Raw genomic sequence first — 111,194 nt, 5'->3', positions numbered from 1 at the left:
CGCCGGGATCGAGCGGTTCATCGAGGGTGCCAAGCTCGTCGCGGCCCGGCGCGGGGAAGTGGTGGGCACCGCGCACCTGCTGGTCGCGGTGCGCGACGACCTGTTGGACCCCGTCGGCCGGGTGTTGCGGGATCTCGCCGTTGAGACGTAGGTCGCGTCCCTGGGGACTAGCGGGGCTGCCTGCGGGTATCCTTTGCGGGTAGTCGCTGAACTCAGGCGGGAGAGACCGGGATTCCACGAGCCCGGCGCCGAAGGAGCAAGTCCCTCCCCGGGAACCTCTCAGGCATCCAGGACCGCGTGAGCGAGACGCCTCTGGAAAGTGGATCCCGCTGCAGTGGGATCCCGCCGACGGTGAAAGCCCGTGCAGCTGCGGGTGAACCTCTCAGGCGCCCTTCGGGGTACGGACAGAGCGGGGAGGGCACCAGGACACGTGTGCCCGCAGCCCCCGGAGGCGTTTGATGACGCAGGACCGCATTCCGCTCGCCGCTCTCGAGCACGGCACCCCGTTCGCCGACCGCCACGTCGGTCCGCGCCCCGCCGAACTCGCGCGCATCCTCGACGTCATCGGCGTCGGATCGCTGGAGGAGCTGGCGCAGCGCGCGGTGCCGTCGTCCATCCACGAGCGCGACCTCGTGCTGGACCTGCCCGTCCCGGCGACCGAGACCGAGGCGCTGGCCGAGCTGCGTGAGCTGGCCGCGCAGAACCGCCCGATGACGCAGATGATCGGTCTCGGCTACTACGACACCGTCACGCCGGGCGTGATCCTGCGCAACGTCCTCGAAAGCCCCGCCTGGTACACGGCGTACACGCCGTACCAGCCGGAGATCTCGCAGGGCCGTCTCGAGGCGCTGCTGAACTTCCAGACCATGGTCGGCGACCTGACCGGCCTGCCCGTCGCGAACGCGTCCATGCTGGACGAGTCGACCGCCGCCGCCGAGGCGATGACGCTGGTGCGCCGCGCCGGCAAGTCCAAGTCGAACAAGTTCGTCATCGACGCCGACACGCTGCCCCAGACGCTCGCCGTCATCGAGACGCGCGCGGAGCCGTTGGGCATCGAGATCGTCGTCGCCGATCTGTCGCAGGGCATCGAGGGCCTCGGCCTGGGCGGCGACTTCTTCGGCGTGCTGCTGTCGTACCCCGGCGCGTCCGGTGTGGTGCGCGACCAGGCCGCGTTGATCGAGGAGATCCACGCCGCCGGTGCACAGGCCGTCGTCGCCGCCGACCTGCTCGCGTTGACGCTGCTGCGCGCGCCGGGCGAGATCGGCGCGGACGTCGTCATCGGCACCACCCAGCGCTTCGGCGTGCCGATCGGCTTCGGTGGCCCGCACGCCGGGTACATGGCCGTCCGGTCCGGCCTGGAGCGTCAGCTGCCCGGCCGTCTCGTGGGCGTCTCCGTCGACGCGGACGGGTCCCTGGCCTACCGCCTCGCGTTGCAGACGCGCGAGCAGCACATCCGCCGTGAGAAGGCCACGTCGAACATCTGCACCGCGCAGGTGCTGCTGGCCGTGATCGCGTCCATGTACGCCGTCTACCACGGTCCCGAGGGCCTGCGCGCCATCGCGACCCGCGTGCACCGCCTGGCCACCGTGCTCGCCACGGGCCTGTGCGAGGCCGGTCTCGACGTCGTGCACGGCGAGTTCTTCGACACCGTCCAGGTCCGCGTTCCCGGTGAGGCTGCGGCGGTCGTCGAGAAGGCCCGCGCGGCCGGCATCAACCTCCGCAAGGTCGACGAGGACGTCGTGGCGATCGCGTGCGACGAGAAGACCACGCGGGCGCACCTCGTCGCGGTGTGGGAGGCGTTCGGGGTCACCGGGGCCGATGTGGACGCGATCGACGCCGACACCGCAGACGGCATCCCGGCCGACCTGCGCCGCACGTCGGACTACCTGACGCACCCGGTCTTCCACGCGCACCGCTCCGAGACCGCGCTGCTGCGCTACCTGCGCGCGTTGTCCGACAAGGACGTCGCGCTCGACCGCAGCATGATCCCGCTCGGCTCCTGCACGATGAAGCTGAACGCGACCGCGGAGATGGAGTCCATCACCTGGCCGGAGTTCTCGACGCTGCACCCGTTCGCGCCCGCCGAGGACGCCGCCGGTCTGCTGAAGATCGTCTCCGACCTGGAGGCCTGGCTGGCGGAGGTCACTGGCTACGACGCCGTGTCGCTGCAGCCCAACGCCGGTTCGCAGGGCGAGTTCGCCGGTCTGCTGGCGATCCGCGCGTACCACCGTTCGCGCAACGAGGAAGCGCGTGACGTCTGCCTGATCCCGTCGTCCGCCCACGGCACGAACGCCGCGTCCGCTGTGATGGCCGGCATGCGCGTCGTCGTCGTGAAGTGCGATGACAAGGGCAACATCGACATGGGCCACCTGCGTTCCACGGTCGCCGAGCACGCGGACGACCTGGCCGCGATCATGATCACCTACCCGTCGACCCACGGCGTGTACGAGGACACCGTCCGCGAGGTCTGCGGCCTGGTCCACGACGCGGGCGGCCAGGTGTACGTCGACGGCGCGAACCTCAACGCCCTGATCGGCCTGGCGCGCTACGGCAAGTTCGGCTCGGACGTCTCGCACCTGAACCTGCACAAGACGTTCTGCATCCCGCACGGCGGTGGCGGCCCCGGCGTCGGCCCGATCGGCGTGCGTTCGCACCTCGCGCCGTTCCTGCCGAACCACCCGCTCCAGCCGACCGCCGGGCCTGCCACGGGCGTGGGCCCGATCTCCGCGGCTCCCTGGGGTTCCGCGTCGATCCTGCCGATCTCGTGGGCCTACGTGCGCATGATGGGCGGCGACGGCCTGCGCCGCGCCACCCTGACCGCCGTGGCGGCCGCCAACTACGTCGCACGCAGGCTGGACGAGCACTACCCGGTCCTCTACACCGGCGAGGGCGGCTTCGTCGCCCACGAGTGCATCCTCGACCTGCGCCCGATCACCAAGGCCACCGGCGTGACGGTGGACGACGTCGCCAAGCGTCTCGCCGACTACGGCCTGCACGCCCCGACGATGTCGTTCCCGGTCGCCGGCACCCTGATGGTCGAGCCGACCGAGTCCGAGGACCTGGCCGAGATCGACAGGTTCATCGACGCCATGATCGCCATCAAGCGCGAGATCGACCGCGTGGGCGCGGGCGAGTGGCCCGTCGAGGACAACCCGCTGCGCAACGCCCCGCACACCGCGGCCTGCGTGACCACGGGCTCCTGGGACCACCCGTACACCCGCGAGGAGGCCGTGTTCCCGGCCGGTACTTCTGCTCCGAAGATCTGGCCGCCGGTCCGCCGCATCGACGGCGCGAAGGGCGACCGCAACCTGGTCTGCTCCTGCCCACCGCTCTCCGCCTACAACAGCTGATCAACTGATGAACGGCGCTTTTGTCCACCTCAGGTGAACAAAAGCGCCGTTCATCGCTTTCAAGCTCCGGCGGGGCAGGCGGGGTCGCCGCAGTCCTCGGCGTCCAGCTCGACGGTTTCACCGCACCGCTGACAGATCTGGTCGTTCACCGCCAGATGGTCTCACCCGCGCCGTGCGAAGAGGACGGCCCCGTCCTCGCCGAGCAACCACTGCGCCTCCACCGTGAAGCCGGCTTCCCGCAGCCACTGCGCCACGCGCTCCGGCCGTCGCAGGTGGACGTGGACGCGCATCGGGTGCCCGCCGTAGCCCTGCGTCTTCAGGTTCGTCCGGTCGCCGACGTGGAAGCCGAGCTGCAGCAACCCGTTCGGGCGCAACGCCTCCCGGAAGTGCCCCAGCACCGCCGGCACGAGCTCGTCCGGCACGTGGATCAACGACCACCACGCGATGATCCCGCCCACGGAGACGTTGAGCGGCTCGGTCATCGACCCCACCTCGAACCGCAGCCCGGGATGTCTCGCCCGCGCGAGTTCGATCATCGCGGGGGAGAGGTCGATCCCGAACGCGTCCACCCCGAGCTCGTGCAGACGTGCGGTGATGATGCCGGGTCCACAGCCGACGTCCGCGACAGGCCCGCGCACCTCCTCCGCGAACAACCGCAGCGCCGCCCGCAGGTGCGGCAGCCCGTCCAGCAGTTCGCGAGTCTGGTCGGCGTAGTCGACCGCCACCGTGTCGTAGGAATCGCGGGTGTCCGTCAGCCAGTCGTTCACGCCGCAGGAAGTTACTCCTCGAACGGCTCCGGCCGGTGCCGTCCGAACAAAGCCAGCGAGGAGATCCACACGTCCGGATCCCCGTCCCAGTCGAGCGCCTTGATCTGGTCCGCGGACCGCCGCCCGCCGATCGCCCGCATCAGCTCGAACGACGTGGTCCGCAACGTCCCGGCCGGCTCACCGTGCCCGAGCACGCGGTCCCCGTGTTCCAGCGTGATCCGCAACGCCGGCACGTCGTTCTCCCGCATCCGCTGGTCGAGCTGCTGCAACGGTTTCGTCAACGCGGACCGCACGGCGACGCCGTCCCGGTCGCCGGGAGCTCCGAGCGCGGCACGGAGGTCGTGCTCGTGCTGCACGACCTCCGAGATCAGCACGGACCCCATGGGTGAGTCGAACAACGGCTCGGCCAGCGAGCGGTTCGCGTCCCACTCCGCGAAGGCGTCCTCCAGGGAGTTGTCGCGCCGGTCGCGGACCTGCCGTTCGCCCCACTCTCCCGACTCGACCCCGTCGAACCGGCGGTCCACGAAGTCGCGCAAGCCCCCGGCCAGGTGCGCCACCACGTCCTTGACCGACCAGCCCGGCGTCGCCGCCACGGGTGTCTGCGGATCCCTGCCCCGGACCAGCTCGGTGATCCGGTGCTTGGCCGCGTCGTAGAGCGGGGCGTTGGTCATCGTCAGACCTCGTACTCCAGGGTGTAGGTGGCGCTGCCATCCTCCGCCCAGTCGACCGTCGCCGCACCTCGCGCGCCCGCGTAGGCGCCGGTGCCGTCCAGGATCTCGATCACGCCCTCGACGCCGTCGCGGTACGCGCCGACGTGCCGCAGCACCAGCGTGCCGTCGTCGGTCGTGATCTCCTCGATCGCGGTCGTCCAGCACACGGTGTCCCCGTAGGACATGAGGTAGCGGCAGTTCCCGATGCCGGTCACGTCACCGCTGTAGGCGAACTGGACGTGCGCCTCGGTCAGCTTGCGTCCCTCGACCTCCTTGTAGGGACGGCCGTCCCAGGTGTTCTCGTCCCAGCTCTTCATCGCGATGGTTCCGGTTGCCTTCATGTGGACCACTCTGCTGGCAGTTCCTGACAGTTCGTGTCAGGTTTGACGAATGAAGTCGAGCCGTCTCATGCAGGTGCTCCTGCTCCTCCAGTCGCGGGGCCGGATGACGGCCGACGAGCTGGCGTCCGAGCTCGAGGTCTCGCCCCGCACGATCTACCGCGACATCGAGTCCCTCGGCGCCGCCGGCATCCCCGTCTACGCCGACCGCGGCCCCACCGGCGGCTACCAGCTCGTCGACGGCTACCGCACCCGGCTGACCGGTCTCACCACCGGCGAGGCGCAGTCGCTGTTCCTCGCCGGGCTCCCCGGCCCCGCGGAGGAGCTGGGGCTCAAGGAGTTCGCCGCCGCCGCCCAGCTCAAGCTCCTCGCCGCGCTGCCGACCGAGCTGCGGACGCGGGCCGAGCAGATCCGCCAGCGGTTCCACCTCGACACCCCGACGTGGTTCCGCGGCGACGAGCCCACCGAGCACCTCGCCACGATCGCCGACGCCGTGTGGGAGCAGCGCAGGGTGCGGATGACCTACCAGCGGTGGGGCAACCAGACCGTCGAGCGCGAGGTCGACCCGTACGGTCTCGTGCTCAAGGCCGGCACCTGGTACTTCGTCGGCAGCGGCCGCACCTACCGCGTGTCCCGCGTGCTGTCGCTCGACGCGCTCCCGGACACCTTCGAACGACCGGCGGACTTCGACCTCGCCGCGTTCTGGGCCGAGTGGTCGGAGCAGTTCGAGACCCGCATGTACGGCGAGCGGATCACGGTCCGCATGACGCGAGCGGGCCTCGACAAGACCCAGTACCTGCTCAGCGGCCACCAGGCCCGTGTCATTCGAGACGCGGCACCCGAGCCCGGCGAGGAGTTCGGCTTCCCGACCGAGTCGACCCGGCACGCCGTCGCTGACCTGCTCAAATTCGGTGCCGACGTGGAGGTGCTGGCACCTGATGAGGTGAGACACGAAATCGTCGAGACCGTCAAGGCGATGCAAGACCTCTACAACGGTGCGAAGCTACGCGCATGGTTCCGCTGATCTCGTTGAACAACGGAGTACGGATCCCTCAACTCGGCTTCGGCGTCTTCCAGGTGCCGGAGGACCAGGTGGCCGGTGCGGTCACGACCGCGATCGAAGCCGGCTACCGCAGCATCGACACGGCGGCCGCCTACCGCAACGAGTCCGGTGTCGGCGACGCGATCGCCGGCGTCCCCGACCTGTTCATCACGACCAAGCTGTGGAACTCCGACCAGGGCTACGACGCGACGCTGCGCGCGTTCGACGAGAGCATGCGCCGCCTGCGCCGCGACGTGCTCGACCTGTACCTCATCCACTGGCCGACCCCCGAACGCGAGCTCTACACCGAGACCTGGCGCGCGTTCGAACAGCTCTACGCCGACGGACGGGTCCGCGCGATCGGCGTCTCGAACTTCCACACGCGACACCTGCAGCGGCTCTTCGACGAGTTCCCGACCACCCCGGCGGTGAACCAGATCGAGTTGCACCCGTTGCTGCAGCAGGAAGAGATGCGCAAGGTCCACGTCACCCACCGCATCGTCACCGAGGCGTGGTCACCGCTCGCCCAGGGTGCGTTGCTGAACAAGCCCGACATCACGAGCCTCGCCGAGAAGTACGGCAAGACCCCGGCCCAGATCGTGCTGCGCTGGCACGTCCAGCTCGGCAACGTCGTGATCCCGAAGTCCGTCACGCCGTACCGGATCAAGGAGAACATCGACATCTTCGACTTCGAGCTGGCGCAGGACGACATGACGGTCATCGCCGAGCTGGACAACGGCACCCGCACCGGCCCGGACCCCGACCGCTTCAACGCCGCCTGAGCAGCTCCTCCACTCCGTTCGCGGCCCTGGCCGCGCCACCCGGCGCGGCACCGCGGGTTCCCGTCACGCCTTCGTCGACAGGACCTGGCCCAGCGCGGCGTCGAGCCCGTCCGCGTTCTCCACGACGGACACGCTGCCGCCCGTGGTCTGCGCGATGTCGGTCAGCGCGCCCTTGTCCACGTCGTTGCCGATGGCGATGAAGCTGACCGCGAGATCCGTCCCGTGCAGCTGCGACTTCAGCGCCGCCAGGTCGATCCCGCCGTCCGGGGCGCCGTCGGTGATCACCACGACCCGGTTGACCCGTCCGGCCACGAAACCGTCGTGCGCCGCCTCGTAGCACGCCGCCAGCGCGCTGTAGAGCTGTGAGCCTTCAGTGGTCTTGAGCCCGTCGACGGCCTTGCGCAACGCCTCGCGCTTGTCCGCGACCGGCCCGGTCGCGACGAGTTGCTTGTACGGCTTGGACCCGTCGAGGTCGCGGGCGAACTCCCACAGCCCGAACGACCCCGACACCGATCTGTCCACCTGGCCGCGCAGGGCCGCCTTCACCTTGTCCAACCTGGGTTTCATCGACGTCGAGACGTCCGCCAGCACCGTGACGACCTGCCCGCCGCGGTCCGCCGACGCCCAGGCGGAGGAGATCTGCTGCGCGGTCGTCGCGTCCGCGGCCACGAGGTTCTCCGTCACGGCGGACCAGGACACGCCCGGCGAGGGCGACGGGCGGTCCTGAGTGGACTCGACGCGCAACCCGCCGCGCGCGAGAATGGCCTGCTGCGCGGGCTGGGTCATGAAGTCGCGGAACGCCTGCGCCGCACGCTCTTCCGCCTCACCGACCTCGGCGCCGCCCAGTGCCACGTACGGGAAGTCCGCCACCGGAGCCGGACCGGCGGGCAGCACGCCCACGAGCGGCTTGGACGGTGCGTCCTTGCCGGTGTTGTGCTTGAACAGGTCCACTTCGGACACCGGCGTCACGGAGAACCCTGCCGCGTTGACCGTCGCGCTGTCGCCGAGGCGTCCCAACGCGTCACGCGTCGTGGCCGGCACCTCCGGCGGCACCGTCGCCGCCAGCTTCGTGAGCTTCGCCTTCGACGCCTCCGACCCGAGCGACTCCGCCGTCACCGGGCCCTTGCCGTCGGCGAGCGCCGCCTGGATCGCCAGCGCGGAGGCGGTGTTCGCGGCGGGGTCGGGCATCGCGACGCTGAACCGGCCCCAGGACTGGCCGAACTTGCTCCAGTCCGTGACCTCGGGCATGTCCGACCACCGGAAGTCCTTCAGCACCGGCGCGGCGGCCTCGGGAGCCGCGAGCAGCACCGGCGAGGTGCCGACGGACTTGGGTGCCGCACCGACCAGCTTGGCGTTGAGCGCGGTGAGCCGGTTCGCCCACAGCGTCGAGTCCGGGAGCCACGCGTGGGGCCGCTTGCCGAGCTTCGACTCGTCCCAGGTCGTCGTCAGGCCGTCCAGCACCGCGGAGGAGTCCAGAGACGTCACTTCGATCGCGATGCAGTGGTCGTACACAACGGGCCGTGTCGCGCTGTACGCGCGCGCCACATCCGCAACGGCGCCGGCGATGCTCGGCGTCGCGGCGACGCGCAGCACGGAGTCGCCCTCGCTGCAGTTCTGCGCCAGTGCCTGGGAACGCCTCTCGAGCACCCCACCTGCCCACGACAGGGCGAGCCAGCCGAGGCCGATCAGCACGACGAACACGACGATCAGCACGGGCCACTTGGCGATCCCACGCTTCACCTTCGCCCGCAGGGCGCGGTGTCGAGACATCGATCCCTCACAACTACTCAGCGGCCCCCGACGACCGCCAGTCACGCTAACAGGTGAACTCGGTCAGCGAAGTGAAGTCACTGTAAGTATCGACTGGCATACGAACACGAGCCGTTCTCGCAACGGTTGTGCCCGCTCAGCGAACGCCGCCTGCCGCCGCGCGTACTCCGAACGGCCCTCCGGAGTCTCGATCGGCACCGGCCCGTAGCCGAGTTTCGCCAGGTCGTAGGGGGAGGCCTGCATGTCGAGCTCCCGCACGTCCGCCGCCAGCTCGAAGCAGTCGGCGACCAGGTCCGACGGAGTCGCGGGCTCCAGCTTGTACGCCCATTTGAACAGGTCCATGTTCGCGTGCAAGCACCCCGGCTGCTCGTTCGCCACCTGGTCCTCCCGCGTCGGCTGGAGGGTGTTGCGCGGCCGTGCGGGCTGCGTGAAGAACCGGAAGGCGTCGAAGTGCCCGCACTGGATCCTGCTCGACTCGACCACGGCGTCGGTCCCGTCGCTGCCCAGGCGCAACGGCCAGGCGTTGTGCCGGACCTCCTCGGGCTGCTGCCGGTAGACCATCGCCCACTCGTGCAGCCCGAAGCACCCGAGCCGCGCCGGCCTGCTGAGCGTGGCCGTGAGCAGCGCCTGGACGAACTCGAGCGTCTTCTCCCGCTGCGCCAGGAAGCTCTCGACGTCGAGCGTCACACCGTCCGGGGTGTCCTTGTAGTGCGGAAACTCCAGGTATTCGGCGGCGTCCTCCAGGACGATCCCAGGCCCCGGATGCCATCGTTCGAGCCGCACGGGCCGATGGCTGTAGTACGTGAAGAGGAAGTCCATGACCGGGTGCTTCTCCTTGCGAAGCTTCCGCTCCTGGTGCGGCCCGGTGAACCGGCGCATGCGCGCGACGTGCTCTTCGCGCAACTGGTGCCATTCGGCTCGGGTCAGGACCTCCACGGGCGATTACCGTACGCGCATGGTGAAGAGCAACGCTTCCACGGTCGCGGAGTACCTCGCCGAACTGCCTGATGAGCGGCGTGCCGAGGTGGAGGCTGTGCGCGACGTCATCCTCGCCAACCTCCCCGACGGCTATGCCGAGGTCATGGACTGGGGCCTGATCACCTACTCGGTGCCGCTGGAGGTGAGCGGCCCCACGTACAACAAGAAGCCGCTCATGTACGCGGCCCTGGCCGCCCAGAAGAACTACTACGCCGTCTACCTGATGACGGTGATGGGCGACGGCGAGGAGTCGTTCCGCGCCAGGTGGGCGGCGACCGGCAAGAAGCTCGACATGGGCAAGGCCTGCGTGCGCTTCAAGCGGGCCGCCGACCTGCCCCTGGACGTCATCGCCGATGAGGTGGCGCGCCTGAGCGTCGAGGACTTCGTCGAGTGGCACCGCCAGGCTCGTGCCACGGGGTGACCGCCCGCCTGACAGGCCCTAGAGCGGCGGCACCAGCCCGGTGAACGTCCGCGCGCCGTTGCAGTGCGGGCACTCCCGCCCGTTGTCGACGGTCCGCGGCGTCCCGCTGATGATCGCGAGCGTCGGCGCCGCGATGTAGCTCGCGCCCCCGCACAGGTGGCAGACCGTGCGCGGCTCTGGCGTGACGGCGAAGAGGTCGTCCGGGTCTTCCTCGTCCTCGAAGTCGTCGTCCTCGGCGAACTCGTCCTCGTCGTCCTCACTCATGGTGCACAACCTAGTGGGTGGGCTGAGATGCGCGGCTCAGCGACTCGATCGTCGCCTCCTCGCCGCACGCTGCGCACACCACGCGTGGCTCCAGCACGTGCCCGCACGAGTGCTCGTACACGAGCGGGAGGGGCCCCTCCGTCACGTACGCGTCGCCCCACTCCTTGAGCATCAACAGAACGTTGTTCAGCGCACGGCCCGCGTCCGTCAGGTGGTACTCGTGCCGCGGCGGGTGGTCGGAGTACTGGTGCTTCTCCAGCACGCCTGCCGCGACCAGCTTCTTCAGCCGTGTGGCGAGGACGTCGCGGGACGCGCCGGTGTGCGCCGCGATCTGGTCGAAGCGCGTGTTGCCGAAGAAGACCTCGCGCAACGCCAGCAGCGACCAGCGCTCGCCCACGACCTCCAGCGCGTTCGCCACGGAGCAGGTTCGAGGTGCCATGTGACCATCCTAGCAGTGGGTTGGCAAATCCAACTTACCCCGCTAACGTCAGTTTGGAAATCCAACCTAGGAGGTAGCAATGAGCTTCAACGGTGCGACGGTGCTGGTGACGGGGGCCAACCGCGGGCTCGGACGGGCGTTCGCGCTGGAGTTCGCGAGGCGCGGGGCGAAGGTCTACGCCGGTGCGCGCAACCCGGCGTCCGTGGTGGACGAGGGCGTCATCCCGGTCCAGCTGGACGTGACCGACGACGCGTCCGTCGCGGCCGCGGCCAAGGAGCTCGGCGACGTCTCGATCGTGGTCAACAACGCCGGCGTGCTCTTCGCGGGCGAGGACGTCGACAGCATCAAGGCGGAGCTCGAGGTCAACTTCTTCGGGATCGTCCGCACGACGGACGCGTTCGCACCCGTGCTGAAGGCCAACGGCGGCGGCGTGCTCGTCAACGTGCTGAGCGTCCTGTCGTTCATCGGCTACCCCGGCGCGCGCGGCTACGCGGCGTCCAAGGCGGCGGCCTGGTCGTTGACCAAGTCCACGCGGGAAGCCTTGCGGGAGCAGGGAACCAACGTCGTCGCCGTGCACGCCGGCTTCATCGACACGGACATGGCGGCCGCCCAGACCGGGCCCAAGATCTCGCCGGAGGACGTCGTTTCCCAGGTGCTGCAAGCGATCGAGAACGGTGACGAAGAGGTGCTCGCCGACGACCTGACTCGTTCGGTCAAGGCCTCACTGTCCTCCTGAGACGGTCAGCGCCGCAGCTCCCACACCACGTCCACGCCGACGCGCTTGCCGATCGCGGGCTGGCGCGACGGCGTGCGGCGCTCGATCTCGGTGAACCCGAGCCGCCGCGGCACACCGCTGCTCGCCACGTTGGCCTCGTCGTGCCAGATCTGGACCCTGCGCACACCGTCGAGCCCGAACGCGAACTCGACCAGCTCCCGCGTCGCGGCGTTGCGCCTCCACCACGCCGACGATCGCGCCGTCGACGGTGATGGCGTGGGGGAACGACGTCCCGCGTTCCCACCCCTGCGCGGCGGAGCGGAGGAACTCGGCGACGGTCTCCGCGTCGTAACCGTCGGTCACCCAGGGAGACCACGGCCTCAGGTGGCCGAGCGACTCCGTGACAGCACGCAGCAACTCCTCCGCGTCGGCTTCACTCAGCTTCCGGAGCTTCATACTTCACTTTGTAACGCAGGTGCGTGACCGAGGTGGACTCAATTACCGACACCGGTCCCTCCAGCGCGTACCCCTTGCCGGGCGCGAAGAACGGCGTGCCGCCGCCCAGGATCACCGGCACCAGGTCGAGGAAGATCTCGTCGACCAGCCCCGCGTCGATGGCCTGCCGCGCGATCTCGCCGGAGTTGAGGCCGACGCCCTTGTCACCCGCGTGCTTCTGGGCCACCGCAACGGCTTCTTCGATGCTGCCGTTGATGAACGTGAAGTGCTCGTTGTCCTCCAACGGCCGATGGGTGAGCACGACCGTGTGCACGCCCATCGGATGCTGGCCACCCCAGCCGTTGGTGTAGTCGTAGAGCTTTCGCCCCACCACCAGCGCGCCCGTCGCCTGGATCAGGCCGCTGAAGTACGCGGCGCTCGCCGGCGTCAGGTGCACGGTCATCGCGCCCGTCGGCACCGTGAACGCGACGTCGCCCGCCTCGTACCAGCGGAACAGCTTGTCGAAGCCGGAGTTGTCCGGCCCCGAGACGTAACCGTCGATCGAGGTGCTGGCGCCCGTGTAGACCTTGCCCATTTTGTGCCTCCGTGTGTGTCCGTCACCCCTGTGTCGATCGGGAGACACGGACTTTCGACAGGGCTTCAGACACACATACCGGCTACACCCAACGCACGTGGGTGCCGTCCCGCACCGTGCCCACGTACTCCTCCAACAGGTCCTCCAACGCCACCACGCCCAGCACGGTGCCGTCGGCCGAGACCGCGCGCGCCAGGTGCGACTGCGCCCGGCGCAACGCCGTCAGCGCCTCGTCGAGCCGGGCGTCCGCGGGCACCTCCGGCAACCCGCGCACCCGCGCCCGCGGCACCAGCGTCGACGCGCCCTCCAGGTCCAGCACGTCCTTGACGTGCAGGTACCCGACCAGGCCCACGTCGGACAGCACCGGGAAGCGCGAGAACCCGGTCGCCGCGACGGCCGCCTCGATCTCGCCCACGGTCGGCGACGCGGACACCGTCGTCAGCCGGTCCAGCGGCACCAGCACGTCCGCCACCGTGCGTTCGGCGGACGACAACGTCTGCCTGAGCCGCCGGTGCTCGGAGTCCTCCAGCAGGCCCTCCGAACGCGACTGGCCGATCAGCAGCGCCAGCTCGTCCGGGGTGTAGGCCGACTCCAGCTCCTCCACCGGCTCCACCCCGAACCGGCGCAGGATCCACCGGCCCGCGGCGGTGAACAGCGCCAGCACCGGCGAGATCATCCGCGAGAACCCGTAGTGCACCGGCACCAGCCACACCGCGGCCCGTTCCGGACCGGCGATGGCGAGGTTCTTCGGCACCATCTCGCCGAGGATCGTGTGCAACGCGACGACGATGACCAACGCCACCGCGAACGCCACACCGTGCACCACGGCCAACGGCAGCCCAACGGCGCCGAGGGGTCCCTCCAGCACGGAAGCCAGCGCGGGCTCGGCGATCGCACCCAGCCCCAACGAGCACAACGTGATGCCCAGCTGCGCGCCCGCGATCAGCAACGGCAGCTGCTGCGACGCCTTGATCGCGGTCCGGGCCCGCGAGGAACCCTTGTCCGCCAACGCCTCCAGCCTGTCCCGGCGCGCGGTGATCACCGCGAACTCGGCACCGACGAAGAAGGCGTTGCCCGCCAGCAACAACACGACGACGAGGAAGTTCACGACGCCGCCACCACCCGCAGCTCGGCCACGCGGTGCCGGTCCATCCGCATGACGGTCACCCGCCACCCGTCGACCCGGATCTCGTCACCGACGTCGGGAATCCGCCCCAGCCGTGCCAGCACCAGCCCCGCCAACGTCTCGTAGTCGCCCTCGGGCATGTGGAACCCGGTCGCCTCGGCCACCTCGTCGTCGCGCAGCAGGCCCGACACGAGCCAGCTGTCCTTGCCCAGCGACCGCACCGGCGGTGTCTCGCCGCGGTCGTGCTCGTCGCGCACGTCGCCGACGATCTCCTCGACGACGTCCTCCAGCGTCACCAGCCCGGCCGTGCCGCCGTACTCGTCGACGACCAGCGCCGCCTGCAACCCGGAGGCCCGCAGCCGGTCCAGCAGCGCGTCGCCCTCCAGCGTCTCCGGCACCGAGTGCACCGGGCGCGTCACGGCCGACAGCGGGGTCGACCCGCGCAACGCGGAAGGCACCGCGAACGCCTGCTTCACATGCACCATGCCGCGCACGTCGTCCAGCGACCCGTCGTGCACCGGGAACCGCGAGAACCCGGTCTCGCGCGCCTTCAGCACGAGGTCCGTCACCGTCGCGTCGGCCCGCAGCGCCTCCACCCGCACGCGCGGCGTCATCAGCTCGCCCGCCGTCCGGTCGCCGAAGCGCAGCGACCGGTCCAGCAGCGCCGCGGTGCCCTGGTCCAGCGTCCCGTGCTCGGCCGAGGTCCGGACCAGCGCGCCGAGCTCCTCCGGCGACCGCGCGGACGCCAACTCCTCGACCGGCTCGACCCCGAAACGCCGGACCAGCCAGTTCGCCGAGTTGTTCATCCAGTTGATCAACCAGCGGAAGACCGTGGAGAACGCCGCCTGGATGCTCACCACGCCCCGCGCGGTCTCCAGCGGCTTCGCGATCGCCAGGTTCTTGGGCACGAGCTCTCCGAACACCATCGACAACGCCGTGGCGATCGCCAGCGCCAGTGCCAGCGACAGGCCGACCGCGAAGGCGTGCGGCACGCCGGCCGCGGTCAGCCCCGGCTCGATCAGCGACGCGATCGCGGGTTCCGCGATGTAGCCGGTGATCAGCGTGGTCAGCGTGATGGCGAGCTGGGCGCCGGAGAGCTGGAACGACAACGTCCGGTGCGCCCGGTCGATGGTCCGCGCCTTCGCGTCACCGACCTCGGCGACGTGGCGTTCGACGGTGCTGCGTTCCAGCGCGGTCAGCGAGAACTCCGCCGCCACCGCGATGAAGGTGCCGGCCGTCAGCGCCACGACGGCGAGCAGACCGAGCACGCTCAGAAGGATTCCGGTCACCTGAGCGCTCCAGAGCTAGGGACCGGATTGGTATGCCAGCCGGGGCCAGACCCCATGGGGACGGCTCAACTCCTCATGACTAAGTACGTGAACAGCCAGACGAGTCTAATTGTGGGCAGTCGACGCCCTCAGCACCACCTCGCCCGCCACGCGGACGGTGCGGGCCTCGTCACCACCCGCGTCCAGCACCAGACCTGCGGCGATCTCGCCCATCTCCTCCAGCGGCAGCCGCACGGTCGACAGCGCCGGAACCGTGTCGCGCAGGGTCGGGATGTCGTCGAACCCGGCGATCGACATGTCCTCCGGCACCCGCACGCCCCGTTCGCGCAGCGCGGCCATCGCCCCCATCGCCATCACGTCGGTCACGGCGAACACGCAGGTGGCGCGCGATTTCGACGCCAGCAGCTCCAGTGCGGCCTCGTACCCGCCGTCACGTGTGAAGGCGCCGTTGATCACCAGCGGCGGCGCGACGCCGGCGTCGGCGAGCCCGGCCTTGAACCCCGCGAGCCGGTCCCGTGCCACGACCAGGTCGGCAGGACCACCCAGAACGGCGAACTTCTTGTGCCCGAGCGCGGCGAGCTCCCGCGCCAGCGCCCGGCCTCCCGCGCGGTTGCCGGGAACGACGGTGTCGGTGCCGAGCTTCGCCTGTGACACGCACGCGACACGCCCGCCCTGCTCGGTGAACGCGTCGATCTCCGCCGCCAGCCGCGACTGCGCCGCACGGTCCGTGGTGCGCGAACCGGCGAGCACGACCGCACGGGCCCGATGCGCACGGAGAGTGGAAAGCAGCTCCACCTCGCGCTCAGGCCTGCGGCCGGTCGTGCCCAGCACGACCACGAGCCCGGCCTCCTCTGCCACCCGCGTCACGCCCGCGGCGATGCACGAGAAGTACGGGTCGGTGATGTCGTGGACGACCAGTCCGACGAGCGAGCTGGAGTTGCGGGCCAGCGCCTGCGCGGAGGCGTTCGGCACGTAACCGAGCTCCTCGGCGGTGCGCAGGACGCGCTCGCTCAGCTCCTCGCTCACCTGCCGCGTGCTGCCGTTGAGCACGCGCGAGGCGGTCGCCAGCGACACACCTGCCTGCTTGGCCACCTCGGCAAGTGTCACCTGTCGGGCGGACACGACCACCTCCGTCAACGTGCATGTGAGCGCTGAGACTAACTCGCGCGGAGGTTGACGGCCGTCAAGTACCGCGATTAGCGTGGCGGGAAAGCGCTTTCCAGCGCTGCTACCAGGGAGGTGTGATGGCGGTTCGGACCATCGGAGTGGCGGTCAACGGCGTCACGGGGCGGATGGGTTACCGCCAGCACCTGGTCCGCTCCCTGCTGCCCTTGCGCGATGAGGGCGTACGGCTGCAGGACGGGACCGTGCTGAAGGTGGAACCGGTGCTCGTGGGGCGCAACGCCGACAAGCTCAAGGAGATCGCGGAACGGCACGACCTCGCGCGCTGGACCACGGACCTCGACGCGGCGCTGGCGGACCCCTCGGTGGAGATCTACTTCGACTCGCAGGTCACCTCGAAGCACGTCGAGTCGATCACCAAGGCGCTGGAGGCCGGCAAGCACGTCTACACGGAGAAGCCGGTCAGCGAGACCGTCGAGCAGGCGCTGCAGCTCGCGCGCCTGGCCGACGAGAAGGGTCTCCGGCACGGCGTGGTCGCGGACAAGCTCTACCTGCCGGGCATCCGCAAGCTCAAGCGGCTGATCGACGGCGGCTTCTTCGGCCGGATCCTGAGCGTGCGCGGCGAGTTCGGCTACTGGGTGTTCGAGGGCGACTGGCAGCCCGCGCAGCGCCCGAGCTGGAACTACCGCGCCGAGGACGGCGGCGGCATCGTCTCGGACATGTTCTGCCACTGGAGCTACCTGCTCCACGACCTCTTCGGCCGCGTCGAGGCGGTCACGGCGAAGGCCGTCACGCACATCCCCACGCGCTGGGACGAGCAGGACAACGCCTACGAGGCCACCGCGGACGACGCCGCGTACGGGATCTTCGAGATCGAGAACGGCGTCATCGCCCAGATCAACTCGTCCTGGTGCGTGCGCGTGCGCCGCGACGAGCTCGTCGAGTTCCAAGTGGACGGCACCGAGGGCAGCGCGGTCGCCGGGCTGCGGGAGTGCTTCGTGCAGCCTCGCGCCGTCACACCGAAGCCGGTCTGGAACCCGGACCTCCCGGTCACGCACCCGTTCCGCGACCAGTGGCAGCAGGTGCCGGACAACGAGGACTTCGACAACGGCTTCAAGGTGCAGTGGGCGGAGTTCCTGCGGCACGTCTACCAGGGCACGCCGTTCCCGCACGACTTCCGCGCGGGTGCACGGGGTGTCGCGCTGGCCGCTGCCGGTCTGCAGTCCTCTTCGGAGGGTCGTCGCGTGGAGATCGCCGATGTCTAGTCGCATCGTGTTCGCGGCGGCACACGTTGTTGCGAAGGATGAGCGCACGGTGGACTGGGACGCGACCCTGGCGTTCCGGCACCACCTCTGGTCGCACGGCCTCGGTGTCGCGGAGGCGATGGACACCGCGCAGCGCGGCATGGGCCTCGACTGGCCGGCCGCGGCCGAGCTGATCCGCCGCAGCGCCGCCGAGAAGACCGGACGGATCTGCGCGGGCGTCGCCACCGACCACCTCACGGGCGAAGCCGGCCTGGACGACGTGCTGCAGGCCTATCTGGAGCAGCTCGACGTCGTGCAGGAGGCGGGCGCGCAGCCCGTGCTGATGTGCTCACGTCAGCTCGCGGCCGCAGCTCGCGGGCCGGAGGACTACGAGAAGGTCTACGGCACGTTGCTCGACCGCGTCAGCGAACCGGTGATCCTGCACTGGCTCGGCACCGCGTTCGACCCGGCGCTGGAGGGCTACTGGGGTGCCGCGGAGGTCCCGCAGGCCACCCGGAACTTCCTGGAGATCATCGCGTCGCGGCCGGACAAGGTCGACGGCGTGAAGGTCTCGCTGCTCGACGCCGACCACGAGATCGGGCTGCGGCGCGCGCTGCCTGACGGCGTGAAGTGCTACACCGGCGACGACTTCAACTACCCGGACCTGATCGCGGGCGACTCGGAGGGCTACAGCCACGCGTTGCTCGGGATCTTCGACCCGATCGCGCCGGTGGCAGCGAAAGCCCTGCGGAAACTCGCCGAGGGTGACACCGCGGAGTTCCACCGGATCATGGCGCCGACGGTTCCGTTGTCGCGGCACCTGTTCAGCACGCCGACCTATTACTACAAGACCGGTGTGGTGTTCCTGGCGTGGCTCGCGGGACATCAGGAACGGTTCGCGTTGCTCGACGGTCTGGAATCCGCTCGCAGCGTCGAACACCTGGCCGAAGCGAAACGACTGGCGGAGATCGCCGGCGTGATCGAACCGGAGTTCGCGGAACGGCGGTGGCGGCAATGGCTCGCCTCTCGCTGAACCAGGCCACGATCAAACGGGCAACGGTCGTCGAAGCCGTCGAGGGTTGCGTGCGGCACGGCATCGAGTCCATCGGGCTGTGGCGCGAACCGGTCGCGGACCACGGTCTCGACCGCACGGCGAAACTCGTCGCGGACGCCGGTCTGCGCGTGTCGTCGCTGTGCCGCGGAGGGTTCGTTACGGCCGTCGACAACCGTGCAGCGCTCGACGACAACCGCCGCGCCATCGACGAGGCCGCCGCGCTGCGCACCGACACCCTCGTGATGGTCGTCGGGGGAGTGGCGGGCGACAAGGACCTCATCGGTGCACGTCAGCGCGTTGCGGACGCCATCGCCGAACTGGCGGTGTACGCGGCGGAAGCGGGCGTGACCCTGGCGCTGGAACCCATGCACCCGGTGTTCTGCGCCGATCGGGGCGTGCTCTCGACGTTGTCGCAGGCGCTGGACATCGCGGAACGGCACGAGTCGGTCGGTGTCGTCGTCGACGCGCTGCACGTGTGGTGGGACCCCGACCTCGACGCGCAGATCGTGCGCGCGGGACCGCACATCGCGTCGTACCAGGTGTGCGACTGGCTCACGCCGGTTCCGGCGGACGTGTTGCTGGGCCGCGGTTATCCGGGAGACGGCGACATCGACCTCGACCGTTTGACCAGGCAGGTCGCCGCGACGGGATATTCGAAAGACGTCGAAGTGGAGATCTTCAACGCCGACATCTGGGCGGCGGACTTCGACGAGGTGATCGAGGAGGTTTCACGCAGGTACCACGCCATTGTGGAACCAGCGCTGTAGAGAACGCGGGGAAGCCGGTCGTCGACGGCGGCGACGACCGACCCCGGCGTTGGTGCCTGTATATCCGAAAACCAGTGCTCTTTGGTCCAGATTTCAGATAAATCTCAGAAATCAGCCGCCGTTGACGGACCTGTAAACCTTTGCACGGTGTTTCGGCTTCGTGGTCGTGATCTTGATGACGGCGTCGAACATGGACCGGCCGAGCTCGGCGCGGGCCCCGACGGCCGGGTGCGTGGTGCTGAAGTCGGCGTCGTTCGTGGCCTTGTCACCGGCGAACGCGCCGGACGCGAACATCGAGTAGATCAGGATCGCGCGGTTGTCCTCGCTGAACATGATCCCGGCCTCGTTGCGGCCGTCCTCGAACCAGCCGGCCTTCGTGGCGACGCGCAGCCGCTCGTTGGTCGTCAGGTTCAGCCGCACGCCGTCGGTGAAGCTCGCCGTCGCACGCAGGATGTTCAGCAGGTACGCGGTGGACGCGGCGGACAGCAGCTGGCCGTCGACCAGCTTCTGCAGCAGCGTGTGCGTCTCGCGCGCGGTGGTGGTGCCGAGGAAGAACCGGTTCGGGTTCGTGACCGGGACGACCTGGGTGTGCACGAAGCCCTTGGACCGCAGGATCTCGTTGAGCTCCAGCGCCGGCACGACCAGGCCGCACAGGCGGACCGCGGTGTTGTCCGAGACGGTGAGCAGGTTCGCCAGCGCGTGGCCGACGGTGACCTCGCTCGGGTACGCGCCGTCGAGCGCGAAGATGCCGTCGGTGTCCTGGATGACGATGGCGGCCGACACCGTGACCGTCTGGTCGAGCTTGATCAGGCCGCGGTCCACCTTGTCCAGGACGGCGACCGCGACCGCGATCTTGTTCACGCTGTAGGCCTCGACGACCTTGTCCGCGTTCTCGTCGACGGCGGCCTTCGTCGTCCCGTCGAGGTCGGCGATGGTGATCAGCGACGACCACGTGCCCTTCGCCTTGCGGGTCTGCCGCCGGTAGATCTGCGCCACGCGCCTGCGCGAGCGGTCCGCGGTGGTCGGAGAGCGTTCGATCTCGACCTCCGCGTCTTCCTGTGCGTTTGCTGCACCGTTGGAGCCGAGCACGGCCGTCGCGGCTGCGACGGTACCCAGTCCGAACACGGACCTGCGGTTCAAAGTCATGCGCGGTATCAAAACAGGCGGCACTGACACTTCCCTGACTAGGGTTGGATCATGGAACCCGTCTTCGTCGTGACCGGCGCGTCCCGCGGCATCGGGGCGGCCACCGCCTCGCTGGCAGCCGACGCGGGCTACCGCGTGGTCAGGGCCTCGCGCTCGGCAGAAGAATCCGTCGGAGACCGCGGGTGGGACGCGAAATGTGACGTTTCCTCGTGGGACTCCGTGCAGGAGTTGATGTCCCGAGTGGAATCGCGGTGGGGTCGCATCGACGTGGTCTTCGCGAACGCAGGCGTTTCCCTCGACACGTCGTTCGTCTCCGAGGCGGGCGCGAAGCCGTCGGAGTGGACGGAGATGGTCGTCACCAACGTGTGCGGGCCCGCGTTCACCGCCCGCGCGGCCATGCCCGCGTTGATGCGGTCCGGCGGCCACCTGGTGCTGACCGGTTCCGCCGCCGGCCGCGGGGTGCGGCCGGGCAACCTCTACTCGGCGACCAAGTGGGCGATCACCGGGCTGGCGCAGGCGATCCGGGCCGAGGCGGTGGGCACCGGGGTGCGGGTCACCGTCGTTCAGCCCGGACTCGTCGACACGGAGGCGATCCCCGCGTCCAGGGCCGCCGATCCCAAGCTGGCGCCCGAGGACGTCGGGAGGGCGGTGCTCTACGCCGTCTCGCAACCGTCCACCGTGGACGTCAACGAGATCCTGATCCGGCCCACCGGTCAGGCCGCCCACCGCTGAGCGTCAGCTGCTGACCTTGGCCGGCGTGATGTTGTGCCACCGGTTGAACGTGTTGCCGGGGTCGTACTCGGCCTTGATCCCGGCGAGCCGGTCGTAGTTCTCCCTGCCGTAGCCCGCGACGACGCGGTCCGCGCCCTCGTCGCCGATGAAGTTGAGGTACACCGCGCCCGTGGACCACGGCGCGAGCACGTCGCGGAGGTGGTGCGCCCAGTCCCGCGCCCGCTGGTCGTCCGCGGGGTTCTCCCACAGTCCCAGCGGATGCGCGACCCAGGGCGTGTCGCGGTTGGCCATCGGCCAGTCGGCGGCGTTGCGGGCGACCGCGCCACCCCACGGGATCAGGCCGTGCTGCGAGGGCGACGGCGTGATCATCCGGTCCGCGGCCGCGCAGAACGCGTGCACCGCCTCGTCGGGCATGGACCGCAGGTACTCGGCGGACCAGTAGTTCCGGAAGCCGGGCGGATCGTCCAACATGGACTGGAAGTCCGCGTAGGGGATGTCGGTCACCACCAGCGCGTGCGGGTCGAGCTCCGCCATCGGCGCGATGAGGGCGGGCAGGTCCTCGGCGCCGCCCATGTACGTGACGAGAACACCGCAGCAGAGCTTGCCGACGAGTTCAGCGGGCACGAAGTCCTCCGGCGGCCCGGTCAGGTAGATCGCGCCGCCGCCGACCTCCTCGGGCGCGGTGGCCATGAAGTCGCGGTAGGCGAGGGTCGCTGCTTCGCCGTCCCGCGCGGGCCACAGCAGCAGCGCGAAGGAGAACTTCGGCAGCGGGTGCAGCCGGAACGTGAACGACGTCGCCACGCCGAAGTTGCCACCGCCGCCGTGCAACGCCCAGAACAGGTCGGGGTGCTCGGTCTCGCTCGCGGTCACGGTCGTGCCGTCGGCGAGCACCAGGTCGACGGCCAGCAGGTTGTCGCACGCCAGCCCGTACTTGCGTTCGAGCCAGCCGGATCCGCCGCCGAGCGTCAGCCCGCCAACGCCCGTGGTGGAGACCCTGCCGCCGGTCGTGGCCGCACCGGCGCGCTGGGCGGCGCGGTCGAACACGCCCCAGTCGGCCCCGCCGGCCACCACGGCGCTGCGCGCGTCGGGCGCGATCGAGACGGCGTTCATCCGGCGCAGGTCCAGCACCAGCCCGTCCTGCACGAGGCTCGCCCCCGCGACGCTGTGCCCGCCGCTGCGCACCGCCACCGGCATCCCGGTGCGACGGGCGAAAGCGAGCGCTTCCTGCACGTCGGAGGTGCCGTCGCACTGGGCGATGACCGCCGGTCTCGTCTCGATGGCGCTGTTGAACACGGCTCGCGCGTCCTCGTACGCGGGGTCGTCCGCGGTCAGCAGGGTTCCGGAGAAGGCGGCGCGCAGGCTTCCTAGGTCTGTCATGACGGGACCTCCCTGAGTGATTGGCGTCACTCAGACTGCGCCGTCCGGACGCTACCCGCTGGTCCGGTAAGAACTCCCTAAGACCTCCGAACACCGCTGCAGCAGTGCGCGCAACTGGACGCGTTCCTCGTCGGTGAACGCGTCCGCCAGCTTCTGCTCCACCGCGACCGCACCCTGGTCCGCCTCGCGGAACTTCGCCTGCCCCGCCTCGGTCAGCCGGTTCTCCAGGACGTTGCGCTGCCACTGGTGCGGCGTCCGCTCGACCAGCCCGAGCGCGACCAGGTTCTGCAGGATCGTCGTCATCGTCTGCGGCGTGACCAGGCACAACCGCGCCAGCTCCGCCGCGGGCGCGCCGGGGTGCTCGCTCAGTGCGAGCAGCGCCGAGTACTGCGGCACGGTCAGGCCCGCCGGCTTCACCGCCGCCGACTTCGCGGCGATCAGCTCCATCTCGGCGCGCTTGATGTCTCCGCCGATCCGATCACCGCTGCGCATCCACCCATCGTAGAAGTGTGGTAAGACTACTGATGGTTATCAGGGTTCTGATAACCATCAGTAGTCTTACTGGAGGGAAGCAATGCGCATCGCGCTAGCCGTCATGGCGGCGTTGTTGCTGTTCACGGGCACGGCGTCGGCCACACCGAGGCACATCGAGGCCTCGTCGCCGTCGCTGCACCCCGAAGGCGTGCAGTGGGATCCGACCCGAGGGCAGTTCCTCGTCAGCTCATTGCGCCACGGCACGGTGTCGCTCGTCGGCACGAACGGCCGCGTCCGCCCGTTGGTCACGGGCACGCGCATGGTGTCGACGTTCGGCATCCAGGTGGACCGCGGCAGGCTGCTCGTCGCCTACGGGGACATCGGCTTCGGCGAGAAGTCGGTACCCGGCCAGTCCGGGCTGGGGATCTTCGACCTGTGCACCGGGCGTGCCCTGCGGTTCGTGGACGTGCCGGGCGGCGCCAACGACGTGGCGGTCGACCCGTCCGGCAACGCCTACGTCACCGGCCCGGCGGGCGACACGATCTGGAAGGTGTCGCCCTCGGGCGAGGTCTCGGCGTTCGCTGCGGACCCGCGGCTCGCGGCGGCCATCGGCAACAACGGAATCGTCTGGGACCCCAGGGGATTCGCCGTCACCGGCAACTACACCACCGGCACGCTGTTCAAGGTCACCCGCGGCCACGTCGAGGAACTGCCCGCCCCGAAGCTCGTGGGCGCGGACGGCCTGACGCTCACCCGCGACGGCCTCGTGGCGGTCACCAACACCCTCGGCGCGCCGGGGAAGAACGCGGTCACCGTGCTCGACACCCGCACGTGGCAGGTGAAGTCCCAGCGTTCGTGGCCGACTGCGCCGACCACCGCGGCCCGCACACCGCACGGCACGTACGTGCTGAGCGGCCACCTCGACGTGCTGCTGGCGGGCGGGACGACGGACGAGTTCAGCCTCGACCGATGAACTCCAGGAGCAGCCGGTTGATCTCCTCCGGCCGCTCCAGGTACCCGATGTGCCCGCACCCGTCGACCTCGACGTAGCGGGCACCGGGAATCGCGTCCGCCACCTCGCGTGACAGGCGGGGTGGCAGGACGACGTCGTCGGCGAACCCGACCACCAGCGCCGGCGTGGAGATCCGCCGGTACGCGTCGAGCCGCGGTTCGTAGTCGTGCAACGCCAGCTGGGCGCGCTCACCGCCGCTGAGCGACGACCCCGCGAACTCGTACAGCTGCAACCAGTCGCGGGCCGCGGCCGGGTTCGCGAGCGTCGCCGGCGACAGGTTGCGGATCACCGACGCCGCCGCGTAGAACGCCACCGGCACCTCGGTGCCCTTGTCGTACAGGTCGCACAGCGCCTGCGACCACGCCTGCTGCGCCGGTTCGGGGCGGCCCGTGGTCGCCATCATCACCACCGAACGAACGAGCGACGGGTGAGCCAGCGCGAGTTCCTGGGCGATGCGGCCGCCGAGCGAGGTGCCGACCACGTGCGCCGGACCACCCAGGTGCTCGATCAGCGCCGCGGTGTCGGCGACCATGTCGTCGACCGTGAAGCCGTCCGCGCACTCCGACGACGGCCGGATGCCCCGGTTGTCGAAGTACGCGACGCGGTAGCCGGCCTTGACCAGCGCGGGCACCTGGTAGGCGCGCCAGACGCGGCCGGGACTGCCGGTGCCCATGATCAGCACGACGAGGTCGCCGGATCCCTCGGTCTGGACGTTCAGCTCGATGCCGTTGAGCGGGACAAGCGCCATTCCCAAGATCCTAGAAGCGGCACAAGGGCCGGATCTCCTCGGCGTGAGAGGGATAACGCCCGCACAGGTCGTCCGCATGTCCGAAGGAGACGATGTCGTCGGTGTACGGCGGCACCACCACCGTGCCCACCAACGACCACTCACCGTCCGGCGCGCTGCCCTGCCACACACCCGCGGGGACGACGACCTGCGGGTTCGACGCGCTCAGCACCGGCTGCGCGACCGAACCGTCCGGGTGCAGCAGCAACATCCGCAACGGCGACCCGGCGTGGAAGTGGTAGATCTCCAGGTGCCTCAGCACGTGCATGCCGGAGAAGTCGGGCCTGCGCAACAGGTACGCGATCGCCGACACCTCCTCCGACCGGTGCGTCTGCGCGAAGTAGCCGCCCTCGACGGGAAGCTCCTGCAGGCCGAGCTCGCTGATCAACTGCTCTGGTGTCACGTCATCTCCGGTAGCGGTGAACCGTGCACGACGACCATGCCCTTGCCGAGCCGTTTCGCCGTGTACATCGCGGCGTCCGCGGCGCCGAGCACGTCGTCGGCGGTGACCGCGGGGTCGTGCGAGAACCGTTGTGCCACACCGATGCTGGCGTGCACGTGGTGCACCCTGCCCTGTACCTCGTGCGGATGAGCCAACGCCTTGAGCAGCCGTTCGCCGATCTCCTCGGCGTCCCCGCCGTCGATCAGCACGCCGAACTCGTCACCGCCGAGCCGCGCGACGGTGTCCTCCTCGCGCACGCTGTTCTCCAGCCGTGCGGCGACGTTGCGCAGAACCATGTCGCCCTCGGCGTGTCCGTTGTTGTCGTTGACCGCTTTGAAACCGTCCACGTCGATGAACAACAGGATCAACGGCTGTGCGCGGTCTTGCACCGCCAGCGCGCGCTCCAGCCGTTCGCGGAACAGGGAGCGGTTCGCGACGCCGGTCAACGGATCGTGCGTCGCCTCGTGCCGTAGTTGCTCACGAGAGACACGGAGCTGGTCCATCAAACGGACGTTGTCCATCATCGTGACGAGCTGACGCACGATCACGAAGCACACGACGGCGAGACCGACGTAGATCTCGACCGGGTTGAGGCGGCCGCCGGTCGCGGTGTTCCACAGGACGAAGAGCCCGGTGACCGCGAGCGGCACGTACGGCACGAACAGGTGCAACAGGTCGGCGGTCCGGATGCGGCCGGGCGACGCTTCCAGGTTGCGGGCCGGGGCCAGCGCGCTGAGGAAGAAGAACGCCGGGCACAGCATGAACCCGATGTCCGCCATCGGCGGGATCGCCGTGATGCCCTTGGAGATGTAGAACGCGAACACCCAGCCCGACGACGACTGTGCGATACCTGCCAGTGCGATGAAGAGCATCGGCCACTGACGTACGGGCTGATGCGTCCACGACAGCACCACGATCGCCACGAGCAGCACGAGGTACGCGGCGGGATGCGCGACGACGGTGGCGAAACCGGGCCCTTCGGTCGCCCACGCGCGGGTCAGCGACTCCAGCGCCGACACCCACGTCAGCACGAACAGCGACCCGATCACGATCAACCCGTCGAGCACGACGACGGTGCGGCTGCGGTAGTTCGGCAACAGGTCGTCGGCCCGGCGCTTCTGCGCCTTCACGACCACCGCGGCCAGGCACAGCACCGGCACGAGCGTGAACCCGAGCGGCGCGATCGTCGACGTCGGCAGCTGCACGCCCAGGATCTGCTGCCCCCAGATCCACGCGGACAGCCCGACGGTCAGGCTCGTCATCGCCGCCGTCATCCAGCCGTCGCGTTTCTTCGCGTACGCCAGAAGAGCCGCCACGGCGAACACGAGCTGCACGACCTTGTCGATCGCGACGCCGACCTCACGCGGCGCGGTGAGTGCGGTGAGGATGGTGATGACCATGAAGGTGCCGACGCACCCGGCCACGAGCCAGAACCTCTTCACCGCGCACTCCCGTGATCGAAACCCGACCACCGTAGTGACGGCGGTGCGGACTTGTCGAACCGTGTCGGTGCGAGTCGCCCATGCGTGCACCGGATATGGTTCGAACTGTTGTTCGTTCAGCGATCCGGGGAGCTGTTGTGCGCGTGTTCGGGGTCGACCCCGGTCTGACCAGGTGCGGCTTCGGCGTCGTCGACGGCGGACCGGGCCGGACCGTGCGCGCTGTCGCCGTCGACGTCCTGCGCACGCCTGTTGACGCTCCTCTGTCCGTGCGCCTGCACGAGCTGTACGTCGGCGTCTGCGAGTGGCTCGACCGCTACGAGCCTCAGGTCGTTGCCATCGAACGGGTCTTCGCCCAGCACAACGTCCGCACGGCCATGGGCGTCGCACAGGCGTCGGGCGTCGTCGCACTGGCCGCCGCGCAACGGAACCTGCCCGTCGAGTTCCACACGCCCTCCGAGGTGAAGGCCGCCGTCACGGGTTCGGGCCGCGCGGACAAGGCGCAGGTGACCGCGATGGTCACCAAACTGCTCGGCCTGAAGGTGGCGCCGAAGCCGGCGGACGCGGCAGACGCGCTCGCCCTGGCCATCTGCCACCACTGGCGCGCGCCGATGCGCAACCGCATGGAGGAGGCGCAGGCACGCGCGGCGGAGCTCGCCCGCGTGCACAAGGCCAAGCTGGCCGAAGCCGCCAAGCGCACGAACTAAGGTCCAGCCCGTGAACTCCGGAGGAACCAGGTGATCTCGTCACTGCGCGGCCAGGTGCAGCACGTCGGCCTCGACCACGCCGTCGTCGAGGTGGGCGGCGTCGGGTTCGCCGTCCAGATGACCCCGACCACGCTCGCCACGCTGCGCCGCGGCGAGGAGGCGAGCCTCGCCACCACCCTCGTCGTGCGCGAGGACAGCCTCACCCTCTTCGGGTTCGCCGACGCCGAGGCCCGCGAGCTGTTCGGCCTGCTCCAGACGGTCAGCGGCATCGGCCCGCGGATCGCCCTCGCGACGCTCGCGGTCCTCGAACCGGACAAGCTCCGCCACGCCCTCGCCGAAGGCAACATCACGGTCCTCACGCAGGTCCCCGGCATCGGCAAGAAGGGCGCGGAACGCCTCATCATCGAGCTCCGCGACAAGGTCGGCGCCCTCCCGACGCCCACCACCCCGGCCCACAGCAAGACGCGCGACCACGTCGTCGAGGCGCTCCTCGGCCTCGGCTTCCCGGCCAAGGCCGCGGAGCAGACCGTCGACGGCGTCCTCGCCGACAACCCGGACCAGTCCACGTCCGCCGTCCTGCGCCGTGCGCTCGCGACCTTGGGGCGCAAGTGACCGAGGACGAGCTCAGCCCCTTCGCCGCGCCGGCCGAGCGCGACGTCGAGACCAGCCTCCGACCGGCCGACCTGCACGAGTTCGTCGGCCAGCAGCGGGTCCGCGAACAGCTCGAACTCGTGCTGCACGGCGCCATGCGACGGGGTACCGCGCCGGACCACGTCCTGCTCAGCGGCCCTCCCGGTCTGGGCAAGACCAGCCTGGCCATGATCATCGCGAAAGAGCTCAACAGCGCCATCCGCATCACCAGCGGCCCCGCACTCGAACGCGCGGGCGACCTCGCCGCGATGCTGTCCAACCTGGTCGAGGGCGACGTCCTGTTCATCGACGAGATCCACCGCATGGCCCGCCCCGCCGAGGAGATGCTGTACCTCGCGATGGAGGACTTCCGCGTCGACGTCGTCGTCGGCAAAGGCCCCGGCGCGACCAGCATCCCGCTCGACATCGCACCGTTCACGCTGGTGGGAGCCACGACGAGGTCCGGAGCGCTCACCGGGCCGCTGCGGGACCGCTTCGGCTTCACCGGCCACATGGAGTTCTACAGCGCCGACGAGCTCGACCTCATCGTGAAGCGCAGCGCCAAGATCCTCGGCGTCGACCTCCACGACGACGGCGCCATCGAGATCGCGGGACGCAGCCGCGGCACCCCCCGGATCGCGAACCGACTCCTGCGTCGCGTCCGCGACTTCGCCGAGGTCAGGGCCGACGGCCGGGTCACGGAGGAGATCGCCAAGCAGGCGCTGGAGGTCTACGACGTCGACCAGCTCGGCCTCGACCGGCTCGACCGGGCGGTGCTGTCGGCGCTGGTCAAGAGCTTCAACGGCGGCCCGGTCGGGGTGTCCACGCTCGCGGTCGCGGTCGGTGAGGAACCGACCACCGTGGAAGAGGTGTGCGAACCGTATTTGGTGCGGGCTGGCATGCTGGCCCGGACGCCGCGCGGCCGAGTGGCGACGCCTGCCGCGTGGCACCACCTGGGGCTGGAACCGCCCGCCGGTGATCAACTGTGGTGACCTGGCACAATCGGTGAAAGCACCTGGACATATCGGACGTGCGTAGAGGCATGTCCACTTGATCGGAGAATGATGGGCAACCTTTCGTCTTTGATGTTCCCGTTGCTTCTGGTTCTGCTGGCCGTGCCGCTGTTCCTCAGCGCGCGCAAGCAGAAGCGGGCGATGGCCGAGCAGCAGCAGCTGCAGAGCTCGCTCGAGCCGGGGGACAAGGTCATGACGACTTCGGGTCTCTACGGCACCGTCGCCGACGCGAGCCACGACACCACCATCGACATCGAGATCTCCGAGGGTGTCGTCACGCGCTGGCTGCGCGCCGCGATCCGCGAGAAGGTCGTCGAGACGGACGAGACCGTCGTCGAGGACAAGGTCGAGGAGGACGAGGAGCCCGCGACCACCGCACAGGTCGCCGAGCCCCTGGACCACAACGCCAAGAAGTAACCACATAAGCTCGGCTACCTGGAGTTGGCAACTGTGAAATCCGCCAACTCCAGGTAGTGACGCGCAGCTCACGCGGCGCGCGTTACGCTGCGCGCTCGGAAACCATCGCTACTAGGAGACGGACGGATCGTGGCACCTCCGGCCGGGCAAATTCGCCCCGCGAAGTACTTGGCGAGTTTTGTCCTCATCGTGGTCGCTCTTTACGCCCTGGTGTTCTTCACCGGGAACGGTTCGGCCAAACCCAAGCTCGGTATCGACCTCCAGGGCGGCACCATCGTCACGCTGACCGCGCGTCAGGAAGACGGTGCCCAGCCCAGCGAGGACGCGCTGAACCGCGCACGTGACCTCATCGAGGTCCGCGTCAACGGTCTCGGTGTGTCCGGTGCCGAGGTCGTGCGAGACGGCAACAACCTGACGATCACCGTGCCCGGCGCGGACAGCGAAGGCGCGAAGGGCCTCGGCCAGACCGCTCGCCTCGCGTTCCGCAAGGTCATCGGCCAGCCGGTCCCCGCGGGCACGCCGGTCCAGCCGCAGACGTCGTCGAGCACCGCGCCGTCCAGCGGTGCGAGCACGCCGCCGTCCACGCCGTCGAGCCAGAGCGCGGGCACCCCCTCGTCGAGCAACGCTCCGCAGGGCCGCCCCGCGCCGAACCTGGCCGCGCAGCCATCCAGCACGCCGCCGTCGAGCAGCACCGCGCCGTCGTCCTCCAGCGCTCCGACTTCCACTCCGTCCGCCCCCTCCAACATCGACCCGAAGGTCGCGAAGGAGATCCAGGAGGCCAAGGCCTTGCGCCAGGCCACGGACCCGCAGATCCTCCAGCAGGCCGCGCTCCTGCTCGACTGCTCGAAGGCAGACCCGCTGCGCGGCAACGACGACCTGGACAAGCCGCTCGTCACCTGTGACGAGAAGGGCGAGTTCAAGTACACGCTGGCGCCGGCCGTGCAGCCCAAGGAAGACACGCAGACCAAGGCTGACGACTACACCAACTACACCCGCCTCACGGGTGAGGACATCGACAACGCCGCCGCGAACAACAACCCGAACGGCACCGGCTACGTCGTCAACCTGAGCTTCAAGAGCGAGGGTGGCTCCAAGTGGGCCAAGTTCACCTCCGCCAACGTCCAGCAGGCCGTCGCGGTCGTGCTCGACGGTGAGGTCATGTCCGCGCCGACCATCCAGTCGGCCATCGAGGGCGGCTCCACCGAGATCAGCGGCAAGTTCACGCTGAAGGAAGCCACGAACCTCGCGAACACGCTGAAGTACGGCGCGCTGCCGCTGTCCTTCGACTCCTCCGAGGCCCAGACCATCTCCCCGACGCTCGGCCTGCAGTCGCTCAAGGCCGGTCTGATCGCCGGCGGCATCGGCCTCGCGCTGGTCTTCGTCTACTGCATGTTCTACTACCGCCTGCTGGGCCTGCTGACGATCCTGTCGCTCGGACTGTCGGCCGTGATCATCTACGCGGTGCTGGTGCTGCTGGGCCGCTGGATCGGGTTCACGCTCGACCTCGCGGGCATCGCCGGTTTCATCGTCGCCATCGGTATCACCGCGGACTCGTTCATCGTCTTCTTCGAACGACTGAAAGACGAAGTGCGTGAGGGCCGCACGTTCCGTTCGGCCGTGCCGCGCGCATGGGTCCGTTCGCGCCGCACGATCCTTTCCGCCGACGCGGTCAGCTTCATCGCCGCCGCCGTGCTGTACGTGATCGCGGTCGGCCAGGTGAAGGGCTTCGCGTTCACCCTGGGCATGTCGACGGTCCTCGACCTCGTGGTCGTGTTCCTCGTGACGCACCCGCTGGTCGCGATGGCGTCGAAGTCCAAGTTCCTGTCCAACCCGAACCTGTCCGGCCTGGGCGGCGCCGCGCGCGAGGGTGCGGCCCACCGCGCCGCCGTGACCGGCAAGACCGCTGCCGTGAAGGAGGCCTGACATGGGCAACGTGTTCACGCGCCTCTACGTGGGCAACGGCGCTTTCGACATCGTCGGCAAGCGCACCCGCTGGTACATCATCTCGGGCATCATCCTGCTGGTCTGCATCGGCTCGATGGTCTTCAAGCAGTTCAACCTCGGCATCGACTTCGAGGGCGGCACCAAGATCTCGCTGCCGTCGGTCTCGCAGTCCGGCCAGGCCATCTCGACGAAGGCCGTCGAGGACTCGTACGCGAAGGCGCTGCCCGGCAAGAAGCCGAACGCCGTGCAGGCCGTCGGTTCCGGTGCCAGCGCCACCATCCAGATCAAGTCGCCCGCGCTGAACGTCGCCGAGGTCGCGACGCTCAAGACGACTCTCGCGCAGGACACGTCGCCGCAGGGTGGTCAGACGGCGATCTCCGACAGCGCCGTCTCCGCGTCCTGGGGTGGTGAGATCAGCGGCAAGGCCCTGTGGGCCCTGTTCTGGTTCTTCATCGCGGTCACGCTGTTCCTGGCGTTCTACTTCGAGTGGCGCATGGCCGTCGGCGCGCTCGTCGCCGTCTTCCACGACGTCATCATCACCGCGGGCGTGTACTCGCTCATCGGGTTCGAGGTGACGCCGGCGACGGTCATCGGTCTGCTCACCATCCTCGGTTTCTCCCTGTACGACACGGTCGTCGTGTTCGACAAGGTCAAGGAGAACACCCGAGGCCTGCTGGGCCTGACCCGCCGCACGTACGGCGAGGCCGCCAACCTGGCGCTCAACCAGACCCTGATGCGCTCGATCAACACCTCGCTGATCGCGCTGCTGCCGGTCATCGGCCTGCTGGTCGTCGGCGTCGGCATCCTGGGCGTCGGCACGCTCCAGGACCTGGCGCTCGTCCAGCTCGTCGGCATGTTCGTCGGTGCCCTGTCGTCCATCTTCATCGCCACGCCCGTCCTGGTGGACCTGAAGATGCGCGACCCGAAGTACATCGCGCAGGCCAAGCGCGTGGCCGCCCGCCGCGCCAAGGCCTCCGGCCCGCAGGTGGCCGAGGGCATCGAGTCGGTCGACGAGGACGCCCTCGCCGCCGACCTGCGCAAGGAAGAGGCGCTCGCCGCCGCCGCGTCGGTGCCTCACCGCACCGCCAAGGCCGGTGACGTGCGCCGCCGCCCGACCGGAAAGCGCCAGCGTTGAAATTGGATCGTGCTCTGGGACTGATGCGTGAGGTCCCGGACTTCCCCAAGCCAGGGGTCGTCTTCCGGGACTTCACGCCGGTTCTCGCCGACCCCGACGCCCTGCGCGCCGTGGTCGACGCGCTGCAGGACAAGATCGACGACAGCACCCAGGTGATCGCCGCCATCGAGTCGCGCGGCTTCCTCCTGGGTGCTGCCCTGGGCTACGGCTGGCGCTACGGCGTCGTGCCGCTGCGCAAGCCGGGCAAGCTCCCGGTCGTCGCCGACTCGGTGGCCTACGACCTGGAGTACGGCACGGCTTCGCTGGAGCTCCCCGCCGCCGCCATCCAGCCGGGCCAGCGCGTCGTCGTGGTGGACGACGTGCTCGCCACGGGTGGCACCGCCGAAGCCGCCTGCACGCTCGTGGAGCGGGCCGGCGGCATCGTGACGGGTGTGTCGGTGGTGCTGGAGATCGCGGCCCTGGGCGGACGCAGCCGTTTGGCGGGCCGCGAGGTCAGCGCCCTGCTGGCGGTCTGACGCGTCAGCTGTTGTACAACAGCATCAGGTAGACGTTCTTGATCGCGCCGATGATCCCGTAGATCACCATCCACACCACGAGGTAGACCGGGATCGTCAGCGGGATCAGCACCCACGGCGCGATCTTCGCCCGCATCAGGATCAGCCACGTGACGACCGTGGTGATCACCCAGAACACCCCGCCGATGACGAGCGCGGGCGCCAGGTTGTCCCATTCCGACTGGGTTCTCACGTTGGCGACGACGACCGTCACGATCCAGGCGATGTACCAGATCGAAGCTCCGGCGGCACAGTGCAGGAGCGGCGTGCCCTTCTTGGCGGGCGGCGACGGTGGTGGCGCAAAAGGCGTCGGCTGCATTTCTGGTCCCCCCAGACCTTGTTGCTTCGCGAGATCATGTCAGCTGGGTGGGGGCGGCGCCACGAATCCGGCACTGATCGTGACGAAGACCAACGCCACGATCGACACCAGGAACGTCCACACGGCCAGCTGCCACCACTTGGCTTCCGTGGCACCCCGGAACAGCAGCCAGCTCGCCGCGGTGGCGAGCAGCCAGGCCGCGGCGGCGCCGGCGAGGGCTCTGGGGTCGAAGTTGGTGGGGTCGTCGAGGGCGAGGTACGCCATGGTGCCGAGCCAGACGGCGTTCATGGCGCCGCACCACAGGAGTGTCCTCACGCGGGTGAGTGTCTCAAGTTGTGCTTGGACAGCTTCGCCGACCCGGCACATGCCCTCCTTCGTCGGGCGTGTGCCGGGCCGAATTTCTGTGGTTCCTTTTCTCGGGTGGTTGCGGGGCGTGGTTTCTTTGCGTGCTTCGCGCTTTAGTGCCGTGCGTGGTTGATAGTTGTTGCGTTGCGTCTAGAGAGATGCGCACTAACGGACCCTATGGCCGCCTGTCGAGTCGCTACGCCCGATCGTGTGACGCCTGACGTGCGTTTTAATCGTGATCTTGCGGTAATGTCGAACGCATGAGCGAACCGGACTTCCGCCTTCTGGCCACCGACGAGCTGCTGAGTGCAGTCGTCGGTGACGTGGTGGAAATTCGTGTTCTCGAAAACGCGATGATGCAGAAGATCGCCGAATTGGAACGTCGCGGCGCAGCGAGCGAGTTGGGCAGGAATGTGGCCGACGTGCTGCGCCACGCCGTGCGCTGGGATCTGCCGACCGCGCAGCAGTGGGTAGCGCGAGCCGGGCTGCTGACCCGTGAGGTCACGCCGACCGGCTCCGTGCTGGAGCCCGAACTGCCCGTCACCGCCGCCGCGGTGGCAGAGGGAGCGTTGTCCGGCGAGCACGTCTCGGCGGTCGCCAAGGCGATGAAGAGCCTGCCGCCCGAAGCGGAGCAGCCCCTGGTCGAGTACGCCCGCGAGCACGAGCCCCGCGCGGTGAAGTCGTTCGCCAGAGACCTGGCCTACCGGCTGTTCCAGAACGACCCGGAGCCGGGCGAGACCGAACCGGAGCTCCCCGTCAACCGGCTGCGCCTGCACTGGAAGGGCGACCAGCTGGAGGTGCGGGCCAGCCTCGACAAGATCACCGGCGCAAAGCTCGAGGCGATGATCGACCCCTTGGCCAAACCCCGCTCGACCACCCCGGACGAGGGCCCCGACCCACGCACCCGCCCCGAACGCGACGGCGACGCCTTCGCCGACCTGATCGACCTGATGCTGCGCGCCGACCGCCTCCCAGAACACGGCGGCGAGCCGGTCACGCTGACCGTGACCATGAACTACGAAGACCTGGCCGCAACGACAGGCGTGGCGACGCTGGACACCCGCGAGCAAGTCTCAGCCAAGTTGGTCCGCCGCCTGGCCTGCAACGCCGGAGTGATCCCGGTCGTCCTGGGTGGACGGTCCGAGCAGCTGGACATCGGCCGCAAGACCCGCACCTTCCCGGCGGCGCTTCGCCGTCTGCTCGTGGTGAGAGACAAAGGCTGCACCTTCCCCGGCTGCGACCGTCCACCGAAACACTGCGACGCCCACCACATCAGGCATTGGGCCAACGGCGGCGCCACCTCGATCGACAACGCCACCCTGCTCTGCCGCCACCACCACACGTTGATCCATCAAAGCGAATGGGAGGTCACACTCCGCGATGGCACTCCGATCTTCATCCCTCCCGCCTGGCTGGACCCTGCCCGCACCCCAAGAACCAACACCGCCTTCCGCGACGGGCGCCAACGCGCCGCCTGAAGCCGGCCTGTCTCGCGCACTCGTTTTCACCCCAATGAGCTGGTTCGTGGAGGAGGGCCAATGCCTACCGTCGGACGAATGACTGCGATCACCTCCACCGCCTACAGCCGCGACCTGGGCGACGAACTGCGTCGGCTCCGCGAGAAGTTCACCGGGCTGACGGGCTTCGCCTTCGCGGAACAACTCGGCTGGGACCCGAGCAAGGTCTCCAACATCGAGAACGGCAAGGCGCGCGCGAGCGAGATCGACCTGGTCCAGTACCTGATGATCTGTGGTCGGGACAGCACCTACTTCGAGGCATTCCGTGACCGTTACCGCTACGCCTTCGACCCGTATGTGGCCCTGGTGCCGGACAACCTGCGCACCCTCGCGATGGCGGAAGCACAGGCGAAGAAGATCACCAGTTACGACGTGCTGTCAGTTCCTGGCCTCATCCAGACCCCTGAGTACGCGCAAACGCTGCTTGCCTCGGGTCGGAACACCCCGTCCGACATCGAGAAGTTTCTGAAGTGGCGTATGGAGCGGCAGGCCGTCCTCAAGCGGCCGAATCGCCCGGAGTGTCGCTTCTACGTACACGAGCTGGCTCTCCAGCTCCAGGTGGGCGATGAACGGATCATGGAGGAGCAGTACCTCCGCATGCTGTTCAACACGCACATCCTGAGGATCGTGCCGATGTCGGCTGGCCCTGCGCCGATCAGGATGTCTCCACGGATGCTCTTCAGCTTCGAGAAACTGATACCCGTGGCGTACAGCGAGACCGATCTCGCGAGGGTCTTCGCGCACGACGGAGCCGCCATCGCGGACAGTCGGGAGTTCTTCAAGTGGTTGGATGCCCTTGCTTTGGATGAGGGACAATCGCGGAGCATGCTGGCGAACTACGTCAGCGGTCTCCGAAAGGACTCCCATGAGCCACGCACGGAGCTGGCGTAAGAGTTCCTACAGCGGCCCTCAAGGGGACAGCGCCTGCGTCGAGGTGTCGCTCGCGGCGCCCGCCGCCTCCTTCGCGCCTTCCGCGTCCGACTCCGCCGCGGCGCTCGTGCGTGACTCGAAGGCCACTCGCGGTGACGCCCTGGTCTTCTCGATTCAGGCGTGGCGCGCGTTCGTGGCGAGCGTCGCCTGATCGGCTCAGCAAAAGTTTGGGCGGCGTTCACCGTGTGAGCTGCGCCGCTCAGCGCGCCATCGGAAGTTTCGTCAGCGTGAACGCGTTATCCTCGGTACTCGCGAGACCCGAGGAGCGTGGGGTTGAGTCAAGACACCGAACCCGCTGCGACGGTTGTTCAACCGTCGGCTACCCGGCGCGTGCGCGCCCGCCTTGCGCGGCGCATCACCGCCCAACGTGCGGCCCCGGTGAAGCAGGTCCTCGAACCTCTCGCCGCCGTGCACCGTGACCTCCATCCCAAGGCCGATCTGGCGCTTCTGCAGCACGCATATGACGTTGCCGAGGAGAAGCACCGCCCGCAGCGCCGCAAGTCCGGCGATCCGTACATCACCCACCCGCTCGCCGTGGCGACGATCCTCGCCGAGCTGGGCATGGACACCACGACGCTGGTGGCCGCGCTGCTGCACGACACCGTGGAAGACACCGACTACTCGCTCAACCAGCTCAAGGAAGACTTCGGTGAGGAAGTCGCCCGGCTGGTCGACGGCGTCACGAAGCTCGACAAGGTCAAGCTGGGGGCAGCGGCCGAGGCCGAGACCATTCGCAAGATGGTCATCGCGATGGCGAAGGACCCTCGGGTTCTGGTCATCAAACTGGCCGACCGGCTGCACAACATGCGCACCATGCGGTTCCTGCCGCCGGAGAAGCAGGCCCGCAAGGCCCGTGAGACGCTCGAAGTGCTCGCACCGCTTGCCCACCGGCTGGGCATGGCGACCGTCAAGTGGGAGCTGGAGGACCTCGCGTTCGCGATCCTGCAGCCGAAGAAGTACGACGAGATCGTCCGCCTGGTCGCGAAGCGTGCGCCGAGTCGCGACACGTATCTGCGGACCGTCGTCGAGGAGCTCAACACGCAGCTCGAGGCCGCGCGGATCGTCGCGAAGGTCGAGGGCAGGCCGAAGCACTACTACTCGATCAACCAGAAGATGATCGTGCGCGGCCGGGACTTCGACGACATCCACGACCTCGTGGGTGTGCGGATCCTGGTCGACGAGGTGCGTGACTGCTACGCGGCCATGGGTGTGGTCCACGCGGCCTGGCAGCCGATGCCGGGGCGGTTCAAGGACTACATCGCGCAGCCGCGGTTCGGCGTGTACCAGTCGCTGCACACGACCGTCATCGGTCCCGACGGCAAGCCTCTCGAGGTGCAGATCCGCACCCACGAGATGCACCAGCGGGCCGAGTACGGCATCGCGGCGCACTGGCGCTACAAGGAGACCAAGGGCACGCACAACGGCAAGTCCGTCGAGATCGACGAGATGGCGTGGATGCGCCAGCTCCTCGACTGGCAGCGGGAAGCCGCGGACCCCGGTGAGTTCCTCGAAGGGCTGCGCTGGGACCTCGCCGCGCGCGAGATCTTCGTGTTCACGCCCAAGGGTGACGTCGAGACCCTGCCGACGGGTTCCACGCCTGTCGACTTCGCCTACGCCGTGCACACCGAGGTCGGGCACCGCTGCATCGGTGCGCGCGTCAACGGTCGTCTGGTCGCTCTCGAACGCAAGCTCGAGAACGGCGAGGTCGTCGAGATCTTCACCTCCAAGGCGGAGGGGGCGGGCCCGTCCCGCGACTGGTTGAGCTTCGTCGCGTCACCGCGCGCCAAGGCGAAGATCAAGCAGTGGTTCGCCAAGGAGCGCAAGGAAGAGGCGATCGAGCAGGGCAAGGACGCGATCACCAAGGAGGTCCGCCGCGTCGGGCTGCCGATCCAGCGTCTGGTCAGCGTCGACTCGATGCAGGCCCTCGCCAAGGAACTGCACTACCCGGACATGAGCGCGCTGTACGCGGCGGTGGGTGAGGGCCACACGAGCGCCCGCCACGTCGTGCAACGGCTCGTCGCGCAGCTCGGCGGTGTCGACCACGCCGAAGAGGAACTGGCCGACCGCGCCACCCCGTCCACGGTCACCAGGCGCCGCCCCACGGGCGACGCGGGCGTGATCGTCAAGGACGCGGGCGACGTGTGGGTGAAGCTCGCCCGCTGCTGCACTCCGGTGCCGGGCGACGACATCCTCGGCTTCGTCACGCGCGGCGGCGGCGTGTCCGTGCACAGGACCGACTGCACGAACGCGGACGAGCTGCTGAAGTCGCCGGAACGCCTCCTCGACGTCGAATGGGCGCCGTCGGCCTCCAGCGTCTTCCTGGTCGCCATCCAGGTGGAGGCGCTCGACCGGCACCGCCTGCTCTCGGACGTCACGAAGGTGCTGGCCGACGAGCGCGTGAACATCCTGTCGGCGTCGGTGACGACGTCGCGGGACCGCGTGGCCGTCAGCCGGTTCTCGTTCGAGATGGGCGACCCGAAGCACCTCGGGCACGTCCTGAAGGCGGTGCGCAGCGTGGAGGGCGTCTACGACGTCTACCGCGTGACCTCAGCCTCGTAACGCCCGGCCTTGTAAACGATGAACGGCGCTTTTGTCCACCTGAGGTGGACAAAAGCGCCGTTCATCGTGTTAAGAGTTAGTTCGCGACCAGCGCCGACTTGATGTCGACCGGCGTCTTGGGCTTGCCGTCACCCTGACCCGGCTGCTGCGAGATCGTGCCGGTCTTCGCGACCTCGTCGATCTTCTTCAGCGAGTCCTGGTCCACCGTGCCGAAGATCGTGTACTTCGGCTGCAGGTTCGCGCCGTCGCCGTAGACGATGAAGAACTGCGAACCGTTGGTGTCCGGGCCCGAGTTCGCCATGGCGAGCACGCCGCGGCCGTAGGTCAGCTCCGGGTAGACCTCGTCCTTGAACGAGTAGCCGGGGCCTCCCATGCCGTTGCCGCCGGGGTCGCCGCACTGCAGCACCTGGATGCCGGTCACCACGAGGCGGTGGCACGTGGTGTTGTCGAAGTACTTCTGCTTGGCCAGCGAGACGAAGTTGTTCACCGTGCACGGGGCCAGCGACCGGTCGAGGTTGAACTTCAGGTCACCGATCGAGGTGCCGAGCGTGACGCCGACGGTGCCGGTCGCCGGCTGCTCGCCGTTCGCGGGCGGCGTGTTCTCCTTGGCCGCCGGCTCCTGGCCCTTCGTGTATTCACAGTTCACCTTTTCCGGCAACGCCTGCGGGCGCTTCGGAATCTGGTGCATCTCGGTGGGGATCTTCTCCGCCTTGTCCACCGACTCCTGCTGCGGAGTCTCCGATGCGGCGGCGTCACCGTTGCCGAAGTCGTGGGTCGCGAGCCACCACACACCACCTCCGACGAGCGCAACAACGACGACCGTCGAGACGACGGCGATGATACGACGCTTCTTGGCCCGCTCCTGGCGGTAGACCATCTGACGCTCAAGCTTGCGCTTGGCTGCCGCGCGTCGCTGCTCGTTGGTGGGCACGTGCTCCCTCCCCAGGGACTCATGCGAATAGGGCGGACGGCTCGGGAGTCTAGGGCCTGCGCATATGGCCTTTGTGTAGTGGTTAGGCTGAAGGGGATTAGGGAGGTCATTTTCGTGCTCGTGATCGGGTTCCCGACCGGTGCGCTCCAGGCGAACTGCTTCGTCCTGGCGGCCGGTGAGGGCGAGCCCTGCGTGATCATCGATCCCGGTCAGGACGCGGTCGAGCCGATCGAGCAGGCGTTGCGCAAGCACCGGCTCGCACCGGTCGCCGTGCTGCTCACGCACGGGCACTTCGACCACACGTTCTCCGTCACGCCCGTGTGCGACGGCAACGACATCCCCGCCTACATCCACCCGGACGACGTCGAGATGCTGTCCGACCCGCTCAAGGGCGTCAGCCGCGAGTCGGCCGTGTTCTTCGGGGGCAACCTGGAGATGCGGGAGCCGAACGAGGTCCGCGAGCTGAAGGACGGCACCGACCTCGACCTCGCCGGGCTGAAGATCACCGTCGACCACACGCCGGGCCATACCGGCGGGTCGGTGATGTTCCGCTCCGGCGTGCAGGAAGGCGGTCGCCTGGTGATCTCGGGTGACACGCTCTTCGCCGGTTCCATCGGACGCACCGACCTGCCTGGCGGTGACCACTCACGCATGTTGTCGTCTCTGCAGAGCAAGGTCCTGACCTTGCCCGACGACACGGTGGTGCTGCCCGGCCACGGACCGACGACGACCATTGGCCGCGAGCGCGCGACGAACCCGTACCTGCTTCAGCTGCAGGACGCTGTTCCCGACGCGCAGGCCGCCCCGCACCGAGGACTTTGAGAGACGTGTTTTCCGCACCCAAAGGCGTTCCCGACTACATCCCGCCGACGTCCGCCGCGTTCCTGCACGTCCGGTCGACGCTGACCCGTGCCGCCGAGCTCGCGGGCTACGCCTACATCGAGCTGCCCGTCTTCGAGGACACGGCGTTGTTCTCCCGCGGTGTCGGTGAGTCGACCGACGTCGTCACCAAGGAGATGTACACCTTCCTCGATCGCGGCGACCGGTCCATCACGCTGCGCCCCGAGGGCACCGCGGGCGTGATGCGGGCCGTGATCGAGCACAGCCTCGACCGCGGCTCGCTGCCGGTGAAGCTCTTCTACGCTGGCCAGTTCTTCCGCGCCGAGGCCCCGCAGGCCGGCCGGTACCGGCAGTTCCACCAGGTCGGCATCGAGGCGATCGGCGTCGACGACCCCGCGCTCGACGCCGAGGTCATCGCGGTCGGCGACGCCGGGTTCCGCGCGCTGGGCCTGACCGGCTACCGCCTGGAGATCACCTCGCTGGGCGACGCGAACTGCCGTCCCGCGTACCGGGAGAAGCTCCAGGCGTTCCTGGCGAAGCTGCCGCTCGACGAGGCGACCCGCCAGCGCGCCGAGCTGAACCCGTTGCGCGTGCTCGACGACAAGCGCCCCGAGGTGCGCGAGATGGTCGCCGAGGCGCCGCTGATGGTGGACCACCTGTGCGACGAGTGCCGTGCGCACTACGAGCTCGTGAAGGGCTACCTGACCGAGCTGGGCGTGAAGTTCGTCGAGAACCCGCGCATGGTCCGCGGCCTCGACTACTACACGAAGACGACGTTCGAGTTCGTCCACGACGGCCTGGGCGCGCAGTCCGGCATCGGCGGCGGCGGCCGTTACGACGGCCTGATGGCCCAGCTGGGCGGCCAGGAGCTGTCCGGCGTGGGTTTCGGTCTCGGCGTCGACCGCGCGCTGCTGGCGGCGCAGGCGGAGGGCGTGCTGCCCGAGCTCGGCCGCGTCGACGTGATCGGCGTGCCGCTGGGCGAGGCCGCGCGGGCCCGGCTCGTCGCGATCGCCGGGGAGCTGCGTGCCGCCGGGGTGCGGACGGACCTCGTCTACGGCGGCCGGTCGATGAAGGCGGGCTTCAAGGCCGCCGACAAGTCGGGCGCGAAGCTCGCTCTCGTGCTGGGCGAGCGCGACCTGGAGGCCGGCAACATCGGCGTGAAGACCCTCGCGACCGGCGAGCAGATCACCGTGCCGCTCGCGGACGTGATCTCTGCGGTGCGCGACGCGTTGAAGGCGAGCGAGCTGGTGGCCGCGGTGCCGGGTGGTGCCGAGGCGCTGGCGTCGGACCTGGGTGGCGCGGTGGCCGAGGCGGTGCGGGAGACCCCGTGAGCGACGACAAGCTCGTTCTCGACCTGCTGGACCAGGCGACGGTCCGCAAGCGTGCGCGGATGGTGGCGATCGGCGGCCTCATGGTCGCCCTCGCCTTCGGCGCGGTGATCGGGTTCTTCGGTGGCCGCTGGGCGGGCATCATCGCGTTCCTGATCGTGTCGCTGCCGGTGATCCTGCTGGCGCTGTCCGAGGCCCGCCGCACGGTGTGGCTGGAGGGCACGACCGTGTACGTCCGCGCGTTCGGCACGCGCCAGGTCGACCTGGCCACCGCCGACGCGCTCGACCTCCTGGTGACCGACCTGCGCGGCGCCAGGACCGTCGGGCTGTTCGTGCGCGGCGGCAAGAAGGCGATCAACGTCGCGTTGTCGATGTACGCGGGCACCGGTGGCCGTGAGCTGGGCATCTACCAGCTGCGGAGGCTGGCCGACGCGCTGGCGGCGCGGGGCGACACGCCTGGCCTGGTGTTCTCGGAGCTGCTGGTGGCCCAGCTGCGGGCCGAGGCGCGCGGGCTGGCCGCGGCCGACCGTCCGCTGTACCGGCTGGGGTCGCTCGCGCCGGCGGGCCGCATGGCGCAGAAGCTCCATCCGGACGCCGTGTCGAAGTTCGTGACGTCGCTGGACTGAGTGCCGGGCAAGGCGCCTACGTGCCCCAGAGGCCTGAGGGCGGCGCGGGGGACAGGGTCGCGGTCGCGTCGGTGGTGACCGGTGCGCCACCGATGAACTTCGTCAGCCCCGTGCCGTGCTCGACCCGCCCCGGGAACGGATCTCCGGCGGTCGCTCGCGTCAGCTGCTGCATCGGCAGGCCGGTGTGCGACGCCAGGATCACGAAGTTGCCGAACCTGCGGCCGCGGAACACGCCCGGTTCGGCGAGCACGCAGACGTGTTCGAACACCGCGCGCACGGTTGCGCACTGGGCCCGTGCGAACTGCAGGCCGTTGCCGTCGCCGATGTTCGCCGCGTAGATCCCGTCGTCCGCGAGCGCCGAGGACGCCTGCCGCACGTACTCGACCGACGTCAGGTGCGCGGGCGTGCGGGCTCCGGCGAAGCAGTCGCTCACGATCAGGTCGAACGAGCCGGGGCGCGCCTTCACCAGCACCGCGCGGGCGTCACCGGTGGTGATCCTCACCCGAGCCGGTGGCGGGAGCTCGCGGCGGATGAACGCGATCAGCCCAGCGTCGATCTCGGCCACCTGCTGAGACGCGCGAGGCAGGAGGTCCGCCACGTAGCGCGCCAGCGTGAGAGCGCCACCACCGAGGTGGAGAACACGCGAAGGCGCCGTGAGGTCGACGATGTGACCCAGCCGGCGGACGTACTCGAACTCGAGGTAGGTCGGGTCGTCCAGGTCCACATGCGACTGTGGGGTTCCATTGACCCGCAACGTCCACGAGTTCCGTCCACCCAGGTCGGGCACCAGCTCCGCGACACCTGAGTCGATCGACTCGGTGATCGCCTCTGTGTCGGGCCGCTGTCTTCCCACTGCTCTATTGTCTCATCGGGCGTGTCAGTCCAGAGGAGGACCTACGTGCAGGTTATCGCCAACATCCTGATCGCCCTCGTGGCGTTGATTCACCTCTACATCGTGGTGCTGGAGATGTTCCTCTGGACGACACCGCGTGGCCAGAAGGCGTTCAACCTGACGCCGGAGTTCGCACAGGAGACCAAGACGCTCGCGGGGAACCAGGGCCTGTACAACGGCTTCCTCGCGGCCGGCCTGATCTACGCGCTGATCCGGCAGGACTTCGGCGCGTCGGTGCTCTTCACGGTGTTCGTGATCGTGGCGGGCGTCTACGGCACGTTCACGGCGAGCCGGAAGATCTTCTTCGTGCAGGTGGTGCCTGGCGTGCTGGCGCTGCTCTTCGTGCTCTTGGCGCGCTAGGCCGTTCCCACGGCCCCTTGTCGGGGTCGTAGCCGATGAAGAGGTCGCCCTCGATCCGTGCGGGCCGCGGCTTCTCGGGCTTCGGCTCGGGCTTCGGGCGCTTCACGGTCTTCGGTTCCGGTTCCGGTTCCGAAGGCTCGGAGGGCTCTTCTGTCGGGGGGACCTCCTGGCGCACCGCGACGAGCGCGGCCAGGGCGGTGGTCACCGGGACCGCCGCCACCAGGCCGATGCTGCCGACCAGGGTGCGCACGATCTCCTGCGCGATCTGCTGTGCGGTCAACACCTCGCCCATCGACCGCCCGGCGAGCGAGATCGCCAGCAGCAACGGCAGCGCGGCGCCCGCGTAGGCCATCACGAGCGTGTTCACCACGGACGACATGTGGTCGCGCCCGATGCGCGAGCCCGCCGCGAAGAGCTCCCGCCACGTCAGCTTGTCGTTGGCGCGGCGGAGCTCCCACACCGCGCTGGTCTGGGTGACCGTCACGTCGTCGAGGACGCCCAGCGCGCCGATGAGCGTGCCGGCGAGCAGCAGCCCGCGCGTGTCGATGTCGGTGCCGAGCAGGGTGACGAGGTTGACCGTGTCCTCGTCGAGGCCGGTCAGCTTCGACACCACCGAGAACAACGCGCCCAGCACCCCGATCAGCGCGAGGCTGACCAGCGTCCCGAGCACCGCCGTCGACGTTCTCGCGGACACGCCGTGCGTCAGGTACAGCACCACGAACATGATCAGCCCGGCGCCGACCACCGCCACCAGCAGCGGGTTCTCGCCCGCGAGGATCGACGGCATGATGAACAGCGCCAGCACCGCGAAGCTCAGCAGCAACGCGCCGAGTGCCGCGAGCCCCTGCCACCGCCCGAGCAGCAGCACGGCACCAGCGAACAGCAGCGCCAGCACGGCGAGCGACCAGCCGCGCTGGAAGTCCACGATCTGGTAGGACTCGGCGGCCTGCGGCTGACTGCCCGAATAGGACAGCACGACCTCGTCGCCGACCTGGAAGTGCGGTGCTCCTGGGCCTTGCGGGCTCGGGATCGTCACGCTCTGCCCGCTCGCGTCGCCGTCGGTCATCCGCACGGTGATCGCGATGCACTTGTCGCCGCAGTTCGCCTGCATGCCGGTGACGACCGCCTCGACCGGCTTCTGGTGCAGGCCGATCGCCGCGCCGGTCTTCTGCTCGTGCCCGAACGGGTAGAGCAGCGCCGCGCCGACGATCGTGGCCAGCGCCAACGGCACCAGCAGCCACATCAGCAACGTGCGCACGCGCTGCGACGCGGGTTCCGCTGGTTGTGCGTGGCTGTGCCCGTGACCGTGACCCACGCGTGACATCCTGCCCCATGAGGTGTTGGGCTGCGGTTACGGGCTGCTCTGGTCCACACCGGACGTTGGTGCGCGGCACCACGAACCCCACGTGCAACACGGCACCCCAACGGGTGACCGGCAGGCTCCTTGACCGCTGTTCGAACATGTGTTCGAATCGATGACGTGCGATGGGACGGACAGAAACTCGAGGCAGAGCCGCAGCAGGCACTACCGGGGCTACCGGGACTGGTGCGCAGCGTACGAACTCCTGAGTTCGCGGACGTGGTGTTCCACGAGGTCCGCGCCAAATCCGTGCTCAACGGGGTACCGGGTTCGTCGCTGCCCTTCTCGTGGACCGTGAACCCGTACCGGGGCTGCTCACACGCCTGCACCTACTGCATGGCCGGTGACACCCCGATCCTCATGGGCGACGGCCGCACCAAACCGTTGTCACAGCTGAGGGAGGGCGATGAGATCTACGGCACCGAACTCGTCGGCAACTACCGGCGCTACAAGCTCACGACCGTTCTCGCGCACTGGGAGACGCGCAAGGAGGCGTACCGGCTGACGCTGGAGGACGGCACCTCGGTGGTCGCGTCCGGTGATCACCGCTTCCTGACCGACCGCGGGTGGAAGCACGTGACCGGCGAGACGGCCGGCACGGGTCGCCGTCCGCACCTGACGACCGGCAACAAGCTGATGGGCACGGGGGCTTTCGTCGAGCAGCCGACCGTGACCGACGACTACCGCCGCGGCTACCTGCGCGGCATGGTCGACGACGAGAACGAGTTCCGGATCCCGTTGGCCGACATAGAGGCCATGGACCGCACACAGGAGTACCTCGACTACTTCGGTGTGCGAGAGGGGAGTGGATTTCTGCACCAAGTGCGCGACCTCGCGCACTGGCAGATAGCCCCGAACCCCGACTGGCTCAAGGGATTCCTGGCCGGCGCGTTCGACTACCTGGGGACCTGCTCGCGCAGCATCCTGCGGCTGTCGTCGCGCAACGCCACCGTCATCGAGGCGATCGTGCTGGCGTTGAAGCACTTCCACTTCGACTTCGCGATCGAGGAGCTGCGCCGCCGTCGCGGTGTGCGGGTCGTGCGGCTGCGCGGTGGACTGCGCGAGAACCTGCGGTTCTTCCACACCGTCGACCCGTCGATCACGCGCAAGCGCGACATCGACGGTGTGGCGATCAAGTCGCAGCAGCCGTTGGGCGTCGTGTCCGTCGAACCGCTCGGCGAGATGACGTTGTACGACATCACGACCGGTACGTCCGACTTCATCGCGAACGGTGTGGTGTCGCACAACTGCTTCGCGCGCAAGACGCACACGTACCTGGATCTGGACTCCGGCAAGGACTTCGACAGCCAGCTGATCGTCAAGGTCAACGCGGGGGAGGTGCTGTCGCGTCAGCTGCGGTCTCCCCGCTGGAAGCAGGAGCACGTCGCGCTGGGCACGAACACCGACCCGTACCAGCGGGCGGAGGGGCGGTACGCCTTGATGCCAGGGATCATCGAGGCCCTGACCGCCTCCCGCACGCCCTTCTCGATCCTCACCAAGGGCACGTTGCTGGCGCGCGACCTGCCGCTGCTGACCGCGGCGGCCGAGGTCGTGCCGGTCGGGATCGCGGTGTCGCTCGCGTTGATGGACCGCGACCTGCACCGGTCGCTGGAACCGGGCACGCCGACGCCCGCCGCTCGCCTCGACCTGGTGCGGAAGGTGCGGGAGGCGGGGTTGCCGTGCGGGGTGTTCGTGGCGCCCGTGCTGCCCGAGCTGACGGATTCCGTGGAGCAGCTGGACTTCCTGCTGGAGCAGATCGCGGACGCCGGCGCCACCGGCGTGACCGTGCTGCCGCTGCACCTGCGTCCCGGCGCGCGGGAGTGGTTCGCGGCCTGGTTGCGCCGTGAGCACCCGGACCTGGTCGAAACCTACCGGCACCTGTACGGCAACGGGTCCTATGTGGACAAGCGGTACCGCAAGTGGCTGACCGCGCGGGTGGTCCCGTTGATCGAGAAGCACGGCCTGGCACCACGCGGCCGTTCCACCGACGCCGTCACCGGTGTGCCCGGCGACGACGACGGCGTGTGGCCCGACGGCAGCCTGCCGGTCGGTGTGCCGGCGCCACGCGTGGACCAGGAACAGCTCACCCTGCTCTGAACTGCACTGCTCTGAACTGCACTGCGGTAGGCACCCTCTTCCCCGGGGTGTCCTTCACCGCTTCGGTCACTCGGCCCAGCCGCCCTGGGCCATCGTCTGGAACTTCCACTCGCCGCCGACCTTCACGAGCAGGTCGCCGTAGCGGACCGTGATCCCGTTGATCGTGCCGTCGGTGATCACGAAGACCAGGTTGTCGTTGATGAAGTGCGGCGTCCTGGTGGACTCCATCTGCACGTCACCTCCGAGTTGAGCCCCCATCTCCTCGAGGAACCTCTCCCGGTCCCACGACGTCGCCGAACCGTCGGTGACGGTGTTGATCGGGAACAGCGCCATGTCGGCCATCTTCTCGACCTCGCCCTTCACTGCGAGCTCGTCCCACCGCGCGAACCACTGCATGACCTCGTCGTACGACATACCGTACATTGTACGGAAGCGGGCGGGCTGCGTCGAGGTGGATTTCCGTGCGGAGGTTCAGGCGGGCAGGGTGCCGACCACTGCCGTGGTGTCTTCGCTGGTCACGAGCTCGGTGGCGAACCCGGCGGTCGTGAAGGCGTGGAGTGCTTCGGGTGCCTGGCGTGAGCTGGTTTCGCTCATCAGGACCCCGCCGGGGCGCAGCCAGCTCGCCGCTTGGGCGGCCACGCGGCGCATGACCTCGAGGCCGTCCGCGCCGCCGTCGAGGGCGATCCGTGCCTCGTGGTCGCGTGCTTCGGACGGCATGAACTCGATGTCGCCGGTGGGCACGTAAGGCACGTTGGCGACCACGACGTCGATGTGACCTCGTAGGTGCGTGGGCAGTGCATCGAACAGATCGCCCTCGTACACGTTGGTGAGGTTCTTGCGCGCGCACGCCACTGCCACGGGGTCGATGTCGGCCGCGTACACCGTGGCGTTCGGCAGCCTGTGGTGCAGCACCGCGCCCACCGCGCCGGATCCGCAGCACATGTCGACGACCACGGCGGGCTTCAGCTCGGTGGCGAGGTCGACCAGGAGCTCGGTGCGGTGGCGTGGCACGAACACGCCGTTGGTGATCGTGATCCGCTGGCCGCAGAACTCGGCCCAGCCCACGACGTGCTCCAGCGGCAGCCCGCTCGTTCGCTGCGCGACCAGCTCGTCGAGGTGCTGCGGGCTGGTGGCGGCTTCTTCGAGCAGGGTGGCCTCTTCCTCGGCGAACACGCAGCCCGCGGCCCTGAGTTGATCGACGATGCTCATCGCTCTGGACCGTACCTCGGCATTTACAAGCAGTCTTGACTGTTTGTTTGTGGCCCGGAACACTCGGAGGCGTGGAGACGAGGCAACGTCAGGCCGACCGCACCCGCGAGACGAAGCGGAAGCTCATGGAGGCGACCGTCGAGTGCCTGGTGGAGCGCGGCTGGTCCGGCACGACGACGACCGAGGTGGCCGAGCGGGCGGGCGTGTCGAGAGGCGCGCAGCTGCACCACTTCAGGACGCGCGGCGAACTGGTGGCCTCGGCTGTGGAGTACGTGGGCGCGGAGAGCGTCGAGGTGCTCAAGCGGCGGGCGCAGATCGCGGAGAAGAGCACGCACGCCGTGGTGGAGCTGATCGCGGACTTCCACGCGAGCGACCTGTTCACCGCGGCGCTGGAGCTGTGGGTCGCCGCGCGCACGGACCCGGAGCTGCGCGAACAGGTGCTGGAACTGCAGGCGCGGCTCGGGCGCGAGGTGTACGGCCTGGCGCTGGAACTGCTCGACGTCGACGACGCGAAGCCCGGGGTCAAGGACGCGGTGCAGGCGACGCTGGACCTGGTGCGCGGGCTGGCGCTCGCGAACCAGCTCGCCGACGACGGCAAGCGCCGCGCCCACGTCGTGCGCTACTGGGCGAAGATGCTGGAGGAGCAGCTGTGATCACGGAACTGCTGGCCGATCTCGACGCCGAGTCTCGGGACCTCGACGACCTGGTGGCCGGCGCGCCGGACTGGTCGCTGCCCACGCCCGCCGAGGGGTGGACGGTCGGGCACCAGATCGGCCATCTCATGTGGACGGACAAGGCGGCGATCCTCGCCATCACCGATCCCGAGGCCTTCCAGGCGCAGCCGCTGACCGCGGACCTCGTGGACCGCACCGCGGCGGAGGCGGCGGCGCTGCCGGACCTGCTGGAGTTGTGGCGTGCCAGCCGGTCGGCGCTGCACGAGCACCTGGCGGGGGCGCGCGGCAAGATCGTGTGGTTCGGGCCGCCGATGAGCCCGGCGTCGATGGCCACCGCTCGGTTGATGGAGACGTGGGCGCACGGGCAGGACGTCGCCGACGCGCTCGGGGTGGTGCGGGAGCCGACAGCGCGGATCAGGCACGTGTGTCACATCGGGGTGCGGACGATGGGGTTCGCCTTCCTGCTCAACGGGTTGGCGGTGCCGGAGGCCGAGGTTCGGGTGGAGCTGACCGGGCCGGGTGGCGAGTCGTGGACGTGGGGGCCCGAGGGCGCGGAGAACCGGGTTTCGGGGCCGGCGTTGGACTTCGCGTGGCTGGTGACGCAGCGGCGCAACCGCAAGGAGCTCGCGGTCGAGGCCGTGGGGCCGGTGGCGGAGGAGTGGGTGCCGATCGCGCAGGCGTTCGCGGGGCCGCCCGGAGGTGGCCGGTGATCAGGATCGGCAACGCCTCGGGTTTCTACGGGGATCGGCTCTCGGCGATGCGGGAACAGCTCGAAGGCGGCCACCTCGACGTGCTGACCGGGGATTACCTCGCCGAGCTCACCATGCTCATCCTCGGCCGCGACCGCATGAAGGACTCCGGCCTCGGCTACGCCAGGACGTTCCTGCGGCAGATGGAGGACTGCCTGGCCCTGGCGCTGGAGCAGGGCGTCAAGATCGTGGTGAACGCCGGTGGCCTCAACCCGGAAGGGCTCGCTCGCAAGCTCAGCGAGCTGAACCCCGCGGGGCTGGCCGGCAAGGTCGGGTACGTCACCGGAGACGACCTCAAAGAGCGGTTCCCCGAGGCGTTGACCGCCAACGCCTACCTCGGCGCGTGGGAGATCGCGGACTGCCTCAAGCAAGGGGCGCAGATCGTGGTCACCGGGCGTGTCACGGACGCGAGTCTCGTCGTGGGGCCCGCCGCGGCGCACTTCGGGTGGGCGCGTGACGACTGGGATCGGCTGGCCGGAGCCACCGTCGCGGGGCACGTGCTCGAGTGCGGGACGCAGGCCACGGGTGGGAACTACTCGTTCTTCACCGAGATCGACGCGACCCGGCCCGGGTTTCCGATCGCGGAGATCGACGAGGACGGGTCGGCGGTCATCACCAAGCACGAGGGCACGGGTGGTGCGGTCACGATCGACACCGTCACGGCGCAGCTGTTGTACGAGATCGGGGCGCCGGAGTACCTCGGGCCGGACGTCACCACGCACTTCGACACGATCCGGCTCGAAGAACACCAGCGCGGGGTCAGGATCAGCGGCACCAAGGGCAGCCCGCCGCCGGACACGCTCAAGGTGTGCCTGAACACGTTGGGCGGATTCAGGAACGCCACGACGTTCGTCCTCACCGGACTCGACGTCGAAGCGAAAGCCGACCTGGTCGAGAAGCAGCTCCGGCAAGCCATCGGGGACGAAGGGCTGACGTGGACACTCGCGCGGACCGACCAACCGGACGCGGGCACCGAAGAGCAGGCCAGCGCGCTGCTGCACGTGACGATCAAGACCAAAGATCCCAAGCGGGCCAAGGGGTTCAGCAGGGCGGCGATCGAACTGGCGCTGGCGAGTTATCCCGGGTTTCACGTCACGGCACCGCCGGCAGACGGGACGCCGTTCGGGGTTTACCGGGCGGCGTACGTGAATCGTGACGAGGTCAGCGCGAAGGCGGTGTTGCTGTGAAGAGGCCGCTGGGAACGATCGCCGGTGCGCGCAGCGGTGACAAGGGCGGGGACGCGAACCTCGGGGTCTGGGTGCGCACCGACGAGGCCTACGAGTGGCTCAACGGGTTCCTGACCACCGAGAAGCTCAAGGAGTTGCTGCCGGAGGCGAACGAGGTCAGCCGGTACGAGCTGAAGAACCTCAGGGCGCTCAACTTCGTGCTGCACGGGCTGCTCGGTGACGGCGTCGCGAGCAGCACGCGATTCGACCCGCAGGCGAAGGCGTTGGGCGAGTGGTTGCGCAGCAGGGAAGTCGAGATCCCGGAGGAGCTCCTGTGATCACCAAGGACCTGTACGAGCGGAAAGAGCTCAGGCAGCTCGTGAAGGACTTCACGCGCAACGAGATCGTGCCGCACCTCGACGAGTGGGAACGCCAGGGCGAGGTTCCGCGCGAGCTGCACAAGAAGGCGGCGGAGCTGGATCTGCTGGGCATCGGGTTCGAGCACGGTGATCTGCTCGACTCGGTCGTGCTCACCGAGGAGATCATCCAAAGTGGAGGGTCGTCGGGGGTGATGGCGGCGCTGTTCACGCTCGGCATCGCGATCCCTCACATCTGGCAGAGCGGCAACCAGGACCTGATCGAACGGTTCGCGAAGCCCGCCATCCGAGGCGAGAAGATCGGCAGCCTTGCCGTCACCGAGCCCGGCGCGGGATCGGACGTCGCCGGCATCCGCACCAAGGCCGTGAGAGAAGGCGACCACTACATCGTCAACGGCACCAAGACGTTCATCACCTCCGGCTGCCGGGCCGACTTCGTCACGACGGCCGTGCGGACCGGTGAGAAGGGGTACAAGGGCATCTCGCTGCTGGTGATCGAGGACGGGTTCACGCGCCGCAAGCTCGACAAGATGGGCTGGCACTGCAGCGACACCGCCGAACTGCACTTCGACGACGTCCACGTCCCCGCGAAGAACCTGGTGGGCGAGGAGAACCAGGGCTTCGCGCTGATCATGCAGCAGTTCCAGGTCGAGCGGATCACCATGGCCGTTGAGGCGTACGCGACGGCGCAACGGGCGCTGGACCTGACCGTCGAGTGGACCCGCAACCGCGAGACGTTCGGCAAGCCGCTCATCAAGAACCAGGTGGTGAGCCACAAGCTCGCCGAGATGGCGCAGAAGATCGACCTGGCGCGCACCTACACCCGTGAGGTCGCTGCCAGGGTCAACCGGAACGAAGAGTGCGTGACCGAGGTCTGCTTCGCCAAGAACGCCGCTGTCCAGGCGTGCAGCGAGGTCGTGGACGCGGCGGTGCAGCTGCACGGCGGTATGGGGTACATGCGGGAGTCCGAAGTGGAGCGTCACTACCGGGACGCCCGCATCCTCGGCATCGGGGGCGGCGCGAGCGAAGTGATGACCGAGCTCGCGGCACGACGATTGGGGTTCGCCTGATGGGCAACAGGGAGGCGCTGCTCGCGAAGATCGCGCAGCTGGACGCCGAACACGCGAAAGCGCTCGCGGGAGGTGGGCCGAAGTACGTCGAGCGGCACCACAAGCGCGGCAAGCTCCTGGCCAGGGAACGGGTCGAGCTGCTGATCGACGAGGACAGCCCGTTCCTGGAGCTGTCGCCGCTCGCCGCGTGGGGCACCGACTTCCCCGTCGGGGCGAGTGTTGTCACCGGCATCGGGCGGGTCGAGGGCGTCGAGTGCGTGATCGTCGCGAACGACCCGACCGTGCGCGGTGGTGCGTCGAACCCGTACACGTTGAAGAAGTCGCTGCGGGCCAACGACATCGCGTTGCAGAACCGGCTGCCGCTGGTCAGCCTCGTCGAGTCCGGCGGTGCGGACCTGCCCACGCAGAGCGAGATCTTCATCCCCGGCGGCCGGGCGTTCCGCGACCTGACAAGGCTCAGTGCGGCCGGCATCCCCACGATCACGGCGGTGTTCGGCAACGCGACGGCCGGCGGTGCGTACGTGCCGGGCATGTCCGACTACGTGATCATGATCAAGGAACGGTCGAAGGTCTTCCTGGGCGGTCCGCCGCTGGTCAAGATGGCCACCGGGGAGGACGCGGACGACGAGTCGCTGGGCGGCGCCACGATGCACGGCGCCACGTCCGGGCTCGCGGACTTCGTGGCGGAGGACGAGACCGACGCGATCCGGCTCACACGCAGGGTCGTCGCCAGGCTGAACTGGCGCAAGCAGGGCCCTGAGCCGCACACGACAGAAGAGCCGCTCTTCGACGCCGACAGCATCCTGGACATCGTCTCCGAGGACCAGCGGGTGCCGTTCGACCCGCGTGACGTGATCGCACGGCTCGTCGACGGCTCCAAGTTCGACGAGTTCAAACCGTTGTACGGCAACAGCCTCGTCACCGGGTGGGCCAGGATCCACGGCTACCCGGTCGGTATCCTCGCCAACGCGCGCGGTGTCCTGTTCAGCGAGGAGTCGCAGAAGGCCACGCAGTTCATCCAGCTCGCCAACCAGAGCGACACCCCGCTGGTCTTCCTGCAGAACACCACGGGCTACATGGTCGGCGCCCAGTACGAGCAGGGCGGCATCGTCAAGCACGGCTCGATGATGATCAACGCCGTGTCCAACAGCCGGGTGCCGCACCTGACCATCACGATGGGCGCGTCGTACGGCGCGGGCAACTACGGCATGTGCGGCAGGGCGTACGACCCGCGGTTCCTGTTCACCTGGCCCAACGCCAAGTCGGCCGTGATGGGACCCGCGCAGCTCGCCGGTGTGCTCTCGATCGTCGGACGGCAGGCCGCGATGGCGAAGGGGCAGGAGTACAACGAGGAGCACGACGCCGCCATGCGCAAGATGGTCGAGGCGCAGATCGAGGAGCAGTCGCTGGCGCCGTTCCTGTCCGGGAAGCTCTACGACGACGGCGTGATCGACCCGCGCGACACCAGGACCGTGCTCGCCCTCTGCCTCTCCGCCGTCCACAGCGGACCGATCAAGGGCGCCGACGGCTTCGGCGTCTTCCGGATGTGATGACCGAAGTGATCAAGACACTCCTGATCGCCAACCGCGGCGAGATCGCCCGCAGGATCATCCGCACCTGTCAGGCCAACGGGATTCGCACGGTCGCGGTGTTCTCCGACCCGGACGCCGCCGCCCCGCACGTCCGGGAGGCCGACTTCGCGGTCAACCTGCCGGGTGCGTCACCGGCCGAGACCTACCTCCGCGCCGACCTGCTCGTCGAGGCGGCGGTCAAGGCCGGTGCGGACGCCGTTCACCCCGGTTACGGGTTCCTCAGCGAGAACGCCGACTTCGCACGCAAGGTCCAGGCGGCGGGCCTGACCTGGGTCGGACCGGAGCCGGACTCCATCGAGGCGATGGGCTCCAAGGTCGCCGCGAAGAAGCGGATGGCGGCCGCGGGCGTGCCGACGCTGCCGGAACTGGATCCCGAGACAGTCACCGAGTTCCCGGTGCTGATCAAGGCATCCGCTGGTGGCGGCGGACGCGGCATGCGGATCGTGCGCGAGCACGAGGAGTTCGCCGACGCCCTGGCCAGCGCCCGACGTGAGGCCGAGTCGGCGTTCGGTGACTCGACGGTGTTCTGCGAGCCGCTGCTGGAGCACGCCCGGCACGTCGAGGTGCAGATCCTCGCGGACGCGCACGGCACGGTGTGGGCGCTCGGCGAACGCGAGTGCTCGATCCAGCGCCGGCACCAGAAGATCGTCGAGGAGTCGCCGAGCCCGGCGGTCACCGACGACGTGCGCAAGCGTTTGTTCGCGGCGGCGACGGCCGCGGCCGAGTCGATCGGGTACGTCGGCGCGGGCACTGTCGAGTTCATGCTGAAGGGCGAGGACTTCCACTTCCTGGAGGTCAACACGCGCCTCCAGGTCGAGCACCCGGTCACCGAACTGGTGTACGGCGTCGATCTCGTCGACTGGCAGCTGAGGATCGCGGAAGGCGCTCGGCTGCCGAGCGAGACGCCGGAACCGAGCGGGCACGCCATCGAGGTCCGCCTCTACGCCGAGGACCCCGACCACGACTGGCGTCCGGCGAGCGGCGCCCTGCACCGGTTCCACGTGCCCGGTGACGTCCGGCTCGACAGCGGTGTCGAGGACGGCTCGGTGGTCTCGGTCCACTACGACCCCATGCTGGCCAAGGTCATCGCGTACGCGCCGACCAGGGCCGGGGCGGCCCGCAAGCTCGCGACGGCGCTGGAGAACGCCCAGATCCACGGCCTGGTCACGAACCGCGCGCTGCTCGTGGACATCCTTCAGAACGACGCGTTCCTCGACGGCGACACGCACACCGGGTTCCTCGCCGAGCACGACTTCACCAGGACCGTTGATCCGCAACCGTTTGCGCTCGCTGCGGCACTCGCCCAGGCTGCTGGTCGCAGGATCGGGACCCTGCCGCTCGGCTGGCGGAACGTGCGCTCGCAGCAGCCGAAGGCGAAGTTCCTGTTCGGGGACCGCGAGATCGAGGTCGCCTACGACCCGAAGCAGGCCACCCCCGGCGTGATCACGCTGGACCTGGACGGCGTGCGCACCCCGTTCCACGTCGCCGCGTACGGCGATCTGGTCGAGGTCGACTCGCCGCGCGGGTCGGTCTCGCTGAGGGTCGTGCCGCGCTTCCCCGAACCGGAGACCAAGCTCGCGCCGGGCGCCACCGTCGCCCCGATGCCCGGCACCGTCGTCCGGGTCAGCGTCGGGCAGGGCGACCAGGTCGAGGCAGGCGCGGAACTGCTGGTGCTGGAAGCCATGAAGATGGAACACCGCGTGCTCGCGACGAGCGCGGGCACCGTCACCGAACTTCTCGTCGAACAGTCTCAGCAGGTCAACGCCGGAGACGTTCTCGCCGTAGTGGAGGAATCGTGAGCTTCGTCGAGTCCGAAGAGCGGATCGCGCTGCGCAAGGCGGTCGCCGAGTTCGGTGCCAAGTACGGCCACGACTACTTCATCGCCAAGGCCAGGGCGGGGGAGAAGACGACCGAGCTGTGGGAGGAGGCCGGCAAGCTCGGCTACCTCGGCGTCGCCGTGCCCGATGAGTACGGCGGCGGTGGCGGTGGCATCGGCGACCTCGCCGCAGTGTGCGAGGAGCTGGCGGCGGCGGGATGTCCGTTGCTGCTCATGGTGGTCTCGCCGGCCATCTGCGCCACGGTGATCGCCCGGTTCGGCACCGACGAGCAGAAGTCCAAGTGGCTGCCCGGTTTCGCGGACGGCACGCTCAAGATGGCGTTCGCGATCACCGAGCCGGACGCGGGATCCAACTCGCACAAGCTCAGGACGAACGTCCGCCGCGACGGTGACGACTGGATCCTCAAGGGCACCAAGACCTACATCTCCGGCATCGACGAGGTCGACGCCGTGCTCGTGGTCGCCATCCAGCAGACCGGACCGGTGCTCGTGGTCGTCCCGACGAACGCCGAGGGCTTCACCTGGCACCAGATCGACATGGACCTGGTCGCACCGGAGAAGCAGTTCACGCTGTTCTTCGACGACGTGCGGCTGCCGTCGGACGCGGTCGTCGGATCACCGGACCAGGGGCTGCTCCAGGTCTTCGCGGGCCTCAACCCCGAACGGATCATGGGTGCGAGCATGGCGACCGGCTCGGCGCGGCTCGCGATCAGCAAGGCCGTCACGTACGCCCAGCAGCGCACCGTCTGGGACAGCCCGATCGGCTCGCACCAGGGCCTCGCGCACCCGCTGGCGAAGATCCACATCGAGATCGAGCTGGCCAGGTTGATGACCCAGAAGGCGGCCGCGCTCTACGACTCCGGTCGTGACAAGGAGGCGGGTGAGGCCGCGAACATGGCCAAGTACGCGGCGGGCGAGGCCATCGCGGCGGCCGTCGACCAGGCGATCCAGACCCACGGCGGCAACGGGCTGACCTCCGAGTTCGGCCTCGCGTCGATGCTCGGCATGTCCCGGATGGCCCGGATCGCGCCCGTCAGCCGGGAGATGGTGCTCAACTTCGTCGCGCAGAACAGCCTGAAGCTGCCCAGGTCCTACTGACAGACTGCGAGGCATGGGGACCTTCAGCACGGACGACGGCGTCAAGCTCGCGTACCACGGCCCGGCAGGCGATCACCCGTTGATCGGCCTGCCGGGAGGGCCGATGCAGGCGTCGTCCTACATCGGCGGACTGCCGCTCGAGAACGTGGTCAGGCTCGACCTGCGCGGCACCGGCGATTCCGAGAAGGCGCCGGAGGAGACCTACCGGGTGGACCACCAGGTGGACGACGTGGAAGCGCTCCGGCGGCACCTGGGCTTCGACCAGATCAGCCTGCTCGGCCACTCGGCGGGCGGCACCCTCGCCATCCTGTACGCCGTGCGATTCCCTCAGCACGTCAAGGAACTCGTTCTCGTCGCACCCAGCCCGCGCGTGGTCGGCATCGACGTCACGGATGAGGACCGCAGGGAAGTCGCTCTACGGCGCAGCGGAGAGCCCTGGTACGCCGAGGCGATCAAGGGGTTCGAGGAGATCTGGGCGGGCAACGTGACGCCGGAGGCGTTCGCGAAGATCAACCCGTTCTGGCACGGCCGCTGGGACGACGAGGCGCGGGCGCTGGACGACCACCCCCGCAACCCCGAGGCCGCCCAGGAGTTCTACGCCGAAGGCGCGTTCGATCCGCGGAAGGTCCGCGAGGAGCTCAAGAACCTCGACGTGCCAACGGTTCTGATCGCAGGAGAGCTGGACGTCGCTTTGCCGCCCGAGCGCGCGCAGGAGTACGCGGACCTGTTCCCACGCGCGCGGCTCGTCGTGCAGCCCGGCGCCGGTCACTTCCCCTGGGTCGACGACCCGGAGGCGTTCGCGGCCGCGGTCCAGCGCATCCCGTAGAGGCCCGGCCCGAAGTCCAGCGCGGCGGCGTGCGCGTAACCCCAGGCGTCCACCGGAGCCGGGCGTGCGCCGCCGAACATTTCCGTTCCCGCCGGGCCCGACGCGAATTGCTCGCAGGAAGCGGGCGGGGACTCGGCCGGGAATTTGATCTCCAGGACGTAGTCGTGCACCCGTTCGGCGAACCGGCGGAAATGCGTGTGCTCGACCGTCGGGTGTGGATAGATCAATTCGTACTCGATCGCGATCGAGGTGCCGGCGGCCAGTGGTTCGTCGAACAACAGCTCCGCGACGAGGACGCCGTTCGTGCGCTCGCGGGCGACCCGGCCGACCCGGCAGGACCGCACGGCCGTCAGCGCGGGCTGCGCCGATCCCGTTTCCTGGCACAGGATCCAGCGGTCCACATCGGCCGTTCTCGCCTGCACGACCTGGCGTGACCGGACGCCGCGCACACCGCCGCAGGGCGCGACGTCGACCCGGTCGTGCTGCGCGGTCAGCACCAGCCCTGAGCTGTCCCACTGCGCCCGTGCCGACAGCTCCCGCCTGCGGGAACGCCCGCGCGGCCGTGGTGGGCCGAGGAGCCGGGACAGCGCGTTCTCCTGGAGCCCGAGCACGTCCTCGAGGTGGGCGAGCGCCATCATCGACTCCGGCCGCTCGGGTCTGCGCCTGCCGGACTGCCAGTAGCTCAGCGCCGTCACGCTGATCGGCGCGCCGCGCATCCGCAACCGGTGCTGCAGCCGTTCCAGGCTGAGGCCTCTCAGCTGGATCGCGACCCGCAACGCGTCCGCGAACGGACCCGTCACCAACAGGTCGGCGAGCTCCTCGCGGGGTGGGTAAATCGTCAGCATCACGCCTCCGTTTCACGGAGTCAAGATCGGAAGGCTATCGGCAGCAAAGGGAAGGCGGTACAGCCGATCGGCGGTTTTGCGCCGGTTCGAAACCCGGAAAGTTCAGATCTCGGGCCTATTACGCCGCCAATAGTCCCCTTCGGGTTCCTGAGCATCCCTGCGACGAACAGGACAACACAATGCGCAAGACAGCAATCCTGCTGGGCTCGGCGGTCGTGGTCGCCGCCTTCGCGGCACCCGCTTCCGCCGCCGTGGGCGAGATCCGCACCTTCGAGGGCGCGAACAACATCCCCGGCAGCTTCGTCGTGAAGCTGAAGGACGACCGGATCACCGCGAGTGCCGCGACTCTCGGTGCCCGGTTCGGCGGCCAGATCGAGTACGTCTACGACACCGTGTTCAAGGGCTTCTCGGTCAAGATGTCCGACGCCCAGGCCCGCAGACTCGCGGCCGATCCGTCCGTCGAGTACGTGGAACGCGACCAGGTCCTCAGCGTCCAGGCCACGCAGACGAACCCGCCGTCGTGGGGTCTCGACCGAATCGACCAGCGCAACCTGCCGCTCGACCAGCGCTACACCTACAACACCACCGGTTCCGGCGTGAACGCCTACGTCATCGACACGGGTGTCCGCATCACCCACCAGACGTTCGGCGGCCGCGCCAAGAACGGCTACGACTTCGTCGACAACGACGCCGTCGCGCAGGACGGCAACGGCCACGGCACGCACGTCGCCGGCACCATCGCCGGTTCTCAGTACGGTGTGGCGAAGGCGGCGAACATCATCGCCGTGCGCGTGCTGAACAACCAGGGCTCCGGCACGCTCGCCGGGGTCAACGCGGGCATCAACTGGGTGGCCGCGAACCACGTCAAGCCCGCGGTGGCGAACATGTCGCTCGGCGGCAGCGCGAACTCCTCGCTCGACAGCGCCGTCGCCGGTGCGATCACGCGCGGTGTCACGTTCGCGGTGGCGGCGGGCAACTCCAACGCCAACGCCAACACCTTCTCCCCGGCCCGCGTGGCGACCGCGATCACCGTGGGGTCGACCGACCGCAACGACGCTCGCTCCTCGTTCTCCAACTTCGGCGCCGTCGTGGACGTCTTCGCGCCCGGCCGTGACATCACGTCGGCGTGGAACACCAGTGACACCGCCACGAACACCATCTCCGGCACCTCGATGGCGACGCCGCACGTCGCCGGCGTGGTGGCTCGGTACCTGCAGGGCAACTTCAACGTGACGCCCGCGCAGGTGGAGTCCGCGATCAAGTCCAACGCCACCAACGGCAAGGTGACCAACCCCGGCGCCGGCACGACGACCAGGCTCCTGTACTGGCCGCCGACCAGCTGACGACCCCTGATGTGCGGCCCCGGCTCCCTGCGAGCCGGGGCCGTTTTCCCTGCAAGGAAAGGAAGTTCGCACGTGAGAGCCCTGCTGGCAGTCGCCGCCCTGGCGGCAGCGGTCGTGGTCGCCCCGGCGTCCGCGGCCACGTCCTCGTACATCGTGGTGATGAAGGACGGCGCGGTGTCGTCGTTCAGCGGTGCCGTGGAGCACCGGTACACCAGTGTTTTCAACGGTTTCAGCGCGCGGCTGACCGCTGCACAGCTGCGTGCGCTGAAGGCCGACCCCAACGTGTCTCATGTGGAACGTGACGGGATCGTGCACGCGAACAGCACGCAGCTCGACCCGCCGTGGGGGCTGGACCGGATCGACCAGCGCGCGTTGCCGTTGGACCGCAAGTACTCCTACACGAGCACCGGTCAAGGCGTGAACATCTACGTGCTCGACACCGGCATCCGCGTGACGCACACCGACTTCGGCGGCCGGGCCAGGAACGGCTGGGACTTCATCGACAACGACGCGATCGCGCAGGACGGCAACGGCCACGGCACGCACGTCGCCGGGATCGCCGCGGGCACGAAGCACGGCGTCGCCAAGCGCTCCACCGTGTGGGCCGTCAAGGTGCTCGGCGACAACGGCAGCGGCACGATCGCCGGTGTGATCGCGGGCATCGACTGGGTGACGAAGAACGCCGTCAAGCCCGCTGTGGCGAACATGTCCTTGGGCGGCAGCGCTTCCGTGACGCTGGACGACGCGGTGCGGCGTTCGATCGCTTCCGGCGTCTCGTACACGCTCGCGGCCGGTGGCAGCAACACCGATCCGAAGAACACCTCTCCGCAACGGGTCGCGGAGGCGATCTGCGTGGGTGCGTTGACGTCGACCGACACCAAGGCGTCCTCGTCGAACTACGGCCCGCTGGTCGACCTCTACGCGCCGGGCGTCAGCATTCCGTCCACCTGGAACACCAACGACACCGCCACGAACACCATCTCCGGCACCTCGATGGCCGCGCCGCACGCGGCCGGAGTCGCCGCGCGGTACCTGGAGTTCAACCGTGCGGCCACTCCCGCACAGGTCGAGCGCGCACTGGTTACCACGGGCACACCGGGCACGCCACCCGTCACTCGTATCCTTCACTGGCCGCCATCCCTGTGAAAGGTGAATTCTCAGGCGCGTCTTAATCTTTAGGACACCCTTGGCAGGAACCGGATCGATCCATAACGTCGAAAGTGCTTCGTTCCCCTGCAAAGAACGGAATGCACAACATGACGCGAAAGATCCGGTTCCTCGCCGGTGCCGGCGCGGCGACCCTCGCCATGTCGGTCCTGATGATCCCCAACGCTTACGCCGCGGAGGGCGAGGTCCTGTCCCTCAGCGCCCCCGAGAAGATCGCCGGCAGCTTCATCGTGAAGCTGAAGGAGGGCAAGGCGAACTCCCACGCCCTGGCTTCGCGCTTCGGCGGGACGGTGGAGCGCGAGTACACGAGCTTCGGCGGCTTCAACGTGAAGCTGACGGAGAAGCAGGCCAAGCGCCTGGCCGCCGACCCGTCCGTCGAGTTCGTCGAGGCGGACCAGGTCGTGCACACGCAGGCCACGCAGACGAATCCGCCGTCGTGGGGTCTCGACCGCATCGACCAGCGCAACCTGCCGCTCAACCAGTCGTACAGCTACACCTCGACCGGAGCGGGCGTCACCGCGTACGTCATCGACACCGGTGTGCGCATCAGCCACTCGACGTTCGGTGGCCGCGCTTCCAACGGCCGTGACTTCGTGGACAACGACAACGTCGCGCAGGACGGCAACGGCCACGGCACGCACGTCGCGGGCACCATCGCGGGCTCGCAGTACGGCGTCGCGAAGGCCGCCAAGATCGTCGCCGTCCGCGTGCTCGACAACAACGGCTCCGGCACCCTCGCCGGTGTCGCGGCGGGCATCGACTGGGTCGGCAACAACGCCGTCAAGCCGGCCGTCGCGAACCTGTCGCTCGGCGGCAGCGCCAACGCCACGCTCGACACGGCCGTGAAGAACGCCATCGCCAAGGGCGTGACCTTCGCGGTCGCGGCCGGCAACTCCAACGCCAACGCGTCCGGCTTCTCCCCGGCCCGCGTGGCCGAGGCGATCACCGTTGGCGCCACGACGAACACCGACGCCCGCGCGTCCTACTCGAACTACGGCTCGCTCCTGGACATCTTCGCGCCGGGCAGCAGCATCACGTCGGCGTGGAACACGTCCGACAGCGCCACCAACTCCATCTCGGGCACGTCGATGGCGACCCCGCACGTGGCCGGTGCCGCGGCGAGGTACCTGTCGACCAACAAGACGGCCACGCCGGCTCAGGTCGCCTCGTACCTGATCGGGCAGTCGACGCCGTCGAAGGTGACGTCGCCGGGCTCGGGCTCGCCGAACCGCCTGCTGTACCTCGCGCCGACCGCGTGAGCTAGCCAGTCGATGAACGGCGCATTTGTTCACCTCAAGTGGACAAATGCGCCGTTCATCGTGTGATCAGAGGACCTGTTCGGCCACTGAAAGTGCTACGAGGTAGAGGGCGGCCATCAGCGCCGCACCGATCCACGGCCAGTACGCGCGAGGCTCCCGCAGCGCCCGGAACCACGTCGCGAACGTCGCCGACAGCCCGATGACCACCGTGCCGACCGTCGCCATCATGAACGGCGCGTAGCACGCACCAGTGCACGCGTTGACGGGCGTGAAGCCGAGTACGCCCAGGAACAGCACGCCGACGGCGGCGACGAACATCACGACCATGCCGAAGACGGCGACCGGGATCCGCATGTCCTCGGACGCTAGTCAGCCGAGATCACTTCCGCAGGAAAAGCCCTGCGTGAAAATCCGTCGGTGCCTCCAGCTAGCCTTGACGGCAAAGCTGACTTCGTCTACAAGGAGCCACCACCGTGTTGCGCACGCACGAGGCCGGATCACTCCGGGCCGAGCACGCCGGGCAGTCCGTCACCCTCACCGGGTGGGTCGCTCGCCGGCGTGATCACGGCGGTGTCATCTTCATCGACCTGCGCGACGCGTCCGGTGTGGCCCAGGTCGTCTTCCGCGAGGGCGAGATGGCCGAGCGCGCGCACCGCCTGCGCAGCGAGTACGTCATCAAGGTCACCGGCGACGTGAGCAGGCGTCCGGAGGGCAGCGAGAACCCCGACCTTGCCACCGGTGCCATCGAGGTCTACGTGAGCGACCTCGAGGTCCTCAACGAGGCCGCGCCGCTGCCGTTCCAGGTCGAGGCCGAGGGCGAGGTCGGCGAGGAGGCGCGTCTCAAGCACCGCTACCTCGACCTGCGCCGCAGCGGCCCGGCCAAGGCCATCCGCCTGCGCAGCGAGGTCAGCCGGATCGCGCGCGAGGTTCTCCACGGCGAGAAGTTCGTCGAGGTCGAGACGCCGACGCTGACCCGCTCCACCCCCGAGGGCGCGCGTGACTTCCTGGTGCCGGCGCGGCTGCGTCCGGGCTCCTGGTACGCGCTGCCGCAGTCGCCGCAGCTGTTCAAGCAGCTGCTGATGGTCGGTGGCCTGGAGCGCTACTACCAGATCGCGCGCTGCTACCGGGACGAGGACTTCCGCGCGGACCGCCAGCCGGAGTTCACCCAGCTCGACATCGAGATGAGCTTCGTCGAGCAGGACGACGTCATCGCGCTGACCGAGAAGCTGCTCGCCGCCATCTGGAAGGAGACGAAGGACGTCGAGCTGCCGCTGCCGTTCCGCCGCATCTCCTACGCCGAGGCGATGGCGAAGTACGGCTCGGACAAGCCCGACCTGCGCTTCGACGTCGAGCTCACCGAGCTCACCGAGTACTTCAAGGACACGACGTTCCGGGTGTTCCAGGCGCCGTACGTCGGTGCCGTGGTCATGCCGGGTGGTGCCTCCCAGCCGCGCCGCACGCTCGACGGCTGGCAGGAGTTCGCCAAGCAGCGCGGCCACAAGGGCCTCGCGTACGTGCTGGTCCAGGAGGACGGCACGCTCGGCGGCCCGGTCGCGAAGAACCTGACCGACGCCGAGCGCGACGGCCTGGCCAAGGCGGTCGGCGCCAACCCCGGCGACTGCATCTTCTTCGCCGCGGGCGAGGCCCGTGACGCGCGCGCCCTGCTGGGTGCGGCCCGTGTCGAGATCGCGCACCGCGTCGGCCTGGTCGACGAGAACGCGTGGGCGTTCGCGTGGGTCGTCGACTTCCCGATGTTCGAGGCCGTCGACAAGCTCGAGGCCGGTGACGTCGCGGTCGGTGGCGGCAAGTGGACGGCGCTGCACCACGCGTTCACCTCGCCGACGCCGGAGTGGATCGACAACTTCGAGACCGACCCCGGCAACGCGCTGGCCTACGCCTACGACGTGATCCTCAACGGCAACGAGCTCGGCGGTGGCTCGATCCGTATCCACCGCGCGGACGTGCAGCAGCGCGCGTTCAACGTGATGGGCATCGGTGCCGAGGAGGCGCAGGAGAAGTTCGGCTTCCTGCTCGACGCGTTCAAGTTCGGCGCCCCGCCCCACGGCGGCATCGCGCTCGGCTGGGACCGCCTCTGCATGCTGCTCGCGGGTGTCGACTCGATCCGCGAGGTCATCGCGTTCCCGAAGAGCGGCGGCGGCTACGACCCGCTGACCGCGGCTCCGGCGCCGATCACCGCGCAGCAGCGCAAGGAAGCCGGCGTCGACGCCAAGCCCGACCAGAAGTAATGCTCAGGCTGCGGGTGGTCTGCCCGGCGGAGGAGTCCGAGGCCGCCCAGAAGATCCTCCGCGACCACGCAGGGGCCACCCACCTGGTGGTCCTGCGTGGCGCGGCGATCGACCCCGAGGGCGACCTCATCACCGCCGACGTGGCGCGTGAGGCCGTCGACGAGATCGTCGTCGCGCTGTGCGACCTCAGCATCGACCACACCGGTGGCGTCACGATCGAAACGATCGACACGTCGCTGTCCGACGCAGCCGACCGCGCGGAGGAGAACGCGCCGGGCGAGGGCTCGGACGTGATCGTGTGGGAGGAGCTGATCGCGAAGTCGGGCGAGGAGTCCCGGCCGAGCGTCACCTTCCAGGCGTTCCTCACCATCGCGTGCCTGCTCGCGGCGGTGGGCGTCGCGACGAACTCGCCGGTGACGATCGTCGGCGCGATGGTCGTCGGGCCGGAGTTCGGCCCGCTCGCCGCCATCGCGGTGGGGCTCGTCGCGAAGCGGTGGGACCTGGTCAGACGAGCAACACTCGCGCTCGCGATCGGGTTTCCGCTCGCGATGATGATCACGTCCGCGCTGACGTGGCTCGGCGAGCTCGGCGGCCTGTTCGACAGGGCGTCGTTGTTCGACGGGCACCAGGTCGACTTCGTCTACCAGTTCGGGCCGTTCTCGCTGATCGTCGCGTTGCTGGCGGGCGCGGCGGGCATGCTGTCGATGACGTCGGCGAAGTCCGCGGCACTGGTCGGCGTGTTCATCTCGGTCACCACGGTTCCGGCCGCCGGTTACGCCGCGCTGGCCGCTGTTCTCGGAGTGTGGGACAGAGTGGGGCCCGCCGTTGCCCAGTTGGGCATCAACTTGATCGGTATTGTCGCCGCCGCCGCGCTCGTTCTGTTGATCCGCAGGCGCCGGGCAACGGATGGTGTTTCCACACGTCCACTGTCCAAGGGGTGATCCGGGAACAGCTCGAGCCGTTATCAACGAGTGGTGGTGGTCGCAGCCCGGCCCGATTAGCGTCGGTCCGGCTCGAGGACATGGGGAGTAGGGTCGGAGGGGATGAGCGTGGAGATCACCGCGGGCCCTCCCGACACGACTTCACCGGAAATAGCGGACGCTGTCGGGGCGGCGGAGCGGGTACTGACCAGGCGACTGGGCGCACAGGTGCGCCTCGCGGACCCCGAGGCTCTCGGGGGTACCGGTCGTTCCGTCGTCATTCGCGTGAGAGTCGCTTCCTCGCCGTTCTCCATGCCGCGCACGCTCGTGGTGAAGCGCTATCCGGCTGGTTCCGGCGATCGTGACCCGTGGGCGCACGAGGCGGTCAGCCACCAGCTGCTGACGGCGCTTCCGGCAGAAGAGCGCGCTACGCCAGAGCTTTTCGCTCACGACGCGACGTCGCGTCTGGTCGTGCTGGAAGATCTGGGTCGTGCGCCGCGTCTGTCCGAGAAGCTGCATGCGAAAGACGCGCGCGCTGCGGAACGTGGTCTGCTGTCGTGGGCGCACGCCATGGGACGCCTGCACGCCACGACGGCGGGCCGTGACGCGGACTTCGACGCGTTGATGCGCCGGGCCGGTGCGCAGTGCTGCCAGGACCCGATCGCGGTCGACGTGCACGCGGCCATCGCGGGGTTACCGGCGCTGCTCGAGTCCACGTTGGCCGTTGAGACCTCTCCGCACGCCATCGAGTTCGCCGCCGAGGCCGCACGGGCGTTCAGCACCTCGCGGCGGCGCGCGTTCAGCCCTTCGACGTCCTGTCCGGACAACCACCTGGTCACCTCGCGCGGTGTCCGTTTCGTCGACTTCGAGGGCGGCTGCGTCCGCGACATCGTGTTCGACGCCGCCGCCCTGCGCGTGCCGTTCCCGTCGTGCTGGTGCGGCTGGGGCCTGCCGCCGGGCATGTCCGAGGCCATGGTCGCCGCGTGGCGGGCCGAGGTCGGGGCGGTGTGGCCCGAGATGGACGACGACACGGTGCTCTTACCGCGTCTGCTGGAAGCGCAGCTGCTGTGGGTGTGGCTCGCGACGTGGCGCGCGCTGTCCAAGCCGATGCCGAGCGTCGTCAACGCACCACCGCGCAGCGTCGTGCTGGCGGGCCGGTGGGTGCGCCTGCGGTCCGACGCGCTGATCCTCGGCGAGAAGACGGTCGCCTCCCACGCCGACGCGGTGGTCGGCGCACTGGTCGACCACTACGGCGCCGAGGTGCTCGAACTCCCGCTTTACCCAGCATTTCGCTGAACCGTTCCCGCACGGTCATTCCAGGATCACCGGGCGAGATGATCCTGAGTCGCGTGCTGGTGTTACTCGGTGACTCGACAGCGGTCGGGATCGGCGACCTCGTTCCCGGCGGCTGGCGCGGCTTCGGCCCGCTGCTCTCGTCCGCGTTCGAGGACAACGGCTACCGCAACTACGCCGTCTCCGGTGCCCGCCTCGCCGACGTCAGGCGCACCCAGCTGCCGCAGGCGCTGCGCGACGAACCCCGCGCCGCCGTCGTCATCGCCGGTGTGAACGACACGCTGCGATCGGACTTCTCCGTGCGGCGGATGCACGAGGACCTCGACCACATCTGCCGCGCGCTGACGGCCGCGGGCGCTTCCGTGGTCACCGTGCGGTTCCACGACCAGGGCCGCGTGTTCAAGCTGCCGGGCCGGTTGCGGCGGGTGCTCAAGGAGCGGATCGACGAGTTCAACCGCGTGATCGACGTCGTCGTCGCGCGGCACGGCGTGCGGTGCGTGGACCTGCACACGTTGCCCGGCGCGTACGAGCTGCAGACGTGGGCGGTCGACCGGCTGCACCCGTCCGAGCGCGGCCACCGGATGCTCGCGCGGGCGTTCGCGTCCGAGCTGCGCGCGCTCGGGCACCGGGTCGGCGACGTGAGCCTGGAGTGCTCCGGCGGGCGCGAACTGACGGTGTGGCACCACGTCGCGTGGTTGCTGCTCAAGGGGATTCCGTGGCTCTGGCGGCGCGGGGCGGACCTGATCCCGTTGCTGTGGGAGCCGTCATCCGGCGCGCAGCGAGACGGTGAACGTGGTCTTGCCCGGGACGCTCTGCACGGACACCTCGCCGTCGTGCGCGCCGACGACGGCGGCCACGATGGACAGCCCCAGCCCCGTGCTGCCGGCGGCGCGTGACCGCGAGCTGTCGCCGCGGGCGAACCGTTCGAAGACCTCCAGACCCTCCGGGATGCCCGGCCCGTCGTCGGTGACGGTGAGGTCGATCCGTCCGTTGTGGACGGTCAGGCCGGTGGTGACCGTCGTGCCGGGCGGGGTGTGCGTGCGGGCGTTGGAGAGCAGGTTGCCGAGAACCTGGTGCAGTCGCTGGACATCGCCCTGGACCGTGACGGGGTCGGGCGGCACCGCGATCCTCCAGCTGTGGCCCGGTGCGGAGATCCGCGCGTCGCCGACCACGTCCAGCACGAGCTTGGTCAGGTCGACCTCCTCGCGATCCAGCGGGCGGCCGTCGTCGAGGCGGGCGAGCAGCAGCATGTCCTCGACCAGCGACGTCATCCGCACGGCCTCGGACTCGACGCGGCTCATGGCGTGCGCGATCTGCGGGCTCACGTCCTCCTCCGAGCGGCGGGTCAGCTCGGCGTAGCCGCGGATGGCGGCGAGCGGTGTGCGCAGCTCGTGGGAGGCGTCCGCGACGAACCGGCGGACGCGGGTCTCGCTGTCGTGCCTGGCTTTCAGCGCGTCGCCGACGTGGCCGAGCATGCGGTTGAACGCGAGTCCGACCTTGCCGACCTCGGTGTCGGGATCGGTGTCCGGCACGCGTTCAGCGAGCGCGACGTCACCTTGGTGCAGTGGCAGCTCGGAGACGCGGGTGGCGGTGTCGGCCACGCGGTCGAGCGGCACCAGGCTGCGGCGGATGATCCTGCGGCCGACCAGGGCCGCCGCCGCCACGCCCGCCGCGGTGAGGGCGACCATGAGCCAGATCATCCGCCACACGACCTCGTCGACCGGGCCGGACGGCAGGCCCTTGATCCGCGACTGGTCCACGTTGACGCGGAAGTGGCCCTCGGCGCCCATGTCGACGGAGTGGGCGCCTGGGCTGAGCCCGGTCAGCGCCGCGGTCTCCTGGGCGTTCATCACGCGCATCTTCTTGCGCGGCAGCTCGATGGTGCCCTTGACCTCGCCGTCGACGATCATCGCGTTGATGCCCGGTGCGCGCGCTCCCACCGGGGACTGCACCAGGTCCTCGATCTGGCGGTCCAGGTCCTTGGTGAGGAACTCGTGCAGCGCGAACACCGCGACGACACCGGTGACGACCGTGAGCACCACCAGGACGACGATCTGGCCGAAGATCAGCCTGGACCGCAGCGTCTTAGGACGAAGGCTTGAGGACATAGCCCGCGCCTCGCATCGTGTGGATCATCGGTGCGCGCCCGGCGTCGATCTTCTTGCGCAGGTAGGAGATGTACAGCTCGACGATGTTCGCCTGCCCGCCGAAGTCGTAGCTCCACACCCGGTCGAGGATCTGCGCCTTGCTCAGCACGCGCCGCGGGTTGCTCATCAGGTACCGCAGCAGCTCGAACTCCGTAGCGGTCAACGAGATCTGCTCACCACCACGTGTCACCTCGCGCGTGTCCTCGTTCAGAGCGAGATCGCCGACCACGAGTCGTGCGCCCGCGTCCTCCTCCGTGACTCCCGTGCGCCGCATGAGTGCACGCAACCGCAGCACGACCTCTTCGAGAGAGAACGGCTTCGTCACGTAGTCGTCGCCGCCCGCGGTGAGGCCCGCGATGCGGTCCTCCACGGCGTCGCGCGCGGTCAGGAACAGCACCGGCAGGTTCGGCTGCTCCGCCCGCATGCGCCGCAGCACCTCGAAGCCGTCGAAGTCCGGCAGCATCACGTCCAGCACGACGGCGTCCGGGCGGAACTCCCGTGCGGTCGTGACGGCCGTGGAGCCGTCCAGGGCGGTGCGGACGTCCCACTTCTCCATGCGCAGCGCCATCGTCATCAGCTCGGCCAGAGTGGACTCGTCGTCCACCACGAGCACCCGGACGGGTTGCCCGTCAGGCCTGCGGAGCTCGGACTTCATCGTGCGCATGGCCTCCATGGTCGCTGGCGATCCTGTGTACCACCTGTGAGACCCGTCCACCGTTCGGGCGATTGGCGGTTACGTCAATTGTGAGGAGCTATGTTCGGTTTGAGGCCCGACGAGTTGACGGAGGTGAGCGGCCTGCGCACGTTCACGCTGACCGTCATGGGGTCCACCGACCTGCACGGCAACCTGTTCAACTGGGACTACTACCTCGACCGCGAGTTCGACGACTTCGCGCACAACGACGTCGGGCTCGCGAAGATCTCGACGCTGGTCTCGCAGGTGCGTGCGGACGTGGGGCGCCACAGGACGTTGCTGCTCGACGCCGGTGACACCATCCAGGGCACACCGCTCGCGTACTACTACGCGAAGGTCGAGCCGATCACACGGGCGCACGTGCACCCGATGGCGGCCGCGATGAACGCCATCGGCTACACCGCCGCGGCGGTGGGCAACCACGAGTTCAACTACGGGCTGCAGGTGCTGCGGACGTTCGAGCGGCAGCTGGAGTTCCCGTTGCTCGCGGCCAACGCTCTGGACGTGACCACCGGGCAGCCCGCGTTCCCGCCGTACGTGATCAAGACGGTGTGGCGCACCGGCGGGCCGCCGTTGCGGGTGGGGATCCTCGGGCTGACGAACCCCGGGATCGCGGTGTGGGACCGCGCCCACGTCGAGGGCGTGCTGACGTTTCCCGGTCTGGTGGAGCAGGCGCTGCACTGGGTGCCGGAGGTGCGGTCGAAGTCCGACCTCGTGGTGATCGCGGCGCACTCCGGCGCGGACCTCTCTTCGTCGCTGGGGGATCAGGTGCCGTTCCCGGAGAACTGCGCCGAGCTGGTGGCCGAGACGGTGCCGGGCGTCGACGCGGTGCTGGTCGGCCACGCCCACGTGGAGATCCCGCAGCGGTTCGTGACGAACAAGGTCACCGGACGGCCGGTGCTGCTGACCGAGCCGTTGTTCTGGGGCAAGCGGCTGTCGCTGATGGAGTTCGACCTGCGCTACGACCAGCGCTGGGAGCTTGTGGCGTCGCGGTCGGAGGTGCTGTCGTCCGCCTCGGTGGAGGAGGACCCGCGGATCGTGCGGCTGCTGCGGCACGACCACGCGAAGGTCGTGGACTACGTCAACGCGCGGATCGGCACGTGCGCCGGGGCGATGTCGGCGGCGCGCTCGCGGTTCGAGGACACACCGGCGTTGCGGTTCATCAACCACGTGCAGGCGCTGGAGATCGCGAAGTCGACGTCGCTGCCGGTGGTGTCGTTGTGCGCGCCCTTCAACCGGGCGGCGGCGATCCCGGCGGGGGAGGTGTCCATCAGGGACGTCGCGGGGCTCTACATCTTCGACAACACACTGGTGGGCGTGCGGCTGACCGGCGCGCAGCTGCGCGACTTCCTGGAGGAGTCGGCGCGGTACTTCCGGCAGGTGTCCGGACCGGGGCCGTTCTCGGCGGCCGAGGTGTCCGCGGACGTGCCGGACTACAACTTCGACATCGCCTACGGCCTGACCGCGCCGCTGACCTACTCCATCGACATCGCGCAGCCGGTCGGCTCGCGGATCACCGATCTGAGGTTCGGCGGTGAGCCGGTCGCCGACTCGTTCGAGTTCGCGGTGGCCGTGAACAACTACCGGCAGGCGGGCGGCGGCGACTTCCCGCACATCGCGTCCGCGCCCGTGCTGCACAACCAGCAGCAGGAGATCCGCCAGCTGCTGATCGACTGGGTCAAGGCGGCGGGCGTGCTGAACCCGGCCGACTTCACCGGTTCGGACTGGCGCCTCGTGGCCGCGGGCTCGCCCGTGGAGGTAACCCCGAACGGGTGAATTCGGGCGTGTTGTCCAGGGCCTTCTGCTCCAGGTGGTGGCATGGGGTCGCCCGAATGAGATAGGTCAGGCGCGTGCAGTTGCTGCAACGCGTCTTCGTCGGCGCCCTCGTCGTGCCCGCGTTGCTCGCCACGGCGGGCCTCGCGGCCCATCCCGCGCCCGACGTGACGCCCGGCCACCTCGTGGTCGCGGTGCGCTCGGCGGAGATCGTGCTGGCCGGCACGGCGGGAACGGCGGGCGAGCGCCAGGAGGTCGTGGACGCCGTGCGCGCGCTGACCGCGGCCCACCGGATCACCGACATGATCACCCCCAACGCCGGCGAACGCATGCCCGTCTCACCGGACGTGGCCGCCGCCCTGCTGGAGGCGGTGCTGGACCAGGGCGTCACCGACTTCACCGGCGTCGTCCACAAAGGACACCTGACCGCCTCGGCGCGCGTGGCGGACCCCGAGCGCGCGGGCTCGCTGAGCGACGCCCTGCGCGCCGCCGCCCCGGGCCTGCGCGTCGACGAGGACTTCACGACTACGGGCTAGGAGCTGTTCGGTGTTCGGGTTCTTCTTCCAGATGTTCCTGCTGTGCGCGGGCGCGTTCCTGGCGGGCGTGCTGCTGACGTGGCTGACGATGAGGCCGCGGGACTCCTCCCCCGAGGCGCCGCTGTCGATCATGGAGGAGCCGGTCGCGGCGGTGCCCACGATCAAGGCGAACTCGCGGACGATGATGTACCACACGCCGGAATCGCCGTACTACAAGCGGATGAAGGGCGACGCGTTCTTCCACTCGCCGGAGGACGCGCGGAGGGCGGGCTACACGATGTGGACGCCGCGGCCGCGGGTGCCGGTGTCGTCGTAGGCGCGGAGCCAGGTGTCGAGCTCCAGGTAGTCGGCGTCGGTGAGGCCGTGGCGCGGGTTCACCCTGTGCAGCAGGGCTTCGCCGTGGTGCTTCGCGACCCACGCGCGGTCGGACTCGGTGAGCTCGTCGTCGACCCAGGCGAACGGCCTGCCCGCCGCGAGCGTCACGAGACCTCTGGTCTTCCAGTGCAGACCCGCGCGGGCGTCCGCGGCCTCGGTGTCCGGGTCGTCCGGCCACGTCGCGACCGGCAGCTCCGGCAGGCCCAGCAGGGGAGCGAGGTGGGTGTTCGCCTCGTCCATCCACGTCGTGGCCCACATGAGTTCGCACGGCAAGGCTGCGAGCCACGGACCGTGCATCGGGTCGAGGCGTGCGAGGCCCGGGGTGCCGGGAACGCCGTCGCCGAACGGGAGGAGCGGGCCGTCGACGTCGAGGAAGAGGATCGGAAGGCCGGTCACCCGCACACCGTAAGCTCGGTCCGTGATTGCCGACGTGATCAAGCCCGGCCTCGACGTGCTCTTCTGCGGCATCAACCCCGGCCTCGTGTCGGAGGCGACCGGGCACCACTTCGCGCGGCCGGGAAACCGGTTCTGGCCCGCGCTGCATTTGTCCGGTTTCACCCCCAGGCAGTTCGCGCCCGCCGAACAGGAGGGGCTGCTCGAACTGGGGCTCGGCATCACCAACGTCGTCGCGCGGCCGAGTGCCAAGGCCGACGAATTAACAATTGACGAACTGAAAGCGGGCGGGGTCGAGCTTGCCGAAAAAGTCGAGAGGTATTCACCGAAAGTTCTGGCGGTGCTGGGCGTGACGGTGTACCGGGCCGCGTTCGGGCGCAAGAAGGCGCAGGTCGGGCCTCAGCAGGACGCGGTGGGTGGGGCTCGGGTGTGGTTGTTGCCCAATCCGAGCGGGTTGAACGCGCACTGGCAGCTGCCCGCGCTGGCCGAGGAGTTCGCGCGGCTCAAAGCGAGCCTGTAAAAATCGCAACAAAGGTTCACATTCATGCCCACTGAAAGTGGGCTGGACGGAGTGTTCCCGGTCTGCTTGCATCCACATCTGCGTCCATTCGAGTGGCCTTCACCCAGAAGCGGAACCGGGTACGCCGGGCTGCGTCAGAATTTGGCAATACCGCGCAGAACTTGGTGAATCATCAACACTGGTGGGGGCGCAGTGGAGGTCAGGATTCTGGGGCCGGTCGAGCCGTCCGTGCCGCCGAAGCCCGCGCAGATCTTAGCCGTCTTGGCGGTCGAGTGCGGGAAGATCGTTCCGGTCGAACGGCTCATCGATCTCATCTGGGGTGAGGAGCCGCCACCGCAGGCGCGGAAATCGCTGCAGGTGCACATCTCCAGCCTGCGCAGGGCCGGGTTGCCGGTCGAGCACCGGGCCGCCGGGTACGTCCTCAACTCCGAACCCGAGGAAGTCGACCTGCACGTGTTCCGCAGGCTGGTCGCGCAGGCCGGGGACGAGACCGACCTCAAGGTCAAGGCCGAGGCGCTCGGGCAGGCGCTGCGGTTGTGGCGCGGCACGCCGGTGGTGTTCGCGCAGACGCTCGACGTGCAACGGCTCGCCGCCGCAGAGATGTGGGTGGACGCGGAGCTGGCGCTGGGGCGCCACGCCGAGCTCGTCGAGAGGCTCGGGGCGTTCGTGAGCGAGTACCCGCTGGCCGAACGGCTGCGCGGTCAGCTCATGACGGCGCTCGCCAGGGCCGGGCGGCGGGCCGACGCGATGCGCGTGTTCCGGGAGACGCGCAAGGTCCTCGTCGACGAGCTGGGCGTGGAGCCGGGCGAGCAGCTCCAGCAGCTCTACCGCGACGTCCTGGAGGGCGCGCGGGACAGCCGGCGCAACTACCTGCCGCGCGACGCCGGTGACTTCACCGGACGGGACGGCGAGCTCGGGAGGCTGCTCGACAGCGACGGCGGCGTCTGGTGGATCGAAGGGCCCGCGGGTGTCGGCAAGTCGGCGCTGGCCGTGCACGCGGCGCACCGGCTGGCGGACCGCTATCCGGACGGGCAGCTGTTCGTCGACCTGCACTCGCCGTCGGGAGCGCTGGACGCGTTGCTGCGCGCGATGGACGTGCCGAGCGAGCGGATCCCGGAGTCCGCGGAGGAACGGGCGGCGCTGTGGCGGGCCACGGTCGGCGGGCGGCGCGTGGTGATCGTGCTGGACGGCGTCACGAGCGTGTCGCAGGTCAGGCCGCTGCTGCCCGGCAGTCCCGGCTGCCTCACGCTGATCACGAGCCGCAGCAGGCTGTCCTCGCTCGAAGGCGTGCGCCGGATCCCGTTGGACGTGCTGAGCGGCGACGAGGCCGTCACGCTCCTCAAGCGCATCCTCGGCGACGACCGCGTGGCGGACGAGCCGGACCAGGCCAGGGAGGTCGCGCGGCTGTGCGGGTACCTGCCGCTCGCGGTGCGGATCACCGGCGCGCGGCTGGCGGGGCGGGCGCACTGGCCGGTCTCGAAGCTCGTCAGACGGCTCTCCGACGAGCGGTCGAGACTCGACGAGCTGGTCGCGGACGACCTCGCCGTGCGGGCCGGCCTGGAGCTGACCTACCGGGCGCTCGACGAGAACGTCCGCAGCGCCTACCGGATCTTCGGGTTCCTCGGGCTGCCCGAGGTGCCGAGCTTCCTGTGGGCGCACCTGCTCGACGAGGACGTGCTCGACCAGCTCGTCGACGCGCGGCTGCTCGACGTCATCGGCAGCGCGCGGTACCGGATGCACGAGCTGGTGCGGCTGCACGCTCGTGAGCTCGCGGAAGCCGAAGACCCGCAACAGGAACGCGAGGACCTCGTCCGCCGGGCGGTGGTGGCCGCTCTGTCCACGGTGGACGGACTGACCGAACAGCTCTTCCTCGCCGTGCCGCGCATGCAGGACTCGCTGGGGATAGTCGCCTCCGCCGCGCGCCCGACCGACAAGGACGCCTGGTTCGCGCGCGAGGAGTCGTTGCTCGTCAAGCTCGTCGAACGCGCCGCGGAGCTGGACCTCGCGGAGATGGCGTGCCAGCTCGCGGAGGTGCTGGTCTTCGCCTGGTTCGGGCTCAGAAACCGGTACGAGGCCTGGGAAAGAACGCACAGGGCGGCGCTGGAAGCCGTGTGGCGGACCGGCGACCTGAGACTCGAGGCGGTGCTGCGGTGCAGCCTCGGGCAGATGCACTACAAGCGCGACAACCTGGCCGACGCGCGGTCGTGGTTCGACACCGCGAAGACGTTGTTCGTGAACCTGGGCGACAAGCGCGGCGAGGCCGTCGCCATGAACGGCATCGGCATGGTCTGCCGGGACGTCGGCGACTACCCGTGCGCGCTGGAGGCGTTGGGCAGAGCCCGCGAGCTGCTGGAGTCGCACGATCCCGAAGGTGTCGGGCACGCGCTCTACGGAATCGGCTCCATCAAACGAGAACTCGGTGACGACGAGGCGGCGTTCGACACGCTCGCGCACGCGGAGTCCGTGTACCGCGAGGCCCGCAGCAGGAGAGGTGAGGCTCTCGCCGCCCGCGGGATCGGGCTCGTGCACCGCGCCCGCGGCGAGCTGGACCTGGCGGAGGAACACATCGAGCGCGCCCACGAGATGGTCGCGGGCACCGGTGACGAGCTGCTCGGCTGCTACACCGCCCAGGCGTGGGCGAAGGTGCTGCTGCGCAAGGGTTTGCTCGACCCGGCGGAGGAGCTGATCCACACCGCGCTGAACGGCTGCCGCGACGTCGGCGACCGGTTCGGCGAGGCGCTCGTCCGCCGCACGCTGGGGGAGTGGCGGCTCGCTGCCGGTGATCATCCCGGTGCCCGCGTCGCGCTGACCGAGGTGCTCACGTCGTTCCACGACCTCGGCCTGCCGTTGTGGCGGGCGCGAACCCTCCGGGACCTCGGAGCGGTCCACGCCTGCACGGGGGACGTCGCAGGCGCGGACCGCTGTTGGGACGAGGCCGCGGGGATCTTCGCCCGGCTGGGCACCAGGGAGGTGGGGGAAGTGCGTCACTGGCACGCCCAGTGGGGCCTCGCGATCAGCTGATCAGCCGGTGATCTTCTTGTACTTCCACGGGGCGTAGCCGCCGTCCTTCAGCGTCGCGATCGACACCTTCTCGTGGTCCATGTCGGTCGCGGTGCTGCCCTCCTCGTAGATCCACGCGACGGTGTGGGCGTCGTTCGCCCACTTCTCGAACAGCTTCACGTGGCCGTTGCGCAGGATCATGTCACCGGGCTTGAGGCCGCCCCACGTGATCTTCGTGGCGACCTCGTCCAAAGTGGACGTGTTGCGGCTGGAGGTCAGCTTCCACGCCATGGAGACGAAGCCGGAGCAGTCCGTGCGGTACTTCTTGCCGTGGTTGATGTCCCACGCGTAGGCGCTCTGGCTGTACGGGATCTTGCGGTCCCACCAGTCCTTCGCCCGCTTCATGACCTCGGTGCGGCTGATCGAGCCGCCGTACCCGGCCGCCGCCTCGACCTGCGAGACGGCGGTCTCCTGCTCGGCAGGACCTTCCGGGGCGGCCTGGGCGATGCCGCTGAAACCACCCAGCAGGCCCAGTGAGATGGCGGTCGCCGCGACGGCGTGGCGAATGCGCATGCTTGTTGCTCCGATCGACTTGCTGCTGTTGATGACCGGACTGTCCACGGCAGTGCCAAAGATCGGCCAAAGGTCGATTTAGGCGTCTCTTTACCGGTCGTTCCTACCTTGTGCCGCACTTCGGTTTGGGCATAAGGAGAAAGCATGTTCGTTCGCACGATCGCCGCTGTGATCGCGATGTTCGCCGCTCTGCTGATGGGGGCGTCCGTCGCCTCGGCGGCGCCGGCCAAGTACACCCACGCGCAGGCGACCGCGCAGCTGCGCGCGGCAGGCATCAGTTGGACCTCGAGCGGCGGGTGCAGTGACCGCAACCGTCCGAACTGCACGTCGTTCGAGCAGATCAACCAGACGACCATCGCGGGAGCCAAGACGTTCAAGCGCGCGTCCGGCTGCGCGCTGACCATCACCGGCGGCACCGAGACCGGTCACGCGTCGGGCACCTACTCGCACTGGAACGGCTACAAGGTCGACTACCGGCTGTCGAGCTGCGTCAGCAACTACATCACCGGGACCTTCACGTCCATCGGTGGCAACAAGTGGAAGTCGGCCGCCGGCAACATCTACTACCGCGAGTCGAACCACTGGGACGTCACGTACCACAGCGCGGGCTGATCCAACTCTGTTGCTGAACCGCGGTGGGGCCGGTAGTAGTTGTCGGGTGACCACACTCGGCGCTGTCTACCGGCCCCAGCTCCCGCCCGAGAACCTGCGTTCCGTCGTCCTCGCCGCCGAGGAGTCCGGTGTGGACTCCCTGTGGCTGTGGGAGGACTGCTTCCTGGAGAGCGGCATCGCCTGTGCCTCAGCGGCTCTGGCCTGGACGGAACGGTTGAAGGTCGGCGTCGGGCTGCTGCCGGTGCCACTGCGCAACGTCGCGCTGACCGCGATGGAGGCGGCCACGCTGGACCGGTTGTTCCCCGGCCGCGTCACGATCGGCGTGGGCCACGGCGTGCAGGACTGGATGGGGCAGGTCGGCGCACGGGCGTCGTCGCCGCTCACGCTTCTGCGCGAGTACACCGTTGCGCTCAAGGCGCTCCTGGCCGGCGAGCGCGTCACGACGTCCGGCCGGTACGTGAACCTGACCGGTGTGGCTCTCGACTGGCCACCCGCCGCGCCGATGCCGATCTACGTGGGCGGGCTCGGCATGAAGACCCTGGACCTCGCCGGAGAGGTCGGTGACGGCACGATCCTCGACGCCTCCGCCGATCTCGACCGGGTGAGGACGATCAGGTCGTCCCGCGAGCACCCGGTGATCGTCTACGTGGAGACGGACTCGCGCGATCGCGCGTTCGTCACGGATCTCGTGTCCTCGGTGGCCGAAGCGGGCGCTACCAGCGTGATCTTGCAGCAGTCGGCAACGAGCGAGGACCCCGAAGGGTTCGTTCGATTCGTCGGTTCACTCGATGGGGTGGGTGCATAGCGCGCTAGATAACGGCGGATACCTCCTTGCGATGGAACGGTCATGGGCCTTTCGTCGCTGTTCGGGGAGGTAGACATGCTCGGGCGCAAGAACCGCCGGATCGCTGAGCTGGAGCAGGCCGTCGAGGGTCTGCAGGAGCTTCTCGCTCGAATCGGTGACGCCCGAACAGCGCAAGACAACGCGCTGGAAGAGGTCGACCGCGCGGGCGCCGAGCTCGTCGCGTTGCGGCACCGGATCAAGAACGCCCGTGCCGAACTCCAGCCGTTGTCCGAAGAGCTCACGTTCCAGCGCGCCGGTGTCTTCCGCACCGACGCCGCCGCGGACCACCAGGCCCAGCTCGACCTGATCCACGGCGAGATGAAGACGCTGATCAAGACCGGCGCCGCGATCGAAGGCGGCGGGCAGGTCACCTACAACGGGTCGGACGCCACCGGGCGCCGGCTCGTCGAGGACTGGTCGGCGCTGATGCTCCGCTCGTACAACTGCGAGGCCGAGAACTGCCTGCGCATGTTGCGAGCCGGTGGCCTGGACGCCGCCCGCAGGCGGCTCGATCGCGCGGCGTCGGCGATCGAGCGGCTCAGCGGCACGTTCGCCCTCCGGATCTCGCCGCGCTACCAGGCGTTGCGGACCTACGAGCTGGAGCTCACCGCCGACCACCTGCAGCGCAAGGCCGAAAGCCGCCGCACCCGCCGGATTGCCTCCTGACAGGCGGGGTACCTCCTGTGCGTGGCTGAGGTCTCTCTGAACATCGAAGCGCCCGTTGACGCCGTGTGGGCCGTGCTCGCCGACGGCTGGTCGTACGCCGGATGGGTGGTGGGCGCGTCGCACATCCGCGACGTCGACACCGGCTGGCCCAAGCCCGGCGCGCGCATCCACCACAGCGTCGGACCGTGGCCGCTCGTCATCCAGGACACCACCGAGGTGGTGCGCTGTGAGCCTGCGCGGTTGCTGGAACTGGACGCGCGGTTGTGGCCCGCTGGGGCCGCGCGGATCACGTTCACGCTGGAGGACCGTGGGCAGTTCACGCACGTGCGCATGGCTGAGCGCGTCGTACGCGGTCCGTCGACCCTGTTGCCCGACGTCGTGCAGGACCTGCTGCTGACTCCGCGCAACCGGGAAACGTTGCAGCGCCTCAAAGCGCTGGCGAAGGGCCGTCAGTAGAGGGCGCGTTGTGCGCCTTGGACGAGTGCTTTGTACAGGCCGCCTGCCGCGCCCCAGCGCGCGAGTGCCGCCCGTGCCGCGTTCGCGCCCGCCGCGCCGTGCACGCCGCCGCCCGGCCACGCCGAGGACCCGGTGAGGTAGAGGCGGTCGAACGGGGTGTCCGCGCGGCCGAGACCGGGCACCGGCCGGAAGATCAGCTGCTGGTGGATGGCCGCCGTGCCGCCGTTGACCGAGCCGATGTCCGCCGGGCCCAGCACCGAACGCCCGATGATGCGGGAGCGGAAGCCTGGCGCGCGTTCCTCGATCATCAGCTCCATGCGGTCCGCGCGGCGTTTCAACCGGTCCGGCGTCCAGTTCCCGCCCAGCGGCACGTGGGTGTACGCCCAGGCGGCCTCGGTTCCGGCGGGGGAGCGGGACGGGTCGGTCGTCGTCATCTGGCCCAGGATCATGAACGGGTTGCGCGGCACCTTGCCGCACGCCAGCTCGTGCGCCACGCCGGCCAGGCCGTTCACGTCGCCGCCGAGGTGGACGGTGCCCGCCTGCGCGGCCTCGGGGTTGGTCCACGGGATCGGGCCCGACAGCGCCCAGTCGACCTTGATCGTGTCGCCGTCCCACTGGAACCGCTTCAGGTCCTCGACGAGCTTCACCGGCAACGCGTCCGCGCCGATCAGGTCCAGGTAGAGCGACGGTGCGGTGACGTCGGCCAGAACTGCGCGGCGTGCGCGCACGACCGAACCATCAGCCAGACGCACGCCAACGGCGACACCGCGCGCGTGCAGCACGTCCGTCACCTTCGCGTTGGTTTCGACACGCCCGCCGAACCTGCGGACGAGGGACGCGGCCAGCTCACCCGCGCCACCGCGTGGCACCGGGTTGCCGACGTCCTGCCCGAGCATGGCCAGCAACCAGCCGAAACCCGCACCACCGGCCTGGTCCGGGCCGAGGTCCGAATGCATCGTGTTGCCCGCCAACAACACGCGAGCGCCTTCACCGGCGAAGAGCTCCTCACCGAGCCGCCGCACGGGCTGGGTCAGCAGTCGCGTCAACCGCAACGTGTCGCCGAGACCGAGCGTGCGCAGCAACGACAGACCACCGCGCACGGGCGGGAAGGGGCGCAACAGCCCGTCCAGCACACCGTCGCGGACCTGCCGCCAGCGCGCGTACTCGGCCTGCCAAGCTTCGGCGTCCGAGTGTGCGAACGCGCCGACGGACTTCGCGGTGACGTCGACGTCACGAGAGAGGAGCGCGACTCGATCGTCTGGCAGCACATGCGCCAGCACGGCCGGTGCGTGTTCCCACTGCACGTCGAGGTTCAACGCGCCGATGACGGGCGAACCGAGGCCTAACGGGTAGAACGCGCTGTAGACGTCGTTCGTGAACCCGGGCGCGGTCGTCTCGGCGGAGGCGACGGCGCCGCCGGGGGTGGCGCGCTGTTCGAGCACCAGCACGTCCCAGCCCGCGTCCGCCAGCAGCGTGGCGGCGACCAGGCCGTTCGGGCCTGAGCCGATGACGACCGCATCAACCTCGTTCACGCACGCCCTCCCATTGCCATGACGACCTCGCTCAGCACATCACGCGCGTCGTGTTCGGGCCACCATCCCAGATCTTCGTGGGCTCGGGTGGTCCGTACCAGAGGTGCCTGATCGGCCATCCGGACCCACTCGGGGGTGAGCGGCTGCAACCCGAGCTTCGATGTCGCCCCCGCCAGCTTCTCGATCACCGGGTACGGCACGGGCAACCGGCCGGCGCCGACGCGTTCGGCGATCATCGGCGCGGTCAGCACCGGTTCGGAGGCGAGGTTGAAGGCGCCCAACGCCTTACGACGCACTATCTCCACGATCGCGCGCGCCACGTCGTCGGAATGCACGAGCTGCAGACGCAGGCCGTCCCACAACGGGAGCGGCAGCCACGGCAGCAACCGCGGCGGGAGCCAGCGGCCGAGCAGCCAGCGCCGCAGCTGGTCCGCCGCGGACGCCTGCCCGATGCCGCACGGCCTGATCACCGTGCACGGCAACGGGTACCGGCTGATCATCTCCTCCAGCCGCACCTTGTGCGCGCTGTAGGAGCTGCCGGGGATGCCCGTCACGGGCCACGACTCGTCGACCCTGGACCAGCGCGCCGCCGGTGCGTAGGCGGCGACCGACGACGCGCAGACCAGGTGTCCGATCTCCTCTTTCACGCAGGCAGCGAGCACGTGCTCGCTGCCGTCGACGTTCGTCTCGCGGTTCGTCGGTTTGATCGCCCACGCGAGGTGCACCACGACGTCGGCACCGCGGATGGCGTCCCGCAACGACGACAGCGCGCGCACGTCCACACCGACGTCCTCGAACTCGATGTGACGTCGTAGCGCCGTGCCGACGTTGCCGGAGCCGCCGGTGACGACGATCCTCACCCGAGGACCTTGCGGATGGCGTCACGAGCCTTGTCCACCACGGCCACGACCGGGCCGAGCGCCAGGTTCGCGATCGGGCTCTCGACACCGGGGTGCGGGCGCGTCGGCGCGATGGCCTCGGCGGCCTCCACGGCTTTCGCCATGCGTTCGAGACGTTCCTGGTCGTGCACCTTGCGCAGCAGCGGGAACTCGGCCTCCTCCTCGTGGTCGGCATGGGCGAGCACGTCGTCGCGCAGCTGCACGAGCAGCGTGTCGAAGCCCTCGGCGTCGGGCCCCATGTCGTCCATCGTGCTGAGGAGTTCCTTCGCGCGGTGTTCCTCCGCGACCCGTGCGTCCACGATCGGCTCGCCGCCGTTCACGCGTGCGACGGCGGGGTGCACGATCTCCTCCTCCGCCGTCTCATGGATGGAGAGCAGTCGCACGAGCCGATGCCATGCGTCCTTGCGTTCGTCGCCGGTAGCGGTCTCGACCTCCGCGAAGAGCGTGCGGATGGTCGCGTGTTGTCGGTGCAGCAGCGTGATCACGTCATCAGCCATGCCGTCCGGATACCCGAAAAGTGATCGACAACGCCGTATCTCATTTCGTTTGTTGCCGAAGAGCTAGCACACTCCGTAGTCGAGCGGTAGTCACATGAACCGACCCTGCCTGTGTTCCGTACCACATAAGTAGGCATTGTGTTACGACTCAACTAATACTGAGCTACCGCTTAGTATGTTCGGCTTCGATCTTTCGACCAAGGACTGCTGCATGCCCTTCCGCCGCCGTGTACTGCCCACCGCCTTAGCGCTCGCCGTCCTCGTGGCCGGCTGTGGCGCGAAGGAAGACCAGAAGGTCCAGGTCAAAACCGGGCCGGGCGTCACCGACGACAAGATCTCGCTCGGCGTCCTCACCGACCTGACCGGTCCGTTCAAGGCGTCCGCGCTGACCCGCATGAAGGGCTACGAGCTCTACCTGAAGCAGATCAACGACAGCGGGGGCATCTGCGGGCGCAAGGTCGAGATCAAGCAGAAGGACCACGCGTACGACGTGCAGAAGGCGCTCGACGCCTACTTCGAGCTGGAGCCGCAGGTTCTGGGCCTGCTGGAGCTCGCCGGCACGCCGATGACCACGGCGATCGAGCCCGACATCATGCAGACCCGCACGCTCACCGCGCCCGCGTCCTGGTCCGCGTCGCTGCTCGGCAACCCGCACATGATGATTGTGGGCACCACCTACGACCTCGACGTCATCAACGGCCTCGACCACTACAAGCGCCGCGGTGTCATCAAGGAGGGCGACACCGTCGGTCACGTGTACGTCCAGGGCAGCTACGGCGACAACGCGGTCGAGGGCAGCCGGTTCGTCGGCCAGCAGTGGAACATGAAGATCGCCGAGCAGCCGATCGGGGAGACCACGGCCGACCTCGCCCAGCAGATCGGCGCGCTGAAGGCCCAGGGCGCCAAGGCGATCGTGCTCAGCACCGCTCCCGCCCAGACCGCCGCCGCGGTGGGCGTCGCGGCTGCGTTGAAGTGGGACGTGCCGTTCATGGTCAACGTCGTGGGCTACGACCCCGCACTGCTGGACTCGCCGGTCGCCGCGGCCGTGGAGAAGCAGGTGTCCGTGGTGACGTCGGTGGCGCCGTTCGCCGGCACCCAGCCCGGCCCGCGCGAGGTGGCGGCGGCGTTCAACAAGAACTACCCCAACGACAAGCCCGCGCTGTACGTCGACCACGGCTACACGGTCGCGAAGGTGTTCCTGTCGGTCGTCGAGAAGGCCTGCAAGAACGGTGACCTCACGCGGGACGGCGTGCTGAAGGCGTTCCACGACACCAACGGCCTGGACACCCAGGGCCTCACGGGCGCCCTGCACTACTCGCTGGTGGGCCGCCCCTCGTCCACGCAGTCGTACATCACCAAGGTCGACAGGTCGGCGCCCGGCGGTCTCACGACCGTCGAGGAGCTGTTCGAGTCCGAGCTGGTGAAGGCCAAGGGCACGCGCGCCAAGTAGGACCTGATCGATGAAGGGAACCTTCATCCACCACAAGTGGATGAAGGTTCCCTTCATCGCCGTGGATCAGAATTTGTCAGGGCTGCTGAGCACCATGGGCTCATGGAGCGAGGTAAGTGGAACAATGTTGAGGACGAGCTCTGGCAGCACAGCCGCTTCGGCGTGATCCGTGCATCGGAGCTCGAGACGCTTGGAATTGGCCAGACGACCACGTACCGGCAGTGCCAGCCAGGCGGCCGTTGGCGCCGCCTGCTACCCGGAATCGTGTTGCTCGAACGGTCGGAACCGACAACTCGGCAGCGGGTCGAGGCTGCGTTGATGTTCGCGAGACACGGCGCTCTCGTCACAGGTCTCCAGGCGGCGCGGCTCTACAACCTGCGTGCTGGCCCTGATCCGGAGTTCGTGCACGTCCTCATACCTCACAAGTACTGCGTGCGGAGCTCAGGGTTCGCCGTGGTGGAACGAACGGTGTTCTTCCCACCTGCGTTCCTTCGCGACGGTATACCTCTGGCCCCTCCCACACGCGCCGTTCTGGACGGAGTGCGCCGTCTGCGGGACCTTGATCCCGTTCGCGCTCTGCTGATCGAAGCCGTTCAAAGCGGACTTGCTGACCCGGCCCAACTCCGTCGCGAGCTGGACACGGGCACCAAGCGAGGAACTGCTCTGCCGAGGCGAGTGCTGAACGAGATCGATATGGGTGTGCGGTCGGTGGCCGAAGCAGACGCGTTGGAGATCTGGCATCAGGCAGGACTGCCGACGCCGCATTGCAACGTCGTCATCGTCGACTCGGAGGGCCGCTACGTCGGTATGCCGGACACGTGGTGTGACGAGGTCGGGCTCGCTTGGGAGATCGACAGCAACGAGTTCCACTACAGCAAGGACGCCTACGCCAAGACGCTGGCGCGCAACTCAAGGTACGCGGCGGTTGGCATCAGTCTTGTGCAGACTCTGCCATCGCGCCTGCGCGTTGAACCGGATGCAGTGATCGCGGAGCTCCGAGCCGCCTACTCCGTAGCGTTGGCGCGTCCCCGGCCACCCGTACACATGAAGAACTCAGGAGCAACCGCGCAGCGGGCCTGAGAAACGATGAAGGGAACCTTCCTCCACCTGAGGTCGAGGAAGGTTCCCTTCATCGTTTGAGCTACTTGCCGAAGCCGGCCTTGCGGAGCGCGTCCGCCATCGAGCCGCTCGCCGGCGGCGGCGAGGTGCGCTGCTGGCCGCCGCGCTGCTGTCCACCACCGCGCTGAGGACGACGGTCGCGACCGCCACCGCCGCCCTGCTGCTTCGGAGCGGGCTTGCCCGGCTCGTCGGTCAGGCGCAGCGTCAGGCCGATCCGCTTGCGGGCCTCGTCGACCTCCAGCACCTTCACCCGCACCACGTCACCGGACTTCACGACGTCGCGCGGGTCCTTCACGTAGTTGTTGGACAGGGCGGAGATGTGCACGAGGCCGTCCTGGTGCACGCCGATGTCCACGAACGCGCCGAACGCGGCCACGTTCGTCACGACGCCCTCCAGCACCATGCCGGGCTTGAGGTCGGCGATCTTCTCGACGCCGTCCGCGAAGGTCGCCGTCTTGAACGCCGGGCGCGGGTCGCGGCCGGGCTTCTCCAGCTCCTTCAGGATGTCCGTGACGGTCGGCAGGCCGAACTTCTCGTCGACGAACTTCTCCGGCCGCAGCTTCGTGAGCACCGAGGTGTTGCCGATCAGCTCGGCCCCCGCCTCCTGCTGCATCTTCCGCACGACCGGGTACGCCTCGGGGTGCACGGAGGACGCGTCGAGCGGCTCGTCACCGCCGCGGATCTTGAGGAAGCCCGCGCACTGCTCGAACGCCTTCGGGCCCAGGCGCGCCACGTCCTTCAGGGCAGTGCGCGTCTTGAACGGACCGTTCTGGTCGCGGTGCAGGACGATGTTCTCCGCGAGACCGGCGGTGATGCCGGAGACGCGGGTCAGCAGCGGCACGGACGCTGTGTTGAGATCCACGCCGACCGCGTTCACGCAGTCCTCGACCACCGCGTCGAGCGAGCGCGACAGCTTCGACTCCGACAGGTCGTGCTGGTACTGGCCGACACCGATGGACTTCGGGTCGATCTTCACCAGCTCGGCCAGCGGGTCCTGCAGGCGCCGCGCGATCGACACCGCGCCGCGGATCGACACGTCGAGGCCGGGCAGTTCCGACGACGCGTAGGCCGACGCCGAGTAGACCGACGCGCCCGCCTCGGACACGACGATCTTGGTGAGCTTGAGCTCGGGGTGACGCTTGATCAGGTCGGCGGCGAGCTTGTCGGTCTCGCGCGAGGCAGTGCCGTTGCCGATCGCGATCAGGTCGACGTTGTGCTGCTTGGCCAGCGCCGCGAGCTTCGCGATCGACTCGTCCCAGCGGTTCGCGGGCACGTGCGGCTGGATCACGCCGTGCGCGACGACCTTGCCGGTGGCGTCGACGACCGCGACCTTCACGCCGGTGCGGTAGCCGGGGTCGAGGCCCATCGTGGCGCGCGTGCCGGCCGGGGCGGCCAGCAGCAGGTCGCGCAGGTTCGAGGCGAACACCTTCACGGCCTCGTCCTCGGCGAAGCTGCGCAGGCGTCCGCGCAGGTCGATGCCCAGGTGCACGAGGATCCGGGTCCGCCACGCCCAGCGCACGGTGTCGGTGAGCCACTTGTCGCCCGGCCGGCCGCGGTCGTCGATGCCGAAGCGGGCCGCGATGCGCACCTCGAACGACGAGGGACCGCCCTCCTCGTTGGGCTCCTCCGGCTCCAGGACGAGGTCGAGGACCTCCTCCTTCTCGCCGCGGAACAGCGCGAGGATGCGGTGCGAGGGCAGCTTGGCGAAGGGCTCGTCGAACTCGAAGTAGTCGGCGAACTTGGCGCCCTCGGTCTCCTTGCCCTCGCGGACCTTGGAGACGACGCGGCCGCGCGTCCACATCTGCTCGCGCAGCTCGCCGATCAGGTCGCCGTCCTCGCCGAACCGCTCGACCAGGATGGCGCGCGCACCCTGCAGGGCGGCCGCGGCGTCCGCGACCTCCTTGGCCGGGTCGACGAACTTCGCGGCCTCTTCCTGCGGGTTCAGGTTCGGGTCACCCAGAAGTGCGTCGGCCAGCGGTTCGAGACCGGCTTCCTTCGCGATCTGGGCCTTCGTGCGGCGCTTCGGCTTGTACGGCAGGTAGAGGTCCTCGAGCCGCGCCTTGGAGTCGGCGGCGAGGATCTGCGCTTCCAGCGCCTCGTCGAGCTTGCCCTGCTCGCGGATCGAGGTGAGGACGGCCGCCCGGCGCTCCTCCAGCTCACGCAGGTAACCGAGCCGTTCTTCGAGCGTGCGCAGCTGCGCGTCGTCGAGACCGCCGGTCGCCTCCTTGCGGTATCGGGCGACGAACGGGACGGTCGCGCCACCGTCGAGCAGTTCGACAGCAGAGCTGACCTGGCCGGCGGCCACGCCGAGCTCGTCAGCGATCTTCTGGTGGATGAGCGTTGTCACAGCGCGCCATTCTGCCCGTTGTCCGTTTCGGCGTGGCACGGTGTCCTGGTGACCATCGCCGAGGTCGTTCCCTCACTGCTCGCGGGCCTGGACGTTCCGGGTGCCGACAACACGTTGGACCTGCCGTCCGCACGGCGTGTCGTGCTGCTGCTCGTGGACGGGCTGGGACATCACCTGCTGCGTGAGCACGCCGAGCACGCCCCGTTCCTGTCGTCGCTGGCCGGTCGCGAGATCTCGGCGGGCTTCCCGTCGACCACCGCCGCCAGCATCGCCTCGATCGGCACCGGGTTGCTCGCCGGAGAGCACGGCATCGTCGCCTACACGTTCTGCGTCGGTGACGAGGTGCTCAACTCGCTGACCTGGTCGCGCGCCGGCGATCACCACCACGACCTGCGCAAGACGCTGGTGCCCGAGGTCGTGCAGCCGCACCCGACGCTGTTCGAACGCGCGGCGGCGGCCGGGGTGGCGGTGAGCGCGGTCGCGCCGCTGGCCCACCGCGGCAGCGGCCTGACGCGGGCGGCGCTGCGCGGCGCGTGGTACCGCGGCGCCGCCGGGTTCGGCGATCTCGCGCTGGGCGCGGTCGCGGCAGTCCGGCAGGACCGTTCGTTCTGCTACGCCTACCACCCCGATCTCGACACGATCGGGCACTTCTACGGACCGGGGTCCGAGGAGTGGTTGCTGCAGCTCGAGTTCGTGGACTCGCTGGCAGAACGCATCGCCTCACGCCTGCCCTCCGGCGCGGTACTGGTCGTCACCGCCGACCACGGCATGATCACCGTGGACGACCGGATCGACTTCGACACCGAACCCCTGCTGTGGGAGGGCGTTCGCGTGATCACCGGTGAGCCTCGCGTGCGCTACCTGCACACCGAGAGCGACGAGGTGCTCGACGTGTGGCGCGAGTTCCTCGGCGACCGCGCGGACGTGCTGTCGCGGGAGGACGCCGTGGAGGCCGGGTGGTTCGGCCCGGTCGGCCCCCTGGCCGTCGACCGCATCGGGGACGTCGTCGTGGCGATGAGGAAGTCCGCCGTGGTCGTGCGCAGCCAGGCAGAACCCCTGCTGAGCAAGCTGACCGGGATGCACGGCTCGCGGACCCCGCAGGAGCTCGCAATCCCGCTGCTCGTCCACACCGCACCTTAGGATCATCCGACGTGACGATCTCATTGCCCGGACCTGTCGCCTTCGTGCTCGGTGGCGGCGGAAGCCTCGGCGCCGCGCAGGTCGGCATGCTGCGCGCGTTGCAGGAGCACGGCGTGCGCCCGGACCTGGTCGTGGGCACCTCGGTCGGTTCGGTCAACGGTTCACTGCTGGCGCTCGACCCGGAGAAGGCCGCCTCGAGGCTGGCCGTGCTGTGGGAGGGCATGACCCGCCAGCGCGTGTTCCCCGGCGGCCCGATCGCGCAGCTCCGTTCGTTGCGCACCAACAAGACCTACTTGTTCCCGAACACCGGCCTCGCCGACGTGCTGGCCGAGGGCCTCGACGGGTGCACTTCGTTCGAGAGCCTCACGTTGCCGTTCGGCGCGGTGTCGGTGGATTGCGTGACCGGTGAGGCCGTCAACATCACGTCGGGCTCGCTGGTTCCCGCGATCCTGGCCAGCGCGGCGATCCCGGGCGTCTACCCGCCGGTGCGGATCGACGACCACGTCCTCTACGACGGTGGCGTGCTCGCCAACGTCCCGATCCGCCAGGCGCTGGCGATGGGCGCGAAGTCGTTGGTGGTGCTGGACTGCGCGTTCCCCGGCCACCTGCCCGGGGTGCCGGAGACGTTGGCCGAGACGCTGCTGTTCTGGGCCACGCTGGGCATGCGCAACCAGGCCGTGCTGGAGGTGGAGCTCGCGTCGCAGCAGGCACCCGTGCTGTACCTGCCCGGTCCGCCCGTGCAGGCCGTGACACCGCTGGACTTCTCGCACACCGCGGAGCTGGTCGAGGCCTCGTACGCGGCTTCGGCGGCGTTCCTGACGACGCTGGAGATCGCGGGGGCCGGCCTGTACGGCCACCCGTCGCACGGCTGAGACATCGGCTCATTTGGAGCCTTTATCGATTCGGTTGGCGATGTAACACGCTCATACCTCCGATGACCTCTTGAGTGCGGCCGCGGATTGGCGTAGACCTTTCCGCGGTAACACCGAGCACGTCTTCCTCCCGCCGCAGGAGGCGTCCACCAGGAGGCTGGCTCGTGCGCAAAACGTTGCGTCGTCTCGGCGTGTTGATGACCGCCGCTCTACTCGTTGCAGGCGTGAGCTCTCCGGCGCGCGCCGAGGTGCTGCATCCCCGGCAGGACTGGCTGCGGGCGTCCACGTCGGGCCTGTTCCTGCACTGGGGGATGCGGACGAATCCGGGCTACACCAGTTGCAGCGCTTGGGAAGCCGCTGTCACCAATGGTGGCTGGTCCGCCAAGTACTGGGTGGACGAGGCGAAGAAGCTGCACGCGCAGTACCTGGTGCTGGCGTCGTTCCACTCCCGGCTCGGCTATGCGCGCGCGTGGCCGTCGGCGGTTCCCGGCAGCTGCTCGACCAAGCGCGACTTCCTCGGTGAGCTGATCGACGCGGCTTCGGCGCAGGGGCTCAAGGTCATCAACTACATGACCGACGACCCGAAGTGGCACGACGAGGGCGGGCACGAGTGGCTCGACTCGGCCGCTTACTCGAAGTACAAGGGCAAGACGGTGAACCTCCAGGAGCGGCCGGGGTTCGGGCAGTTCAGCTACGACAACTTCGTCGAGGTCATGCAGCGCTACCCCAAGCTCGCGGGGTTCTGGATCGACAACGACAACGCGTACTGGGAGCAGAACGGCCTGTACGAGCGGATCCGGCGGGAGCGGCCGGACATGGTCCTCAGCAACAACAACGAGGACACGCCGATCATGGACACGATCAGCAACGAGCAGAAGACCGGCATGACGCCGTCGTACGACTACCCGCAGGCAGTCTACACGGCGGCGCCGCGGTTGATCGAGGCGTGCTTCAAGCTGCCGAGCTCCGGCGCGTGGTGGTACTCGGGCTCGAACTCCGCCGTCGACTACAAGCTCACGCTGGGCAGGCTGATCACCAACGCGGGCAGCGACGTCAAGGCGTTGATGGCCGAGACCGCGATGGTCAACGGCAAGTTCCCGTCGAACCAGGCTTCCTTCAACAACTTCGCTTCGGGGTACCTCGGCGACATCTGGGAGTCGATCGGTGGCACCTACGGCGGCGGCTACCTGCACGGCGGGTTGAAGCCGGGGTTCTGGAACGACGGCGCGCACGGCGTCACGACGGTGTCCAAAGTGGATCCGAACCGGCACTACGTCCACGTGCTGACGAAGCCGTCGGGCACGACGTTGAAGGTGCGGGACAACGGGTACAAGGTCTCGCGCGTGACGAACCTCCGCACCGGAGCGGCCGTGTCGTGGTCGCAGTCCGGTGGAACGCTGACCCTCAACGAAATTTCGTCGTGGGACCAGTACGACACCGTGTTCAAGGTCGAGACCGCGGGGCGTGAGGGGATCATCCCGGCGTCGTCGTACACGATGAGCGCGTCGGCGTCCGGTTCCGGCCACCCGGCCTCCCACGCGGCGGACGGGAACTACCAGACCTACTGGGATGCAACGGGTGCAGGCACGGTGTCGCTGCGCTTCGACCTGGGCTCGGCTCGGAAGGTCTCGTACGTGGCCTTGAACCAGCGCGAGGACTCGACCACGTACCCGGCGTCGAACTCCGCGCGCATCAAGAACTACAACGTCTACACGTCCAACGACGGTTCCAGCTGGACGAAGGTGAAGTCCGGGTCGTTGGCGAACCACCGCGGGGTGCAGTTCATCGACCTGCCGGCGAACACGACCGCGCGGCACGTCCGCGTGGAGAAGACGTCCACGCAGGGCAAGGCGCAGCTGCGGGTCGACGAGGCGTGGCTCGGGTCGGCGTACCCCAGCTAGGTCGACGAGCGGCGTTCGCGTGACGCCCGCAGGTAGCCCATGACCAGGGATTCGAGGTCAGGTTCGGTGCCGGCCCAGCCTTTCGGCACCGGCCTGGCCTCGCGCACCAGCAGGGTGGCCTGGCGCTCGGTGCGGGTCGCGCTGATCAGCGTTCCCTCCACAGCGGACTCGTCTGCGGCCGGGCCGACCAGGATCCGGTGCTGTGCCAGGACTTCCTCGATGTCGCCGTCGACCTGGACCCGGCCGTCGTCGATCAGCAGGAGGTGGTCGCACACCTCGCGCAGGTCGCCGAGCAGGTGCGAGGACATCACGACCGTGGTGCCGCGCTCGGCGACCTCGGTCATGATGATCCGCAGGGTCTCGTCGCGGGCCAGCGGGTCCAGGTCGGACAGCGGTTCGTCCAGGAGCAGCAGTCGGGGGAGCCGGCCCAGCGCCATCGCGATGGAGACCTGGGTGAGGGCGCCCGCGGACAGCGTGCCGACCTTCGCGTCGTGGTCCACGCCGGCCAGCAGCCCGAGCACCTCGCGGACCCGGTCGGCCGACCAGCGGTCGTTCATGGCCGAGCAGGCCCGCTCCAGCTCGCGCACCGTGAGGTCGCGGTAGAGCGAGCGGTTCTGCGCCAGGAACGACACGTCCGGGTGGATCCGGCCCCGCACCGGAGTGCCGAAGGTGCTGATCTCACCGGTCGTCGGGCGGACGATGCCCGCCGCCATGCGCAGCAGGGTGCTCTTGCCGGCACCGTTCGGGCCGACGAGCGCGACGACCTTCCCCTCGGGGACGGTGAAGTCGCAGTCGCGGACGGCCCAGCGGGCGCGGTACCGCTTGCCCAGTGCGGTGGCGGTCAACGGATTCATGATCGTTCCTCGGCGGGGTAGTGCTCGTCGCGGACCGCCACGTACAGCGCGTCGACGTCCTCGACGACGAGCCCGCCCTTCTGGGCGCGGTCCATCCAGCCCGACAGTTCCTGCCGCAGCGGTGCGTCGTCGCCGGTGGTGGCCTCGGACGACAGCGACTTCGTCACGAAGGTGCCGAGACCGCGGCGGCCCTCCACCAGTCCGTCCCGTTCGAGCTCGCGGTAGGCCTTGAGCACGGTGTTGGGGTTGATGGCGGTCGCCTCCACCACCTCACGCGCCGCAGGCAGCCGGTCGCCGGGGTTCAGCAGTCCCAGTCGCATGGCTTGTTTGACCTGCTGGACGATCTGCATGTAGGTGGAGACCCCGGAGCGCCGGTCGATCCGGAACTCGATCACATCGGTCAGCATAGGTGCTCGCGCAGCCGGGGACCCGCACCGTCCTCAGCTCTGCCGCCGCAGCGCCCAGGTGGTGCCGGCCAGCAGCGCGACGGCGAGCACGCCGAAGATCGCGGCGTCGTAGAGGTGCGCCTGCCAGGCCAGGCTCTCCGGGACGTAGTCCGCGAAACTCTTGGCGAGACCGGACTTCGGCAGGCACTCGAGGAACTGCTGTTGCGTGTCCGCCGTGCCCTGCCCCTGCGGCACGGTCTTGCAGGCCTCGGTCAGAGCGGTCACCTTGTCCTGCGGGACCGGTTGCCCGGCGGCGTCGAGGTAGCCGTGGTTCATCACCAGGCTGCCGTCCGTTCGCGCGGAGAGCTCCTTGTCGGGCGTCACCTCCTGGCGCTGGGTGGGAAGCAGGCGGTACGCCAGGCCGGCCAGGGCGAAGCGCACGGCGACGAACGCGCCGAGCCCCGCGGTCATCGCCACCAGAGTGCGGCGGGACATCACACCGATGAAGGTGCCGAGGGCGAAGGCGAACAGCGCGTAGGCGACCGGTGAGACGTGCGAGATGCTGAAGATCCCTGTGGAGAAGGGACTGCCGTCCAGCGGACCCAGTGAGCCGGCCGCGGACAGCCACCACGTGACCAGGGACTGGAGCGCGGCCAGCAGGACGAGTGCGGGCACCAGCGCGATCACCAGCTTGCTCGCCATCCACCGGGTGCGACTCACCGACTGGGTGAAGGCCAGCACGTGGGTGCCCTGCTCCAGCTCCCTCGCGAAGAGGGGAGCACCGATGAAGACGCCGATCAGGGCGGGGGCGAAGATGATCAGCATCTCTCCCTTCTCCATCGTGTCCGACCAACTCGCGTAGAAGTTCTTGATCACCCCCGTCGGTGCCGTGCACTCCTGAAGGGGGCGCGTCACGCAGTCGGTGAGCTGCGCCGAGGCGATGGCGTCGAGCATGTTCGACCGCAGCAGCGTGATGACGCCGGCGCCGACGACCAACAGGCCGAGCAGGGTGAGCAGCTGCGCGCGCTGCCGCCGCCAGGAAACCCAGATCATGCCGCTTCCTCCTGTGCCGCCTGACGCATGCGGTTCAACGCGAGCTCGCCCAGCGGCACGCCGTGGGGGCTGAGCTGACCGACGTCGCCGGCCAGCAGGATCCGTCCTTTGTGGAGCAGGACGAGGTGGTCGCACACGCCTTCGAGCTCCGCCAGCACGTGTGACGACAGAACCACGGTGATGCCCTGAGTCCTCGCCTCGACCATCAGCGCCCGCAACACGGCCTCGCGGGCCAGCGGATCGAGATCGGCCAACGGCTCGTCGAGCAGCAGCAACCCGGGCCGCTTGCCCAGTGCCAGCGCCAGCGCGACACGGGTGCGCTGCCCGCCGGACAACGTGCCCACCACGGCGTTCATCGGCACCTGGGCCTGCCCGATGAGGTACTCGGCGTAACCCTGGTCCCAGGTCGGGTTGGTCCGCGCCCCGAACGTCAGCGTCTCGGACACCGTGAACTGCGAGTACAGCGGCTTCTGCTGAGCCAGGTACGACACCGCGGGGTGCAGTCCCTTGCCGGTAGGACGGTCGCCGAAGACGGAGATCCGCCCGGTCGACGGCCGCAGCAACCCGGTGATCAGCCCCATCAACGTGCTCTTGCCCGCGCCGTTCGGCCCGACGAGGGCCACGACCCGGTTGCTCGGGATCACCAGGGACGTCTCGCGCAGGGCCCAGCCGCGGCGGTACTTCTTGCCCAGGCCCTCGGCGATGACCGGAGGCGCCTGGTCAGGCTGCCTTCGCAGGTTCAAGGCAGTCTCCTTTCCGTCATGGGGTACGGCGCCAAGGTAACACCTTTCACTAGTGAAGTAGTGAATCGGTGATCAGTGCCTCGCGGGGGCAACCTGACGGCGGGACGGGAGTCCGGGGCGCGTGTCGACCGGGAAGGTCCGCCACGCTCCGGACGCTGGCGACGGGTGCGTGAAACTGGTGCCAACACCGACGGGGCGAGCGGACACGAACAGGTATGACGAGCGAAGACCCTGACGACCGCTCCCTGTGGTCGCAGGCCGCTGGGGGCGGTGCGCACGCCTTCGGGGTGCTGTTCGACCGGCACGCCAAGGCGGTTTACAACCACTGCTTCCGGTTGACGGCGTCCTGGGCCGAGGCCGAGGACCACTTGCAGGCCACGTTTCTGCTGGCCTGGCGCAAGCGTGGGGAGGTGCGGCTGGAGCGCGAGTCTGCGCTGCCGTGGCTGCTCACGGTGGCGACGAACGTCGTGCGCAACGAGCAGCGGTCCCTGGTGCGCAGGCTGAAGAACCTGCGGCGCGTCGGCGAGGAACCGGCCGTGCCTGACCACGCTGACCTGGTGGCGGAACGGTTGGACGACCAGCGGCGGATGAAGGAGCTGCTCCGGGCCGTGGCGCGGTTGCCGCGCAACGAACGTGAGGCGCTCGCGCTGTGCGTGTGGTCCGAGGTGTCCTACGCCGATGCCGCCTCGGTCCTCGGGATCACCGAGGGCAGCGTGCGGGCTCGGGTCAGCAAGGCCAAGTCGAAGCTCCAGCAGCAGCACCGCGAGCTCGTGCACACCGGGGAGGACCGATGACCAGCATGCTTCCGCCCACTCGCGACCTGCCGCCTGGCAGGCAGACCCGGATCCGCGCCGAGCTCGAACGTGCCGTCGCCGGACGTCGCAGGACCTCGCGCTTCACCGTCCCGCTGCTCGCCGCGGCTGCCGCGGTGGCCGTCGTCGCCACGGGCGTGGTGCTGCTGCGGCCCGCGCCCACGGATCCGTCGCCGGCCGTCCACATCACCACCGCGCCGCCGCCGACGACCACCAGCGCGGACTTCGGCCTGCCGCCGGAGACGGTCGCCGAGATCGAGGACGGCTGTGCGAAGTCCACCGGGATGGTCGGGAAGGCGAAGCTGCACCAGCTGTTGAACGAGCAGACCCAGTGGGCGCTCCTCTACACCGATCGCGAGTACCTGGACTGCCACCTGGGTGAGGCGGGCATGAAGTACAACTCCGGTTTCGGGCAGTTGAACCCGAAGTGGCTGCCCGGCCACTTCTCCGTCGACGGCGTCAGCGCCCACGCCGGCGGCGACCTCGACGGCAGGCCGGGCACCGTGGGAAAGCCCGGTTACCGCACGGTCGTGGGGCGGGTCGACGCGAGGGTCGCAAAGGTGACGATCTCCATCGACGACCGGACGGAGGAGGCGAAGGTCGCCAACGGCACGTACGCCCTCCGTCTCTACTACCCGTCGAACTGGGCCATCACGAACCTGGAGGCTCAGCCCTCGGTGCAGGCCTTCGACGCCGAGGGCAAGCTGCTCGGCACCAGCTCCGACCTGTGGGAGTCGTGCTTCTTCAATCCGGAGAACGGCGAGATCGTGCACGGTGACCGGCGCAAGCCCAAGGACCAGTGCCAGGTCGCGACGCCCTGGAAGTGACACGGCGTACAGCGGCTACCGACCGGTTGGTCTTACCGACATACTGGTTGGTATGACGACTGTGGCGAACTTCGGGGGCACCAGCCACTACGCGGACCTCGACGGGCCCGTGCACTGGGTCGACTTCGGCGGACCTGAGCACGGGCCGCGGGTCGTCCTCGTGCACGGGCTCGGCGGGTCGCACCTGAACTGGGCGTTGCTGGCGCCGTTGCTCGCGCGCAAGGCCCGCGTCACCGCTGTCGACCTCGCCGGGCACGGCCTGACGAACCCGGAGGGCCGCGAGACCACGGTCCAGGCCAACACGCGGTTGCTGGGCAGGTTCGTCAGGAACGTCGTGGGGGAGCAGGTGATCCTCGTCGGCAACTCGATGGGCGGGCTGATCTCGCTCTTCCACGCCGCCTACAGCCCGGAGCTGGTCAAGGGCCTGGTGCTGGTCGACCCGGCGCTGCCGATGGTGTTCGGCACGCGGCCGGACCCGACCATGCTCGCCACGTTCTTCATGTACTCGGTGCCGGGCCTGGGCGAGCGGTTCCTCGCCAAGGCGCGGGCGGTGCCGGCCCGCAAGCAGATCGACCGCCTGCTCGAGATGGTGTGCGCGGACCCGTCGGGCATTCCCGAGGAGCTCAAGCTGGCCAGTGAGCACCTGATCGACGAGCGCGCGAAGGTGGAGGGCTTGGACAAGGCGTTCCTCGCCGCCGCCCGCAGCACCGTGTTCACGACCTCCAGGCGCGGCGCCTACTACGCGGCGATGTCCAAGGTCCGGGTGCCGGTGTTCCTGATGAGCGGCGACCGGGACCGGCTGGTCAACGTCGCCGCCGCCCGGTTCGTTGCGCGCAGGCACCCGCACTGGCGCTACGACGAGTACGCGGGCATCGGTCACGTGCCCCAGATGGAGATCCCCGAGGTCGTGTCCGAGCGGGTCCTCGACTGGATGGACGCCAACCGCCTGAGCACCTCCGCGAGCTGACCGAACGTGAGCCGCTCCCGCAGCACGGGGGCGGCACCGGTCAGCACGAAGTGGTCGTCGAGCTGCTCGACGCCGGTGAGCTCGATGCCGCGCGGCAGTTCCGGCACGGCGAAGATGCGCGCCGGCAGCCACTTGTGGAGCTTGACGTGCAGCTCCGAACCGACCAACTGGACGGTCAACGGCAACCAACTGACCCGTTGGTACTCCGGAATGTCCGAGAACTCCACCTCGACGCGGAACTCGACCGGGGACGACACCAGCGTCGCGGGCGGGTTCACGTGCACGTCCCGGCACACGACGGTCGCGCGGCGAGCACGCCAGCGCGACCACCGCACGTTCTCGAGCTCGATGCGCACGTCGTCGACCTGGCCGAGCGCCATTCCGAGGGCACCCAGCCGTGCGTCGAGTCCTACTACGGTCAGGTGCAGGTCGTGCGCACCCACCTGAACCGTGACGTCGTGTCTCAGGCCGTGGTCTCCGGCTTCGCGTCGACGACCTTCTGCGCCGCTGCCGTGCTCTCGGCCGCCTCGGCGGCCAGCGCGACCATCTCGTCGAACCCGGCACGGATGCCGTCGGCGAGCAGCTGCACGTCCGGCACACCGTCGAAGTCGGCGTTGATGCCGAACGTGAACCTGTCCAGGTAGGAGAAGATGCCGACGGTGATCCGGATCGTCGAGGCGACCGGCACGTACGGGAACATCTCCACCAGCGGGCGGCCGAGCATGTAGAGCGGGATGCGCGGGCCCGGCACGTTCGTGGTGACGGTCTGCAGGATCTGCTGCGGGAACCGCATCGCGGTCCGCGAGCCCAGCGCCATCAGCGTCGGCGCGGCGAAGTTCGACAGGTTCGTGATCACGTCGGCGCCGGCGGCCTGGCGGGAGCTCTTCAGGTCGTCCATCTGCGCGCGGATCGACGCGAGCCGCTTCACCGGGTCCGCCTCGCCGACGGGCAGGTTCACCAGCACGGCGCTGACGCGGTTGTTGAGCTCGTTGTGCTGGTCGGCCTTGCGCATCGACACCGGCACCATGGTCCGCACGACCATGCCCTCGGTCAGCTCGCCGCGCTTCTCCAGCAGGTCGCGGAAACCACGCGTGATCGCCGTGAGGATGACGTCGTTCACGGTGCCGCCGGCGGCCGTGCGGATCTGCTTGATCTCGGCCAGGTTCGCGCGCGCCCACACCCAGCGGCGGTGAGGCCCGATAGGACCGTTCAACGACGTCGCGGCACGCGTGACCAGACGCCGCGCCGTGCCGGGAAGCGAACCGAGCACCGACTTGCCGAAGTCGACGATCTCGCTGAGCGAGCGCAGGTTCCGCGCGACCGCGGGCAACGCGGCGAGGTGCTGCACGGGCGTGACGACCGCGTCGCGCACACCGTTGACGACCAGGTCGAGGGTCGACGGCTGCCGCGCCGGCGTCCACTCCTTGGGCTCCGGGACAGCGCTGTCCTGCTTGAAGTCCAGCATGAGCTGGAGCATGTCCGTTCCGGACACTCCGTCGATCATGCAGTGGTGGACCTTGGAGATGATCGCCCAGCGGCCGCCTTCGAGGCCCTCGACGAGCCAGGCCTCCCACAGCGGCTTCGTGTCGTCGAGCTTCTGCGCGAAGATCCGGCCCGCGAGGTTGCGCAGCTGGTCCTCACCGCCCGGCGACGGCACGGCGGTGTGGCGCACGTGGTACAGGATGTTGAAGTGGTCGTCGTCGACCCAGACCGGACGGCCGACGTGGAACGGCAGGGCCTTCACCTTCTGCCGGTAGCGGGGAACCTGGTCCAGCCGCGACACGAAGAGGCGGATCACGTCACCGTAGGACGGCACCGGGCCGTCGAACACGAGGACGGAGCCGACGTGCATGGGCACGTTCTCGTCCTCGATGAAGTAGAAGCCTGCGTCCAAAGAGCTCATCCGATCCACTCGAAAAATGCTAGAGGACGAGACCATCTGAATCGACGTCCATGCAGGTGAGAGGCACTGCACACGTGTGAGGTTGCCAACGCGTTACCTGACGGTGGCGAATCGAGACTCGAAAGTACTGGCCAAAAGATCGTTCACGAAACATCATGGACTCACTGGGCAACGCCGCCCAGGGCGCCGGCTCGGGGTTGTCGACGTGTGGGGAGGCTCCTATGTCCGCTGTACCTTCGGACGAAGTCTTCGAAGTTCCTGCTGCTGCCTCTCCCCTCCACCTCGTCAGAGGATCGGCGCCGGGCCTGTTCTGGTACCTCACCGAGCCCACCCGCTGCGCCCTCGACGTCGGCGAGTTCGTCGCCACCCGTTCGATGCTGCGCGGTGCGCCTTCCGGTGACGGCCACCCGGTCCTCGTGTTCCCCGGCCTCGGCGCCGCGGACTCCTCCACGGTGATGCTGCGCCGGTTCCTGTCCGGTTTGGGCTACGACGTGCACCGGTGGGGCCTGGGCCGCAACATCGGGCCGACGCGCAAGGCCGTCGACGGCATGCACGCCTTGGTCAAGAAGGTCTCCGACGCCCACGGCGGGCCGGTGTCGATCGTCGGCTGGTCGCTCGGCGGGATCTTCGCGCGCGAGATGGCGCGCGACCACCCGCACCGCGTGCGCCAGGTGATCACGCTCGGATCGCCGTACAACATGAGCGATCCCGTGCAGTCACGGGCGATGCCGGCCTTCGCGTTGTTCTCGCGCCTGCACATCCCGCGCGACGAGTTCCCGCCCCTGGAGTCGACGCGGCCGCCGATCCCGGTGCCCGCCACGTCGATCTTCTCCAAGACGGACGGGATCGTGTCGTGGGAGTCGTGCGTCGAGGAACCGGGACCGCGGCGCGAAAGCGTCCAGGTGTCGTCCTCGCACCTGGGCTACGGCTTCAACGCCACCGTTCTGTGGGTGGTGGCTGACCGGCTGGCGCAGGCGGAGGGCACGTGGGCACCCTTCGCCGCGCCGCCCGGCATGGCCCGCATGTACCCGCGGGCCGCCTGACACCTACTTCGTCATCGGCTTGCCGTTCGCCGTGACGTTGGTGAACTTCAGGCCGTCGACGTTCTTGACGGTGTTGGTGGTGGAGCCGACACCGTTGAACTTGCTGTCGCGCACTTCCAGGCCCTTGACGTGTTCCTGTGCGAGACCGGACACGTCGAGGACCTTGGAAGCCTTGGTGCAGCTGGAGTTCGAGACGGAGAACGGGCCGAACTTCGGCACGTTGCTGCCCGTCTGCGAGTTGTAGGTCGTGGTGACGTAGACGAAGGCGCGCCCGAACGTGCCGGAGACGCTGTCCAGGTTGATGTTCTGCGAGAAGCCGCCGCGTTTGGTGTTGGACTTGACGTACAGCGCGAACTTGGTGGCGTTGACGCAGTTCAGCTTGTAGCCGTAGACGTTGCGGATGCCGCCGGTCTGCTCGGAGCCGCACGTGATGGCGCCCCAGTTGCCGTTCATGCGGCAGTTGACGACGACGATGTTCTGGCACGGCACGTTGATCCGCCTGCCGTCCTCGTCGCGGCCCGACTTGATGGCCACGTTGTCGTCGTGCGCGCCGAGATCGCTGTTGGAGATCACGACGTGATCGCACGACTCGGGGTCGCATGCGTCCGTGTTGTTGGCGGCCGTCGACGGGTCGGTGTGCACGTCGTCGACCGTGACGTTCTTGCAGAGCGTGGGGTGGATCTGCCAGAACTTGGGGTTCTTCAGGGTGATTCCCTGGATCAGCACGGTGTCGCAGTCGTAGGGCTCGACGAACGTGGAGCGCATGTTCTTGCCGGAACCGGGAACCACGCGCTTCTCCGGCGGGGTTCCCTTGGCCACCAACGACTCCAGGTACGAACGGTCGCTGCCCTTGTTCCAGCTCCCGGTGGCGCCCGCGTCGAGCGTGCCCTTGCCGGTGAGCGCGATGTTGGTCTGCCGGTGGGCGTAGATCATGGGGGAGCGATTCATGCACTCGATGCCCTCGTAACGCGTGAGCACGGTCGGGAACTTCGAGGCGTCACCGGAGAACTTGAGCAGCACGCCGTCCTCCAGGTGGAAGTCGACGTTGCTCAGCAGGTGGATCGCGCCTGTCACGTAGGTTCCGCGAGGCACGATCACGTGGCCGCCGCCCGCCGCGTTGCAGGCGGCGATGGCCTTCTTGAACGCTTCGGTGTTGTCGGTCTTGTTGTCGCCCTTGGCGCCGTACGCGGTCGCGTCGAAGTTCTTGTCGGGGAACGACGGGAGCTTCGTGTTCCGCACGATCTCGGTGGCGGCCGGCCAGGGCAGGTCGGGCACCGCGACCGCGGTCCTGGTGAGCGCGGGCGTGGCGATCGCGGCCACGACGGTGGACTTCATCAGCAGCCGACGGGTGATCCTGCCGTCCATTCGACGTCCTCTTCCTCGGAGGCGAACGGCGGCGTTGCTGAAAAACTGTAAACGTTTTCGGCGAGCCTCACAACAGGCGGAACGCGGCGAGGGCGAGCTTGGCGCGGGCCAGGTCGGTGACGTCGAGGACCTTGCCGATCTGCTCCAGGCGGCGGGAGACGCTGCTGTGGTGCAGGTGCAGCAGGTCGGCGGCGCGGCGCAGCGATCCGGTGGCGCAGTAGGCGTCCAGGGTGTCGAGGTCTTCGGCGGACAGCGCGGCGACCGCGGTGACGTCGGCGTTGGCGCGCAGGGTTTCGGCGGGCACGTGGGCCAGGAGGGCGAGGGCGCCGAGGTCGGGGTGGTGGACGACGGGGGTGCGGGTGGTGGTGAAGCGCAGCGCGGTCTGGGCTTCGGACCAGGCGCGGGCGGGGTGGGGGTCGGAGCCGATGCCGGCGTGGACGCCGGGTGGGAAGTCGCCGAGACGCGTGGCGAGCAGGATTCCTGTTCCGTCGACGAGAGCTGCCTTCACAAGGTGCCCCGGACACACCACAGCCGCCACTCGGTCCAACGCGAGGTCCGAGCTCACCGCCACCACCTGCACCCGCTGGCCCGGCGCGAACCCCAGCAGCCGCAACGCCCGTGCGCGTCCCGCCTCGTCGCTGCCGGCGCTCACCACCAGCTCGACCAGCGCCGGGTCGGCCATCGTCGTCCGGGCCGGTCCGTAGCGCTCCACGACGGCCGCCGCCGCGAGCGCGAGCCGGTCCAGCACCACCTCGTCGAGCGGGCCCGCGCCGGCGCGTTCCAGCCAGACCTCGCCGATCTCCTCCTCGTCCAGCAGGATCGGACTCCGCGACGACACCACCGCCTCACCGCCCGCCGGCGTGCCGCCCGGCGACATGCGGATCACCTGACCCGTGCTGTGCAGGCGGATGCCCGCCACGGACTCCGCCAGGCCCGCCGACGCCCGTGCCAGGGCGGGGAGGTCGACGCGGCGGCGCATCAGGGTGTCGTAGAACATCACGACTCTGATCGCGCCCTCGACGTGCGAGTCCAGGTTCGACAGCCGGGTCGCCAAGGCCTCCATGCCGCGACCATAGCGACGAATGGCGCGCCATGACCCCGGATCGTGCGACAGGCGTCGGCTGAAGCAGGGCCTGAAGATCGTGAAGATGGTCGGCATGGATCCCGAGTTGGAAGCGTTCATCCCGTTCTTCCCGAAGGCCGAGCTGACCGACGTGGTGAAGGAACGGGCGTTCCTGGCCGAGCTCGCGGGCGGCATCCCCGCGGAGACGGACGGGATGGAGGTCGAGGACCGGCTGGTGCCCGGCGACCCCGACGTGCCGGTGCGGATCTACCGGCCGCACGACGCGCACGGCACGGTCGTCTGGATGCACGGCGGTGGCTGGTGCATCGGTGACGTGGAGACCGAACACCCGTGGGCGTCCCGAGTCGCCGCACGGTCGCAGGCGACGGTGATCTCCGTGGGCTACCGGCTGGCGCCCGAGAACCCGTTCCCCGCCGCGCTCGACGACGCGTGGACGGTGCTGCTGTGGGCGCACGAGAACGCCGACGACCCGGACCTCCTCGCCGTCGCCGGGCACAGCGCGGGCGGCGGGCTGGCGGCGGCGCTGGCACTCAAAGCCCGCGACGAGCAGGGGCCGCCCATCCGGTTCCAGCTGCTGCACCAGCCGGGTCTCGACGACCGGCTCACGACGTGGTCGGCGCGGCACTTCACCGACACGCCCTGGTACACCCGCGCCAAGGCGGTCCAGGCGTGGGCGCACTACCTGGGCGGGCAGCCCGCCACGCCGTACGCGGCACCGGCACGCGCCGAGGACCTGTCCGACCTGCCGCCCGCGTACATCGCGAGCGCCGAGTTCTGCCCGAACCGCGACGAGGACATCGCCTACGCGACCAGGCTCATGCAGTCGGACGTGCAGGTCGAGCTGCACCAGTGGCCGGGCACTTTCCACGGCTCACAAGCGCTCTTGTCCGCCGACGTGTCGCAACGCCAGTTCGCCGAGATCGGCGCCGTGCTGAGGAGGGCGTTCGCGTGAAGGCCGAACTGGAGGCGATTCACCGGGCGGGAGTTCCCGGTGTGTGGGCGGAAGTGCGGGAGAACGGCGAGGTGTGGCGTGGCGCCGCGGGCGACGTCACGCCGGACGTGCGGCACCGGATCGGCAGTGTCACCAAGACGTTCACCGCCGCCGCGATCATGCAGCTGGTGGAACGCGGCAAGATCGGGCTGGACACGCCGGTGCACGGCGACGCCACGGTCCGCACGCTCCTGAACATGACGAGCGGCCTGGCCGACTACCGGTTCCTCGCCTTCCCGTCGCTGCTGGAGGGATCGTCGCAAAGCCTGGAGGACAACCAGTTCCGGCACTTCTACCCGCGAGAGCTGATCAAGCTGGGCGTCGACGCGCCCGCGGTCCCACCGGGCACCTACTCCAACACCGGGTACCTGTTGCTGGGCAGGCTGATCGAGAAGGTCACCGGCATGACGGCCGAGCGGTGGATCACGCGCCACGTCATCGAACGCGCCGGGCTGCACAACACCATGTTCCCCACCGGAACGCGCATCGAGGGGCCGCACCCGCCGATGTACGAGGCGTTGTTCGGGTTGCTGGACCCGCCGCGCGACTACAGCGTCTACGACATGTCGTGGGTCGGCGTGTCGGCCTCGCTGATCTCGACCGTGGAGGACCTCAACCTGTTCTTCTCCGCGCTGCTCGACGGCAAGGTCGTGTCCCGGAAGTCGTTGGCGGAGATGCAGAAGACGAGGCCGGTGGTCGCTTTCGACGGTTCGACCGTCGAGTACGGGCTCGGGTTGCACCGGCACGGGGAGTTCTGGGGGCACGACGGTTCGGTGTGGGGCGCGGGCACGTGGTCGTTCCACAGCGCGGACGGCAGGCGGCAGGTGACGCTCGCGGTCAACCTCCAGCGGTGGCACGACCCGGCGATCGACGAGGCGCTGAAAGCCTTCCAGCTCAAGGCGACTCAGCTGTAGATCGTGACCGTGAGACGCGGGGTCGAACGGAAGTCGGTGGACTCGTACGACACCCGCGCCAGCGGCATCGCGCCCGCCGCCGCGGTCAGCGTCGTCTCGATCTCGTTGCGCTCGTCCTCGGTCAGGTACGCCCAGAACGAGCTGTGCCAGATCACCGTGTACGTACCGGGTTCGACCGGCGGCACGAGGTTCTCGCGCAGCCACCGGCCAGCGGGGGAGCGTTCGACCTTCACCCCGACCTCGGCCGCGAGCTCGATGGCGTCGTCGAGGTCCCACCGCAGCGAGTCGTGTTCCGGCGGGATGAACGAGTGCAGGATCATCGCGTGCCTGGGGTCGGCCGGGTCGCGCGGCTGCAGGTCGCAGCCCAAGCGGTCGACGATCTCGAGCTTCGGCGGGCGCGGTCCGGCGGCGGCCAGGCGCACCGGCGAGTCCTTGTCGCCCCACTCCCAGCCGAGGCCGAACCAGCGGTAGTGGTCGAGGATCAGGTTGAGGCCCGCGCACGCGCCCAGTTCGAGCAGCCGGACCTTCGGCGCGCCGATCATCGTCAGGCCGCGCAACAGGAACCCGGCCGTCTTCGGCTGGTGCTGCTGCACCGTGCGGTCCAGTGCCGCCAGGATCTCGCCGGGGTTCTCGACAATCGCGCGCTTGGCCGCGAGCCACGCGAGCAGCGCCGCCGAGTCGGAGTCGCCGGCCATCGCGGCGGCGTGCGCGCTGGCGAAGCGCTGGCTCAGTTCCGGCGCCTTGCCCGACAGCATCAGCAACCGCACCCCGGCCAGTGCCTGGATGCCGAACAACGGGCTGTGCACGGCGCTGTGCGAGCAGATCAGGTCGGCCACCGGGCCGCCGCGGTCGAGTTCGCTCGCGAGCTCCGAGAGGATGCGCGCCGAGACCGGCGCACTGGTGCGCAACCGCACCGCGAACGTGCGCAGTGTCGAGGCGCCGATGCCTGCCGCGGTCACGTGCCCTCCCGTCTCCGGCAGGGGACTTTACAAGGCGGACGGTCGGTATCGTGCGGCCTGTGAGCGAGTTCCTGGAGCTGTCCGCGGCCGGTCCGGTCGCCACGTTGACGATCAACCGGCCGGCCAAGCGCAACGCGATGAGCTACGAGATGTGGTCGGCGCTGCCGGGCATCATGGATCGCGTTTCCGCTGATGAGAGCCTCAGGGTGCTCGTCATCCGGGGCGGTGGGCACTTCTCCGCCGGTGCCGACATCGCCGAGTTCTCGACGTTGCGCAGGGGCCCGGAAGGCGCAGCGCACTACGGCGAAGCTGTCCACAACGGAGAGCGCGCGATCGCACAACTGGACAAACCGACGATCGCCGCGATCTCCGGTTTCTGCGTCGGCGGCGGGTGTGAGATCGCCCTCGCCTGCGACATCCGGGTGGCGGCGGCGGACGCGCGGTTCGGCATCACGCCCGCGAAGCTCGGCATCGTCTACAACTTCACGTCCACCAAGGCGCTCGTGGACGCGGTCGGGCCCGCGTGGGCGAAGCAGATCCTGTTCTCGGCCGACCTGATCGACTCCGCGACGGCGTTGCGGATCGGTCTGGTCAACGAGGTCGTGGAGTCGCTCGACGCCCGCGTGAAGGAGCTGTCCGAACAGATCGCGGGGCGCGCGCAGGTCAGCGTGCGGGGCGCCAAGAAGATCATCAACTCGATCATCGACGGCGGGCACGAGGACGACTTCGTGCGGGCGCTGTACGCGGAGGCCGCCTCCAGTGCCGACTACGCGGAAGGCGTGTCGGCGTTCCTGGAGAAGCGGCCTCCGCGGTTCTAGAAGATTTCAGCTTCGATCGTGGTGTCGGGGCCGTGGCCCGTGTGCACCACGGTGTCGCCGGGGAGCGTCAGCAGCTTCTCCCTGATCGACTTCTCGATCGTCGGCCGGTCCGAGAACGACCGGCCCGTCGCGCCCGGCCCGCCCTGGAACAGCGTGTCACCCGTGAACACCGCGCCGAGCGACGGCACGTAGAAGCACACCGCGCCGGGTGAGTGGCCCGGCGTGTGCAGCACTTCAATCCGTTCGCCGGCGACGGTGATGACCTGGCCGTCCTCCAGCGACTGGTGCGGGATCACGCCGGTGTGGGTCAGCGACCACACCACGTGGTCCGCCTGGTGCAGGGCGAGCGGCGCGCCCGTGGCGTGGGCCAGGTCCGGCGCGACGCGGACGTGGTCGTCGTGGGCGTGCGTCAGCAGGATCGCCACCACGCGACGGCCGTCCACGACCTTGAGGATCGCGTCGACGTCGTGCGGTGCGTCGATGACGACGCACTCCGAGGAGTCCCCGACGACCCAGACGTTGTTGTCCACGTCGAAGGTCTCACCGTCCAGCGAGAACGTGCCGGACGTGACGGTGTGGTCAACGCGCAACGACATCAGAAGACCACGACCGATCGCAGCACCTCGCCGTGGTGCATCTTCTCGAACGCCGCTTCCACGCCGTCCAGCGGGATCTCCTCGCTGACGAACGCGTCGAGGTCGAAGCGGCCCTGCTGGTACAGGTCGACGAGCATCGGGAAGTCCCGCGAGGGCAGGCAGTCGCCGTACCACGAGGACTTCAGCGCACCGCCGCGCGAGAAGAAGTCGATCAACGGCATCTCGAGCTTCATGTCCGGCGTCGGAACACCCACCAGGACCACGGTTCCGGCGAGGTCGCGGGCGTAGAAGGCCTGCTTCCACGTCTCCGGGCGGCCGACCGCGTCGATCACGACGTCCGCGCCGAACGAGTCGGTCAGCCGCTGGATCTCGGTGATCACGTCGTCGACGTCGCGGACGTTGATGGTGTGCGTGGCGCCGAAACCCTTGGCCCACTCCAGCTTCCGCGGGTCGGTGTCCACCGCGATGATCTTCGCGGCACCGGCGATGCGGGCGCCCGCGATGGCGCCGTCACCGACACCGCCGCAGCCGATCACGGCCACCGAGTCGCCACGGGTGACGCCACCGGTGTTGATCGCCGCGCCGACACCGGCCATCACGCCGCAGCCCAGCAGGCCGACGGCGGCCGCACGCGCGGACGGGTCGACCTTCGTGCACTGTCCCGAGTGGACGAGCGTCTTCTCGACGAACGCGCCGATGCCCAGCGCCGGCGACAGCTTCGTGCCGTCGGTCAGCGTCATGGGCTGCGAGGCGTTGAACGTCGAGAAGCAGTACCAGGGCTTGCCACGACGGCACGCACGGCACGTGCCGCACACCGCGCGCCAGTTCAGCACCACGAAGTCGCCTGGCTCCAGGTCCTTCACGCCCTCGCCGACGGACTCCACGACACCCGCGGCCTCGTGGCCCAGCAGGAACGGGAACTCGTCGTTGATGCCGCCCTCGCGATAGTGCAGGTCGGTGTGGCAGACACCGCACGCCTGGACCTTCACCACGGCCTCGCCGGGTCCGGGATCGGGCACCAGCACCGAGGTCAGCTCGACGGGTTGACCTTTGCCACGGGCGACGATGCCCTTGACCTCTTGCGCCACTGCGACTCCGTTCTCACCTGATCAGGGTCGTGCCTTCGAACTCGCCGAGCTTCTCCCGGTAGAACTCAATCCCTACACCGTTGGGGTCGCGGATGTACAGGCTGTCCTCGACGCCCCGGTCCGGCCCCAGGTACTCGATCCCGGCGTCGTCCAGCTTGGCCTTGATCTCGTCGAACCGCTCGGGGGAGATGGACAGCGCGAGGTGCTGCACCGCGCCGATCGTCTCGGAGAACGGCGGGTGGTCGTGGCCAGGAAAGTCGAAGAACCCCAGCAGGTTCTTGCTGCCGAGGTCGAAGAAGAAGTGGCTGGAGCCGCGGTAGTCGCGGTTCTCCACCAGCTCCACGAGCGGGAAGCCGAGGAACTCCTGGTAGAAGCGGATCGTCTCCTCGACGTCCTTGCAGATCAACGCGATGTGGTGCACGCCCTGCGTAGGCGAGCCGCCGCGTTCGTCGAGCGGCTTCACGTACTGCTTGCGCAGCTCGTCGCGCTTGGCCCTGATGGCTTCGAGCTCCGCACCTTCTGGCTGTGGCATGCGAGCCAGAATAGTTGAGTGTTCAAGCGGTCGCTGAACTAACCGGCGACGCCCTCGAACTCCGTCGCGTGGTCCTCCCGCAGCAGCGTGGCCTGCAGATGTGCCACGCTCGCCGCGGGATCCAGGCGCGTGTCGGCCTCGACTCGCGCCAGCAGCAGATCCGCTGGCTGCGGGCCGAAGACCTTCAGCGACGTGACGTCGTGCAACCCGAACCCGTCCTCGACACCCCAGTTCGCGAGGTTCGCCGCGCTCATCAGGTGCTCCGCGTCGTCCAGCGTCGGCGCCGAGAAGTACAGCCGCCCGTGCAGGTAGACGCCGCGCGCTCCGCTGGGCGCGATGATCGTGACCGGCTTCGGGCTGCGGCAGGCCAGGAAGTGGAACGCGATCCCGCCTCCGCGCGTGCCGACCACCGTGGCCGCTGTCAGCCCGCTCCAGGTCACCGGGCGTTTCGCGAACGCCTCGGCCTGGCCCAGCAGGAACTCGCGGTACATGCGCGGGGTGAGGTCCTGCAGGTAGTTCCACATCCGGAAGACGTGGTGGTAGCCGAGCTTGGCGGCGAGCTCCAGCGCCGCGCGGAACGCGAGCCGGCCGGCGTAGGTGTGCTCGTCGCACGGCGGAATCCGCCCGGCGCAGAACAGGTACTCGCCGTCGTGGGCGTACGCGATCGCCTTGTGCTCACCGGATTCCACGCCCCGCGAGCTCGTCCAGACCTCCGCGAACTCGCGGCCTTCCTCGGCGAGGTGGACCGTCAGCTCCGGATGCCCGGCCCGCAGCACCGGGTTGAACGACGTGCCGGCGAACCGCACGACGCCCAGCCGCGCGCGAGCCGGGTCCTCCGGAACGGCGGTGAGCGGCTCGAACCTCGACGACAGCGCCCGAGCCCGCAGCTGACGAGTCATCGCCGGTCAGGTTAGGTCGCGAAACGACCGCCGTGAACCTGCGCGTCTCGTTTCGCGGCGCCGCTAGTCCTCTTCGTCGCCGGGCCACTCGCCGGTCAGCTTCTGGTAGCCCTTGGCGCCACCGCGGTCGATCGCGGCCTTCACCAGGCCGAAGATCGCGCCCTGCAACGCCGCGGCCACCAGCACCTCGGTCCACGCGCGGTTGCGCATCGTGGCGCTGGGCGCTTCCTTGTCGCCGGCCACGAGCTTCCAGATCTGGCCGAAGATCGCGGTGGCGAGGAAACCTCCCAGCGCGCCGAACAGCATTCCCAGCGGCCGGTACAAGAGCTTCATCGGTTCCTCCTGGAAATCGCCCAGATCGCCACGACGAGGGCGATCAGTGCCGCCGCGATCGCTCCGGGGTGACGGCGTGCCTTCTCTACCTGCTGCGCCACGGGATCCGGCAGCGACTCGATCGCCTGGTTCGTGGCGGCGGTCATCCGCACGACCGTCTCGTGCGCCTGCTCCTTCACGCGACCGGGCACGTCGACCTTGTGCGCCAACGCTTCCACGGTCTCGCCGAGCTCGCGGCGGGTGCGCTCGACGTCGCGTTGCAGCTGTTCCTTGGGGTCGCTCATCGGTGTGCGCTCTCCTTGATCGTCGCGATGTCACGCTGGACGTTGTCCATCGCCTGCCTGGGCACCGGGGGCGCGGCCTGCTTGACCTGGCCGCGGCCGACGAGCGCGAAGATGCCCGCGAACAGCAGAAGGGCGGCCGCGACGATCAACGCGGCCGCCCACGGCGGTACGACGAGGGCGAGCAGCAGGATCAGGCCGGCGACGACGCTCAGCCCGCCCCACCACGCGAACACGCCGGCCACGCCGAACATCCCGGCGCCGACACCGGCGTGCTTGCCCTTGTCCTTCAGCTCGACGACCGCGAGACGGATCTCATCGCGCGCGAGCCTGCTCACCTGCTCGGACAGCTGGTTCACCAGCTGAGCGGTCGACGTGTCGGTGTTCATGCAGGTCGATTACCCACCGTCGACCTGCGTCAATCAGCCCTGCTGCTGCGCCTCCGCGACCTTCGCGTGAACCTCTTCCATGTCCACCTTGCGAGCCTGCTCGATCAGGTCGTCCAAAGCGTTGCCCGGCAACGCACCCGGCTGCGAGAACAGCACGACACCTTCCCGCACGATCATCAGCGTCGGGATCGACCGGATGCCGAACGTGGCCGCCAGCTCCTGCTGCGCCTCGGTGTCGACCTTGCCGAAGGTGATGTCCTCGTTCTTCTCGGACGCGGCCTCGAACGTGGGCGCGAACGCGCGGCACGGACCGCACCACTCGGCCCAGAAGTCGACCAGGACGATGCCGGAGCCGCCGACCACGTCGTTGAAGTTCTCAGTGGTCAGCTCGACCGTCGCCATGTTGGTCCTCCTCGTTTTGCTGGGGCACCCCGTCCAACGAAGCAGCCGTCAACGGAATTCCCCAGGTGCCGCCGGTCACGCCGGATGAACGGCGCTTTTGTCCACCTGAGGTGAACGAAAGCGCCGTTCATCGTTTCAACTTTTTGTGGACGGCTTCAACGTATCGTTGTACGGTCCCCGCCATGATGCCGCGCCTGCTCGTGACCTCGCTGCTCGTACTGGGGCTCGCCGCCTGCGGGTCCACGTCTGACAGTCCTTCGCAGACGTCCACGCCTCCGTCGTCCGACCTCGGCTCGGTGAAGAAGGACGACAAGCTCGCCGCGATGCTGCCGCCCGAGATCGCGTCGGCCGGCACGTTGAAGGTCGGGTCGAACATCCAGAACCCGCCGAACAACTTCTACGACCAGGACGGCAAGACCCCGCTCGGGTCGGAGGTCGACCTGATCAAGGCGATCTCCGCCAAGCTCGGGCTCAGGGCCGAGCACAGCGACATGGCGTTCAGCTCGTTGATCACCAGCCTGGAGACCGGCCGTGTCGACGTGACGATGGCCGCGATGAACGACACCGCCGAGCGCCAGCAGAAGATCGACTTCGTCGACTACTTCACGTCCGGCATCACGATCATGGTGCAGAAGGGCAACCCGCAGGGCGTCAAGGAACCCGACGACCTGTGCGGGAAGGGCGTAGCGGTCAACCTCGGCAGCTCGCAGGAGCAGTTCGCCAAGGAGCAGAGCCAGAAGTGCCTCGACCGGGGCAAGCCCGAGGTGCAGCTCAGCGTCACCGACAGCGACACCGGCAACCAGAACCAGCTGCGCAC

At 69.0% G+C, this 111,194-nt stretch carries 112 protein-coding genes, 4 pseudogenes and 1 riboswitch (2 of these 117 cut by a window edge); of the genes and pseudogenes, 64 read left to right on the top strand and 52 right to left on the bottom strand.

All coding sequences use genetic code 11. The annotated features are described in order from the left end of the window. Together ACFOWZ_RS31225 and gcvP are read left to right on the top strand one after the other, a co-directional pair. On the top strand, positions 1-151 hold the end of the coding sequence (locus tag ACFOWZ_RS31225) for a Clp protease N-terminal domain-containing protein (RefSeq protein ID WP_382377498.1). It extends 794 nt beyond the left edge of the window; the window shows 151 of its 945 coding nt (coding positions 795-945); its start codon lies off the left edge, out of view; the stop codon is at positions 149-151. A 56-nt stretch (positions 152-207) separates the two neighbouring features. Next, positions 208-306, top strand: a riboswitch (glycine riboswitch). Positions 307-458: 152 nt separating this feature from the next. Then, positions 459-3,350, top strand: a complete 2,892-nt coding sequence (gcvP, locus tag ACFOWZ_RS31220; RefSeq protein ID WP_382377497.1) for an aminomethyl-transferring glycine dehydrogenase — start codon at positions 459-461, stop codon at positions 3,348-3,350. A gap of 161 nt (positions 3,351-3,511) precedes the next feature. Here gcvP and ACFOWZ_RS31215 read toward each other — a convergent pair whose 3' ends face one another. Genes ACFOWZ_RS31215 through ACFOWZ_RS31205 form a run of 3 tightly spaced genes read right to left on the bottom strand, consistent with a single transcriptional unit; the run spans position 3,512 to position 5,168 of the window. Next, positions 3,512-4,117, bottom strand: a complete 606-nt coding sequence (locus ACFOWZ_RS31215; protein ID WP_382377496.1) for a class I SAM-dependent methyltransferase — start codon at positions 4,115-4,117, stop codon at positions 3,512-3,514. 11 nt (positions 4,118-4,128) lie between these two features. Next, positions 4,129-4,788 carry a maleylpyruvate isomerase family mycothiol-dependent enzyme gene (locus tag ACFOWZ_RS31210; RefSeq protein WP_382377495.1) on the bottom strand — a complete coding sequence of 220 codons (660 nt, stop codon included), beginning with the start codon at positions 4,786-4,788 and terminating at the stop codon, positions 4,129-4,131. Between the two features lie 2 nt (positions 4,789-4,790). After that, positions 4,791-5,168, bottom strand: coding sequence for a DUF3224 domain-containing protein (locus ACFOWZ_RS31205; protein WP_382377494.1), 378 nt, complete (start codon positions 5,166-5,168; stop codon positions 4,791-4,793). Positions 5,169-5,217: 49 nt separating this feature from the next. On the opposite strand from ACFOWZ_RS31205, the gene ACFOWZ_RS31200 reads away from it, so the two are divergent. Together ACFOWZ_RS31200 and ACFOWZ_RS31195 are read left to right on the top strand one after the other, a co-directional pair. After that, positions 5,218-6,189, top strand: coding sequence for a helix-turn-helix transcriptional regulator (locus ACFOWZ_RS31200; RefSeq protein ID WP_382377493.1), 972 nt, complete (start codon positions 5,218-5,220; stop codon positions 6,187-6,189). Then, on the top strand, positions 6,177-6,989 hold the full coding sequence (locus tag ACFOWZ_RS31195) for an aldo/keto reductase (protein WP_382377492.1): 813 nt from the start codon (positions 6,177-6,179) through the stop codon (positions 6,987-6,989). Before ACFOWZ_RS31200 ends, ACFOWZ_RS31195 begins: the two co-directional genes overlap by 13 nt. A 63-nt stretch (positions 6,990-7,052) precedes the next feature. On the opposite strand, the gene ACFOWZ_RS31190 is transcribed toward ACFOWZ_RS31195, so the two are convergent. Together ACFOWZ_RS31190 and ACFOWZ_RS31185 are read right to left on the bottom strand one after the other, a co-directional pair. After that, on the bottom strand, positions 7,053-8,759 hold the full coding sequence (locus tag ACFOWZ_RS31190; RefSeq protein WP_382377491.1) for a substrate-binding domain-containing protein: 1,707 nt from the start codon (positions 8,757-8,759) through the stop codon (positions 7,053-7,055). A 63-nt stretch (positions 8,760-8,822) separates the two neighbouring features. After that, positions 8,823-9,638, bottom strand: coding sequence for a 3-methyladenine DNA glycosylase (locus ACFOWZ_RS31185; protein WP_382377639.1), 816 nt, complete (start codon positions 9,636-9,638; stop codon positions 8,823-8,825). Between the two features lie 76 nt (positions 9,639-9,714). Here ACFOWZ_RS31185 and ACFOWZ_RS31180 point away from each other — a divergent pair, with 76 nt between their 5' ends. Beyond that, positions 9,715-10,158, top strand: a complete 444-nt coding sequence (locus ACFOWZ_RS31180) for a DUF1801 domain-containing protein (RefSeq protein WP_382377490.1) — start codon at positions 9,715-9,717, stop codon at positions 10,156-10,158. 18 nt (positions 10,159-10,176) lie between these two features. Here the strand turns inward: ACFOWZ_RS31180 and ACFOWZ_RS31175 are convergent, their stop codons facing one another. Together ACFOWZ_RS31175 and ACFOWZ_RS31170 are read right to left on the bottom strand one after the other, a co-directional pair. Next, entirely contained in the window at positions 10,177-10,422 is a 246-nt protein-coding gene (locus ACFOWZ_RS31175; protein ID WP_382377489.1) for a hypothetical protein, read from the bottom strand. Positions 10,423-10,432: 10 nt separating this feature from the next. Next, on the bottom strand, positions 10,433-10,861 hold the full coding sequence (locus ACFOWZ_RS31170; RefSeq protein ID WP_382377488.1) for a winged helix-turn-helix transcriptional regulator: 429 nt from the start codon (positions 10,859-10,861) through the stop codon (positions 10,433-10,435). Between the two features lie 79 nt (positions 10,862-10,940). Here ACFOWZ_RS31170 and ACFOWZ_RS31165 point away from each other — a divergent pair, with 79 nt between their 5' ends. Continuing rightward, positions 10,941-11,597, top strand: a complete 657-nt coding sequence (locus ACFOWZ_RS31165; RefSeq protein WP_382377487.1) for an SDR family oxidoreductase — start codon at positions 10,941-10,943, stop codon at positions 11,595-11,597. Between the two features lie 5 nt (positions 11,598-11,602). Here ACFOWZ_RS31165 and ACFOWZ_RS31160 read toward each other — a convergent pair whose 3' ends face one another. The 5 genes from ACFOWZ_RS31160 to ACFOWZ_RS31140 all read right to left on the bottom strand — a co-directional run bounded on the left by ACFOWZ_RS31160 (position 11,603) and on the right by ACFOWZ_RS31140 (position 16,143). Beyond that, positions 11,603-11,761 (bottom strand): hypothetical protein, encoded by a 159-nt coding sequence (locus ACFOWZ_RS31160; protein ID WP_382377486.1) that lies wholly within the window; start codon positions 11,759-11,761, stop codon positions 11,603-11,605. Positions 11,762-12,009: 248 nt separating this feature from the next. Next, on the bottom strand, positions 12,010-12,606 hold the full coding sequence (locus ACFOWZ_RS31155; RefSeq protein WP_382377485.1) for a dihydrofolate reductase family protein: 597 nt from the start codon (positions 12,604-12,606) through the stop codon (positions 12,010-12,012). Positions 12,607-12,688: 82 nt separating this feature from the next. Further along, positions 12,689-13,714 carry a hemolysin family protein gene (locus ACFOWZ_RS31150; RefSeq protein WP_382377484.1) on the bottom strand — a complete coding sequence of 342 codons (1,026 nt, stop codon included), beginning with the start codon at positions 13,712-13,714 and terminating at the stop codon, positions 12,689-12,691. Beyond that, entirely contained in the window at positions 13,711-15,021 is a 1,311-nt protein-coding gene (locus ACFOWZ_RS31145) for a hemolysin family protein (RefSeq protein ID WP_382377483.1), read from the bottom strand. The genes ACFOWZ_RS31150 and ACFOWZ_RS31145 overlap by 4 nt, the downstream gene beginning before the upstream one ends. Before the next feature lie 105 nt (positions 15,022-15,126). Continuing rightward, positions 15,127-16,143 (bottom strand): LacI family DNA-binding transcriptional regulator, encoded by a 1,017-nt coding sequence (locus ACFOWZ_RS31140; RefSeq protein WP_382377482.1) that lies wholly within the window; start codon positions 16,141-16,143, stop codon positions 15,127-15,129. A gap of 122 nt (positions 16,144-16,265) precedes the next feature. Here ACFOWZ_RS31140 and ACFOWZ_RS31135 point away from each other — a divergent pair, with 122 nt between their 5' ends. From ACFOWZ_RS31135 to ACFOWZ_RS31125, 3 genes are read left to right on the top strand one after another with little or no spacing between them, the layout of a single operon-like run. Then, on the top strand, positions 16,266-17,408 hold the full coding sequence (locus ACFOWZ_RS31135; protein WP_382377481.1) for a Gfo/Idh/MocA family protein: 1,143 nt from the start codon (positions 16,266-16,268) through the stop codon (positions 17,406-17,408). Beyond that, positions 17,401-18,420, top strand: coding sequence for a dihydrodipicolinate synthase family protein (locus ACFOWZ_RS31130; protein ID WP_382377480.1), 1,020 nt, complete (start codon positions 17,401-17,403; stop codon positions 18,418-18,420). The genes ACFOWZ_RS31135 and ACFOWZ_RS31130 overlap by 8 nt, the downstream gene beginning before the upstream one ends. After that, complete coding sequence (locus ACFOWZ_RS31125) at positions 18,402-19,208, top strand: sugar phosphate isomerase/epimerase family protein (RefSeq protein ID WP_382377479.1); 807 nt, start codon at positions 18,402-18,404, stop codon at positions 19,206-19,208. Before ACFOWZ_RS31130 ends, ACFOWZ_RS31125 begins: the two co-directional genes overlap by 19 nt. Positions 19,209-19,319: 111 nt before the next feature. Here the strand turns inward: ACFOWZ_RS31125 and ACFOWZ_RS31120 are convergent, their stop codons facing one another. Beyond that, positions 19,320-20,354: a serine hydrolase gene (locus tag ACFOWZ_RS31120; protein WP_382377477.1), complete on the bottom strand. Its 1,035-nt coding sequence runs from the start codon at positions 20,352-20,354 to the stop codon at positions 19,320-19,322. 48 nt (positions 20,355-20,402) lie between these two features. On the opposite strand from ACFOWZ_RS31120, the gene ACFOWZ_RS31115 reads away from it, so the two are divergent. Beyond that, on the top strand, positions 20,403-21,086 hold the full coding sequence (locus tag ACFOWZ_RS31115) for an SDR family oxidoreductase (RefSeq protein ID WP_382377638.1): 684 nt from the start codon (positions 20,403-20,405) through the stop codon (positions 21,084-21,086). A 3-nt stretch (positions 21,087-21,089) separates the two neighbouring features. Here ACFOWZ_RS31115 and ACFOWZ_RS31110 read toward each other — a convergent pair whose 3' ends face one another. Both ACFOWZ_RS31110 and ACFOWZ_RS31105 read right to left on the bottom strand, forming a co-directional pair. Next, on the bottom strand, positions 21,090-22,463 hold the full coding sequence (locus ACFOWZ_RS31110; protein WP_382377476.1) for an FAD-binding oxidoreductase: 1,374 nt from the start codon (positions 22,461-22,463) through the stop codon (positions 21,090-21,092). 51 nt (positions 22,464-22,514) lie between these two features. Continuing rightward, a complete protein-coding gene (locus ACFOWZ_RS31105) occupies positions 22,515-22,955 on the bottom strand; it encodes a MarR family winged helix-turn-helix transcriptional regulator (protein WP_382377475.1) in 441 nt (146 codons plus the stop codon). 82 nt (positions 22,956-23,037) lie between these two features. On the opposite strand from ACFOWZ_RS31105, the gene ACFOWZ_RS31100 reads away from it, so the two are divergent. Next, the gene (locus tag ACFOWZ_RS31100; RefSeq protein ID WP_382377474.1) at positions 23,038-23,910 is read left to right on the top strand and encodes a hypothetical protein; all 873 of its coding nucleotides are present in this window, start codon (positions 23,038-23,040) and stop codon (positions 23,908-23,910) included. Here the strand turns inward: ACFOWZ_RS31100 and ACFOWZ_RS31095 are convergent. From ACFOWZ_RS31095 to ACFOWZ_RS31085, 3 genes are read right to left on the bottom strand one after another with little or no spacing between them, the layout of a single operon-like run. Continuing rightward, a complete protein-coding gene (locus ACFOWZ_RS31095; RefSeq protein WP_382377473.1) occupies positions 23,894-24,697 on the bottom strand; it encodes an alpha/beta fold hydrolase in 804 nt (267 codons plus the stop codon). The two genes, ACFOWZ_RS31100 and ACFOWZ_RS31095, sit on opposite strands and share 17 nt — an antisense overlap. A 10-nt stretch (positions 24,698-24,707) precedes the next feature. Continuing rightward, positions 24,708-25,139 carry a cupin domain-containing protein gene (locus ACFOWZ_RS31090; protein WP_382377472.1) on the bottom strand — a complete coding sequence of 144 codons (432 nt, stop codon included), beginning with the start codon at positions 25,137-25,139 and terminating at the stop codon, positions 24,708-24,710. Then, positions 25,136-26,620: a diguanylate cyclase domain-containing protein gene (locus tag ACFOWZ_RS31085; RefSeq protein ID WP_382377471.1), complete on the bottom strand. Its 1,485-nt coding sequence runs from the start codon at positions 26,618-26,620 to the stop codon at positions 25,136-25,138. The genes ACFOWZ_RS31090 and ACFOWZ_RS31085 overlap by 4 nt, the downstream gene beginning before the upstream one ends. 137 nt (positions 26,621-26,757) lie before the next feature. Here ACFOWZ_RS31085 and ruvC point away from each other — a divergent pair, with 137 nt between their 5' ends. The 7 genes from ruvC to ACFOWZ_RS31050 all read left to right on the top strand — a co-directional run bounded on the left by ruvC (position 26,758) and on the right by ACFOWZ_RS31050 (position 32,978). Beyond that, positions 26,758-27,324 carry a crossover junction endodeoxyribonuclease RuvC gene (gene ruvC / locus ACFOWZ_RS31080; RefSeq protein ID WP_382377470.1) on the top strand — a complete coding sequence of 189 codons (567 nt, stop codon included), beginning with the start codon at positions 26,758-26,760 and terminating at the stop codon, positions 27,322-27,324. Positions 27,325-27,354: 30 nt separating this feature from the next. Continuing rightward, positions 27,355-27,936, top strand: a complete 582-nt coding sequence (gene ruvA / locus ACFOWZ_RS31075; protein WP_382377468.1) for a Holliday junction branch migration protein RuvA — start codon at positions 27,355-27,357, stop codon at positions 27,934-27,936. Then, positions 27,933-28,946: a Holliday junction branch migration DNA helicase RuvB gene (gene ruvB, locus ACFOWZ_RS31070; protein ID WP_030468990.1), complete on the top strand. Its 1,014-nt coding sequence runs from the start codon at positions 27,933-27,935 to the stop codon at positions 28,944-28,946. The genes ruvA and ruvB overlap by 4 nt, the downstream gene beginning before the upstream one ends. Before the next feature lie 93 nt (positions 28,947-29,039). Then, entirely contained in the window at positions 29,040-29,384 is a 345-nt protein-coding gene (yajC, locus tag ACFOWZ_RS31065) for a preprotein translocase subunit YajC (RefSeq protein WP_382377467.1), read from the top strand. A 129-nt stretch (positions 29,385-29,513) separates the two neighbouring features. Further along, positions 29,514-31,307 carry a protein translocase subunit SecD gene (gene secD, locus ACFOWZ_RS31060; protein ID WP_382377466.1) on the top strand — a complete coding sequence of 598 codons (1,794 nt, stop codon included), beginning with the start codon at positions 29,514-29,516 and terminating at the stop codon, positions 31,305-31,307. Position 31,308: 1 nt separating this feature from the next. Beyond that, positions 31,309-32,463, top strand: a complete 1,155-nt coding sequence (secF, locus tag ACFOWZ_RS31055; RefSeq protein ID WP_382377465.1) for a protein translocase subunit SecF — start codon at positions 31,309-31,311, stop codon at positions 32,461-32,463. Positions 32,464-32,486: 23 nt separating this feature from the next. Next, positions 32,487-32,978 (top strand): adenine phosphoribosyltransferase, encoded by a 492-nt coding sequence (locus ACFOWZ_RS31050; RefSeq protein ID WP_382377464.1) that lies wholly within the window; start codon positions 32,487-32,489, stop codon positions 32,976-32,978. A gap of 4 nt (positions 32,979-32,982) precedes the next feature. Here ACFOWZ_RS31050 and ACFOWZ_RS31045 read toward each other — a convergent pair whose 3' ends face one another. Next, on the bottom strand, positions 32,983-33,336 hold the full coding sequence (locus ACFOWZ_RS31045) for a hypothetical protein (RefSeq protein ID WP_382377463.1): 354 nt from the start codon (positions 33,334-33,336) through the stop codon (positions 32,983-32,985). A 39-nt stretch (positions 33,337-33,375) separates the two neighbouring features. Then, a complete protein-coding gene (locus ACFOWZ_RS31040) occupies positions 33,376-33,651 on the bottom strand; it encodes a hypothetical protein (RefSeq protein WP_382377462.1) in 276 nt (91 codons plus the stop codon). 290 nt (positions 33,652-33,941) lie between these two features. On the opposite strand from ACFOWZ_RS31040, the gene ACFOWZ_RS31035 reads away from it, so the two are divergent. From ACFOWZ_RS31035 to ACFOWZ_RS31020, 4 genes are all read left to right on the top strand, one after another. Continuing rightward, positions 33,942-35,159: an HNH endonuclease signature motif containing protein gene (locus ACFOWZ_RS31035; RefSeq protein ID WP_382377461.1), complete on the top strand. Its 1,218-nt coding sequence runs from the start codon at positions 33,942-33,944 to the stop codon at positions 35,157-35,159. A gap of 78 nt (positions 35,160-35,237) precedes the next feature. After that, a complete protein-coding gene (locus ACFOWZ_RS31030) occupies positions 35,238-36,089 on the top strand; it encodes a helix-turn-helix domain-containing protein (protein WP_382377460.1) in 852 nt (283 codons plus the stop codon). Next, entirely contained in the window at positions 36,064-36,279 is a 216-nt protein-coding gene (locus ACFOWZ_RS31025; protein WP_382377459.1) for a DUF397 domain-containing protein, read from the top strand. Before ACFOWZ_RS31030 ends, ACFOWZ_RS31025 begins: the two co-directional genes overlap by 26 nt. A gap of 122 nt (positions 36,280-36,401) precedes the next feature. After that, a complete protein-coding gene (locus ACFOWZ_RS31020) occupies positions 36,402-38,687 on the top strand; it encodes a RelA/SpoT family protein (RefSeq protein WP_382377458.1) in 2,286 nt (761 codons plus the stop codon). 76 nt (positions 38,688-38,763) lie between these two features. On the opposite strand, the gene ACFOWZ_RS31015 is transcribed toward ACFOWZ_RS31020, so the two are convergent. Beyond that, complete coding sequence (locus ACFOWZ_RS31015) at positions 38,764-39,618, bottom strand: peptidylprolyl isomerase (RefSeq protein WP_382377457.1); 855 nt, start codon at positions 39,616-39,618, stop codon at positions 38,764-38,766. A 114-nt stretch (positions 39,619-39,732) separates the two neighbouring features. On the opposite strand from ACFOWZ_RS31015, the gene ACFOWZ_RS31010 reads away from it, so the two are divergent. The 3 genes and pseudogenes from ACFOWZ_RS31010 to ACFOWZ_RS31000 all read left to right on the top strand — a co-directional run bounded on the left by ACFOWZ_RS31010 (position 39,733) and on the right by ACFOWZ_RS31000 (position 42,412). Continuing rightward, entirely contained in the window at positions 39,733-40,440 is a 708-nt protein-coding gene (locus ACFOWZ_RS31010; protein WP_382377456.1) for an MBL fold metallo-hydrolase, read from the top strand. A 5-nt stretch (positions 40,441-40,445) separates the two neighbouring features. Then, positions 40,446-41,693: pseudogene (gene hisS / locus ACFOWZ_RS31005) on the top strand (histidine--tRNA ligase); the annotation flags it as partial. A 92-nt stretch (positions 41,694-41,785) separates the two neighbouring features. Then, positions 41,786-42,412 carry a hypothetical protein gene (locus ACFOWZ_RS31000; RefSeq protein ID WP_030473623.1) on the top strand — a complete coding sequence of 209 codons (627 nt, stop codon included), beginning with the start codon at positions 41,786-41,788 and terminating at the stop codon, positions 42,410-42,412. A 16-nt stretch (positions 42,413-42,428) separates the two neighbouring features. Here ACFOWZ_RS31000 and ACFOWZ_RS30995 read toward each other — a convergent pair whose 3' ends face one another. After that, entirely contained in the window at positions 42,429-43,265 is an 837-nt protein-coding gene (locus tag ACFOWZ_RS30995) for a spermidine synthase (protein ID WP_382377455.1), read from the bottom strand. Positions 43,266-43,310: 45 nt separating this feature from the next. Between ACFOWZ_RS30995 and ACFOWZ_RS30990 the strand changes: the two genes are divergently transcribed. Then, positions 43,311-43,664 carry a DUF1304 domain-containing protein gene (locus ACFOWZ_RS30990; RefSeq protein WP_030473621.1) on the top strand — a complete coding sequence of 118 codons (354 nt, stop codon included), beginning with the start codon at positions 43,311-43,313 and terminating at the stop codon, positions 43,662-43,664. Here the strand turns inward: ACFOWZ_RS30990 and ACFOWZ_RS30985 are convergent. Beyond that, positions 43,585-44,979 carry a YibE/F family protein gene (locus tag ACFOWZ_RS30985; protein WP_382377454.1) on the bottom strand — a complete coding sequence of 465 codons (1,395 nt, stop codon included), beginning with the start codon at positions 44,977-44,979 and terminating at the stop codon, positions 43,585-43,587. The genes ACFOWZ_RS30990 and ACFOWZ_RS30985 overlap by 80 nt on opposite strands. A 165-nt stretch (positions 44,980-45,144) precedes the next feature. Here ACFOWZ_RS30985 and ACFOWZ_RS30980 point away from each other — a divergent pair, with 165 nt between their 5' ends. Beyond that, positions 45,145-47,121, top strand: coding sequence for an intein-containing Rv2578c family radical SAM protein (locus tag ACFOWZ_RS30980; RefSeq protein ID WP_382377453.1), 1,977 nt, complete (start codon positions 45,145-45,147; stop codon positions 47,119-47,121). Between the two features lie 66 nt (positions 47,122-47,187). Here the strand turns inward: ACFOWZ_RS30980 and ACFOWZ_RS30975 are convergent, their stop codons facing one another. Beyond that, positions 47,188-47,535, bottom strand: coding sequence for a nuclear transport factor 2 family protein (locus ACFOWZ_RS30975; RefSeq protein ID WP_382377452.1), 348 nt, complete (start codon positions 47,533-47,535; stop codon positions 47,188-47,190). Positions 47,536-47,592: 57 nt separating this feature from the next. After that, positions 47,593-48,330 (bottom strand): putative protein N(5)-glutamine methyltransferase, encoded by a 738-nt coding sequence (locus ACFOWZ_RS30970; protein ID WP_382377451.1) that lies wholly within the window; start codon positions 48,328-48,330, stop codon positions 47,593-47,595. A gap of 71 nt (positions 48,331-48,401) precedes the next feature. Here ACFOWZ_RS30970 and ACFOWZ_RS30965 point away from each other — a divergent pair, with 71 nt between their 5' ends. The 8 genes and pseudogenes from ACFOWZ_RS30965 to ACFOWZ_RS30930 all read left to right on the top strand — a co-directional run bounded on the left by ACFOWZ_RS30965 (position 48,402) and on the right by ACFOWZ_RS30930 (position 57,719). Further along, on the top strand, positions 48,402-48,983 hold the full coding sequence (locus ACFOWZ_RS30965; protein ID WP_030473614.1) for a TetR/AcrR family transcriptional regulator: 582 nt from the start codon (positions 48,402-48,404) through the stop codon (positions 48,981-48,983). Next, the gene (locus ACFOWZ_RS30960; RefSeq protein WP_382377450.1) at positions 48,980-49,714 is read left to right on the top strand and encodes a TIGR03084 family metal-binding protein; all 735 of its coding nucleotides are present in this window, start codon (positions 48,980-48,982) and stop codon (positions 49,712-49,714) included. Before ACFOWZ_RS30965 ends, ACFOWZ_RS30960 begins: the two co-directional genes overlap by 4 nt. A gap of 47 nt (positions 49,715-49,761) precedes the next feature. Then, a pseudogene (locus ACFOWZ_RS30955) lies at positions 49,762-51,257 on the top strand (acyclic terpene utilization AtuA family protein). Further along, positions 51,254-52,366, top strand: coding sequence for an acyl-CoA dehydrogenase family protein (locus ACFOWZ_RS30950; RefSeq protein WP_382377449.1), 1,113 nt, complete (start codon positions 51,254-51,256; stop codon positions 52,364-52,366). The pseudogene ACFOWZ_RS30955 and the gene ACFOWZ_RS30950 overlap by 4 nt, the downstream one beginning before the upstream one ends. After that, positions 52,366-53,916 carry an acyl-CoA carboxylase subunit beta gene (locus ACFOWZ_RS30945; protein WP_382377448.1) on the top strand — a complete coding sequence of 517 codons (1,551 nt, stop codon included), beginning with the start codon at positions 52,366-52,368 and terminating at the stop codon, positions 53,914-53,916. The genes ACFOWZ_RS30950 and ACFOWZ_RS30945 overlap by 1 nt, the downstream gene beginning before the upstream one ends. A gap of 8 nt (positions 53,917-53,924) precedes the next feature. Further along, the gene (locus tag ACFOWZ_RS30940; RefSeq protein ID WP_382377447.1) at positions 53,925-55,757 is read left to right on the top strand and encodes an ATP-binding protein; all 1,833 of its coding nucleotides are present in this window, start codon (positions 53,925-53,927) and stop codon (positions 55,755-55,757) included. Further along, on the top strand, positions 55,754-56,893 hold the full coding sequence (locus ACFOWZ_RS30935) for an acyl-CoA dehydrogenase family protein (RefSeq protein ID WP_382377446.1): 1,140 nt from the start codon (positions 55,754-55,756) through the stop codon (positions 56,891-56,893). The genes ACFOWZ_RS30940 and ACFOWZ_RS30935 overlap by 4 nt, the downstream gene beginning before the upstream one ends. Before the next feature lie 13 nt (positions 56,894-56,906). Continuing rightward, complete coding sequence (locus ACFOWZ_RS30930) at positions 56,907-57,719, top strand: alpha/beta fold hydrolase (RefSeq protein ID WP_382377445.1); 813 nt, start codon at positions 56,907-56,909, stop codon at positions 57,717-57,719. Here ACFOWZ_RS30930 and ACFOWZ_RS30925 read toward each other — a convergent pair. Then, positions 57,659-58,564 carry a hypothetical protein gene (locus ACFOWZ_RS30925; protein WP_382377444.1) on the bottom strand — a complete coding sequence of 302 codons (906 nt, stop codon included), beginning with the start codon at positions 58,562-58,564 and terminating at the stop codon, positions 57,659-57,661. The genes ACFOWZ_RS30930 and ACFOWZ_RS30925 overlap by 61 nt on opposite strands. Before the next feature lie 179 nt (positions 58,565-58,743). On the opposite strand from ACFOWZ_RS30925, the gene ACFOWZ_RS30920 reads away from it, so the two are divergent. The 3 genes from ACFOWZ_RS30920 to ACFOWZ_RS30910 all read left to right on the top strand — a co-directional run bounded on the left by ACFOWZ_RS30920 (position 58,744) and on the right by ACFOWZ_RS30910 (position 62,333). After that, positions 58,744-59,907, top strand: a complete 1,164-nt coding sequence (locus tag ACFOWZ_RS30920; protein WP_382377443.1) for a S8 family peptidase — start codon at positions 58,744-58,746, stop codon at positions 59,905-59,907. Positions 59,908-59,979: 72 nt separating this feature from the next. Continuing rightward, positions 59,980-61,053 carry a S8 family peptidase gene (locus ACFOWZ_RS30915; protein ID WP_382377441.1) on the top strand — a complete coding sequence of 358 codons (1,074 nt, stop codon included), beginning with the start codon at positions 59,980-59,982 and terminating at the stop codon, positions 61,051-61,053. Positions 61,054-61,154: 101 nt separating this feature from the next. Beyond that, positions 61,155-62,333, top strand: coding sequence for a S8 family peptidase (locus ACFOWZ_RS30910; protein WP_382377440.1), 1,179 nt, complete (start codon positions 61,155-61,157; stop codon positions 62,331-62,333). 66 nt (positions 62,334-62,399) lie between these two features. Here the strand turns inward: ACFOWZ_RS30910 and ACFOWZ_RS30905 are convergent, their stop codons facing one another. Then, on the bottom strand, positions 62,400-62,687 hold the full coding sequence (locus ACFOWZ_RS30905; RefSeq protein ID WP_382377439.1) for a hypothetical protein: 288 nt from the start codon (positions 62,685-62,687) through the stop codon (positions 62,400-62,402). A gap of 119 nt (positions 62,688-62,806) precedes the next feature. On the opposite strand from ACFOWZ_RS30905, the gene aspS reads away from it, so the two are divergent. The 4 genes and pseudogenes from aspS to ACFOWZ_RS30885 all read left to right on the top strand — a co-directional run. Then, positions 62,807-64,579, top strand: coding sequence for an aspartate--tRNA ligase (aspS, locus tag ACFOWZ_RS30900; protein WP_382377438.1), 1,773 nt, complete (start codon positions 62,807-62,809; stop codon positions 64,577-64,579). Further along, a complete protein-coding gene (locus ACFOWZ_RS30895; RefSeq protein WP_382377437.1) occupies positions 64,579-65,520 on the top strand; it encodes a DUF389 domain-containing protein in 942 nt (313 codons plus the stop codon). The genes aspS and ACFOWZ_RS30895 overlap by 1 nt, the downstream gene beginning before the upstream one ends. 102 nt (positions 65,521-65,622) lie before the next feature. Then, positions 65,623-66,795 (top strand): hypothetical protein, encoded by a 1,173-nt coding sequence (locus ACFOWZ_RS30890; protein ID WP_382377436.1) that lies wholly within the window; start codon positions 65,623-65,625, stop codon positions 66,793-66,795. 38 nt (positions 66,796-66,833) lie between these two features. After that, positions 66,834-67,376: pseudogene (locus ACFOWZ_RS30885) on the top strand (SGNH/GDSL hydrolase family protein); the annotation flags it as partial. Positions 67,377-67,556: 180 nt separating this feature from the next. On the opposite strand, the gene ACFOWZ_RS30880 reads toward ACFOWZ_RS30885, so the two are convergent. Together ACFOWZ_RS30880 and ACFOWZ_RS30875 are read right to left on the bottom strand one after the other, a co-directional pair. Then, entirely contained in the window at positions 67,557-68,900 is a 1,344-nt protein-coding gene (locus tag ACFOWZ_RS30880; protein ID WP_382377435.1) for a sensor histidine kinase, read from the bottom strand. Then, a complete protein-coding gene (locus tag ACFOWZ_RS30875) occupies positions 68,878-69,594 on the bottom strand; it encodes a response regulator transcription factor (RefSeq protein WP_428829547.1) in 717 nt (238 codons plus the stop codon). Before ACFOWZ_RS30875 ends, ACFOWZ_RS30880 begins: the two co-directional genes overlap by 23 nt. 99 nt (positions 69,595-69,693) lie before the next feature. Here ACFOWZ_RS30875 and ACFOWZ_RS30870 point away from each other — a divergent pair, with 99 nt between their 5' ends. The 3 genes from ACFOWZ_RS30870 (at position 69,694) to ACFOWZ_RS30860 (ending at position 72,258) form a co-directional block, all read left to right on the top strand. Then, the gene (locus tag ACFOWZ_RS30870; protein WP_382377434.1) at positions 69,694-71,409 is read left to right on the top strand and encodes a bifunctional metallophosphatase/5'-nucleotidase; all 1,716 of its coding nucleotides are present in this window, start codon (positions 69,694-69,696) and stop codon (positions 71,407-71,409) included. A gap of 74 nt (positions 71,410-71,483) precedes the next feature. After that, positions 71,484-71,942: a hypothetical protein gene (locus ACFOWZ_RS30865; protein WP_382377433.1), complete on the top strand. Its 459-nt coding sequence runs from the start codon at positions 71,484-71,486 to the stop codon at positions 71,940-71,942. 10 nt (positions 71,943-71,952) lie between these two features. Next, entirely contained in the window at positions 71,953-72,258 is a 306-nt protein-coding gene (locus tag ACFOWZ_RS30860; protein ID WP_382377432.1) for a sunset domain-containing protein, read from the top strand. Here ACFOWZ_RS30860 and ACFOWZ_RS30855 read toward each other — a convergent pair. Next, entirely contained in the window at positions 72,213-72,713 is a 501-nt protein-coding gene (locus ACFOWZ_RS30855; RefSeq protein ID WP_382377431.1) for a hypothetical protein, read from the bottom strand. The genes ACFOWZ_RS30860 and ACFOWZ_RS30855 overlap by 46 nt on opposite strands. A 22-nt stretch (positions 72,714-72,735) precedes the next feature. Between ACFOWZ_RS30855 and mug the strand changes: the two genes are divergently transcribed. Together mug and ACFOWZ_RS30845 are read left to right on the top strand one after the other, a co-directional pair. Continuing rightward, positions 72,736-73,230: a G/U mismatch-specific DNA glycosylase gene (gene mug, locus ACFOWZ_RS30850; protein ID WP_382377430.1), complete on the top strand. Its 495-nt coding sequence runs from the start codon at positions 72,736-72,738 to the stop codon at positions 73,228-73,230. 192 nt (positions 73,231-73,422) lie between these two features. Then, entirely contained in the window at positions 73,423-76,251 is a 2,829-nt protein-coding gene (locus tag ACFOWZ_RS30845; RefSeq protein WP_382377428.1) for an AfsR/SARP family transcriptional regulator, read from the top strand. Here ACFOWZ_RS30845 and ACFOWZ_RS30840 read toward each other — a convergent pair whose 3' ends face one another. Then, positions 76,252-76,803 carry a hypothetical protein gene (locus ACFOWZ_RS30840; protein ID WP_382377427.1) on the bottom strand — a complete coding sequence of 184 codons (552 nt, stop codon included), beginning with the start codon at positions 76,801-76,803 and terminating at the stop codon, positions 76,252-76,254. It abuts the gene before it with no gap. A gap of 144 nt (positions 76,804-76,947) precedes the next feature. Here ACFOWZ_RS30840 and ACFOWZ_RS30835 point away from each other — a divergent pair, with 144 nt between their 5' ends. The 4 genes from ACFOWZ_RS30835 (at position 76,948) to ACFOWZ_RS30820 (ending at position 79,381) form a co-directional block, all read left to right on the top strand. Continuing rightward, positions 76,948-77,415, top strand: a complete 468-nt coding sequence (locus ACFOWZ_RS30835) for a hypothetical protein (RefSeq protein ID WP_382377426.1) — start codon at positions 76,948-76,950, stop codon at positions 77,413-77,415. A 46-nt stretch (positions 77,416-77,461) separates the two neighbouring features. Next, positions 77,462-78,220, top strand: a complete 759-nt coding sequence (locus tag ACFOWZ_RS30830) for an LLM class flavin-dependent oxidoreductase (RefSeq protein ID WP_382377425.1) — start codon at positions 77,462-77,464, stop codon at positions 78,218-78,220. A 75-nt stretch (positions 78,221-78,295) separates the two neighbouring features. Then, entirely contained in the window at positions 78,296-78,925 is a 630-nt protein-coding gene (locus tag ACFOWZ_RS30825) for a DUF4041 domain-containing protein (RefSeq protein WP_382377424.1), read from the top strand. Between the two features lie 21 nt (positions 78,926-78,946). Continuing rightward, positions 78,947-79,381 (top strand): SRPBCC family protein, encoded by a 435-nt coding sequence (locus ACFOWZ_RS30820; RefSeq protein WP_382377423.1) that lies wholly within the window; start codon positions 78,947-78,949, stop codon positions 79,379-79,381. Here ACFOWZ_RS30820 and ACFOWZ_RS30815 read toward each other — a convergent pair. Genes ACFOWZ_RS30815 through ACFOWZ_RS30805 form a run of 3 tightly spaced genes read right to left on the bottom strand, consistent with a single transcriptional unit; the run spans position 79,375 to position 82,309 of the window. Further along, positions 79,375-80,913, bottom strand: a complete 1,539-nt coding sequence (locus tag ACFOWZ_RS30815; RefSeq protein WP_382377422.1) for a phytoene desaturase family protein — start codon at positions 80,911-80,913, stop codon at positions 79,375-79,377. The genes ACFOWZ_RS30820 and ACFOWZ_RS30815 overlap by 7 nt on opposite strands. After that, positions 80,910-81,773 carry an NAD-dependent epimerase/dehydratase family protein gene (locus tag ACFOWZ_RS30810; RefSeq protein WP_382377421.1) on the bottom strand — a complete coding sequence of 288 codons (864 nt, stop codon included), beginning with the start codon at positions 81,771-81,773 and terminating at the stop codon, positions 80,910-80,912. Before ACFOWZ_RS30810 ends, ACFOWZ_RS30815 begins: the two co-directional genes overlap by 4 nt. Further along, complete coding sequence (locus ACFOWZ_RS30805) at positions 81,770-82,309, bottom strand: hemerythrin domain-containing protein (protein WP_382377420.1); 540 nt, start codon at positions 82,307-82,309, stop codon at positions 81,770-81,772. The genes ACFOWZ_RS30810 and ACFOWZ_RS30805 overlap by 4 nt, the downstream gene beginning before the upstream one ends. A gap of 211 nt (positions 82,310-82,520) precedes the next feature. Between ACFOWZ_RS30805 and ACFOWZ_RS30800 the strand changes: the two genes are divergently transcribed. Both ACFOWZ_RS30800 and ACFOWZ_RS30795 read left to right on the top strand, forming a co-directional pair. After that, a complete protein-coding gene (locus ACFOWZ_RS30800) occupies positions 82,521-83,759 on the top strand; it encodes an ABC transporter substrate-binding protein (RefSeq protein ID WP_382377419.1) in 1,239 nt (412 codons plus the stop codon). 102 nt (positions 83,760-83,861) lie between these two features. Further along, positions 83,862-84,839, top strand: a complete 978-nt coding sequence (locus ACFOWZ_RS30795; RefSeq protein ID WP_382377418.1) for a hypothetical protein — start codon at positions 83,862-83,864, stop codon at positions 84,837-84,839. A gap of 61 nt (positions 84,840-84,900) precedes the next feature. On the opposite strand, the gene ACFOWZ_RS30790 is transcribed toward ACFOWZ_RS30795, so the two are convergent. Further along, complete coding sequence (locus tag ACFOWZ_RS30790; RefSeq protein WP_382377417.1) at positions 84,901-87,225, bottom strand: Tex family protein; 2,325 nt, start codon at positions 87,223-87,225, stop codon at positions 84,901-84,903. Positions 87,226-87,273: 48 nt separating this feature from the next. Between ACFOWZ_RS30790 and ACFOWZ_RS30785 the strand changes: the two genes are divergently transcribed. The 3 genes from ACFOWZ_RS30785 to ACFOWZ_RS30775 all read left to right on the top strand — a co-directional run bounded on the left by ACFOWZ_RS30785 (position 87,274) and on the right by ACFOWZ_RS30775 (position 91,138). After that, positions 87,274-88,365, top strand: a complete 1,092-nt coding sequence (locus tag ACFOWZ_RS30785) for an alkaline phosphatase family protein (RefSeq protein ID WP_382377415.1) — start codon at positions 87,274-87,276, stop codon at positions 88,363-88,365. Between the two features lie 11 nt (positions 88,366-88,376). Beyond that, on the top strand, positions 88,377-89,237 hold the full coding sequence (locus ACFOWZ_RS30780; RefSeq protein WP_382377413.1) for a patatin-like phospholipase family protein: 861 nt from the start codon (positions 88,377-88,379) through the stop codon (positions 89,235-89,237). 197 nt (positions 89,238-89,434) lie between these two features. Then, positions 89,435-91,138 carry a discoidin domain-containing protein gene (locus ACFOWZ_RS30775; protein ID WP_382377637.1) on the top strand — a complete coding sequence of 568 codons (1,704 nt, stop codon included), beginning with the start codon at positions 89,435-89,437 and terminating at the stop codon, positions 91,136-91,138. On the opposite strand, the gene ACFOWZ_RS30770 is transcribed toward ACFOWZ_RS30775, so the two are convergent. From ACFOWZ_RS30770 to ACFOWZ_RS30755, 4 genes and pseudogenes are all read right to left on the bottom strand, one after another. Then, on the bottom strand, positions 91,135-91,992 hold the full coding sequence (locus ACFOWZ_RS30770) for an ATP-binding cassette domain-containing protein (RefSeq protein ID WP_382377412.1): 858 nt from the start codon (positions 91,990-91,992) through the stop codon (positions 91,135-91,137). The genes ACFOWZ_RS30775 and ACFOWZ_RS30770 overlap by 4 nt on opposite strands. Continuing rightward, positions 91,989-92,387: a GntR family transcriptional regulator gene (locus tag ACFOWZ_RS30765; protein ID WP_201780010.1), complete on the bottom strand. Its 399-nt coding sequence runs from the start codon at positions 92,385-92,387 to the stop codon at positions 91,989-91,991. Before ACFOWZ_RS30765 ends, ACFOWZ_RS30770 begins: the two co-directional genes overlap by 4 nt. 45 nt (positions 92,388-92,432) lie before the next feature. Continuing rightward, positions 92,433-93,431 carry an ABC transporter permease gene (locus tag ACFOWZ_RS30760; RefSeq protein WP_382377411.1) on the bottom strand — a complete coding sequence of 333 codons (999 nt, stop codon included), beginning with the start codon at positions 93,429-93,431 and terminating at the stop codon, positions 92,433-92,435. Between the two features lie 224 nt (positions 93,432-93,655). Further along, positions 93,656-94,174, bottom strand: a pseudogene (locus tag ACFOWZ_RS30755) (ATP-binding cassette domain-containing protein); the annotation flags it as partial. Positions 94,175-94,389: 215 nt separating this feature from the next. Here ACFOWZ_RS30755 and ACFOWZ_RS30750 point away from each other — a divergent pair. The 3 genes from ACFOWZ_RS30750 to ACFOWZ_RS30740 are packed head-to-tail and all read left to right on the top strand — an operon-like array spanning position 94,390 to position 96,780. Further along, positions 94,390-94,968: an RNA polymerase sigma factor gene (locus ACFOWZ_RS30750; RefSeq protein ID WP_382377410.1), complete on the top strand. Its 579-nt coding sequence runs from the start codon at positions 94,390-94,392 to the stop codon at positions 94,966-94,968. Further along, entirely contained in the window at positions 94,965-95,813 is an 849-nt protein-coding gene (locus ACFOWZ_RS30745; protein WP_382377409.1) for a hypothetical protein, read from the top strand. Before ACFOWZ_RS30750 ends, ACFOWZ_RS30745 begins: the two co-directional genes overlap by 4 nt. 52 nt (positions 95,814-95,865) lie before the next feature. After that, positions 95,866-96,780, top strand: a complete 915-nt coding sequence (locus ACFOWZ_RS30740; protein WP_382377407.1) for an alpha/beta fold hydrolase — start codon at positions 95,866-95,868, stop codon at positions 96,778-96,780. Here ACFOWZ_RS30740 and ACFOWZ_RS30735 read toward each other — a convergent pair. Together ACFOWZ_RS30735 and ACFOWZ_RS30730 are read right to left on the bottom strand one after the other, a co-directional pair. Then, positions 96,690-97,223, bottom strand: coding sequence for a hypothetical protein (locus ACFOWZ_RS30735; protein WP_382377405.1), 534 nt, complete (start codon positions 97,221-97,223; stop codon positions 96,690-96,692). The two genes, ACFOWZ_RS30740 and ACFOWZ_RS30735, sit on opposite strands and share 91 nt — an antisense overlap. A gap of 20 nt (positions 97,224-97,243) precedes the next feature. Next, complete coding sequence (locus tag ACFOWZ_RS30730) at positions 97,244-98,683, bottom strand: WS/DGAT/MGAT family O-acyltransferase (protein ID WP_382377404.1); 1,440 nt, start codon at positions 98,681-98,683, stop codon at positions 97,244-97,246. 221 nt (positions 98,684-98,904) lie between these two features. On the opposite strand from ACFOWZ_RS30730, the gene ACFOWZ_RS30725 reads away from it, so the two are divergent. Continuing rightward, the gene (locus ACFOWZ_RS30725; protein ID WP_382377403.1) at positions 98,905-99,726 is read left to right on the top strand and encodes an esterase/lipase family protein; all 822 of its coding nucleotides are present in this window, start codon (positions 98,905-98,907) and stop codon (positions 99,724-99,726) included. A gap of 3 nt (positions 99,727-99,729) precedes the next feature. Here the strand turns inward: ACFOWZ_RS30725 and ACFOWZ_RS30720 are convergent, their stop codons facing one another. Then, entirely contained in the window at positions 99,730-101,091 is a 1,362-nt protein-coding gene (locus ACFOWZ_RS30720; RefSeq protein WP_382377402.1) for a glycoside hydrolase family 28 protein, read from the bottom strand. Between the two features lie 67 nt (positions 101,092-101,158). Further along, the gene (locus ACFOWZ_RS30715) at positions 101,159-102,154 is read right to left on the bottom strand and encodes a helix-turn-helix domain-containing protein (RefSeq protein ID WP_382377401.1); all 996 of its coding nucleotides are present in this window, start codon (positions 102,152-102,154) and stop codon (positions 101,159-101,161) included. Between the two features lie 94 nt (positions 102,155-102,248). Here ACFOWZ_RS30715 and ACFOWZ_RS30710 point away from each other — a divergent pair, with 94 nt between their 5' ends. Next, positions 102,249-103,127, top strand: a complete 879-nt coding sequence (locus tag ACFOWZ_RS30710; RefSeq protein ID WP_382377400.1) for an alpha/beta hydrolase — start codon at positions 102,249-102,251, stop codon at positions 103,125-103,127. Continuing rightward, a complete protein-coding gene (locus ACFOWZ_RS30705; RefSeq protein WP_382377399.1) occupies positions 103,124-104,080 on the top strand; it encodes a serine hydrolase domain-containing protein in 957 nt (318 codons plus the stop codon). The genes ACFOWZ_RS30710 and ACFOWZ_RS30705 overlap by 4 nt, the downstream gene beginning before the upstream one ends. On the opposite strand, the gene ACFOWZ_RS30700 is transcribed toward ACFOWZ_RS30705, so the two are convergent. Continuing rightward, complete coding sequence (locus ACFOWZ_RS30700; protein ID WP_382377398.1) at positions 104,071-105,039, bottom strand: DUF2332 family protein; 969 nt, start codon at positions 105,037-105,039, stop codon at positions 104,071-104,073. The genes ACFOWZ_RS30705 and ACFOWZ_RS30700 overlap by 10 nt on opposite strands. Before the next feature lie 59 nt (positions 105,040-105,098). Between ACFOWZ_RS30700 and ACFOWZ_RS30695 the strand changes: the two genes are divergently transcribed. Then, complete coding sequence (locus tag ACFOWZ_RS30695) at positions 105,099-105,857, top strand: enoyl-CoA hydratase/isomerase family protein (RefSeq protein WP_382377396.1); 759 nt, start codon at positions 105,099-105,101, stop codon at positions 105,855-105,857. Here ACFOWZ_RS30695 and ACFOWZ_RS30690 read toward each other — a convergent pair. The 8 genes from ACFOWZ_RS30690 to trxA all read right to left on the bottom strand — a co-directional run bounded on the left by ACFOWZ_RS30690 (position 105,854) and on the right by trxA (position 110,377). Further along, a complete protein-coding gene (locus ACFOWZ_RS30690; RefSeq protein ID WP_382377395.1) occupies positions 105,854-106,453 on the bottom strand; it encodes an MBL fold metallo-hydrolase in 600 nt (199 codons plus the stop codon). The genes ACFOWZ_RS30695 and ACFOWZ_RS30690 overlap by 4 nt on opposite strands. After that, a complete protein-coding gene (locus tag ACFOWZ_RS30685) occupies positions 106,453-107,541 on the bottom strand; it encodes an S-(hydroxymethyl)mycothiol dehydrogenase (protein WP_382377393.1) in 1,089 nt (362 codons plus the stop codon). The genes ACFOWZ_RS30690 and ACFOWZ_RS30685 overlap by 1 nt, the downstream gene beginning before the upstream one ends. Positions 107,542-107,554: 13 nt before the next feature. Next, a complete protein-coding gene (locus ACFOWZ_RS30680) occupies positions 107,555-108,073 on the bottom strand; it encodes a VOC family protein (RefSeq protein ID WP_030466460.1) in 519 nt (172 codons plus the stop codon). Positions 108,074-108,111: 38 nt separating this feature from the next. Further along, positions 108,112-108,972, bottom strand: a complete 861-nt coding sequence (locus ACFOWZ_RS30675; protein WP_382377392.1) for a chorismate transformation enzyme, FkbO/Hyg5 family — start codon at positions 108,970-108,972, stop codon at positions 108,112-108,114. Positions 108,973-109,035: 63 nt separating this feature from the next. Further along, on the bottom strand, positions 109,036-109,305 hold the full coding sequence (locus ACFOWZ_RS30670; protein WP_382377391.1) for a DUF4235 domain-containing protein: 270 nt from the start codon (positions 109,303-109,305) through the stop codon (positions 109,036-109,038). Continuing rightward, positions 109,302-109,589, bottom strand: a complete 288-nt coding sequence (locus tag ACFOWZ_RS30665; RefSeq protein WP_382377390.1) for a DUF3618 domain-containing protein — start codon at positions 109,587-109,589, stop codon at positions 109,302-109,304. The genes ACFOWZ_RS30670 and ACFOWZ_RS30665 overlap by 4 nt, the downstream gene beginning before the upstream one ends. Next, the gene (locus ACFOWZ_RS30660; protein WP_382377389.1) at positions 109,586-109,975 is read right to left on the bottom strand and encodes a phage holin family protein; all 390 of its coding nucleotides are present in this window, start codon (positions 109,973-109,975) and stop codon (positions 109,586-109,588) included. The genes ACFOWZ_RS30665 and ACFOWZ_RS30660 overlap by 4 nt, the downstream gene beginning before the upstream one ends. 33 nt (positions 109,976-110,008) lie before the next feature. Further along, positions 110,009-110,377 (bottom strand): thioredoxin, encoded by a 369-nt coding sequence (gene trxA / locus ACFOWZ_RS30655; protein WP_030466455.1) that lies wholly within the window; start codon positions 110,375-110,377, stop codon positions 110,009-110,011. A gap of 182 nt (positions 110,378-110,559) precedes the next feature. On the opposite strand from trxA, the gene ACFOWZ_RS30650 reads away from it, so the two are divergent. After that, positions 110,560-111,194, top strand: the 5' portion of a protein-coding gene (locus tag ACFOWZ_RS30650; protein ID WP_382377388.1) for an ABC transporter substrate-binding protein. It continues 271 nt past the right edge of the window; only the first 635 of its 906 coding nucleotides appear in the window; its start codon is at positions 110,560-110,562; its stop codon lies off the right edge, out of view.

It is taken from the genome of Lentzea rhizosphaerae, assembly GCF_042649515.1.
Taxonomy (GTDB): Bacteria; Actinomycetota; Actinomycetes; order Mycobacteriales; family Pseudonocardiaceae; genus Lentzea; species Lentzea aerocolonigenes.
This window is presented reverse-complemented; position numbering and strand designations above follow the sequence as displayed.

Excerpts from the sequence above, each read along its gene's own strand:
- ACFOWZ_RS30925 (WP_382377444.1), bottom strand. The coding sequence starts at position 58,564 with ATGCTGACGATTTACCCACCCCGCGAGGAGCTCGCCGACCTGTTGGTG.
- ACFOWZ_RS30805 (WP_382377420.1), bottom strand. The coding sequence starts at position 82,309 with ATGGCTGATGACGTGATCACGCTGCTGCACCGACAACACGCGACCATC.
- ACFOWZ_RS30945 (WP_382377448.1), top strand. The coding sequence starts at position 52,366 with ATGGGCAACAGGGAGGCGCTGCTCGCGAAGATCGCGCAGCTGGACGCC.
- ACFOWZ_RS30880 (WP_382377435.1), bottom strand. The coding sequence starts at position 68,900 with ATGTCCTCAAGCCTTCGTCCTAAGACGCTGCGGTCCAGGCTGATCTTC.
- ACFOWZ_RS31210 (WP_382377495.1), bottom strand. The coding sequence starts at position 4,788 with ATGACCAACGCCCCGCTCTACGACGCGGCCAAGCACCGGATCACCGAG.
- ACFOWZ_RS30975 (WP_382377452.1), bottom strand. The coding sequence starts at position 47,535 with ATGTCGTACGACGAGGTCATGCAGTGGTTCGCGCGGTGGGACGAGCTC.
- ACFOWZ_RS30840 (WP_382377427.1), bottom strand. The coding sequence starts at position 76,803 with ATGCGCATTCGCCACGCCGTCGCGGCGACCGCCATCTCACTGGGCCTG.
- ACFOWZ_RS30660 (WP_382377389.1), bottom strand. The coding sequence starts at position 109,975 with ATGAACACCGACACGTCGACCGCTCAGCTGGTGAACCAGCTGTCCGAG.
- ACFOWZ_RS30890 (WP_382377436.1), top strand. The coding sequence starts at position 65,623 with ATGAGCGTGGAGATCACCGCGGGCCCTCCCGACACGACTTCACCGGAA.
- ACFOWZ_RS30895 (WP_382377437.1), top strand. The coding sequence starts at position 64,579 with ATGCTCAGGCTGCGGGTGGTCTGCCCGGCGGAGGAGTCCGAGGCCGCC.
- ACFOWZ_RS31200 (WP_382377493.1), top strand. The coding sequence starts at position 5,218 with ATGAAGTCGAGCCGTCTCATGCAGGTGCTCCTGCTCCTCCAGTCGCGG.
- ACFOWZ_RS31095 (WP_382377473.1), bottom strand. The coding sequence starts at position 24,697 with ATGGCGCTTGTCCCGCTCAACGGCATCGAGCTGAACGTCCAGACCGAG.
- ACFOWZ_RS31135 (WP_382377481.1), top strand. The coding sequence starts at position 16,266 with ATGGCGGTTCGGACCATCGGAGTGGCGGTCAACGGCGTCACGGGGCGG.
- yajC (WP_382377467.1), top strand. The coding sequence starts at position 29,040 with ATGTTCCCGTTGCTTCTGGTTCTGCTGGCCGTGCCGCTGTTCCTCAGC.
- ACFOWZ_RS30670 (WP_382377391.1), bottom strand. The coding sequence starts at position 109,305 with ATGAAGCTCTTGTACCGGCCGCTGGGAATGCTGTTCGGCGCGCTGGGA.
- ACFOWZ_RS31025 (WP_382377459.1), top strand. The coding sequence starts at position 36,064 with ATGAGCCACGCACGGAGCTGGCGTAAGAGTTCCTACAGCGGCCCTCAA.
- ACFOWZ_RS31190 (WP_382377491.1), bottom strand. The coding sequence starts at position 8,759 with ATGTCTCGACACCGCGCCCTGCGGGCGAAGGTGAAGCGTGGGATCGCC.
- ACFOWZ_RS31180 (WP_382377490.1), top strand. The coding sequence starts at position 9,715 with ATGGTGAAGAGCAACGCTTCCACGGTCGCGGAGTACCTCGCCGAACTG.
- ACFOWZ_RS30970 (WP_382377451.1), bottom strand. The coding sequence starts at position 48,330 with ATGAGCATCGTCGATCAACTCAGGGCCGCGGGCTGCGTGTTCGCCGAG.
- ACFOWZ_RS31170 (WP_382377488.1), bottom strand. The coding sequence starts at position 10,861 with ATGGCACCTCGAACCTGCTCCGTGGCGAACGCGCTGGAGGTCGTGGGC.
- trxA (WP_030466455.1), bottom strand. The coding sequence starts at position 110,377 with ATGGCGACGGTCGAGCTGACCACTGAGAACTTCAACGACGTGGTCGGC.
- ACFOWZ_RS30665 (WP_382377390.1), bottom strand. The coding sequence starts at position 109,589 with ATGAGCGACCCCAAGGAACAGCTGCAACGCGACGTCGAGCGCACCCGC.
- secF (WP_382377465.1), top strand. The coding sequence starts at position 31,309 with ATGGGCAACGTGTTCACGCGCCTCTACGTGGGCAACGGCGCTTTCGAC.
- ACFOWZ_RS31050 (WP_382377464.1), top strand. The coding sequence starts at position 32,487 with ATGCGTGAGGTCCCGGACTTCCCCAAGCCAGGGGTCGTCTTCCGGGAC.
- ACFOWZ_RS30750 (WP_382377410.1), top strand. The coding sequence starts at position 94,390 with ATGACGAGCGAAGACCCTGACGACCGCTCCCTGTGGTCGCAGGCCGCT.
- ACFOWZ_RS31110 (WP_382377476.1), bottom strand. The coding sequence starts at position 22,463 with ATGACAGACCTAGGAAGCCTGCGCGCCGCCTTCTCCGGAACCCTGCTG.
- ACFOWZ_RS30775 (WP_382377637.1), top strand. The coding sequence starts at position 89,435 with ATGACCGCCGCTCTACTCGTTGCAGGCGTGAGCTCTCCGGCGCGCGCC.
- ACFOWZ_RS30710 (WP_382377400.1), top strand. The coding sequence starts at position 102,249 with ATGGATCCCGAGTTGGAAGCGTTCATCCCGTTCTTCCCGAAGGCCGAG.
- ACFOWZ_RS31100 (WP_382377474.1), top strand. The coding sequence starts at position 23,038 with ATGCGCATCGCGCTAGCCGTCATGGCGGCGTTGTTGCTGTTCACGGGC.
- ACFOWZ_RS31045 (WP_382377463.1), bottom strand. The coding sequence starts at position 33,336 with ATGCAGCCGACGCCTTTTGCGCCACCACCGTCGCCGCCCGCCAAGAAG.
- ACFOWZ_RS31185 (WP_382377639.1), bottom strand. The coding sequence starts at position 9,638 with ATGCGCCGGTTCACCGGGCCGCACCAGGAGCGGAAGCTTCGCAAGGAG.
- ACFOWZ_RS30760 (WP_382377411.1), bottom strand. The coding sequence starts at position 93,431 with ATGATCTGGGTTTCCTGGCGGCGGCAGCGCGCGCAGCTGCTCACCCTG.
- ACFOWZ_RS30680 (WP_030466460.1), bottom strand. The coding sequence starts at position 108,073 with ATGCCACAGCCAGAAGGTGCGGAGCTCGAAGCCATCAGGGCCAAGCGC.
- ACFOWZ_RS30835 (WP_382377426.1), top strand. The coding sequence starts at position 76,948 with ATGTTCGTTCGCACGATCGCCGCTGTGATCGCGATGTTCGCCGCTCTG.
- ACFOWZ_RS30870 (WP_382377434.1), top strand. The coding sequence starts at position 69,694 with ATGTTCGGTTTGAGGCCCGACGAGTTGACGGAGGTGAGCGGCCTGCGC.
- ACFOWZ_RS31155 (WP_382377485.1), bottom strand. The coding sequence starts at position 12,606 with ATGGGCAAGGTCTACACGGGCGCCAGCACCTCGATCGACGGTTACGTC.
- ACFOWZ_RS31125 (WP_382377479.1), top strand. The coding sequence starts at position 18,402 with ATGGCTCGCCTCTCGCTGAACCAGGCCACGATCAAACGGGCAACGGTC.
- ACFOWZ_RS31105 (WP_382377475.1), bottom strand. The coding sequence starts at position 22,955 with ATGCGCAGCGGTGATCGGATCGGCGGAGACATCAAGCGCGCCGAGATG.
- ACFOWZ_RS30825 (WP_382377424.1), top strand. The coding sequence starts at position 78,296 with ATGCTCGGGCGCAAGAACCGCCGGATCGCTGAGCTGGAGCAGGCCGTC.
- ACFOWZ_RS30770 (WP_382377412.1), bottom strand. The coding sequence starts at position 91,992 with ATGAATCCGTTGACCGCCACCGCACTGGGCAAGCGGTACCGCGCCCGC.
- ACFOWZ_RS30720 (WP_382377402.1), bottom strand. The coding sequence starts at position 101,091 with ATGGACGGCAGGATCACCCGTCGGCTGCTGATGAAGTCCACCGTCGTG.
- ACFOWZ_RS30930 (WP_382377445.1), top strand. The coding sequence starts at position 56,907 with ATGGGGACCTTCAGCACGGACGACGGCGTCAAGCTCGCGTACCACGGC.
- ACFOWZ_RS31175 (WP_382377489.1), bottom strand. The coding sequence starts at position 10,422 with ATGAGTGAGGACGACGAGGACGAGTTCGCCGAGGACGACGACTTCGAG.
- ACFOWZ_RS31205 (WP_382377494.1), bottom strand. The coding sequence starts at position 5,168 with ATGAAGGCAACCGGAACCATCGCGATGAAGAGCTGGGACGAGAACACC.
- ACFOWZ_RS31165 (WP_382377487.1), top strand. The coding sequence starts at position 10,941 with ATGAGCTTCAACGGTGCGACGGTGCTGGTGACGGGGGCCAACCGCGGG.
- ACFOWZ_RS30715 (WP_382377401.1), bottom strand. The coding sequence starts at position 102,154 with ATGGAGGCCTTGGCGACCCGGCTGTCGAACCTGGACTCGCACGTCGAG.
- ACFOWZ_RS31035 (WP_382377461.1), top strand. The coding sequence starts at position 33,942 with ATGAGCGAACCGGACTTCCGCCTTCTGGCCACCGACGAGCTGCTGAGT.
- ACFOWZ_RS30730 (WP_382377404.1), bottom strand. The coding sequence starts at position 98,683 with ATGAGCTCTTTGGACGCAGGCTTCTACTTCATCGAGGACGAGAACGTG.
- ACFOWZ_RS30690 (WP_382377395.1), bottom strand. The coding sequence starts at position 106,453 with ATGTCGTTGCGCGTTGACCACACCGTCACGTCCGGCACGTTCTCGCTG.
- ACFOWZ_RS31130 (WP_382377480.1), top strand. The coding sequence starts at position 17,401 with ATGTCTAGTCGCATCGTGTTCGCGGCGGCACACGTTGTTGCGAAGGAT.
- ACFOWZ_RS30675 (WP_382377392.1), bottom strand. The coding sequence starts at position 108,972 with ATGACTCGTCAGCTGCGGGCTCGGGCGCTGTCGTCGAGGTTCGAGCCG.
- ACFOWZ_RS31195 (WP_382377492.1), top strand. The coding sequence starts at position 6,177 with ATGGTTCCGCTGATCTCGTTGAACAACGGAGTACGGATCCCTCAACTC.
- ACFOWZ_RS30910 (WP_382377440.1), top strand. The coding sequence starts at position 61,155 with ATGCACAACATGACGCGAAAGATCCGGTTCCTCGCCGGTGCCGGCGCG.
- ACFOWZ_RS30800 (WP_382377419.1), top strand. The coding sequence starts at position 82,521 with ATGCCCTTCCGCCGCCGTGTACTGCCCACCGCCTTAGCGCTCGCCGTC.
- ACFOWZ_RS30920 (WP_382377443.1), top strand. The coding sequence starts at position 58,744 with ATGCGCAAGACAGCAATCCTGCTGGGCTCGGCGGTCGTGGTCGCCGCC.
- ACFOWZ_RS30740 (WP_382377407.1), top strand. The coding sequence starts at position 95,866 with ATGACGACTGTGGCGAACTTCGGGGGCACCAGCCACTACGCGGACCTC.
- ACFOWZ_RS30745 (WP_382377409.1), top strand. The coding sequence starts at position 94,965 with ATGACCAGCATGCTTCCGCCCACTCGCGACCTGCCGCCTGGCAGGCAG.
- ACFOWZ_RS30905 (WP_382377439.1), bottom strand. The coding sequence starts at position 62,687 with ATGCGGATCCCGGTCGCCGTCTTCGGCATGGTCGTGATGTTCGTCGCC.
- ACFOWZ_RS30725 (WP_382377403.1), top strand. The coding sequence starts at position 98,905 with ATGTCCGCTGTACCTTCGGACGAAGTCTTCGAAGTTCCTGCTGCTGCC.
- ACFOWZ_RS31030 (WP_382377460.1), top strand. The coding sequence starts at position 35,238 with ATGACTGCGATCACCTCCACCGCCTACAGCCGCGACCTGGGCGACGAA.
- ACFOWZ_RS31120 (WP_382377477.1), bottom strand. The coding sequence starts at position 20,354 with ATGACTTTGAACCGCAGGTCCGTGTTCGGACTGGGTACCGTCGCAGCC.
- gcvP (WP_382377497.1), top strand. The coding sequence starts at position 459 with ATGACGCAGGACCGCATTCCGCTCGCCGCTCTCGAGCACGGCACCCCG.
- ACFOWZ_RS30795 (WP_382377418.1), top strand. The coding sequence starts at position 83,862 with ATGGAGCGAGGTAAGTGGAACAATGTTGAGGACGAGCTCTGGCAGCAC.
- ACFOWZ_RS30875 (WP_428829547.1), bottom strand. The coding sequence starts at position 69,594 with ATGAAGTCCGAGCTCCGCAGGCCTGACGGGCAACCCGTCCGGGTGCTC.